This is a genomic window from Klebsiella sp. GW_Kp181, assembly GCF_040062315.1.
GTDB lineage: Bacteria > Pseudomonadota > Gammaproteobacteria > Enterobacterales > Enterobacteriaceae > Klebsiella > Klebsiella oxytoca.
Genome location: NZ_JBEAFR010000084.1, coordinates 57,672 through 171,174, shown reverse-complemented (window position 1 = coordinate 171,174; position 113,503 = coordinate 57,672). Strand labels below are relative to the sequence as shown.

Below are 113,503 nucleotides of genomic sequence, written 5' to 3'. Positions count from 1 at the left end.
GGTTTTCTGTTTGCGCTATCGCTGGTGCCCACGGTGATGCTGGCGCTGGGGCTGCTGGAGATATTTACCCATTACGGCGCGATTCGCGCCGCGCACAAACTGCTGACGCCGCTGCTGCGCCCGCTGCTCGGGATCCCGGGTTATACCGGACTGGCGCTGATTACCGATTTACAGAGTACCGATGCTGGTGCTGCGCTAACCAAAGAGCTGTATGACAGCAAGAAAATAAACCGTAAGGATCTGGTCATTATGGGGGCATGGCAATATTCCGGCGCCGGTCTGATAAATAACTATTTCTCGATTGGTTCAGCGCTTTTCGCTTCGTTAACCATTCCTATCATTATTCCGCTGCTATTAATGTTTGTGCTGAAATTCGTCGGCGCGGCAATCACCCGTCTGGTACTGAATACTGCTTATAAAGGCGATTTTGAAAATGAATAATTCGGCAAAAGTCTCCAGTAACCCGTTCGATATTTTCGTTATCGGCGCGCGTAAAGGATTTAATATCGCCATCAACAATCTGATGCCGAATGTATTAATGGCTTACGTGATCGCCGAGATGCTGAATTTGCTCGGCGTGATGCAGATAATCGGCCACGTCTGCGCGCCGCTGATGGGCCTGTTCGGCCTGCCGGGCGAAGCGATTACCGTGCTGCTGACCTCCTGGCTTTCCGCCTCGGCGGGAACCGGCGTGGCGGTGAGCCTGTTGAGCAAAGGCACCCTCAACGTGGCGGATATCACGATTCTGATCCCGGCGATTTTCCTTATGGGGTCGCAGCTTCAGTACATGGGGCGCCTGCTCGGCGTGGCGGATGTCCCGAAAAAATATTGGCCGCTGCTGATGGCGGTGAGCATTATCAATGCCGTCATCGCCATGCTGGTCATGCGCGTGATTGCATAATAGAAGGCAAGGAGTCAAACGTGTCGCGAACTTTAGAGCATTTCAATTATCTGCACCAAATTCCTGAACTGGGCTTTGAGGAGTACAAAACGTCGGCATACATCGGCGATGCATTAGAAGCCGCGGGGTTTCAGGTGCAGCGCAACGTCGGCGGTACCACCGGCATTGTTGCGCTGCTGGATAGCGGTAAGCCGGGGCCGGTCGTGGCGCTGCGGGCGGATATGGATGCGCTGGGCCATATGATTGATGGCCGCCTGGAGGCTCGCCATACCTGTGGCCATGACGGGCACTCTTCGGTGGTGTTGACCGCCGCGGAAGAGATCCTCGCCGAGGGGCTGGTAAAACGCGGGAAGCTGAAAATACTCTTTCAGCCTGCCGAAGAGCTGGGTACAGGGGCGATCGCGCTGACGGAAGCGGGTGTGCTGGACGACGTGGAGATGCTGTTCGGCTTCCACCTCAGGCCGCTGGAGGAGTGTCCGAAGGGCAAGGCGGCGCCGGCGATGTACTACTCCGCCTCGGCGACGGTGATGGCCGACTTTCACGGCAAAGCCGCGCATGCCGCCCGGCCTCATCTGGGCGTTAACGCGCTGGATGCCGCGTCGCACGCGGTGCAGGCGGTAAACGGCATTCATCTGGCGCCTTCGCTGACCTGGAGCGCAAAAGCGACTCGCTTCCTGTGCGATGCGGGGGTAACCAACTCGGTGCCGGCGAAAGCGCACGTGTGCTGGGATTTGCGCAGCGCGGAAAATGACGGTATGGCGATGCTGAAAGAGCGGGTGGTACGGGCGATAGAGAGCAGCGCGGCCGCTTACGGCGCCACCGTCGATATCCAGATCGTCAAGGAGATGCCTGCCGCGATTATCGATGAACAGGCCACGGCTATCGTCAGCCAGGCGATTCGGGAAACGTTTGGCGAAGCCGGCTTAACGGCAGCGAAGAGTACGCCGGGCAGCGAGGACTTTTTCCACTACCTGCGCCTGCGTCCACAGGTGAAGGGCGGGTTCTGGGGGCTGGGCTGCGACCTGCTGCCGGGGCTGCATCATCCGGAGATGCACTTCGATCGCGCCGCTCTGGCGGATGGCGTGCGGGTGTTTAAATCCTGCATTCGCCAGCTGCTGGGATGAGAGGATAAATCCCGACCTTGCGCTCGTTTCACGCCGGGCAGTACCCGGCATACAAACGGTGATTGCGCTCGCTGTACGCCGCCGGGCGATGATTCACGCCCTGGTTACGCCTGCTGCGGAAACTGAGCCAGCAGCTGATAATCATCCACGGCCACGCGAAACAGAGCTTCCGTCTGGCCGGGGAGAATCCACCTCTGCTCTTCGCCCGGCTCACAGCTCAGATAGATGCAAAGCCCGCAGCCGCCGCGCAGCTGGCGCGGAATGTCCTTCACCCGGAAGGTCATGCCCGCCGCCTGCAGGGCTTTGCGCATTCGCACCACTCCCACCGTTGAGTGAAATAAAAACAGATATTCCGTCACCGGCGGCTCCTCTGACGTAAACCGATCAGCGCCGCGCCGATCGCCCCGGCAAACTGCGCGTCGGGATGCGTCTGTACCTCCATACCCACGTGCCCCTCCAGCCTCCGCGCGAAGGCCGCGCAGTGGCTGACGCCGCCGGTAAACAGCAGCGGGCCCTGCGCCGACAGACGGCCGATAAAATTGGCGCTGCGTCGGGCCATGGCGTTGATCACCCCGGCGAGGATCGCCTCCGGCGGCACCCCGGCCGAACGCAGGCTAATGACCTCCGATTCGGCAAATACCGTACACATGCTGGTAATCGCATGGGGCTCAATACCATCGGTGATGCTGTCGAGCTGCTCGACGCTGGCCCCCAGCGTACGCGAAATCACCTCCAGGAAGCGCCCGGTGCCCGCCGCGCATTTATCATTCATCAGGAAATCAGTCAGATTACCCGCCTCGTCCAGCTGGATAACCTTACTGTCCTGGCCGCCGATATCGATGACCGTGCGAGTCTGCGGGGCCAGCAGGCGTGCGCCGAGTCCGTGGCACGAGATCTCGGTGACCTGCTTATCGGCGAAATCCACCAGCTGGCGTCCGTAGCCGGTTAAGGTTAAAAAGGGGGGCTCGCTTAGCCCAGCGCGGAGCGTTTCCCACGCCTCAACGATGGCGTCGGCGGGGCGAAACGGCGTCGGGCAGAGAAAACGGTGCTGAATCACGCCGTCGTCGAGCAGGATGCCTTTGGTGGCGGTCGATCCGGAATCAATCCCTACGGTAACTGTCACGCGCGCTCCTAAAGCATCTCAATGAAGGCCGCCACGCGGGTGCTGAGCTGACCGATATCCGCCGTCGAATAGTCGGTCTCAATGGCGATGTAGGGGATGTTGTGCTGCTGGCGCACGTGGCGTTTTATCGCCAGCGATTCCACCGCATAGGTATGGCAGGCCTGCAAAATAACATCCACCACGCCGTCTGCCTGATACTCGTCCACCATCTGGCTGAGCAGATCCAGGCGCTGGTCGTTCGGCGAGATGCAGGAGCAGCCGATAGCGAGATACTTATCGGTCAGGGCGTCGTAAACGTCGCCAGTCTCCTCCACGCAGCGCTCGGTGGCTTTCGCGCCGGTGCAGTTTTCAAAACCGACCACCCAGCCGCCGTTGTCTTCAATGGCCTTCACCACTTTTTCCGCCGCCCCGCCGATTGGGCAGCCGGTGATCAGAATACGCGGCCGCGCCTCCAGCCGTTTCCCCTCTTGCCACTGCAGACGCACCCGATCGGCCATGCCGTTGAGTTCATCGATTAGCGCCGATTTATCGAAGCGAAAGGTCGCACCGTAGACCACTTTTAAAATATCGCTACCGCTGAGCGCGGGCGGATTGAGCTGGCCGACGCGATAAAAGTTCGCCAGCGCCCGCCTTTCGCGGTTCTTGAGGATAATCGCGTCGCGCAGGGCGGCTTCGGTGATCGGCGTACCAAAGCGATCTTCCACCGCCTTTTGCAGGCGCAGGATTTCCGCTTTCCACAGCGCTCGCGAGGCATCATCGCTGGCGCTGTTCGGCAGCTGCATCACGTGCACGGCTTTGAATTCAGCCATGTATTCATACATTTTCTTTTTGCCATCGCAGGTGGTTTCGCCCACCACGAGGTCGGAAAAGTAGAAGTAGGGGCATTTGTCGGTCTTGCCAAAACCGTAGCTGCTTTTTATCAGCGGACAGAGGTTGCGCGGCAGATCCTTTTCGGCCTCTTCAATCGTCTCGTCGGATGTGGAACACAGCGACACCACCACCGCGCCCGCGGCCAACGGGATCTCCTGCGGCATAAAGGTGCAGTAGGTGCCAACCAGCGGAATATTTTGCTCTTTAAGCTCCATGACCGTGAGGAAACCCTGCTGGCGGGCTGAAGAGAAGTGGTCAAAAATGGCGGGTAGATCGGTGATAAGCGACATGATTTTCCTTCCCCGTACACGGGAGATGATGAAAGAGGTCGCATTATAGCCACATTTTGTATGGGTATTTATTGATCTTCCGCTAATAGACTTTTTTCAGATCCATCTCTTCCTGAATTCGATCGCTCCATGCAAGGTGGGTGGCGATGGCCGCATCAATCCCGGCGTTATAAAACATTGGACCCAGCTCTTTCGCGATAAAGTCGACAAAAAATTCCGCGTCAAATTGCTCCAGTTCCAGTTCAAAATTCTCCTGGCAGTATTTATACAGCTTTTCGCGTAGCAGATCGCGTTGCGGCGGGCTGAGATCTATATCGCTCATAGCGTTCCTTAATCAATATTGTTACGGTTAAACAGGGCTGCTGATTATATCCGATCGCGGGGAGTCAGTTGTGATATGGCGTGATGTTTTTGGCCACAACGAAGGAGGTTGATTAAATCGCTCAGGAGCTAATTGTGACTGAGATCACAGTATTCTCGTTAAAATGAAGACAATAAGAGCGATTCTCATAACTTCATGAATTTAAATGAGATAACATGTTTTTCATGGTGTGAATAACATTTAGTTGCGCTCGCCTTTTTTCAGCATGCGGTATCTGGATGAATAATCTATAGACCTGTTTTCAGGTTATCTGGCTTACGGATTTTTTCTATAAGTACATTCTGACGGCGATTCATTTATCAGGGGTGAAGGATGAAACGCGTAAAACTGGATATGAATGTTTTTGACGCTGCTCTGATGCGCCTGGATTGGGTATTTGATACCTTCGAGCAGGTCTGTTTATCTTTTTCCGGCGGTAAAGATTCAACGGTATTATTTCATCTGGCGGCAGCCGTTGCGCGTAAAAAAGGGAAAAAATTTGCGGTGCTGTTCGTGGACTGGGAGGCGCAGTATTTATTAACCATCCAGCACGTGCAAAATATGAAAGAGCGCTATCAGGATGTGGTGAGCCGCTTCTATTGGGTGGCGCTGCCGATGACGACGGTGAGCGGCGTATCGCAGCATGAGCCGGAATGGGTCGCCTGGCGGGCCGGGGTTGAGTGGGTCAGGCAGCCGCCCGAGGATGCCATCACCGATGCCGGTTTTTTTCCTTTTTATCAGCCGGAAATGACCTTTGAAGCGTTTATTCCGGCCTTTTCCCACTGGCTGGCCGCGGGGAGAAGTCTTGCTTCGCTTATCGGCATCCGCACCGACGAGTCGCTGCATCGCTACCTGGCGCTTACCTCGCAGACCAAACTGCGCTTTGAGGACGATAAGCCGTGGACGACCGCCTCGCCGGAGGGATTCAGCTATACCTGCTATCCCCTTTATGACTGGCGGACCCGCGACATCTGGATCTTTAATCATAAGTCACGACTCCCCTACAACCCGCTTTATGACCTGATGCATCGCGCCGGGGTGCCGCTAAAAAATATGCGCGTCTGCGAACCCTTCGGCCCCGAGCAGCGGCGTGGGCTGTGGCTGTATCACATTCTTGAGCCGGAGACCTGGGAGCGGATGTGCCGACGCGTATGCGGCGCGCACAGCGGTGCGATTTATGCCAACGCCAGCGGCGACTACTTTGCGCTGAAGACCAAAATCCGCAAACCGGCGCATTTTAGCTGGCGCGAGTACGCGCTCTTTCTGCTCGACAGCATGCCGGAAAAAACCGCCGAGCATTACCGTAATAAAATCGCTATTTATCTGCACTGGTACCAGACCCGCGGGTTTCCCGACGATATCCCCGATGAGCAGGAAAAAGATCTCGGCTATCGCGATATCCCTTCATGGCGCCGCATCTGTAAGACGCTGCTGAAAAACGATTTCTGGTGCCGGATGCTGTCGTTCAGCCCGACGCAGCCTAAGCACTATGAGCGCTACTGTCGACTGATGAGTAACAAACGTAAAGAGTGGAGGACGCTCTGATGTCACCGGATGTGGCTAAGACAGTGATTGAATATCTCGAGTCGTTTGACGATGTTGACCTGAAAATCAAAGCGATTAACGAGCTGAAGAGCCTGATCCACCAGCACAGCCCGTTCTGCCGCGAGCCGGTGGACTGCGTGCTGTGGGTTGAAGCCAAAACGGTTGAGGCGAATGACTACAATCCTAACGTGATGGCGACGGTGGAAAAAAAGCTTCTGGAACGATCTATCGAACTGGATGGTTTTACCCAACCGGTAGTGGTGGCTCGCCAGCAGCGACGGCACCTGGTGGTGGATGGTTTTCATCGCCACCTGATTGGGAAGAGCCGCCCGGAGCTGAGCCGGCGTCTGCATGGTTATCTCCCGGTGACGCTTATCAATGCCGAGCGCGAGGGGCAGAAAGAGCGTATCGCCGCCACTATTCGCCATAATCGCGCCAGGGGTAAACATCAGATCGCGGCGATGTCCGATATCGTCCGCGATTTACATCGTCAGGGCTGGGACGATCGGCGCATCGGCGAAGAGCTCGGTATGGATGCTGATGAGGTGCTGCGTCTGAAACAGATCAGCGGCCTGACGGAGCTGTTCGCCGACGAGAGCTTTAGCGAAGCCTGGACCGTGGAGTAGCGCCTTTCGCTACTCCTGCTGTGCCAGCATGGCTTCGGGACGCTGGCGTATCCGGCTTAACAGCCCCGCCAGACAGCACGCGGCCGCGATCCCTGCCGTTACCCCCAGCAGATGGAACGGCAGCCTGCCGCCGCTAAACCACAGCCAGCGCGCCGCTTCGATAGAAAGTGCGCTGACGCTGAGGATCACGATATTCAGCGACGCGGAAACGGTGCCCTTTGGCAGATCGTTGGAAAACAGGGTAAAGCGGAACAGCGTCGGGAAGATCAGGCCAATGCCGAAAGCGTAAAAGCAGGTGCCGATCACCGACCACAGCCAGACGTGCGGCCACAGCAGGTTGCCGAGGATCAGGATCGCCAGCCCGGTCATCTGGATGGGCACCGCGCGCCAGATAAAGCGCGGGCGGGTGGGGTCTTTGACCCAGCGCGCTACCGACAGGTTGGCAATAATCACTGCGCTGAAGACCGGTACCTGGGTCCAGGCAAACTCGGCGGTGGTCAGTCCGCCGTCGTCAATCAGGATAACCGGCGAGACCGCAACCCAGCTCATCAGCGGTATATAGCTGAGCGAGAGCGTGGCGGCGCCGAACAGGAAAATGCGGTTGCGGAAGACATCGCGAAAATCGCGCAGTACGCCGCTGGCGCTGAAGGGAACGTCGCCGCGCCGGACGGTTTCCGGCATGTTCAGCAGCAGACCCAGCCAGGCAATAAACCCCATCGCCGCAATGATCCCGAACAGCACCTTCCAGTGCACGAAATGCATCAACGCGGCGCCGGAAAGCGGACCAATGATCGGCGCGATCAGCACGATCGAGGTAATAATCGCCATCAGCTTAATGGCTTTTGTCTGGCCAAATGCCTCCTGCACGGTGACGTAGCCGACCGTGGCGATAAAGCAGATGCTGGTGCCCTGAACAAAGCGCGCCGCGAGGAACTGCTCCATTGAGGTGGTGAACAGGGTCGCTACGCAGGCCAGGGTAAAGATCAGCGCGCCGGTGAGCAGCACCGGACGGCGGCCGATACGATCGGAGAGCGGCCCGAGCAGCCACTGTAGCGCCATGCCACCGGCCATATACAGACTGACCGAGGCGGGAGCCAGCGCCACGTCGGCGTCAAAATCGCGCACAACGTGGATAATCCCCGGTTGAATAAGGTCGGTGGTCAGATAGGCGGCAAAGTCATACAGGATCAGCGCCGCCGGGAAGAACAGCGTGGCGGAATGGCGGGCGAAAAAACGGGTCATCCATTGCAACATCGGTGGGCTCCTTGTTGAGTCTCTACGCAACGACGATCGGAAAGGGGCGAATCTATCCTGAGCTTGCGTGTTAAAACAGCGGTACGCGCTTAGCCGGTGCCCGCTGTTTCAGCACTTCACACTGCAATAAATTTAGGGTCAACTTAAAAATCCCTGTTTTTTTAGTGGTTAATATGTATTTATGGAAGAAATACTTTTAAAACAGAAAGTTGAATTAAATATGTAAATGCAGCAGCGACGGAATTTGTGAAAACAGCCACAGCAGCAGACCGATGGTGCCGCCAACCAGCGTGCCGTTAATACGGATAAACTGCAGATCCTTCCCGATATTCAGTTCGATTTGCCGCGACATATCGCGGGAATCCCAGCTTTTGACCGTATCGCTGATATGGCGCGTCAGGAAGGTGGCAAACTCCGGTGCCACCCGGTGCGCCGCCTGCTCGAGATGTTCGTTCAGCGATTCGCGCAGCGCCTCATCGTGGAGCAGCGTTTCGCCAAACCACTGCCCGGCTTCGGCAATGCGCTGTTTAATACGTGAATCCTCGCTATTGACGTCGTTTTTGACCCAACCGCGCAGGTCGGCCCACACTTCGCCCAGATAGCGGTTAAACGTCTCATCATTTTTCAGATACGCTTTGATACTGTCCGCTTTTTCCGCCATCTGCGGATCGGACTTCAGGTTATCGATCAGCTTGAGCGCCGCGCGATCGAAGGCCTGGCGGATCTGATGAGCGCGATCCTGACTGACTTCGTCGAGCAGCGTGTTAACCGCATCGGTAACCATTTCAGCGCTGTGCTCGCCCAGCCATTCGGTAGGCAGTAGCCTGGCTTTAAGCGGATGCTCGGTCTCCAGCCAGTGCACGATACCGCGGGCAATAAACGCCCGCGAGCTGTCGCGCTGGAGCAGGGCGATCAGCTGGCTAATTAGCGAATCCAGCAGCTTCTGATGGCGGTTATCGCGCGTCAATCCTTCCAGCATCATGGCGCTGGTTTGGGTTAAATCGACCTTATCAATCGCTTTATGCACCGCACGACGCAGCAGGCGCTGAATGCGCGCGTCGTCGGTAAGCTCGAGAAAGCCGCTCATCACCTGCAGCAGATGCTGACCGACCCGACGCGCGTTTTCTGGCTGGCTGAACCAGTTGCCGAGCATCAGCGCCGGTTCGTAGCGGCGGATCAGCGCGACCAGGGAGGGCGTATCGAGAAATTTTTCCTGCACGAAATAGCCGAGATTGTCGGCAATTCGGTCTTTATTACGCGGGATAATTGCCGTATGTCGCGACACGAACGGCAGCGGAATGCGGCGAAACAGCGCAACCACCGCGAACCAGTCCGCCAGCGCGCCCACCATCGCCGCTTCGGAAATAGCCTTTAGCGCACCGACCCATGGCGTCGGCGGCAGCACGAGGGTAGTGATAAAAATGGCGACTGCAATCAGCAGCAGCGAGAGCGCCAGCAGCTTGGCGCGTTTCAGTTCAGCGAGTTTTTCCATAGGTCTAAGCATATAGCCTGACGGCGAACTCGTGCAAAAATTGCCAGACAATCCAGCCGCCAAAAGCCATCAGTATGGCGCCGGCCGTGCGCTCGACTCGCCAGACGACGGCGGAAAGGCGGCGCTGCACCGACGGTAGCGCAATCAGCGTAACCAGCAACAGATCCCATATCAACACCACGCTGGTCATCCATGCCCCGCTGACGGCCTGCTGCACCAGCGTGACGTTCGGTCCCAACAGGGATGTCATCAGCGCGAGGTAGAACAGGGCGTTTTTCGGATTGAGCAGCGAAGAACCCAGCCCGAGAAAAAGCTGTTTCACCAGCGACGGGCGCGAAGCCGAGGCGCCATCCAGCGCCAGCGTGGTCGGACGGCTTCTTAGCAGCAGGCTGCCAATCCACAGTAAATACGCCGCGCCCAGCAGCTCAATCACCGTAAACAGTAGCGGCGCGTGGCGCAGGATCCCCCAGCCGATTACCGCCAGAATAATATACAGACCGTTTCCGGCGGCAATGCCGATACACAGGCCGACGCTGCCGCGCAGGCGATAGCGGATGGCGTAGCCCACCAGCAGAAAAAAATCCGGCCCGGGGCTTAGCAGGGCGACAAAATGAGAAAGCGCCAGCGCGGGGAAGGCGGAAGGAAAGAGCGTAGCGAGTATGTCCATAGCAACCTCAGTAGTAACCTGAGGTCACCCTACGCCAGCGTGAACGCTAATTATTGTCTGTTATTGATCGGGACTGCGCATACTGGCGCGGCGTGGCGGCGGTATAGCTGACAAAGGTTTTATGAAAGTGACTCTGATCGGCAAACCCGGCCTGGTAGCCCACATCGGCAATATTATCCCCTGCGCGCAGGCGCGTTTTAGCGAATTCAATACGCGCGATATTGATAAAACTGGCGGGCGTCAGGCCGGTCTCCTGCTTGAAGGTGCGGATCAGCGTCTCTTTACGTAGAGCAAACTCGTCGGCGAGGCTATCCAGCGTCGGCGGAGCCTGCAGATCGGTTGCCAGGCGGGTGAAAAGACGGGCGCTGGTCTCGCTTAGCGCCTGAGGCGCATGCGGGCGCAGCGGTAGAGTATGAACCAGACGAGCGACGCTTGCAGGGAGCTGCATGGTCTGCTGCTGCCTCATCTGCTCCACGATCTGCAGATACTGCGCAAAGAGCCCGGCATCGCGAATGACGGGCGATGATGTGATCAACCTTGCCTGATGCACACCGTCTGTCAGCTGTTGCCAGCACCAGCTTAGCTCGAGATAGAGCATATGGTAGCTGCGCGGCTGGCCGTCGCGCGGATTACAGCTGTGGGGTGCCTGCGCGGGGATAATAATCAGGTCGCCAGGGCGCAGCAGATACTCCTGCCCGCTGCAGATACAGCGCGTTTCCCCCTCGATAATCGCCCCAATGGAGAGCTGCGGATGACGATGCCGTTTATAGGCCTGGCGGCTAAGCCATGTGCTGCGCAGCTCCAGCCAGGGAAGCTGTTCGTCACGCCAGAAAGTTTGCTGAATGTCGCGCGTATGGCTCACGGCTGGCTCCTGAGCTGAAGGGAATAGCTGTTTATAACATGCCATCAGCCGGTGGGAAAACTGCGAGTCGCGTTGGACAAAAATGTTTTGCTTGCAGCCGAAGAAAAATAGCTTTCGTCGCGGCTCGTAAAGACCAACAGCAGGGCGTGTGGTAAGAAACAGGGCGCAGTAGAGTGGCGGCAGGATTTCTTACGCAGGCGGATAGCCATGGAAAAGGGTACTACGTCCACGCCGCACGATGCGGTATTCAAACAGTTTCTACGTCATGCTGACACCGCGCGGGACTTCCTTGATATCCATCTGCCGCCAGCGCTACGAAAAATGTGCGACCTGGATACGTTAACGCTTGCGTCCGGTAGCTTTATTGAAGAGAACCTGCGGGCATACTACTCCGATGTTCTGTGGGCGCTGAAAACTGCCGCGGGAGAAGGCTATATCTATGTGGTCATCGAACATCAAAGCTCCCCGGATGCGTTTATGGCCTTCAGACTCATGCGTTATGCTATTGCCGCGATGCAGCGCCATCTGGATAACGGGCATAAAACGCTGCCGCTGGTGATCCCGATACTGTTTTATCATGGCGTCGCCACGCCATACCCCTGGTCGTTATCCTGGCTCGACATGTTCGCCGACCCAGCCCTGGCAAAACAGCTTTATACCGGACCATTTCCGCTGGTGGATATTACCGTCGTACCTGATGACGAAATTGTGCAGCATCGAAGAGTCGCCCTGCTGGAGCTGATGCAAAAACATATTCGTCAGCGCGATCTGCTGGGTATTGTGGAGCATCTGACGGCCATTTTGCTTAATGGATACGCTAATGACAGGCAGCTGAAAACGCTGTTTAATTATCTGATTCACTCGGGCAAAGCGCTTCGGTTAGGTAAGTTCATCCGCGAAGTGGCCCAGCGGGTACCGCAGCACAAGGAGAAGCTAATGACTATCGCCGAAAGGTTACGTGAAGTAGGGCGCAGGCAGGGGAAGCGGGAAGGCCTTGAGAAAGGTCGTCTGGAGGGGGTTGAAGAGGGGCAGCGCGCCGAAGCGCTGCGTATCGCCCAAACGATGCTCGCCGAAGGTATGGCGTTGGAGACGGTGCTAAGAATTACCGGTTTGCCGGAGGCGGCGCTTGCGGTCAGGCATCATTAGGCCCCTGATGCGCCGGGGGGCAGCTGGAGCCGTTTAGCCCTCCAGGCGTTCACCATTTCATTCCTGGAAAATTCCGTATCTACCTGATCCGGAGCGCATCCTCAGCTATCTCGACTACCCTTAATAACCTGTGCGGTATTTATGACTGCGTTAACAGCGATAACAAGGAGACATGCGATATGGCTTATCAGACGGTGAATCCTGCCAATAATCAGCTTATCAAAGCGTATCCGGCACACAGCGATGCTGACGTGGAAGCGGCGCTGCAAAAGGCGGATGCGCTTTATCATTCGCAGTGGGCCAAGGGAAATATTGACCAACGGCTACCGATCCTGCACAAGCTGGCGGACCTGATCGACAGCCGGGTTGAAGAGCTGGCCAAAATCGCCAGCCAGGAGATGGGTAAGCTTATCGAGCAAAGCCGCGGTGAGGTCAAACTGTGCGCGCAAATTGCCCGCTACTACGCCGATAACGCAAAACAGTTTCTGGCGCCGGTAAAATATCCGTCAGAACTGGGTGAAGCCTGGGTCGAACACCATCCCATCGGCGTACTGATGGCGGTAGAGCCGTGGAACTTCCCTTATTATCAGCTGATGCGCGTGCTGGCGCCGAATCTGGCGGCAGGAAACCCGGTGATCGCCAAACATGCCAGCATCGTCCCGCACTGTGCGGAAACCTTCGCTCAGCTGGTTCGTGAGGCCGGCGCGCCAGAGGGCGCATGGACTAACCTGTTCATTTCTCAGGATCAGGTAGCGAAGATTATCGCCGACGATCGCGTACAGGGTGCGGCCCTGACCGGCTCGGAAAAAGCCGGTGGCGTGGTAGCGGCGCAGGCGGCTAAACACATTAAGAAAGCGACGCTTGAACTGGGCGGCAACGATGTATTTGTCGTTCTCGACGATGCCGATCTGGAGAAAGCGGTGAAGACCGGCGTGCAGGCGCGGCTCAATAATGCCGGGCAGGTGTGCACCGCGGCGAAACGTTTTATCCTGCATGAAAAAATTGCCGACGCTTTCCTCAGCCAGTTTACGCAAGCCTTCCGCGAGGTGAAAATTGGCGATCCGCTGGACGAAAGTACCACGCTGGGCCCGCTCTCCTCAAAAGACGCGCTGGAAACGTTGACCAAACAGGTGGACGAGGCGGTGAAAAATGGCGCGAAACTGCATCTGGGCGGCAAACCTGCGCAGCGAGAAGGCAGCTTTTTCGAGCCCACCATACTGACCGGCATTACCCGCGATAATCCGGCTTATTTTGAAGAGTTCTTCGGTCCGGTCGCGCAAATCTACGTGGTGAAAGATGACGATGAGGCGGTGAAGCTGGCCAACGATTCGCATTACGGCCTCGGCGGAGCCGTGTTCAGCCAGGATATCGACAGGGCGAAACGCATGGCTTCGCGGATTGAAACCGGGATGGTCTATATCAACTGGTTAACCGATACCGCGCCGGAGCTGCCGTTTGGCGGCGTTAAGCGCTCCGGGTTCGGCCGCGAGCTTTCCGATCTTGGGATTAAAGAGTTTGTGAATCAGAAGCTGGTGGTGGTTCGCCGCTAAGCAACCGAGCGCGCAGATGCTCTGACTCCCCCACAGGACTAATGGCCCTCCCGGAAGACATCGATTGGCGAGGGTTTCTTCCTCAGGAAGAGGGAGGGGAAGGGTAATTTTGCGCCTCCTTCGCTCATCCTGACCCTCTCCCCCAAGGGGAGAGGGAACCGTCCATGCGGCTATTTGCGCAAGCTGGCAAACGCCGCGCGAATTTCTTTTTCCGGTAGATTGATGCCGATAAAGACGAGGGTACTGTGCGGCCGCTCATCGCCCCATGGTCGGTCCCAGTCGGCGCTGTAGAGGCGCTGAACGCCCTGAAACAGCAGGCGATTCGGTTCGCCGTCGATCCACAGCATCCCTTTATAGCGCATCAGCTGTTCGGCAAAAGTGAGCAGCAGATTTTCCATCACCCTGGAGACTTCGCTGATATCTACCGGATAATCCAGCTCCACTACGATTGACGATACGTCGTTCTGCTTGTCGGCCATAAAGTGGAAGCGCGGTTTGCTGCTAACCACGTTCTCCTCCAGCATAAAACCGCTGGTGTTAAACAGCAGATTCAGGTCGATATCGCCGTGGATGACGCGGTAAATGGGCGCGCGGACGTTGATGCGCGTCAGCCGCTCGCGGAGCTTGTCGCTGTCGCCCGCCACGTCGGTTTTGGTGAGCAGGATACGATCGGCGTACCCCACCTGCGACTGGGCAATGGTGAACTGGTTCATCTGCTGGTCAGCATGTGCCGCATCAACCAGCGCAATCACCCCATCCAGCAGGTAACGTTCGCACAGTACATCATGAGAGAAGAAGGTCTGAATAATCGGGCCGGGATCGGCCATGCCGGTACACTCAATCACCAGTCGGTCAAAATCAATTTCTCCGCGATCGCGGCTGTCGAGAAGATCGAGCAGAGCGTCTTCCAGTTCGTTGGAGCGGGTACAGCAGATACAGCCGTTGGTCAGGGTTTTAATCTGCGTCGCGCGGTCGCCGATAAGCTGGTCATCGACGGCGACTTCGCCAAATTCGTTTTCGATAACGGCAATTTTAAAGCCGTGCCGTTCGTTCAGGATATGGCGCAGTAGAGTGGTTTTACCGGCGCCAAGAAAACCGGTTAATAGGGTAACTGCAATCGGTGCCATATTTGCCTCCATTAGCAGCAGCGCACGCCGCCTTTGCCGTCGCCGCCGTAGCGGGCCTGCTGGCGTTCGCGAAAGAATTCATCATAGGTCATGTACGGCTGGTCCGGATGATTGGTCTGCATATGCTCGACGTAATTATCGTAATCCGGAATGCCAATCAGCATTTTCGCTGCCTGACCGAGATATTTTTTTGCCTGACCTAAGTTACCAAACATTATGCTTTCCAGAGAACGAATAAAGCCGGATGGCGGCTAGCGCCTTATCCGGCCTACAAACATTCGCTTGTGTAGGCCGGGTAAGCGTAGCGCCATCCGGCATTAGGGGTTAGTGATGTGAAGAGGTCTTCACGCCGCCTTCCGGTACCGGTACGTACGGTGTCTCTTTGTCGGTACGCACTTTATTGTTGCGTACGTTGAGCCAGGTTTTGATGCCGTAGAAAATGATGCTGTAGACCACGACAAGGAACAGAATGCTCAGACCGGCGTTGGTGTAGTTATTCACCACGATATGGTTCATGTTGGCAATCTGCTGTGCGGTCAGTTCGCCGCCGGAAGCGATCTTCTCTTTGTACTGCTGAGCCATGAAGAAGAAGCCTTCCATCTGCGGGTTGGTGCTGAACAGTTTCAGGCCCAATGCCCAGGTGGTGCACAGCAGCAGCCATGCAGCCGGGATCACGGTGACCCAGATATATTTGGTGCGCTGCATTTTGACCAGCACCACGGTACCGAGCACCAGCGCCACGGCGGCCAGCATCTGGTTAGAGATGCCGAACAGCGGCCACAGGCTCTTCACGCCGCCCAGCGGGTCGACCACGCCCTGATACAGCAGGTAGCCCCACAGACCAACGCAGCCCGCAGTACCGATAATGCCTGCTACCAGCGAGTCGGTTTTCTTGAGGAACGGTACAAAGTTGCCCAGCAGGTCCTGCAGCATAAAGCGGCCTGCGCGGGTACCGGCATCCAGTGCGGTGAGGATAAACAGCGCTTCAAACAGAATACCGAAGTGGTACCAGAAGCCCATATCCGCCATCGGGATGATTTTGTGGAACACGTGAGCGATACCCACGGCCAGCGTCGGCGCGCCGCCTGCGCGGTTCAGGACCGACGGTTCGCCGATATCTTTCGCGGTTTGCAGGATTTGTTCAGGAGAGATCACGAAGCCCCAGGAGCTGACGGTCGCTGCCGCGTGAGCGGTGACATCCCTCAGCTGGGCGGCAATCAGCGCGGCGTTTTCACCGCCCATTTCGTGCAGGTTCGGCATGGTGATGCCCAGACCCGCCGGCGGAGTGTTCATCGCGAAGTAGAGACCCGGTTCGATAATTGATGCCGCCACCAGCGCCATCACCGCCACGAAGGACTCCATCAGCATCGCGCCGTAGCCGATAAAACGGGCGTCTGTTTCGTTAGCCAGCAGCTTCGGCGTGGTGCCGGAAGCGATCAGGGCGTGGAAGCCGGAGACCGCGCCGCAGGCAATAGTGATAAACAGGAACGGGAACAGCGCGCCTTTCCACAGCGGACCGGTACCATCAATGTACTGGGTCACCGCCGGCATTTTCAGGTCCGGGTTAAGGATCACGATACCCAGCGCCAGGCCAACGATTACGCCGATTTTCAGGAAGGTCGCCAGGTAGTCGCGCGGCGCCAGAATCAACCATACCGGCAGCAGAGCCGAGATAAATGCGTAGCCAATCAGGGTAAAGGTAATAGTGGTGTCTTTAAAGGTCAGCGCCGGGCCCCAGTAAGGGTCGTGGGCAATCACGCCGCCGAAGTAAATAGACGCCACCAGCAGAACGATGCCGATAACCGACACTTCGCCTACCCGACCCGGGCGCAGGAAGCGCATGTAGATCCCCATAAACAGGGCAATTGGCACGGTCGAGCAGACGGTGAACACGCCCCATGGGCTTTCCGCCAGCGCTTTAACCACGATTAACGCCAGCACCGCGAGGATGATGATCATTATCAGGAAGCAGCCGAACAGCGCGATGGAGCCCGGTACTGGCCCCATCTCCTGCTTGATCATCTCACCCAGCGAGGCGCCGTTACGACGCGAGGAGATAAACAGCACCATAAAGTCCTGTACCGCGCCTGCCAGCACGACGCCCGCCAGCAGCCACAGGGTACCCGGCAGGTAGCCCATCTGCGCGGCGAGCACCGGGCCCACCAGCGGACCGGCGCCGGCAATCGCGGCAAAGTGGTGGCCAAACAGCACGTAGCGGTTGGTCGGAACGTAGTTCAGGCCATCGTTGTTAATGACCGCCGGCGTCGAACGCGTAGGATCGAGCTTCATCACCTTTTGCGCAATGTACAGGCTGTAATAACGGTAGGCGACGAGGTAGACGGAAACCGACGCCACCACGATCCACAGCGCACTGACGTGCTCACCGCGGCGCAGAGCGACGACCGAGAGGCAAAATGCCCCGATGATTCCAAGAATCACCCAGGGTATGTGCTTGAATAACTTTTTAGTATCCATAGTAAAACCTGGCGTTAATGAGATGAATAATGGGCCGAAGCCGTTTAGTTTTGAGTCAGGGTTGGTGGAGGTATTGATTAGCTATGCTGGAGACGATCTTGCCAGAACTTCGCGCGCGTAAAGTTGGGTAAATCTGTGAGTGGTTATATTCGGGGTTAAGCGGTCACTTGCAGGGGTAAGCGGTTGGGAGGGAAGTTAACAGGGGATAATTATGTGATTGAGATCACAGGGAGTTGTGGTGTGGCACGAGTCATACCAGCGGCAGATTATATCAATTCAAATTCATTATTCTCATTTCATAATGACTTCACATTTTACCTTTATTGCTGAAATATATTCAGCAGTCCAATAAAAATAGCCCCTCATTAATGAATTCGTCGTTAAGTTATTATTACGATGATTGTCTTATGAATATGAGTTGATATTTATGCACGTTTGAATGTATTTAATCGCCATTAAAGAGTGTTTGTCATCGACATGGATAGCCCAGGCTTAAAAAATAATGAATAAACGGAGTTTAATTCATAAGGCTTTTATTATCTCTGCGCTGCCAGTGTGGGGGTACGCCGCGCCTGCGGATACCGTACGTGAGCAGCAGTTCATCAACCAGCAGCAGCGCCAGCAAGCCCTGGAAAGTCAGCTCGCGCCGCCGTCACCGGATATTCATTTATCCGCGGAAGGAGTAAATATCGATGATGGGCTATTTCCCGTTGAACAACCTTGCTTTGCTATTTCTCTGGTTATTTTGCAGGGCGCCGAAGCCTTACCGCATTGGCTTCCGCTCCAGCGCCAGACAAATAAAGTGAATGGGCGTTGTCTGGGAGGAAAGGGAATAAATCTACTGATGGCCCAATTGCAGAATATATTAATCGACCGCGGTTATATCACCAGCCGGATCCTTGCTCCGCAGCAGGACTTAAAAAGCGGTGTTTTACGCCTGGTGGTGATGCCGGGTTATATCCGTGAAGCCAGGCTTACGGCGCAGAGCGATGATTATCTGTGGCTGGCGAGCGCATTTCCGGCGACTGACGGGAAACTGTTGGATTTGCGCGATATTGAACAGGGGCTGGAAAATCTGCAGCGCCTGCCGACGGTTCAGGCCAGCATGGAAATTGTTCCGGGCGAGACGCCGGGGCAAAGCGATATTGTCATTAACCGCCAACAGGAGCGCTTCTGGCGCATCGACGCCTCGCTCGATGATTCCGGCTCTAATGCCACCGGCCGTTACCAGGGGAACCTGACGCTGTCACTGGATAACCCACTATCCTTAAGCGATCTTTTTTACCTTTCCGGTTCACATAACCTCGATGGCAACGGCGGTAAATCCTCAAAGAACCTGACCGGCCACTATTCGGTCCCGCTGGGCTACTGGCAGTTCGTATTAACCGCCAGCCAGTACGATTACGTGCAAACCGTGGCGGGGGCTAACGGCGATTACCAGTACAGCGGTAAAAGCAAGAACGTTGATTTCCAGCTTAGCCGCGTACTGCACCGTAGCGGTAGTCAGAAGACCACTCTTAGCGCCGATGTGTTAGCCCGCGAGCAGCGTAACTTCATTAACGACACCGAGATTGCCGTCCAGCGGCGGCAAACGGCGGCCTGGAAGCTTGGTCTGCAGCATCGCCATTACCTTGGCAACGCCACTCTCGATAGCGGAGTGAGCTACCAGCGCGGTACCCGCTGGTTCGGAGCTCAACCTGCGCCAGAAGAGCAGTGGGGGGAAGCAACCGCCCTCAGCAAGATCCTGCAATTTAATGCTCAGCTCAATTTGCCTTTTGCCTTGGGCGGGCAACGTTTTCGCTTTACCAGTCGCTATCAGCGGCAGATGAGCAGCACGCCGCTGACTTCGCCGGATATGTTTTCCATCGGCAGCCGCTGGACGGTTCGCGGCTTTGACGGCGAGCGCACCCTGACCGCCAGCCACGGCTGGTACGTCCGTAACGATATCGCCTGGTCGACCCCGTTGCCGGGGCAGGAGTTTTATCTGGGAGCAGATTACGGCGAAGTCGGCGGCGCTGGCAGTGAAACGCTGGTGGGCAAACACCTCGCCGGAGGCGTGGCAGGGCTGCGCGGCCAGTACCTACGCGCCAGCTACGACCTGTTCGCCGGTATCCCTTTAGACAAACCCGATGATTTTAAAACCGAGCCAGCAACTTTTGGTTTCAGCGCCAGCTGGAGCTACTGACTTTTACTCACGCGCCGTCCGGCGGCGCGTGCTGCGCACAGGGATGATTTTCCGCGCCGCGGTGAACAACGGATGACGAGTAACGGCAATGAATAAACGCTTTTATCGAATCGTATTTAATAAGGCTCGCGGGATGCTGATAGTGGTGGCGGAAACGACCCGCTCTCATCGGGCGGGCGTGTCGCCGCAATCTGGCGCCGACGCGCGAACCGGGTCGACGCTGACGTCCATCCTGGCGCCGCTGGCCTTTGGGTTTCTGCTCGCGTTTTCCTGTCTCACCCCGGCTAAGGCAGCGATTGTCGCCGATAACCATGCGCCCGGCGGCCAGCAACCGCAGATCGCCAATAGCGCCAATGGCACTCCGCAGGTCAATATTCAGACACCGAGTGGCGCAGGCGTTTCGCGCAACGTCTACAGCCAGTTTGACGTCGATGGGCGCGGCGTGGTGCTGAATAACAGCCACGCCAGCACTTCAACCCAACTGGCCGGGATGGTCGCCGGTAACCCGAATCTGGCGAAAGGGGAAGCCAGAGTGATCCTCAACGAGGTGAATACCCGTGATCCGAGCCGGCTGAATGGCTATATCGAGGTTGCCGGGCAGAAAGCGCAGGTGGTGATAGCTAACCCTGGCGGAATTAGCTGCGACGGCTGCGGGTTTATCAATGCCAACCGCGCGACGCTGACGACAGGTCAGGTGCAGTACAGCAACGGGCAGATTAGCGGTTACGATGTCAATCGCGGCGAAATTATTGTACAGGGAGGCGGGCTTGATGCGAGCTCGGTAGACAGCACCGACCTGCTCGCCCGCGCGGTGAAAATCAACGCCGGGGTTTGGGCGCAGGAGCTAAAGGTTACTGCAGGGCGTAATCAGATCGATGCGGCGCACAGTCTGACGACGGCAAAATCATCCGACGGCAGTGCGGCGCCAGCGGTGGCGATAGACGTCAGCGCGCTAGGTGGGATGTACGCCCATAAAATTCGTCTTGTCGGTACCGAGCGAGGCGTAGGCGTTCACAATGCCGGCAATATCGGCGCGGCGGCGGGGGACGTAGCAATCAGCGCTGATGGCGCGCTCAGCAACAGCAGCGTGATTCAGTCCGCACAGAATCTGCAACTATCCGTTAAGGGCGATCTTCACAATCAGGGCCAGTTGTACGCCGGAAAAGATAGCCTGGTGACGGCCAGCGCGACGCTAACCAATGACGGCATTATCGCCGCGCAAGGTGATACGCGGATTGCCGCCAGCACTTTGCGTAGCGCGCAAAATAGCACGCTCGCCGCCGGATTAAATAGCGATGGTTCTTCCGCCAGCAGCGGCGCGCTGACGCTGAATAGCCAGACTTCGCTGGCGTTGAATGGCCGCAATATGGCGGCAGGGACGCTGACGGCGCAGGGCAGGGCAGTGGATCTTGATAACAGTCGAACCTCGGGGGCGCGGATTGTGGTCAGCGCCGCGTCCGGCGATATCACAACCCGAGATGCGGTGGTGGCGGCCAGCGAAAAACTCCAGTTGGCCGCCAGCGGCAAACTCAAAAACCACAGTGGCCTGTTGACGGCCAGCCAGCTTGAGCTGAAAGCAATGGCGCTGGATAACCAGCAGGGCGTAATCCAGCAGACGGGCGAGGACGATCTACGCCTTGATTTTTGTGCGGGATTGGATAACCACGGCGGTGAGATCGCCAGCAACAGCCATGCATTGACGCTCAGCACCAGCCAGTTGCTCAATCAAAACGGAACGCTGTTGCATACCGGCAGCGGCGGCATGTCGATTACCAGCGATGGCGTGCTGGACAACGGCGAAGGCACTATTGCCGCTAACGGCAATATCGTTTTGTACTCCGATAACATTAATAATCGCAGCGGTAAGATCAGCACGACGCAAGGCAATGCTCAGCTCACTACGCGTCATGAGCTGGAAAATTCACAAGGGAATATCGTTGCTGGCGGTAGCCTTTCTCTACAAGTAGCAAGCCTTCGGAACCAGCATGGGCAATTGATTGCGGCGCAGGGCGACCTGGCCATGAGCTCTGAAGGAGGGCTGGATAACCGCGAAGGCGTTCTTGCCGCAAATGGCAATATCAAGCTTGACGCCGACAATCTGATCAACCATGGCGGAAAAATCAGCGCGGCGCAGGGCGACGTTCAGCTCACTGCGCGCCATGGGGTGGATAACTCGCAGGGGAATATCATCGCCAGCGGCGACATCCGGCTACGGGCTCAAAATCTTAACAATCGTCACGGGCAGGTTGGCTCGGCGCAGCGGGGCAGCGTCAACCTGACGACGAGCGGTTTGCTGGATAATCAGCAGGGCACAATTACCGCCGTTGATGCCCTGCGTATTCAGAGCGCCGCTGTTGATAACCGTCAGGGAGAACTGCAGTCCGGCGGTAACCTGAACATCACCATCCACAATCGGGGGCTGGATAACCGGCAGGGGCAGATCGTCTCCGCCGCCGCTCTGGATATAGCAGGCGTCAACCTGGTGCTGGCTAATACGGGCGGGACGCTACTTGCCGCGAGCAAACTTATTCTCGATGCCGATTCCCTCAGCGGCGATGGCGAGGTGCTCTCTCAGGGCGATATGTCACTAACGTTGCGTCAGGCGTTTCATCACGCCGGGAGGATCATCGCCAACGGCAACCTGCAGTGGAATCTCTCCGGTTTGGGGCTGATTAATCAGGGTGTTATCAGCGTTGGCCAGGTGCTCAATCTCTATGTGGCGAAGCTGGATAACCGTCAGGAAGGTGAAATCAGCTCTGGCGAGAACCATTTTACGGTCAACGGCGAGTTGGTCAATCGAGGACTGATTGACGGTGGTTTAACCCATATTGTCGCCACGACGTTAACCAATATCGGTAGCGGGCGCCTGTACGGCGACGCCGTCGCGCTGCAGGTGGCAACGCTGACTAACGCCGCGGAGAACGGCGTGGCGGCGACGATTGCTGCACGAGCATTGCTGGCAATGGGCGTCGGCACGCTCAATAACCAGGATCACGCGCTGATCTACAGCGACGGTACGCTTACCATTGGCGGCCAACTTGCCGAAGACGGTTCGCTCAGCGGCCGGGCGGGAGTCTTTAATAACCACAGCGCAACGCTTGAGTCCGCCGGTGATATGGCGATCGATATCCAACAAATCAATAACTACAACGACCATCTGGTGACGAAAGATGTGATGGTCGAGCAGTCATGGCGCCATGAAGCGGCGCTGAAAGGATCGGTACAGCGCTTCGACTGGTCGCTGGTCGATACCAGCTATAAAAACAAATACGGCGTTCACGACGCCATCATGCCGGACGGTAGCCGTGGCGATGAGTTCTATGAATATCAGTACCAGCGTACCGTTGTGGAAACGCAGGTGGTGGAAAGCGATCCCGGCAAAATCCTCTCCGGCGGCCGGCTCATCATCAACAGCGATAAGCTGAATAACTACGACAGCCAGATTATCGCCGGGGGAGCGCTCGGTGGCGTGATTAGCGAACTAAACAACGTCGCCACGACCGGTAAACGGGTGACCACCGACGTCGGTACCCAGACTCGTTGGTATGAGAAAAAGACCAGCCGCCCGTTTGGCGGTACCAAAACCAGCCAGGGGAAAAAAAGTAGCGAATATGAACCGACGCCCACGGTTCAGACTATCGATCTGCAAACCATAAAGTGGCAGGGCAATACCCAAATTGATGGCCATAGCAGTGTGATTACCCCGCGCGATCGCGCCGATGAGCCAGGTGAACTACCTGCCGGACGACTGGTGGAAGTGACGCCGGTTAACGCTGACGGAACGGTTATTCGCCTCGTCACGCCGGATACCCGTCTTCCTGTCAGCAGTCTGTATCAGATCGATCCACAGGCTAAAGCAGGCTATCTGGTGGAAACCGATCCGCGTTTTACCAACGGTAAAGCGTGGCTCGCCAGCGACTACATGCAAAATCAGCTGGGCGTTGATCAGGCGATGAAGCGGCTTGGCGACGGCTATTACGAACAGCGGCTGGTGCGTGAGCAGATCGTTAAACTGAGCGGCGAGCGCTACCTCCAGGGCTACAGTAACGATGAAGAGCAGTACCGGGCGCTGATGGACGCGGGCGTCGCCTTCGCCAAACAGTACAACCTGACGGTCGGGGTGGCGCTGACGCCAGCGCAGATGGCGCTGCTGACCAGCGATATGGTCTGGCTGGTCGCCAGAGAGGTCACGCTAGCGGATGGCTCTGTGCGGCATGTGCTGGTGCCGCAGGCTTATGCGCGGGTTAAAGCGGGCGATCTTGATGGCAGCGGCGCGTTGCTCGGCGGTGAAAACGTGGCGCTCAGTGTGAGCCGTGATGTGACCAACAGCGGGCACATCCACAGCCGCGGCGTGACGCAACTAACCGCGGAAAACATTCATAACAGCGGCTATATCGGCGGCAACCAGCTCACGCTAAACGCGCGTACTGATATCAACAATATTGGCGGAACGCTGCAGGGCGGCGATAGCCTGATCGCGCAAGCCGGGCGTGATCTCAACAGCGCCAGCACCCTCGGCGGCGGCCCAGGTAACATCAGCCTCGATCGGCCTGCGGGGATTTATGTCCAGAATGAAAACGGCCAGCTGGGGCTGCAGGCGTTACATAACATTAATCTGACGGCAAGCATGGTGAGTAACAGCGCGGCGGGCAGCCAGACGAAGATTATCGCCGGCAACGATCTCAACCTGCGGACGCTCGCCACTACCCACAGCGAAAGCGGAAATTGGGGGAAAGGCAACGATCGTTCTTTGACCCAGCGTAGCGATATCGGCACGCAAATTAATGGCGGCGCGGTTGCGCTGTCCGCCGTCCACGATATTCATGCCCGCGCCGCCAGCGTGACGGCAACCAGCAGCCTGACGGTTGCCGCCGGCAATGACATTAACCTCAGCAGCGGCGAGTCCTCATGGCATCTGACGGAAAACAACCATCAAAGCAGCAGCGGCCTGCTGGCTCACCGCTCGCTCACCACTCACGATGAAGTGTGGGCGCAGAACGCCATCGGCAGCAATTTTAGCGGTGACAGTATTGTGATGCAGGCCGGGCGCGACCTGCTGGTGTCCGGCAGCAGTGTTGCCGGCACCCAGGACGTCAACCTTGTGGCGGGGCGTAACCTGACCATCGCCACCGCCGAGGAGAGTCGCCAGGAAAACCATCTACGTAAAGAGAAACATAGCGGCTTTTCCGGCACTGGCGGTGTTGGCTTCAGCGTCGGCAGTTCGTCGCTGAAAGCCACCGACGTGACGACAACGCTGAGTAGCGCCGCCAGTACCGTCGGAAGCTCACAGGGCAACCTTAGCCTGAGCGCCGGTAATGTGTTGACGGTTCAGGGATCTGACATGGTGGCCGGCAACAATATGGCGTTGACCGGTAAAACCGTGAATATTCTGGCAGCGGAAAACCAGAGCACCCAGACCCATACCGTGGAACAGAAAACCAGCGGCCTGACGCTGGCGTTATCCGGGATGGTGGGCAGCGCCATTAATACCGCGGTTTCCAGCGCTAACCAGGCCAGCACCGAGAGCAATGGCCGTCTCGCCGCGCTGAGCGGGCTGCAGTCGGCATTATCGGGCGTACAGGCGTATCAGGCATCGCAGATGCAGACTGCGGATTCCAGTCCGGAGAGCATGATAGGGGTCAACCTTTCCTGGGGTAGCCAGTCATCGAAATCCACTCAGCGACAAACGCAGAACACCAGCCGCGGCAGTAGCCTGATGGCCGGCACCAATCTCAGCATTATCGCCACTGAGGCGGATATCAACGTTGAGGGCAGCCAGCTGCAAGCCGGCGGCAGCGCGTTACTCAATGCCGCGCGCGATGTGAATTTATTCTCTGCGGAGAACGTCAGCACCCTGAGCGGTAAAAACGAGAGCCATGGGAGTTCGTTTGGCGTCGGTATTAACTTCGGTCAGGGCGCGAACGGGTTGACGGTCAGCGCCAGCGCCAATGCCGCGAAGGGCCACGAGAAGGGCAACAGCCTGATGCATAACGAAACGACCCTCAGCGCCGGGGAACGGGTGACTATCGTCAGCGGTCGCGATATGACGCTGACCGGGGCGCAGGTGAGCGGCCATCAGGTGACAATGGACGTCGGGCGTAACCTGACGCTGAGTAGCGAACAGGACAGCGATAACTACGATTCGAAGCAGCGTAGCGGCAGCGTGGGGGCGAGCGGCAGCATGGGCGGCGGTTCGGGCTCTCTCAACCTGAGCCAGAGCAAAATGCACAGCACCTGGGCATCGGTGGAGGCGCAAACGGGGATTTTTGCCGGCGAGGGCGGTTTTGATGTGAAGGTGGGCGGGCATACGCAACTGAATGGCAGCGTGCTGGCGAGCACGGCGGCGGAGCTGAACCGCTTGGATACCGGGACGCTGGGTTTCCGGGATATTAAAAACTCTGCCGAGTACAGCGTGGAGCAGCAGAGCGTGGGGGCGAGCACGAGCGGTAGCGTGGCGGGGCAGTTCCTGGGGAATGCGGTCAGCGGTCTGCTGATGGGTGCGAACGGCAGCGGCAGCGACAGTTCGCTGACGCGGGCGGCGGTAAGCGAGGGCAGTATCGTTATCCGCGACGGCACGAGTCAGCAGCAAGACGTGACGAGGTTAAGCCGGGATGCGGCGCATGCGAACCAAACGTTGAGTCCGATATTTGATAAGGAGAAAGAGCAGAACCGGCTGGCGGTGGCGCAGAAGATAGGTGAAACAGGTCGCCAGGTGAGTGATGTGCTCGTGACGCAGGGTAAGCTGAACGCGCAGGCGGCGCAGAGCGACCCGGCTGCGCGGGCAGCGGCACGGGAGATGCTGGTAGCGGGAGGGAATGCCCATCCGAGCGAGGAACAAATCAGCGCGCAGGTGAGCCGGACGGCGACGGCGGACTACGATACGGGCGGAAAGTACCAGAAGGTGGCGCAGGCGGTAACGGCGGCGATGCAGGGTCTGGCGGGCGGCAACCTGGCGCAGGCGGCGAGCGGCGCAGTGAGTCCGTATGTGGCGGAAATCATTCACAGCCAGACGACGGACAGCGCGACGGGCAAGGTGAATGTGGAAGCCAATGCGATGGCGCACGCGGTGTGGGGAGCGATAGCGGCGGCATCGGGAAATAACAGCGCGCTGGCGGGGGCGGCAGGCGCGGTGAGCGGCGAACTGCTGGGGCGCTGGATAGCGGCAGAATATTATCCGGATGTTAAGACAGAAGAGCTGTCGGATGAGCAGAAGTCGACGATAAGCGCGCTGAGTACGCTGGCGGCGGGACTGATGGGGGGGCTTAGCGGAGGCAGCAGCGGGGATGCGGTCGCGGGGGCGCAGGCCGGGAAGAACGCGGTTGAGAATAACTCGCTGAGCGGTGATAAGGCCCGAGAAGCGGCGAAACAGGCTGCTGAATCCCTGAAAAATCAGGTCAGGGAAAAGCTGGGTGAAGGCACCACTTCTGCCATCGCGAACGCCATTATCAATGGCCTTGCTGATACCGGCGATGCGGCATTAGGTTCTGTTGACTATGCTGCTGATGCGGCCATGGTGCTGGCTTCCTGTGCTGTGGGTGACAGTTACTGCAGTAAAGCGATGAGCGACCTGGCCGGGAAGAATCAGGCGCTGGCGGATACTGTTACCACGCTGATGCAGGGTGAAACCTGGTCTGCGGTTGCGGATACGGTTAAACAGGCGGCTGGCGGGAATCAAGCTGCACTGGAAGCAACGGGCGGGCTGCTGGCAGGCATTATGTTGCCAGGGAAGAAAGTACCAAGTCCAGCGACTCGAATTGAAACAATATTAAAATCTGAAAAAAACTGGGAAAATGCTCGAAATAAGGCGCTAAATATTGTGGGTAATTTGGGTGCTGACTCTAAGCCTGTAATTGGGCGACTAGAAGTGAGTGCTGGGAATGGAAAAATAATTGGACGGCAATCTAATGATGGTAAGGTTGGTTGGCGTGTTGATTATGATCCTGAAAAGGGAATGCACATCAACGTATGGGATTACTCTCAAGGGAAAGGGCCGGGCAAAGCAGTCAAGCAGGTTATACCATTTGAAGGTAATGAAAAAGCGTTTGAAACCATATTGAAACAGTTGAATAGGTAGAAAAATGAATTTATTTGATGAGTGTAAAGGGGCCCTTGGTGCTGATTTCGAAGTGCTTGAAGGACAGAGAGAGAAGGATGCGCTTAATATTTTGTATAAGTTCCCATTTATTAATGGGAACTTATTGTGGGATGATTTTAACTATTCAGATTATGAAGATATAAATCATCTCATATCCGATTGTTATAATAAAAAACATGATGTGTTTGTTTTTGTGGATAACATTAACATTCCTGTTTTTAGAACTAACCTAGTATTGGTTGCTGAAAATATTTATGACGTTACAGCTTTATCTCCTAAGCTGTTCATTTTTAACAATGAATTGATATTACAACCTCTATTTCCAACAGACATAATTCGTCTGGGTATAAAAAATTAGAGATATATAAAATTCCGGCGTTAAAGCCGAGATTTTTTACCCGTCAGCCCTTGACTGGTTCTTTCACCAGTCGTCCCTGGTCCACGCTGACCGTGACCGGCGTGTCGGTACTGAATCCCGCCTCAGCCAGTTTCCCTTCAGGCGTAGGTTCAGGCGCAATTACAAATGGTATTGGTGCTGGGTTTGGTTATGGTATAGGCAAAGGCATTTCTTGGGGTACAAATGCATGGGCAAACTAGGTGGAAAGCAGGTTAGGATCCGAAGTTTAATCTTATTATGCTAAAGTATACTGAGATTAAAGGTGACTTTGGTATCTCAAAAGAAGTTACACCGAGTAACATTCCAGGCAGTTTTGGCGACATAGGAGCATCTTTCTCTTCAGAATATGGCGGGAAAAACTCGAACCAATCATTGAGAAGAAATTGAAATGAAATCCTTCAATGAGAAAATATTAAACCTGCTGATTCTATTTATCGCCTGCATTCTTGGGGGTATTGTTAGTTTCCTGTGTATAACTTTGTCTATAGACGTTTTAGTTTGAATGCTAACAGGAACTTTTGATTTGAAAAAAGCCGATATACTCAAAACCATTAAAATTGGTTGTGTGATTGGAATCTTCACTGGTGCGGTTTTTATTATTGCCAGACTATTCAAACTAAAAGGATTTTAGAGCAAAGATAGGATAAAAATTCATCCACAGAGTTGGGATTAGTGTGGAGAATAACCTGATGGGTAGGAACGAATGGAGCCAGGGTGAGAAAGCCAGAGAGCATGGTGCAGTTAACCCCTCTGGTGAAGCCTGGCAGCGAGGAATTGCTGAGAATAAAGCTTATGCAGGTACGTTGGCTTCAGCGGGGGCTAATCTACCTGCCGGGTGGAATGCAGGTTACTGGCGCGATGGGCGGAACAGCAAATGCTGGTATTCAGTATCTTATTAATGGAGAAGTTAATCCAACGGATGTGCTCATTGCGACGTATGTTGGAGCTTTTACCAGAAATACAGGATTAAAGGGAACAATGAGCTGGAACGCGGTAGGCGGTGCAACATCCAGCTATCTGAAAGGGGATAACCCTTTTACAGGTGGCTTAATTAATGGTATGGCCATCTGGGAGGGGCTATGGTGCAGATAAACTAGTTGAATTGCCGTTTGATAAAGTCCTTAATCCAATGAAGCCATGGAAAGACTGGATCTGGACAGATGTCGGGATGGGAATATCCAAACCGCTGCCGATTAATCCAGTACCTGGTATTGCTGGTAATGCCTCGGGTCGTGCGGTGACAGAGATCCTCAATGATCAAGCGGGTAAAACAGGTGTGAAATTCCAAAAAAGGGAACAAAAATGAATGGAAAATCTTGGTTCTTCGTTTTTTTCTATCTATTTTTGGCTTGCAATGTAGCAATGGTCGTATTGTTTTTAATTATATACGTGCTCATTAGAGGTTACCTCTTATTGGTTTACCACATCCCATTTGAGCTGATTTGGAGTGATACATGGAAGTATACAAAAGCTGCATGTTTCACAGGGGCGTTGATAGCTACTGGTTGTTGGTGGATTTATACCAGCATTCAAAAAAAGGTAGATACAAGTGATTTGACAGATACTCTTTAGCAACCGGCTGCAATAATGTTGTAGAGAATAACTTGTTCGGAGCAAGTGCTGGAACAAACCTCGGGTTCTGGTTCAGCCAGACGCCAGACTGCGATACAGACTGTAAAGGAAAACTTGCTGAAGATGTGGCAAAAGGGAATGCAGTAGTATTAGACCATCTGGCAGGTACTGTTGGGTTAGGTATATCGCCAAAGGGGGCTCTGATAACAGCTGGCATCGGTGGCGGAGCCAATACTGTAATAAAATATGGCACTACTCGTGAAGTAAATTACACCGATGCGCTGATAGCGACTTGGGTTGGAGCAGCAACCTCAAAAACTTGTTGGTTAGGAACCATGGGCCGGAATGCGGCAGGTGGAGCTGCATCAAGTTATCTTAACGGCGATGATCCATTTAAAGGTGGCTTAATTAATGGTGTGGCCTCTGGGGTGGGTTATGGTGCAGGAAAACTCATTGAGCTGCCTATGGATAAAATTTACAACCCGATAAAGCCATGGAAAGACTGGATGGGGACTGATATCAGGATGAGAATATTGAAACCATTGTCATTAGACCCAATACCAGAAGTTGCTGGTAATATAACAAGATCAAAAGAAATCCCGGCTTGAATGGCCGGGGTCCTTGTTGTCAACCGTTACGCTCCCGAAAAATGTCTCTTTTCTCGCTTGATCACCAGCAGATCGTCGGTATCGTTAAGCGCGTCAGGGAGGTCTTATGTTACTGAGGCATCTTGATCCGGTTGATGCCTGCGACGCCCAGTGCTTTGACGTAGTCGTGCAACTCTCGGGTGTTCTGGGCGGTGATGATGATGCTGCCCGGTGTCATCCGGATCCGGAGCGGCAGCATGGGCGGCGGTTCGGGCTCTCTCAACCTGAGCCAGAGCAAAATGCACGGCACCTGGACGTCGGTAGAGGCGCAGACGGGGATTTTTGCCGACGAGAGCGGTTTTGATGTGAAGGTGGGCGGGTATACACAGCTGAATGGCAGCGTGCTGGCGAGCACGGCGACGGCGGACTACGATACGGGTGGAAAGAACAGAAGGTGGCGCAGGCGGTGCAGCGCTGACACAGTTTACACAGCAGGAACGCTAACGCGAATCTGTGTTGCCTCTCCCCGTTATCCGGGGAGAGGCTGGCGAGGCCATTACGCCACGACCTCCATCTCCATCATCACCGGATGGAAGCGGCGCTTAAAGTAGATCAGCCCGTGGCCCTGCTGGCTCAGGGTTATATTCCTGATTTCTACCAGATAGACCAGGTGGCTGCCGATGGTCTGTACCTGGCTAATCTCGCCTTCGAGACTCGCCAGTGAGCCTTTTAGCACCGGCTGGCCGAGCTCGCCTTTTTGCCAGCAGCTGAGGCCGAAACGGTCGTCCATCGTCATCCCGGTCATGCCGGCGAAGTGGCGCGCCATCTCCTCTTGCTCGTGGTTCAGCACGTTGATGCATAGCTTACCGTTGCCCTGAAACACCGGATTCATCGCGCTGTTAGCGTTGATGCAGACCATCACCGACGGCGGCGTATCGGTCACCGAACAGACCGCGGTGGCGGTGATACCGCAGCGGCCCGCTTCGCCTTCGGTGGTGATGACGTTAACGGCGGCCGACAGGCTGGCCATGGCATCGCGAAAACGCAGACGTTGTTCATCTAATTGCATTGTGACCTCCCGCTGCCGCTTACTTCAGCAGCTTATCCAGCATGTTGATATCGGTATTGTTGTGCAGATGCGGCACCGTCCAGCCGTTCTGGTCGTACTCGGACAGGCAGCGATCCACCATCGCCATCATTTTGTCCATGTTGCCGGAGCTCTGCGCCTGACGCAGGCACTGCAGGCGAATTTCATCCTGGCTACCTGAGTAGTTGATTTCGTACAGTTCGTGACGCCCACCAAACTCGCTGCCGATGGCGTTCCACATCAATTTGAGGATCTTGATACGCTCGACGTGATCCATGCCGTTCGATCCGCGCACGTATTTCGCCAGATATTCGTTGATCTGCGGATTGTTGAGATCGCGGGCGCTGGACGGCAGATAGATCAGGCCGCTGGTGACGTTGCGTTCAATAATGTTTTTGATTTTGGCGTAGGCCATCGGCGCCATCACGCGATAGGTTTGCAGCGCGGCGTGATCCGGCAGATACGCGCCGTTAACCCACGGCGTGGCTTCGGCGCACATCGAGTCGCTCAGCGCCCAGAACATATTGCGCCAGGCTACCACTTCGCCGAGATCCGCCTGTACGCCGCGGAACTCCAGGGTGCCGGTGCACTCCAGCGAGCGCTTGAGCAGGGCGGTGATAAAGTCGAGCTTCACGGCCAGACGCACGCAGGCCTGCAGCGGATACATGCGAGCGAAACCGCCTTCCATCGTCCAGCGGCGGCAGCGATCGAAGTCGCGATAGATCAGCACGTTTTCCCATGGGATCAGCACATTATCCATCACCAGGATCGCATCGTTTTCGTCGAAGCGGCTGGAGAGCGGATAGTCGTAGGGCGATCCGGTTGCTCCGGCGACCAGTTCATAGGAGGCGCGGGAGATAAGCTTGACCCCTTCGGCGTCCATCGGCGCGACAAACATCAGCGCGAAGTCCGGGTTTTCGCCCATCACCTGCGCCGACCCGAAGCCAATCATATTGTAGTGGGTCAGCGCCGAGTTGGTGGCCACCACTTTCGCGCCACTGACGATGATCCCGGCATCGGTCTCTTTCTCCAGCTTGATATAGACGTCTTTCACTTCGTCGGCTGGCTTATGGCGGTCGATCGGCGGGTTGACGATGGCGTGGTTAAAGTAGAGGCCGGTTTCCTGGATGCGGGTGTACCAGTTACGGGCGTTCTGTTCAAACTGACCATAAAACGCCGGGTTTGCGCCGAGCGCGCAGCCGAATGCGGCTTTGTAGTCCGGGGTACGGCCCATCCAGCCGTAGCTCAGGCGCGACCATTCAGCGATGGCGTCGCGCTGCTGGCGCAGATCGTCGGCGCTTTTCGCGACGCGGAAGAACTTGTGGGTATAGCCGCCGCTGCCGGTATCGGTGCCCCAGCACAGGGTATCCTGCAGCTCGGGTTTATGCAGCGCATCGTACATCTGGGCGACGGAGGCGGCGGCGTTGCGGAACGCCGGGTGGGTGGTCACGTCCTTAACGCGTTCGCCGTAGATATAGATTTCGCGGCCGTCCTGCAGGCTCTTCAGGTACTCTTCGCCAGTTAACGGGCGTTTAGCGTCTGCACGGAAATTTTCAGGTTTCATAGGTGACCTCTTCAGTATTAATCGGAATGCGATGTTAAATTTATGTTTTGTTTTTGTTGTTCAATTGAAGCGGTTAACGCGGCTTTCGTGAAGAGACTTTTAGGTCAATGGTCGGTACTTTTCAGGCGGGGTTAGGTTATGTGAGCGGGGGTTGGTTTTTCTATTTTCCGGCCCGGCTCTCCGGTGAACCGACGACAAGCCAGGGCGGGTTTTGAATTTGTAGCCCGGACAGATGCGCAGCATCGCCTCCGGGAAATTCAGCGACTCTGCGCTCTGCTCCCGGGGGCGGCGCTTGACGCGCCTTGCCCGGGCTACCGCCTCTCAGACGGCTGCGAACTCGCCGCGCCGTCGCCGGAAAGATCTTACGACACCGGTACTTTCTGCGCCCGATAGGCACTCGGCGAGCAGCCGACTAAGCGGTTAAAAAAGCGGGCAAAATAGGCCGGATCTTTAAAGCCCAGCTGCCAGGCTATTTCGCTTACCGCGTTGTCGGAAAATAGCAGCAGCCGTTTGGCCTCGCGCAGCTGCCTGTCGAAAATCAGCCGCTTGGGCGGCCGGTTGGCGAAGCGGCGGCAGATATCGGTTAGCCTTGATTCGGTCAGATGCAGCTCGCTGGCGTAATCCGGCACCGTCCAGTGCTGGTGATAGTGGCTATCGATCAACTGGTTAAACCGCTGGAACAGCTTGAGCTCGCCGCGTATTCCGCTGGCCGCATGATCGTCAAGTTTCGCGTTGCGCAGCAGCAGGGTGAACACCGCCTGCGCCAGCAGCGTCAGGGTGTGTTCCCGCCCCGGCAGCTGCGACGTCGATTCCCGTTCAATCAGCCGCCAGTAATGCGCCAGCGCCGCCAACTCCTCGGGCTTATCGGCCAGCGACAGGCAGATGCCCGGCAGACCGAAAGCCTCCCGCGTGCCGGGATAGAGCACCTCCAGCAGCGGCCAGACCAGATCCTCGCGCACCGTCAGCACATGACCGTCGCTATCGGACTCGGTGATAAAAGCGTGCGGCACCGAGGGCGGCGTCAGGACAAACAGCGGCGCCTGCACCGAATAGCGATGATCGTCGAGCTGCAGCTCAATCTGCCCGGTATCGAGAAAGTGCATCTGAAAATACTGGTCGTGACGGTGCGCCTGCATATCGCGGCCAAAAAACTCCGCCATCCGGGCAAAGGATTGGTAATGTACCTCCTCCGTTCCCAGACTCTCATCGTACTCCTTATTAATATCGATATTGGCAACAGGACTCTGGCACATAGCGGCTCCTTACGGCGTCGCGCGCGGACGCGATCCTTTCATCGGAATCGCCCAGATAATGACTGCGCCAATGATCAGCAGGGCGGCGACGAACCACAAGCCGCTGCTGAAGCTGCCGGTAATATCCTTCAGCCAGCCGATCATAAAGGGGCTGAGCGCCGATCCGATATTGCCGGTCGCGTTGATCACCGCGATACCGATCGCTCTGGCGCGCGGGCTGATCGACTGATCCGGCGTGGTCCAGAAAATGGCCATCGCGCTAAACGATCCGGTCGAAGCCATCACGATCCCGAGCAGCTGGATCAGGTTGTGATCGGTCGCCGACGCCAGCAGCCAGCCTGCGGCGGCGAACAGGAACGGCAGGGCGGTGTGGTGCTTACGCTCCTGGTGCTTATCGGAGTGCCGGCTCCAGTAGATCATTCCCAGAATGGTACAAATCTGCGGGATCGCCGCCAGCAGGCCGATGGTGATATTGCTGCAGCTTTCGTTAAAGCTTTTGAGGATCTGCGGCGTCCAGATGCTGATCGCGCTGAGCGTATTGGTCAGGCAGAAGTAGGCCAGGGTGTACATCAGCACGATCGGCGTGAACACTTCCCGCCACAGGCTGCGCTGCTGCATGGCGTGATGGCTGATCGCCCCTTCCGGCTGGACCAGCGTCAGGCGGTCGTTGTCCATCATCTCCTGCAGGCATTTTTTATCTTCTGCGGTCAGCCATTTGGCCTTCGACGGCGAATCATCCAGCCAGAACCAGACCATAATACCGAGCAGCACCGACGGGAAGCCTTCCAGCAGGAACAGCCACTGCCAGCCGTGCAGGTTCAACAGGCCGTCCATCGACAAGATATAGCCTGAAACAATCGACCCCAGCGCGGTGGTTACCGGCATCGCGATCATAAACAGCGCGTTGGCGCGGGCGCGGAAAAAGGCCGGGAACCAGTAGGTCAGATAGAGCAGAATACCGGGCAGAAAACCGGCCTCGGTGATCCCCACCAGCATGCGCAGGATATAGAGGCTATTCGGCCCGGTCGCGAACATGGTGGCGGTGGAGGCGATGCCCCACAGCACCATGATGGTGGCGATCCAGCGGCGGGCGCCGACGATGCTGAGCATCACGTTGCTCGGAATGCCGAAAATGACGTAGGTCGCGTAAAACAGGGTGGTGGCAAGGCCGAACATGGTGGCGTTAAGGCCCAGATCCTGCCCCATGGTCAGCCCGGCAAAGCCGATATTGATGCGATCTAAAAACGAAAAGATAAACAGCACGAACAAAAACACGATCAGGCGACGAAAGAGCTTGTTGATAACCGACTGCTGCTGCGCCGTCAGCTGCTTGTGCTGATTAGCCGGATCGAACTTTTCCGGGATGGCAGATGATGTATCGCTCATTATCATTTTCCTCTAATGGGAATTTTGTAGGGTACTGCGGGTTGCCGGGTGGCGCTGCGCCACCTGGCGTTAATAGACGCCTGACGAACCCTCGGCGGTTTTTTCTGCGCCAAACCGTGCCGCCAGCGCTTCCGCACCGCGGGCCAGCAGGGTGGTATCGACCCCGACGGCGACAAACAGCGCGCCGAGCTGCAGGTAACGCTTCGCCAGCTGTTCGTTGGCCATCAGGATCCCCGGCGCTTTGCCCGCTGCGCGAATTTGCCCGATGGCGTGCTCAATGGCGGCCTGTACTTCCGGGTGCTGAGGGTTGCCGCTGAAGCCCATGTCGGCGCTCAGATCCGCCGGGCCGATAAACACGCCGTCCACGCCCTCGACATCGAGGATCTGCGGCAGATTGTTGAGCGCTTCGCGAGTTTCGATTTGCACCAGCACGCACATCGCGTCGTTAGCCTGATGGAGATAATCCGGGACGCGGTTCCAGCGCGAGGCCCGGGCGAGGGCGCTGCCGACGCCACGAATACCCGCGGGCGGATAGCGGGTGGCTTTCACTGCCAGCCGCGCTTCGTCGGCGTTCTGCACCATGGGTACCAGCAGGGTTTGCGCGCCGATATCCAGCAGCTGTTTAATCTGCACCGGGTCGTTCCACGAGGGGCGCACCACCGGCTGGCTGGGATAAGGGGCGATCGCCTGCAGCTGGGTCAGTATCGTCTGCACGCTGTTTGGCGCGTGCTCGCCGTCGATCAGCAGCCAGTCGAACCCGGCCCCGGCCAGCAGCTCAGCGCTGTAGCTGCTGGTCAGTCCCAGCCACAGGCCAATCTGCGGTCGACCCGCTTTTATGGCGTCTTTAAAGGCGTTATTCATCATATTCCTCCTAGACGAACCGGCAGCTAATCGCGCCCATGGTGCCGTAATCAACGTGGAAGGTGTCGCCTTTGCGCGCCGGTACCGGACGCGTAAAGGAGCCGCCGAGAATAATCTGCCCGGCTTCCAGCTGGACGTCGTAAGGCGCCAGCTTGTTCGCCAGCCAGGCCACGCCGTTGGCCGGGTGATTCAGCACCCCTGCGGCGACGCCGGTCTCTTCAATCACGCCGTTGCGATAGAGCAGGGCGGAGATCCAGCGCAGATCCAGCTCGTCGGGTTTAATCGGACGGCCGCCGAGGATCACCCCGGCGTTGGCGGCGTTATCGGAGATGGTGTCGAAGACTTTGCGCGGGCGCTGGGTTTCCGGGTCGATGTTGTGGCAGCGGGCGTCAATCAGCTCCAGCGCCGGGATCACGTAGTCGGTGGCGTTGTAGACGTCGAACAGGGTGCAGTTGGGGCCGCGCAGCGGTTTGGCCAGCACGAAAGCCAGCTCTACTTCGATACGCGGGACGATAAAGCGGTCGGTAGGAATATCGCCGCCGTCGTGGAAAAACATATCGTCCAGCAGCGCGCCGTAGTCCGGTTCGCTGATTTGCGAACTGGCCTGCATCGCTTTCGAGGTCAGGCCGATTTTATGCCCTTTCAGCACGCGGCCTTCGGCGATCTTCATATTTACCCATTCGCGCTGTACCGCGTAGGCGTCTTCGATGGTGATCGTCGGGTGATCCAGCGAAATAGCGCGGATCTGTTCACGCTGTTTTTCCGCCTGGTTCAGCCGCTGGGCGATCAGGCTATGGGTATGTTTATCGAGCATAGTTGCTTCCTGTTACGTCATTCAGTGCTGCTGCGCCGGGTGGCGACGCGGAGGCGTCTTAGCCGGCCTGGGGTTTGTGGCAGTACTTGTTTTCACCCTCTCCCACCGGGAGAGGGGCGGGCCGCACCTATTTAAACAACGCGTGTACGTTGTTCTGCTTGTAGTTCAGCGTTGGGTGCAGTTCATCGATCTCAAACGACAGCGCCAGATAGCGGCTCTCCATCAGCGCGGCGAAATGGGCTTTGATCAGCGTGAACAGCATATCGCCCACGTCCTGACGGCTCTCCAGGCTGCGTCCGGTACCAATCTTTAGCGTCATATGCACGAAGGCGTAGTCATGCTGGCCATCGGCCATCTGCCAGGTATCCAGCCAGATGGCGCGACTGCGAATGCCGCCGATGGGAAAGATGCCGGTTGCCGCCAGCGCGGCGTTCACTTTGCCGAACAGACCCGGTAAATCAGCCTGCTCACGGATGTTGTTGGTACATTCAGCGATAAAATGCGGCATTCTGCGTGCTCCTTACGCCGTTTCCGGCAGCGGGAAGACGGCGTTGACCTGACCGGTGCCGGAGCTGGCAAAGAGTTCGGTAATAAACTCTACTTTGCCGTCGTATTTGTCCCAGCCCAGCAGGCCCAGCAGCATCACCGTGTCGTGCATATTGCCTTCACCGAAGCAGTAGTCGGCGTACTCCGGCAGCATGGTGCAGAACTCTTTGAATTTGCCTTCGCGCCACAGCTTCACGACCCGTTCGTCCATCTGGTGATCGAACTCGCGGGTATAGCTGTTCATTCCCTCTTCGGCGCGCTGGTCGTCGATAAAACGGTGCGACAGCGAGCCGCTGGCAAAGACCGCCACGGTGCCGTCATATTTCTCAATCGCCTTAAGAATGGCTTCGCCCAGCTTGCGGCTGTCGGCAAAGTCATGGACGGTACAGAACGCCGAGATAGAGACCACTTTGAAATGCTTATCGCTGTTCATGTAGCGCATCGGCACCAGGGTGCCGTACTCCAGCTTCAGGCTTGGAATGTTGTGCGCTTTGGCGCGGACCCCGAGTTTGACCGCTTCGTCGGCGATCAGGAGGCCGAGCTCCGGATTACCGTCATAGTCATAGGTCATGTCGCGAATAAAATGCGGCAGCTCGTTGCTGGTGTAGACGCCCTGGAAATGGTCGGCACAGTTGATGTGGTAGGCGCTGTTGACCAGCCAGTGGGTATCAAAGACGATGATGGTATCCACGCCCAGCTCGCGGCACCGCTTGCCGATTTCTTTATGCCCATCGATGGCTCCCTGGCGGCAGCCGTGGTTTTTACCCGGCAGTTCAGAGAGATACATCGACGGTACGTGAGTAATTTTTGCTGCTAACGCTAACTTTCCCATATCAGACTCCCCATTTTGGGATCGGATGGTCGCCCATCGAGATGCAGACGTTTTTCATTTCAGCGAACACTTCAAAGCTGTATTCGCCGCCTTCACGGCCGGTACCGGAGGCCTTCACGCCGCCGAACGGCTGACGCAGGTCGCGGACGTTCTGGGTGTTGACGAACACCATTCCGGCTTCGATGCCGCGCGCCAGGCGCAGCACTTTGCTGACGTCCTGGGTCCAGATATAAGAGGCGAGGCCGTACTCCACATCGTTGGCCAGGCGCAGACCTTCCGCCTCGTCTTTAAACGGCAGCAGACAGGCTACCGGGCCAAAAATCTCTTCCTGCGCCACGCGCATGCGGTTATCGACGTCCGCCAGCACCGTTGGCCGCAGGAAGTTGCCGTTTCTCAGATGGGCAGGCAGATCGGCGGGCTTATCCGCGCCGCCGGCCAGCAGGGTCGCTCCTTCTTCAATGCCGAGGCGGATATAGCCGGAGACTTTCTCCCAGTGCTGCTGGCTAATCAGCGCGCCCACCTGAGTGTTCGGGTCGGTAGGGTCGCCGACGCGCAGGCGATTCGCGCGTTCGGCAAAGCGTTTAACGAACTCGGGGTAGATGCTCTGCTGAATGAAGATGCGCGAGCCGGCGGTGCAGCGTTCGCCGTTGATCGAGAAAATGGTGAACAGCGCGGCGTCGAGAGCGCGCTCAATATCGGCGTCTTCGAAAATCAGCACCGGCGATTTGCCGCCCAGCTCCATGGAGTACTTTTTCAGCCCGGCGTTTTTCATGATGTTGCGCCCGGTGGCGGTACCGCCGGTAAACGATACCGCGCGTACGTCATGGTGGCGTACCAGCGCATCGCCCGCCGTCGCGCCGTAGCCCTGAACCACGTTCAGTACGCCCGCCGGAATACCCGCTTCCAGCGCCAGCTCGCCAAGACGGTCAGCGGTTAGCGGCGACAGTTCGGACATTTTCAGCACCGCGGTATTCCCCAAGGCCAGGCACGGCGCCACCTTCCAGGTCGCGGTCATAAACGGCACGTTCCACGGCGACACCAGCGCGCAGACGCCGACCGGCTGCACGAGGGTGTAGTTGAGCATCTTGTCATCAACCGGATAGGTCTTACCGTTCATTTGCTGGCACACCTCGGCAAAGAACTCGAAGTTGTGCGAAGCGCGCGGGATCAGCACGTTTTTGGTCTGGTGGATCGGCAGGCCGGTATCGGCGGTCTCCATGGCGGCGATCTCCGGGACGTTCTGGTCGATCAGATCGCCCAGCCGGCGCATCAGACGCGCGCGCTCTTTCATCGGCAGATTGGCCCATTTCGGAAACGCCTCTTTTGCCGCCGCCACCGCCTGATTCACCTCGTCAGCCCCGCCGGAGGCGACCTCCGCCAGCACTTCGCCGGTGGCCGGGTTAGTGGTATGGAAATACTCCGCGGCGGCGACGTTTTTGCCGTTGATCCAGTGGTTAATTTTTTTCATGACAGCTTCTCCTCATATGCCTGCTGGCTAATGATGTGGTTGACCAGACGGCCGACGCCTTCCACTTCGACGATCACTTCATCGCCCGGCACCACGTCCGACAGCCCCTTCGGCGTGCCGGTGGCGATCATGTCGCCCGGCTGCAGGGTCATAAATTCGCTTAGGTAAGCGATCAGGAACGGAATGCTGAAGATCAGATCGGCGGTAGTGCCCTGCTGGCGCAGCTCGCCGTTGACCCAGGTGCACAGCGACAGGTTGTGCGGATCGGGGATCGCCTCTTTGCTGACGATCCACGGGCCTATCGGCGTCAGGGTGTCGCGGCTTTTGACCCGCAGGTTGGGACGATAGTAGTTTTCCAGGTAGTCGCGGATGGCGTAGTCGTTGCAGACGGTGTACCCGGCTACGTACTCCATGGCGTCGGCTTCGGCGACCTTACGCGCGGTTTTGCCGATCACCACCACCAGTTCAGCCTCGTAGTGCATGTACTCGACGTTATCCGGGCGCACCGACTCTTGCCTATGGCCGATAAAGGTGTTGGGCGCTTTGATAAACACCAGCGGTTCGGTTGGCGGCGTAAACGCCAGCTCGCTGGCGTGATCGGCGTAGTTCAGGCCCAGCGCGAACAGGGTGCCGTCGGCGGGCGGCAGCCAACGAAACTCGCCTTCCTTAAGCAGACTGCCGTCGGCGAGCTGGACCTGACCACGTTCATTCACCTGGACATCGTGCCGCTGTCCCTGCCACTCAATACGTGCTTGCCTCATGCCAGCTCTCCTTCATCAATCACCGGGTTTTCCAGCGCCGGGAAGCCCTCGGCGAGAATACGTACGCGATCGCCGGGGCGCAGCGTAACGCGGGAGTGGGGCGTACCGATCAGAATCGCATCGCCGGGATTGAGGGTGGCGAATTCGCTCAGGGCGCTCAGCAGCTCGGCGGCGGAGCGCTGGAGATCGGCGGTAGTCCAGCTGTCCGCCTCGCGACCGTTGATTTCGGTGATGATGGTCAGGTTATCGACATCGCTGAGCGGCGCGAGTGCGCCAAGCGGACAGAAGCCGTCGCGGCATTTGGCTTTGATGGCCGGACGATAGAAGCTCTCTTCCGGCAGGCTGACGTCGTTCGCCAGCGCGTACCCGGCGATATAAGCCGCGGCGTCTTCTGCAGCGACTTTGCGCGCGGTTTTACCGACGATCAGCGCCACGGTGGCGCCACTCTGCACGGTTTCGCCTTGCGGGTAGGGAATGCTCTCGCCATCGCCGATAACGGTGTTGCGCGGTTTGATAAACCAGACCGCGGTCTTCGGCGGCGTTTTATAGGGGGCCTGTTGAAACGCTTCGCGCCAGGCGTCGAGCTGGCTGCGGTGGTTAAGCGCCACGGCGAAGATGGTACCTTTCATTTACCACTCCTCTGCTACGGATTTGGGAAGTCAGTTAATTCATTAATATGTTAATGATCATCTTTTATGCTTTGCGGGAATGTTTGGCAAACAGAAGTGAATGTTTTGTGATCGGATTAACAATAAATTTACAGATTTGTATTTTAGTTAATATTAATCAATTAGATAACAAAAATAGTTGTACCATCTGGTACTTTTCAGAGGCAGAAACCGGTTGCCTTCGGAGGGAATTAGCGCTAATTATTAACTTATTAACAGATTGGGGATTTACTTCAGAGGTATGTGATGCATGATTCGTTAACTATCGCGCTGCTGCAGGCGCGGGAAGCGGCGATGGCCCACTTTCGGCCCATCGTTAAACGCCACAATCTGACCGAGCAGCAGTGGCGTATCGTGCGTATCCTCGCCGAACATCCGTCGATGGATTTTCACGATCTGGCCTTTCGCGCCTGTATTTTACGTCCGAGCCTGACCGGCATCCTGACCCGTATGGAACGCGACGGCCTGGTGCTGCGTTTAAAACCGGTAAATGACCAGCGCAAGCTCTACGTTTCGCTGACGCCGGCGGGTTCGACGCTTTATGAAAGCGCCCAGGCTCAGGTGGAAGAGGCCTATCGTCAGATCGAAGCCCAATTTACCGTCGAAAAAATGCGTCAGCTTACCGCGCTGCTGGAGGAGTTTATCGCCTTGGGGAATGGAGCGCAGGGAGAGGGAGAGGAATAATACATTGTCCGCGCGAAAAACATCCCGGAGGCGGTGCTGGCGCACCTGTCCGGGCTACGGGTTCACAGCACGGTAGCCCGGACAGGCGCAGCGCGCCGCCTCCGGGAGAAAGCGTCCTTCAGAACAAGGTATCGAGCTCTTCCAGCACGTTATACTGCTCGTCCACCAGCAGCAGGGTTTTCCATTTATCAAACGTCAGGCACGGATGCGAGGTACCGAACACCAGAATATCGCCGACCTGCACGTCGCTGCCGGGCGCGAGGCGCAGCATACAGTGCTGGTCCATAATCCCCACGCTCTCGATCCCCTCCGCGGATAGCTGCGCGCCGTTGCGATAGCGGGCCACAGGCTGCGGCAGGCCGGCGTCAAAGGCGCAGTCGCGCTTGCCGAAGTTCACCACCGCGCGATCGGCTTCCGGCACCGACTGGACCATTGCCATCAGCTCCAGCGCTGAGGTTAAATCACCGCCCAGATCGCAGGCGATCGGATCGCGGGCCACCAGCGCTTTCTGCGCGATATCGTAGATCCCGCGGTCGTGAGTGATATAGCACCCGGGGCGGATAACGATTCGGCACCGCGCCGGTTTCTTCGCCGCCAGCCAGATATTGCACACCACGTCGTACCAGACGGTACCGGCTCCGGTCAGCACAAACTCCCCCTCAACCAGATGTTCCATCCGGCAGGCCAAATCGGCGGCCTGGCGCAGCAGAGCCTCCACCTGCGGCTGCGGATCGTCGCCGTGTAACACCCCTTCATACAGTTCGAGACCGCGCAGCCTGAGGCCCGGAAGTTCCGCCGCGACCTGCGCCAGCGCCAGCGCATCCTCAACGCTGCGGCAGCCGCAGCGCCCACCGGCCACGCCCAGTTCAATCAGCACGTCCAGCGTTTGCCGCCGTTCGTCGAAGAAAGTCGACAGCGCGCGGGCGTTGGCAAGGCTATCGATGCAGCAGATAAACTCCGCCGTACGGTAATGCGCTTTCAGGCGCGATACCGCCTGCATATTCGCCCTGCCGACCAGCTGATTGACCATCAGGACGCGCTCAACGCCGCTGGCCATCGCCGCGCTGGCCTGCCAGGCGCTGCCGACGCCGATTCCCCATGCGCCCGCCCGCTGCTGCGCCTGAAAAATCCACGGCGTCATCGTTGTTTTACCGTGCGGGGCCAGCGAGACGCCGCGCGCGTCGGCGTAACGCTGCATCCAGGCGATGTTATTTTCCAGCGCCGTTTTTTTCAGCAGCGCGGCCGGAAGGCAAACCTCCTCCGCCAGCAGATTGGCCGGTGCGGACATTATGGCGGCTTTGTGCGGAATAAGCGTATCGGAATGGTATTTCATAACACTATCCTTTTAGGGTTTATGATCGGATTAAATCTAAGTATCAAGATTAATTTATTGAAATATATGGAATATATAATTTGGTTGTGTTGTTTGTGAATAAAAGTATCACAATTTGATCTGGTTTTTGCGTAGTTTTCCACTGTTTTTCCGCCTTGTAAATGGTTTACTTGTCGGCAGAGTTGAAAGGGAGTAATTGCGATGAAAGTTAACTGGCTTTTCAAAAACGTCACGGTCATTGACGGCAGCGGCGGACCACAGTTTCGCGGCGACGTGGCGGTGAAGGGCGATCGAATTGTGGATATGGCCCCGGCGCTGAACCTGGCGGCGGAGCAGGTGATTGACGGGCAGGGGCGCGTGCTGGCTCCCGGATTTATCGATGTGCATACCCATGATGATATCAACGTCATCCGTATGCCGGAGTATTTACCGAAGCTGAGCCAGGGGGTGACGACGGTGATTGTCGGCAACTGCGGGATCAGCGCGGCGACGGCGACCATGCGCGACGGCGTACCGGACCCGATGAATCTTCTGGGTGAGGCGGAGCACTTTGTTTATCCCACCGTTGACGCTTATGCCCACGCGGTGGCGGCGGCGAAGCCGTCATTAAACGTCGGCACGCTGATTGGCCATACCGCGCTGCGTAATAACCATATGGACGATCTGTTCCGCCCGGCGACGGAGATCGAGATTGCCGGAATGCGGGTGCAGCTGCGCGACGCGCTGCGTCAGGGCGCGCTGGGGCTGAGTAGCGGGCTGGCCTACGCCAGCGCGTTTCAGTCCACCACTGAAGAAGTGATGGCGCTGGCCGAGGAGCTGGCGGCAGAAGGGGGAATTTATACCACCCACCTGCGTTCGGAGTTCGAACCGATTCTGGAGGCGCTCGACGAGGCGTTCCGCATTGGCCGCCACGGTAACGTACCGGTGGTGGTATCGCACCATAAGTGCGCCGGCGCGAAAAACTGGGGTCGCACGAAGGAGACGCTGGCTTTCTTCGATGAGATGCGCCAGCGCCAGGAGATCGCCTGTGACTGCTACCCCTATTCTGCCAGCTCGTCGACGCTGGATATGAAGCAGGTCACCGATGAGTTCGATATCGTCATTACCTGGTCGGAGGCGCAGCCCGAGCAGGCCGGAAAAACCCTGCAGCAGATTGCTGACGGCTGGCAGGTTAGCCTGCACGAGGCGGCGGCGCGGCTGATGCCTGCAGGCGCCATCTACTACAACATGGACGAGCAGGACGTGCGGCGGGTACTGCGTTATCCGGTGACCATGATCGGCTCAGACGGTCTGCCGAACGACCCGATGCCGCACCCGCGGCTATGGGGCGCGTTTCCGCGGGTCCTGGGCCACTACTGCCGAGATGAACGGCTGTTTCCGCTGACCACCGCTATCCACAAAATGACCGGTCTGTCGGCGGCGCGTTTCCAGCTGGCAGAGCGTGGGCTGGTGAAAGTGGGCTATTTTGCCGATCTGGTGCTGTTTGATCCGCAGACGGTGCGCGATGTCGCCAGCTTCTCCGACCCGAAACAACCGGCGGACGGTATCGAGGCGGTGATGGTTAACGGCGTGATGAGCTACGGCAGCGATAAAAAGATTACCGGGCGCGCAGGGCGTTTCCTGCGCCGCCGAATGAACTAAGGAGAGAAAAATGAGCATTAAACGTTATGGCGTTGAGGGCGGTACCGGGACCGGTGGGCAGCATCTGCCGTTCGCGCGCGCGGTGGAGGCGGGGGGCTGGCTGTACGTTTCCGGCCAGACGCCGATGAAGGAGGGTGAAGTGGTGGAAGGGGGCATCGTTGACCAGGCGCGTCTGGCGATTCAGAACTGTGTGGATATCATGACCGAAGCGGGCTACACCCTGGCCGACGTGGTGCACGTCAAGGTGATCCTCACCGATGCGCGCTATTTTCAGTCTTTCAATAAAGTATTCCGCGAGTTCTTTGGCGACAATCCGCCTGCCCGTATCTGCTGCGTCGCGGACCTGGTAGTGGATTGTAAAGTTGAAGTGGATGTGACCTGTTATAACGCGGCTCGCGTATAAAAATTTATTAACCAGAAATATAAACAGGATTTTTGAGCGCTGAATTCATTCAGCGCTTCGTAGCCTTTTACCTACTCAACTGGCAGGATGTGAATTATGAATAGTCATATCTTTTTAGTCGGCTTTATTATTTACGCGCTGGCCATGATTTGGCTTGGCTGGTACGTGTCGCGTAATCAAAAAAGCGGAGAAGATTTTTTACTCGGTGGCCGTTCCTTACCGCTGTTTCTGACCCTGGGCTCTACCGTGGCGACCATGGTGGGCACCGGTTCAAGCATGGGCGCTGTTGGCTTCGGCTACAGCATCGGCTGGGCCGGGATGCTGTACGGCGTGGGCGGGGCCATCGGTATTTTGCTGGTGGCCTGGCTGTTCGCCCCGGTGCGCAAGCTGCGCTTTATGACCATGAGCGAAGAGCTCTCTTATTATACCGGCGGTAGTCATTTAATTAAAAATATCGTCGGCATAATGATATTTGTGGCCTCTATTGGCTGGCTGGGGGCGCATATTCTTGGCGGCAGCATGTATTTATCCTGGGCGACGGGAATAAATCTGACGCTAGCGAAAATTATTATCGCTCTGGCCTTTGCGATTTACGTCATCATCGGCGGTTATTCTGCGGTGGTGTGGACGGATACCATTCAGGCATTAATTCTGTTTTTCGGTTTTATCCTGATGGCGATTCTGGCGGTGGTTCACGTCGGGGGATGGGATGCCATCGTCCAGGCGATGGATCCCAAGGCGATGAGCCTGTTTGCGGTCGATAAACTGGGGGCCATTCCGGCGCTATCGCTGGCGATGGTCATCGGCGTCGGCGTGCTGGCGACCCCTTCCTATCGCCAGCGTATTTACTCGGGGAAAGATGTCTCTTCGGTGCGCCGCTCGTTTGTCTATACCGGCGTGCTGTATCTGTTTTTCTCGGTGCTGCCGGCGATTATTGGCATGGCGGCATGGACCATGAACCCCAATCTCGAGAACAGTAATTACGCCTTCCTGTTCGCCACCAGCTTCTTACCGGCCATCCTCGGGCTAGTGGTGCTGATTGCCGGGCTTTCGGCCACCATGTCCTCGGCCAGCTCTGACGCGATAGCCGCCGTGGCCATCATGATGCGTGATGTTTATACCCTCATCACCGGGAAAATGCCCCCGGCGGATAAAGCGATAACGCTCTCCCGCTGGATGCTGGCGTTCGTTATCGGCCTGGCGATGATCTTCGCCCTGACCTCGAACGATATCATCAGCTATATCACCAAAATGATCTCCATGCTGATGTCCGGTCTGTTCGTCTGTTCGATTCTCGGCCGCTTCTGGCTGCGCTTCAACTGGCAGGGCGCGTTTACCGCGCTGCTGAGCGGCATGCTGGTTTCTCTTGTGGTTCTGATGAAAGCCGACTGGCTGGCTTACTGGGGGAACCCGTGCATTCCGTCGGTCGTCGGCAGCTTTGTTTTCGCGATTTTTGTCACCCTCTTGACGCCAGCCAGCAAAGTTAGCCGTGAGCAGGCGCTGGAAATGATCACGCAGGAGCGTGAAGGGCAGGCGATGCCGGCGAAGACGACGGTGCAGGTCTCAGGAGAAGCACAATGAAGGACTATATTGCCGTCGACTGGGGCTCTACCCAGCTGCGCGGCTGGCTGATTCGCAATGGCCAGTGCGTCGAAACAAAGCAGCTGCCGCTGGGTATCACCCGCCTGAACGGACGAGCGCCTGCCGACGTATTCGCGGAGCATTTGGCCCCCTGGCGCGGCGCGGAGGCGCTGCCGGTGCTGATGGCCGGGATGATCGGCAGCGATGCGGGCTGGCAAGCGGTGCCGTATCTGGACTGTCCGGCAGCGATCGACGCGCCAGGGCAGCAGCTATGCGCCGTTGCTGAAGGCGTGTGGATTATTCCCGGCCTCAAGATTGAACAGGACGGGGATTTCAACGTGATGCGCGGCGAAGAGACGCAGCTGCTGGGGGCCTGGCAGCTGGCGCCGGCGGAGTGTTACGTGCTGCCGGGCACCCACTGCAAATGGGTACAGGTGGCGAACAGCGCGGTGCGTCATTTTGCCACGGCGATGACCGGTGAACTGCATCATCTGCTGATGACGCAATCGCTGATCGGCAAAGGGCTGCCGGTCCAGCAGCCGGACGAGACGGCGTTTGAACGGGGGCTGGAAAAAGGACTGGCGCAGCCGTCGCTGATTAGCGAACTGTTTGTCGCCAGGGCCGCCCGGGTGCTGGGAGGCCTGGCCGCGACCTCGGTCAGCGACTATCTCTCCGGGCTGCTGATTGGCGCGGAAGTGGCGACCCTGGGGCAGCGTTACCGTACCTCTGGCGTCACGCTGGTTGGCGACCCGGCGCTGAATGCCCGCTACAGTCGGGCGATGAAGGCGCGCGGAATGACGGTTAACAGCTGCAGCGGCGATGAGGCGCTGCTGAGCGGCATGGCGAGGATAATGCATGGACAAGATTAAACTGGTGGCGATTTTACGCGGTATTCGCCCCGCTGAGGCAGCGGAGCATATTGAGACGCTGATAGAGGCAGGATTTCGCTATATCGAAATTCCGCTCAATTCGCCGGACTGGCAGCAGAGTATTCCGCAGATGGTCGCGCGCTTTGGCGAGCAGGCGGTGATTGGCGCGGGAACGGTACTTAAGGTGGAACAGGTCGATTTTCTGGCCGATGCCGGAGCGAAGCTTATCGTGACGCCGAATACTGAGCCGACGACGATCCGCCGGGCGGTGGCGCGCGGAATGCGGGTTTGCGCCGGGTGCGCCACCGCGACCGAGGCGTTTAACGCGCTGGATGCCGGGGCGCAGTGGTTGAAAATTTTCCCGTCTTCCACTTTTGGCCCGGACTACATTCGGGCGCTGAAAGCGGTGCTGCCGTCGGAGGTGCCGGTGCTGGCGGTCGGCGGCGTGACGCCGGAGAATCTGGCAAGCTGGGTTGAGGCCGGGTGCGCCGGCGCTGGCCTGGGAAGCGATCTGTATCGCGCCGGGCAGGCCGTGGAACGTACCCGTCAGCAGGCGGAGAGGTTTATCGCCGCCGCCCGCTGCGGTTAATCGCCCAGCGGCTGGCGATCGACGCCGCCGCGGTGGCTGTCGAGCGCCAGCTTAATCCGGCGCAGTCTGCCTTTTGCCTGAGTTTTATTGGCCATCGCCAGTTCGGTGGCCAGCACGTCAACCATCGCCAGCATCGCATAGCGTGAAGTGCTGGGCTTGAAAATGTAGTCGTTTTCGCGCACCAGCAGCGGCAGCACCAGATCCGCCTGCTCCGCCAGCGGCGTTCCGGCGGGGGTGATGGCAATGACCTTTGCGCCGTACTGCCTGGCAATCGCCGCGCTCTCAATGATTTCCTGGGTATAGCCGCCCAACGACAGCACGATAACCACATCCTTTGGCGTCACCGCCGAGCTCATCATGCGCACCAGCAGACCGTCGTTCTGGCTGACAACCGGGAGGCCGAGGCGAAACAGGCGATACTGGATCTCCTGAGCGCAGATGGTAGAGCCGCCGCCCATCCCGAGCGCCAGGATCTGCCGCGCGTCGCTCAGCCAGCTCACCGCACGCTTCAGCGCTTCAATGTCCAGCGCCCGGCGGTTGGTTTCCAGCACGCCGATGATCGACTCGTAGATCCCCTGTACGCCCTCAAGGTCCGGGACATCGAGGATAAATCGCTGTCCGACCGCCAGAGATTGCGCGAGCCTCATCTTCAGCTCGCGGACGTCTTTACAGCCGAGCGCCCGGGCAAAGCGGGTAACGGAGGCCTGGCTGGTGTGGGTCAGACGCGCCATCTCCGCGATGGGCAGCTCCGCCGCCGCCGCGACATCATCGAGAATGAACTGCGCGATGCGCTTTTCGGTCGCCGTGAGTTCCACAAAGCGATCGGTTATGCAGGAAATGATATCGATTGACCAGGACATACGGGTATCAACAGGTAAGTTATCAATGATACTTTGTACCATATTCCGCCGCTGAAATCAGCGCCGGAGGCTACAGCGTTAGGCGCATGGCGCAGCGCGTCTCCGGCGGCAGACCGTGTTCCGTTTCCAGCTCCCTTTTCGCCGCCAGTCCCGCCAGTAGTCTTCGCTCACTTAACATTGAAAACCCCAGTCGCGTGTAAAACGGCGCGTTCCAGGGCACATCGCGGAAGGTGGTGAGCGTGACCGCCGGATAAGCCGCCTGGCGGGCTGTCTCAATGACCTGCTCCAGCATCATGCGGCCAATGCCTCGCCCCTGCCATGCCTGATGAACGGCGATCTCGACGATAAACAGCGCATCATCCAGCGGTTCGCTCAGCAGGAAGCCTATCGGTTGGTCATCGGCCACGGCCAGCAGGCTGTGGTCAGTTTCAAGGAACAGCCGGTGGCGCTCGGGGCTTATCACTTCGCTTTCCGCCAGCCAGGCCAGCGCCGGAATCTGGCGAAAAGCCTGGGCCGCCGAGCGCTCAATGGCGGGCAGAAGAGGGATGTCTCTCTCCTCAGTCAGGCGTAACGTCGCGGCGGCGGTTATAGTGTTAGTTTTCATCACCTCAGCATAGCAGCCTCCGGGAGAAATGTATGGAGCTTACCGCCGTTTCCGCCACTCAGTTTAGCGTCGCGCAGCTGACGACGATCCTTTGCGACTGTTTCGAAGATTACCTGGTTCCCGTCACGCTGTCGGTAGAGGTTTTTGTCCAGCGTTTTAGCGCCGAAGGGCTGAGCCTGCTGGATTCCTGCGTCTGGCTGGATGGTGATGTCCCTGCGGCGATGGCCGTTGTCGCCCGGCGCGGCGATGAAGCCAGGCTGGCGGCATTTGCGATGCGACCCGCGTATCGCGGAAAGGGCGTCGGACGCCGGCTGATGGGGTCGCTGCTGGATGCATTGCGCGAGCAGGGCGTACGGCGGATGTGGCTGGAGGTTATTCGCGATAACCACGCGGCGGTAGCGCTGTATCACTCGCTGGGCTTCGAGGTGCGGCACGGGCTGTGCGGCTATCTGAGCGCGCAGACCGCGAGCGAGGAGTCATCCGTATTGCAGGAGTATGACGTGCTGGCGCTGACGCGCAGGGCCGGCGCCGAGCTTAATGGCCAGCTGCCGTGGCTGATGGACCCGCTCACCTTCAGCACCCTGCCGTGCCGGGCGCTGAGCCTCCATCAGCAGGTTTTCGCCGTGCTGGCGACCTTATCCAGCAGGCCGCAGCTGCAGTTTTTATGGGTCGAGCCAGCCGCACGCGGGCGCGGGCTAGGGCGGGAAATGCTGATGGCGCTTGCCCGACAGTTTCCAGGGCTCGGGACCTCGGTGACCATCCCGGAACGCTTTACGCCCCTGTTCCAGACCGCCGGCTATACGCCTGGGGTATTAAAACAGTATGAAATGAGCGCAACGCTGAGCGCCCTGCCATCAGCAGGGCGTTAAGATTCAGCCGTTACGCGGGTCGCTAATCGGCTGACGGACCAGGAAGATATAGGCCAGCGCGCCGAGGGCGGTGACGCAGCCGCAGATCACCAGCGCCAGCTGGAATGAGTGGGTGGTATCGACAATAAACCCGGTCACTACCGGCGCGAAGGAGGCGCAGATAAAGCTGGCGAAGTTCTGGATGCTGCCGACGGACGCGGTCATTCTTGATGCCACCGCGACGTGAATCAATCCCCAGCAGGAAGTACCGGCAAAGTGGATGCAGAACAGCGCCATGCCGATTAACAGCACCGCAGCGATAGAGGTGGTGGCATGCGGCACGATCAGCGTAAACGCGGCGGAGCAGAACATCCCGGCAATAATACAAATTTTACGGCTTTTGATCGGCGCCATGCCGCCTTTAACCAGCCAGTCGGTAACGTAACCGTTGATGAGCATACCGGCGGCGCCGAACAGAAAAGGAATGGCGGCCATAAACCCGGTACTTTTCAGATCGAGGTTATACGCCGTTTGCAGGTAGCCCGGCAGCCAGGCCAGATACAGCCAGGCGGTATAGTTGATGCCGCTGAAGCCCAGCATCATTCCCCACATGGTTTTGTTTTTAAACAGGCTGCGCCATTCGGCAAAGCTCAGCGGGTCGCGGCGAACGTTGACGCTTCCGGCATTAAGGTAGGCCTGCTCATCGGCGGTGAGGGGGATATCCTCCCGGTTGCGATAGAGCATATACCAGCCGATAGCGACGAAGATCCCCAGCACGCCGATGGTAATGAACATCCAGCGCCAGCCCATCATCAGCATCATCGCGGCAAGGATCGGCGGGCTGATCGCGACGCCAATCGTCGAGGCGGCGTTAAAGAAGCCCATCGGGCGGCCGCGCTCTTTAATATTAAACCAGTCGTTGATCACCTTGACGCCGCACGGGTTCATCGGCGCTTCGCCGATCCCCATGCCGATACGCACCAGCACGAACTGGGTAAAGCTATGTACCATCCCGGAGACCGCCTGGAACAGCGACCAGAAAAACATGCCCAGCCCCAGCATGATGCGCGGGCCTTTACGGTCCAGCAGCGGCCCGCAGGGGAGCTGGGCGATGCCGTAGGCCAACGAGAAAACGGACAGCAATGCGCCGATTTCGGTGGCGCTGAGCCCCAGCTCTTCGCGAATCGTTAAGTTCGCGACGGACAATGAACTTCTGTCGAGGTAGTTAATCACCGCCGCCAGAAATAACAGGATCATTGCCGTTGTCTGAATTTTTTTAATGCGCGCGCTGCGCGTTAACGTATTATTTAACGGAACGCTGGCAGTCTCCGCCTTTCCTTTATCAAAGGTTGTCTGCGGGTCGATAGTTATATTTCGTGATTCCACGCCTGACTCCTGGTTATTCTATTTGAACGACAAGTGACATCGAATGGTTTAAACCCACCCACCTATTTCACAGTAAAGTAAGTCGACTTGTTTTCAGCATAAATAACCTTTTTTCTGGCACTGGATTATGTTTTGAGAACTGTGCTGCTGATAATCATTTTCTGTTTTTAATCGGTACTTAATGAGCCAGGGATTCGCTCTGCCTGAGCGAGTTAATCATCGATTGCTTCGCCGAGTTCAGGTGGTTACGCAGCGCCAGATTGGCGTCCAGATCGCTGCGGCAGATAAGCGCGCTCAGGATGGTCATATGTTCATCAATGGCGATGATATTACGCTGTTTAAGGTCACTCTCATCCCACTGATAGTGAAAGTGGAAAATCACGGAAATAATCTCAAGCGATTGATTGAAAAATATATTCTCAGCCGCGGACAGGAGCAGCGAGTGAAAGTCGCGATCGAGCTGGGAAAACATACGAAAGCTGTCGCCGATGCTGTCACGCAGTGCGCGATGGCGCTCAAGCAGGGTTTTCGCCTGCAGCCAGCGGGCGTCGTTGTCCGGGAGATTGAGAAAATGCTGAAGCGCGTGGGTTTCCAGCATTTCCCGCAGCTCGAACAGCTGCTCAGCCCAGGATTGCTCAAATTTCTTCATGTTCCACTGGCCGCGCTTTTCGCTTTCAATCAGGTTGTAGCGGCTGAATTTCAACAAAAATTCCCTCACTACGACCGGACTGACGCCGGCAGCACGCGCCAGCTGCAGCTCGGAAAACATCTCTCCGGCGCGCAGCTGGCGCTGGTTAATCATGGTGAAAAACGCCTGCTCAAAGAGACGGTTCTGCTCGGCCAGCGAGGCGCTGGAGCCATCGAAGCCGTCCTGCATCTCCGGCTGGCGAAGGATCTGATAATCCCGAGCGTTTTGACGCAATACGCCCCGCTCGCACAGGTGGCTGAGGATATGGCGCACGGTGGTGCGGCTGATGTTGTACATCTCCGCCAGCGCGCTTTGTGAGGGCAGCGGCGACGGAAGAAAGCCGCGCGCCATATCGTTAATGACCTGGTTAATGACGTTGTGACGAAGGTTTTGCGAGCGGCTCATTATACATCTCCATTTTTTAGCTATTAAAGCCGGATTTAAAACAGTTTTGTGCGTGAGATTTCACAATTTTTGCAATGAATTTATTCTCACCTCTGTTTTTCATCGATATCTAAGCCAACAAATACGGAGGCAATTATTATGACGTCGATGAATACATTAGTTTGTCAGGAACCTAAAATATTGCGCTGGGAAAAACGCCAGATTCCCATTCCCGGTGATGATGAAGTGCTCATTAAAATAAAAACGGTGGGGATTTGTGGTACGGATATTCACGCCTGGGGAGGGGATCAACCTTTTTTTAGTTATCCACGCGTGCTCGGACATGAAATATGCGGCGAGATTATCGGTCTCGGTAAAAATATTCTTAACTTGAAAAGCGGACAGCAGGTAGTCGTCATACCTTACGTTGCCTGCCGTCAGTGTCCGGCCTGTTTGAGCGGCAGGACTAATTGCTGCGAGAAAATTTCGGTGATCGGCGTGCATCGGGACGGCGGGTTTAGCGAGTACCTCTGCGTGCCGGTAAAAAATCTGCTGGTGGTGGATGACGTCGAGCCGGAAGCCGCAGCGCTGATTGAGCCTTTCGCCATCAGCGCCCACGCGGTGCGTCGCGCCGCTATCCAGCCGGGAGAGCAGGTGCTGGTGGTCGGCGCGGGACCCATTGGTCTCGGGGCGGCGGCTATCGCTAAAGCCGACGGGGCGCAGGTGGTGGTGGCGGATACCAGCCCGGCGCGGCGCGACCATGTGGCGCAGCACCTTGGTCTGGCCACGCTCGACCCCTCTGACCCGCAATTCACCGAACAGCTGTGTGACATGTTTGGTGGTTCGCTGGCGCAGAAGGTGATCGACGCCACGGGGAATCAGCAGGCGATGAACAACACGGTAAATTTAATCCGCCACGGCGGCAGCATCATTTTTGTTGGCCTGTTTAAAGGTGAACTGCAGTTCCCGGACCCGGAGTTTCATAAGAAAGAGACCACCATGATGGGCAGCCGTAATGCGACGGAAGAGGATTTCGCCAAAGTCGGACGTCTAATGGCTGAGGGGAAAGTGACCGCCAGAATGATGCTGACCCACCGTTACGATTTCAGGTCGCTGGCCGAGATTTACGAAAGCGAAGTGATTAACAATCGCCAGCTTATTAAAGGCGTCATTCATTTTTAGCAGGAAAGGCTATGAAATCGTTAAACAGACAAGATTTTCCCGGGCCGCACTACCCGACGCGCGTGATTCAGTTCGGCGAGGGCAACTTCCTGCGGGCGTTTATCGACTGGCAGCTGGATCGGCTGAATGAGCAAACCGATCTGGCGGCAGGGGTGACCATTATTCGCCCGATCAACACCGAGTTTCCGCCGTCGCTCAATACCCAGGATGGACTTTACACCACGGTGATCCGCGGGCTGGACGAACGTGGCGAGGCAGTGAGCGAAGCGCGGATTATTCGCTCCGTTAATAACGAGATCAACCCCTGGCAGGATTTTGCTGGCTATCTGGCGCTGGCTCGTAATCCGGCGATTGAGTTTGTATTTTCAAATACCACTGAAGCGGGTATTAGCTATCATGCCGGGGTCCGGCCTGATGATAAGCCGCCGGTCAGCTTTCCGGCGAAGCTGACCCAGCTGCTGCTCGAACGTTTCCGCCATTTCAACGGTGCAGCGGATAAGGGGTGGACGATTATCCCCTGTGAGCTGATCGACTACAACGGCGAAGCCCTGAAGGCGCTGGTACTACGCTACGCCGACGAGTGGCAACTGCCCGCGGCTTTTCGCGACTGGGTTGAGACCGCCAATACATTTTGTTCAACGCTGGTTGACCGTATCGTCACCGGTTATCCGCGCGAGGAAGCGGCAAAGCTGGAGGCGGAACTGGGCTACCATGATGCTTTCCTGGATACCGCCGAATACTATTGGTTATTCGTCATCCAGGGATCGCAGGTGCTGGCGGAGACGCTGCGGCTAGATCGCTACCCGCTCAATATCCGTATCGTAGAGGATATCCGGCCCTACAAAGAGCGCAAGGTTGCCATTCTTAACGGCGCGCATACCGCGCTGGTGCCGGTGGCGTGGCTGTGCGGTGTCGATACTGTTGGCGAAGCGATGCATGATCAGGCCATACGCCATTATGTGCAGCAAACTATCGACGAGGAGATTATCCCGGCGCTGGATTTACCCGCCGATGAGCTACGGCAGTTTGCCGATGCCGTGACCGGGCGCTTTCTTAATCCCTGGATTCGCCATCAGCTGCTCTCCATCGCCCTGAACGGCATGACTAAGTTTCGTACCCGGATCCTGCCGCAGCTGCTGACGAATATTCGCCGGCACGGCACGATCCCGCCGCGGCTAACGTTTGCCCTGGCGGCGCTCATCGCCTTCTATCGCGGCCAGCGCGACGGACAGACCTATCCGCTGCAGGATGATGACGTCTGGCTAACCCGTTTTGCCGAAGGATGGGCGCAGGTGGCGCGCGGCCGCCCGCTGCATGAACTGGTCACGGAAGTCCTGCAGGATGCAGCGCACTGGGGTGAAGATCTGACGACCGTTCCGGGGCTTGCCGATCAGGTCACGCGGTATCTGGAAATGATTTTGAGCGCGGGGATGCGGGAGGCCCTGAGGCGGCTGTAGTCGGTTTGTTGTGCGGCGTCCGCGGATTTGGACGCCGTTTTTTTTGTGCTCTGAACCGCAAAAAATAAATTAAGCGCCAATGGTTGGCGGATTTCCCGCATCATAAGCCCCTGAAAGGTGAAGAGGGGGATGCGATGCGTAAAACGGAACTATTGGCTTTTCTGCAAAATCAGACCGATTTTTTTGATCCGGATAACCTGAGCGAGGTCTTCACCGCTGGCTACCTGGCCCGGCGTTTTGCCATGCAAAGAAATACCGCCAGCCACTATCTGAATCAGCTGGTGGCCCAGGATGTGCTGGTGAAGATTAATACCCGTCCGGTCTATTTTCTGCATAAGGCCGCCTTCTGCCAGCAGTTTTTCCCCCTTTCCCGCAGCGAGTACGCCAGCATGGCGGAGCTGCTCGCGGAGAGCGATCGACAGCCGGAGCAGGCGGATCATTTTTCATTGCTTACCGGCCATGACGGTAGCCTGCGCAAGCCGATCGAACAGATGAAAACCGCGCTGTTTTATCCCAACGGTGGCCTGCCGCTACTGATCGTCGGCGACAGCGGAACTGGCAAAAGCTATATGGCGGAGCTGATGCATGAGTTTGCCATCGCCCAGGGACTGCTGCCGCCCGATGCGCCCTTTGTCAGCTTCAACTGCGCCCAGTATGCCAGCAACCCGGAGCTGCTGGCCGCCAACCTGTTTGGCTACGTGAAAGGCGCGTTTACCGGCGCGCAAGGCGATAAAGCCGGGGCGTTTGAAGCGGCAAACGGCGGCGTGCTGTTTCTCGATGAAGTCCACCGTCTGGATGCGCAGGGACAGGAGAAGCTCTTCACCTGGCTGGATCGCAAAGAGATCTATCGGGTGGGAGAAACGGCGCAGGGGATGCCGATATCCCTGCGGCTGGTGTTTGCCACCACCGAAGATATTCACAGCACGTTTCTGACCACCTTTATTCGTCGTATCCCGATCCTCGTTAGCCTGCCTGATTTACAGACCCGCAGCCGCCACGAGAAAGAAGCGCTCACGCTGCAGTTTTTCTGGCAGGAGGCGCGCACGCTCGCCGCCCGGCTGCAGCTGACGCCCCGGCTTTTGCAGGTGCTGACGCACTACGTATATCGCGGTAACGTCGGTGAGCTAAAAAACGTGATTAAGTACGCCGTTGCGTCAGCCTGGGCCAGGGCTCCGGGCAGCGAGAAGCTGAACGTCACGCTGCACGATCTGCCGGAAAATATCATGGCCGCGACGCCGGCGCTTAGTGAACCGATGGGCCATGAAGAGCCGCTGCTTATCGAACCGCAGACCAGCCTGGTCTGGCTGCTGCGCGCGCGCGACCCGGTTCAGGGGCTGATTTATGATACTCAGTGCCGCGTTCTCGCGCTGTATGAGGCGGTGCTGAGCAAAAAAAGGCTCTGGGAAGAAGCGCAAAAAAGCATGGGCGAGGAGATTGAAACCCTCTTCGATCGGCTGATATTTGATAATCACGATACCCAGAGTTCGCATATGCTGCTGCTGATAACGCATCAGGTGCGGGAGGAATTTTATCGCCTTGAAAAGCGCTTCAATATCCAGTTTAACGGCAACTGTATTTATGCTCTAAGCCACTACCTGATTCATCGTTCCCGCCAGGCGCAGTCGACGATGAGCAACGAGAAAAGCCGCCAGCTGGAGGATTTCCTGGCGCAAAAATATCCGTTGCTGTATCGCTTTTGTGAAGAGATCCTCGCCGCGCTGGCGCTGAAGCTGGACATTGAACCCCGACGTATTGACCTGTTGTTACTGGTACTGTGGTTACAGAAAAATGGCGCCATTAGCCAGCAGCAGGTGACCCGGGCAATTATCCTCGCCCACGGTTACGCCACCGCCAGCAGTATCGCTAATGTGGCGAACCGGTTGCTGAAAAGCCAGCTGTTTGAGTCATTCGATATGCCGCTTGATGTCACGCCGGAGGCTATTGCTAACCAGGTGATGGCCTATATTGAGAGTCACGCGCTGGCCTCCGGACTGGTCATCCTGGTCGATATGGGTTCGCTGAACGCCATTCATAGCCATTTTAACCGTCGGCTGACGACGCCGATGGCGATAATTAATAACGTCTCGACCGGGATGGCGATGTACGTCGGCGAGCGAATTTTGCAGGGCGACATGCTGGAAGATATCGTCCGGGAGATCCGCGGTGACCTCGCGATCGAGCATCAGCTCTATTACCCGCAAGCGGACAAACCGCGGGCGATTCTTACGACCTGCGCCACCGGCCTGGGAGCGGCGGCGAATCTGTCGGCGCTGTTAAAAGCCAGCATCCCTGAAGCGCTGGGGATCGATATTGTGGCATGCGATGTGGAGACGCTCGCCGATCCCGCGCGGCGGCAGCCGATGCTGAGCCGCTATGAGGTGCTGGCGATCGTCGGAACCCTGGACCCGCAGCTTGCCGATCTGCCGTGGATTTCGCTGGATTCGTTAATCTCCGGCGAAGGGAGCCGCCCGCTGATGCGCATCTTCGGCGAGCTGGCCACCGCTGAGCAGGTCAGCGAAATCAATAACCTGATCCTGAAGAATTTCTCGCTGCGCCGGGTGATCGAGTCGGTGACGATCCTCGATACCGGTAAAGTGATCAATCAGGTTGAGCAGTTTTTACTGCGCTATGAGCATCTGGCCGGCTGCGATGTGCCTAACGATCGCAAGGTCGCGCTGTATGTGCATATCAGCTGTCTGATAGAGCGCCTGATCCGCAACGCCTCGCCATCCCATTATTCCGGAAGGCAGTGTCCGCAGAGCGAGCTGGCGACGCTCCGCGAGGCTTTTAGTGTCATAGAGAGTGGGTATAGTGTCAAAATCCCCGCCGTAGAGCTGTACTACATTCACGATATTCTGACGCGGGAAACGGAATTTATTCAGGAAGATCAAGAGTTTTAATCCCCTTCATTAGTTGATCCTTGCGCTAGCCGGCGCGCCACTGTTTCTGGCACGCCGGTTGCAATCAAGAAAGCAGTGGAATGCGCTTTCGAGGTAAGGATGAAACGACACTATATTTTTGCCAGCCATGGCACCTTTGCTAACGGTTTGCTGAACTCCGTGGAGCTGATCCTCGGTAAACAGCCGGATATTCATACCCTGTGCGCCTACGTCGAGGAGGAGGCCGACCTCACGCAGCAGGTGGAGACGCTGCTGGCGCGTTTTCCCGCCCAGGATGAGCTGATTGTGATTACGGATATTTTCGCCGGTAGCGTCAATAATGAATTTGTGCGCTTTCTATCACGCCCGCACTTTCATTTATTGTCCGGCTTAAATCTGCCGCTGATTATTGATTTGCTCATTTCAGCTGGCGAAGAGAATACCGAAAAATTAATTTCTGAAGCATTAATAAGCGCCAAAGAGAGCATTCAATACTGCAATCAGACGATTGCCAGTGCGATGACTATTGATAAAGACTTCTGAAATGAGGGAACACTATGATTACGCTATTAAGGGTTGACCATCGATTACTTCACGGCCAGGTTGCCTTTTCCTGGACGCAGTATGTCGGCGCTGATTGCATTTTAATTGCCAACGATAATGTCCCAGATGATGAGCTACGGAAAACGACGATTAAGCTCGCTAAACCCCCTTCAGTCAAACTGGTGATTAAAAATATTAACGACTCTATTGAATCGATAAAAAGCGGCGTGACCGACAAATATAATCTGTTTATCGTCGTGGAATCGGTAAATGATGCCTGGCGGATTGCCAGCGCCGTCGAGGAAATTAAAAGTATTAATCTCGGCGGAATTAAAGCCAAAGAGGGCAGTAAAAATATCTCTAAGGCGATTAATTTACTCCCGGAAGAAATAGAGCAACTGCAGCAACTGGTTGGGAAAGGCGTCGAAGTTGAGATTCGCCAGGTCCCTAACGACCGCAAACAGCTTTTTGCGGAATGCGTTTAATTCCGCGGAGGACAGATTATGGTAGAGGCTCTCTTACTGGGGCTGGTGGCGTTTATCGCGCAATCGGAATATGCGTTAGGAACGTCGCTGATTTCGCGGCCTATCGTGACCGGGCTGCTGACCGGGCTGGTGCTGGGGGATGTACAAACCGGCGTCATCATGGGCGCGACGCTTGAGCTGGCCTTTATTGGCTCTTTCTCGGTCGGCGCATCGATTCCGCCTGATGTAGTAACCGGCGGTATTCTCGGCGTGGCGTTCGCCATTACCTCCGGCGCGGGAACGGAAACGGCGCTGCTGCTTGGACTGCCCATCGCCACCCTGACGCTGATCCTGAAAAACGTCTATCTGGGGATGTTTATTCCGATGCTCAGCCAGAAGGCTGACGGCTATGCGGAGCGGGCGGATACCCGCGGCATTGAACGTATGCATTTGATTGCTGGCTTCGGGCTGTCGCTGATGCTCGCCACGGTGGTCACCGTGTCATTCCTGGTCGGCAGCAATGCGGTGAAATCCCTGCTTGACACGATCCCGGAATTTATCAAACACGGGCTCAGCGTCGCCACTGGCATCATTCCGGCCCTCGGCTTCGCAATGCTCGCCAGGCTACTGATTAATAAGAAAGTTGCGCCGTACTTTTTCCTCGGTTTCGTGCTGATGGCCTACCTGAAAATTCCGGTAACCGGCATCGCCATTCTCGGCGCTATTGTGGCGGTGGTCATGGTTAACGTCACCGCGTTGAGCTCACCTCGTACGACGACAGAACAAGGAGTCAGCGATGACGACGAAGATGATTTCTGAAGAAACTCTGCAGCCGCAGGCGCAGGAAGAGGCCCGTATTACGCCGCGCGATCTACGCCGGGTCTTCTGGCGCTCCTTCCAGATGGAGTTCTCCTGGAACTATGAGCGGCAGATGAATCTTGCCTTTGTTTACGCCTTGATTCCGGTGCTGAAAAAGCTCTATCCGCGCAAAGAGGAGCTGGCCGGGGCGTTAAAGCGACATCTGGTGTTTTTCAATACCACGCCGCATATCGTCACCCTGCTGCTGGGGATCACCGCGGCGATGGAGGAGAAGAATAGCCAGCAGAAGAACATGGACGCCAACGCGATTGATAACGTCAAAGCGTCGCTGATGGGGCCGCTGGCCGGGCTGGGGGACTCCTTCTTCTGGGGCACGCTGCGCCTGATCGCCACCGGCATCGGCACCAGCCTGGCCCTGAAAGGTAATATTCTCGGTCCCATCCTGTTTCTGCTGGTGTTTAACGTGCCGCACATCCTGGTGCGCTGGTTCTTTACCCGCTGGGGCTATGTGCTGGGCACCGGGGTACTGCAGCGCATCCAGAAGAGCGGAATGATGGAGAGCCTGACCTACGGCGCGTCGATTATTGGCCTGATGGTGGTCGGGGCGATGACCGCTTCAATGATTGATATCACCATCCCCATCGCATTCGGCGCCGGAGAGGCGAAAACCCAGGTGCAGGACATTATCAACGACATTCTGCCCTGCATGCTGCCGCTGGTAAGTTTCGGCATCGTTTACTGGCTGCTGGGGCGCAAGGTTAAACCGCTCTCTATTATCGGGGGGATGGCGCTGGTGGGCATTCTGGGTTCGTGGATTGGCTTGTTTTAACAGGAGTCGAAAATGGTAGCAACGATGATGACCTATATCAGCGAGGAGTCGGCCTGTCTGACGCAGATCCTGCGCGACTACCGGCAAAAGCTGGCGGCGATTGAGACTTTTGCCCGCCAGCACCCGGTGCGCCGCATTCTGCTGTTGGCGACCGGGTCGTCGCTGAACGCCGCCCTGTGCGCGCGCTATTTCTTTGAGCAGCGCTTCGGCGTCCTGGTTGAGATTAAAGAGCCGTACAACTTTACGCACTACGAGGCGGTCGATCCGCATACCGATCTGGTGGTGGCGATTTCGCAGAGCGGTAAAAGCGCCTCAACGCTGGAGGCGATGCGTAAGGTGCAGGCATTGAGCCTGCCGGTTTTTGCTCTGACCTCCGATCCGCAAAGCCCGATAGCCCGGGCCTGCGACGGGATACTGGATATCAACACCGGGATTGAGAGCGTGGGGTTTGTCACCAGAGGGTTTAGCGCGACGGTGCTGAATTTGCTGCTGATGGCGCTGACCATCGCCCGTAGCCAGGGAAAAGCCAGCGAGGCCGAGGAGCAGCGCTATCTTGCCGAACTGCAGCGGCTGGCGGCGGCGATCCCGGATGTCATTGACCGCACCTCGCGGTTTATCGACAGGCATGGCGAAGCGTTGCGGGGCGGCGAGCGCTTTGTCGCCACCGGCTATGGCGCTCTGGTTGGGGTTGCGAAAGAGTTTGAAACTAAATTTACCGAAACGGTGCGCGTGCCTTCCAGCGGCTTTGAGCTGGAAGCTTATATGCACGGTCCCTATCTGGAGGCGAATTGCCGCCATGTGATGCTGTTTATTGAAGATGCGCCGGATGGGCGGACCCGGGCGCTGCGGGACTATATGGCGCCGTCCATTGCCCGCGCCTTTACGCTGACGCTGAGCGACGAAGAGGATGCGCAGACGCTGGCGCTAAACTGCCCGTGTGAACATCACCTGGCGCCGCTGCTGCTGATTGTTCCCGTCCAGATGCTGGCCTGGCATACCGCCGGACTGAAAGGCATCGATCTGGCTAAACGTATTTTTGACGATTTTGACCGCGTCTTAAAAAGTAAAATCTGATTATTCAGGAGAAAACTATGTTGGGTTTTAATCAGGACGAGTACCTGACCAGTGCTCGCGAAATCATCGCTGCGCGCAAACAGGCGGAAGACGTCGCCGACGATATTTATCACAGCGGCTGCAGCGCCTTATTTTTCGCCTCGGTAGGCGGTTCTTTAGCTCCGATGATGGCAATTAATGAGTTTGCTAAAGAATTAACCGGCGTGCCGGTTTATCTTGAGCAGGCGGCGGAATTAATCCATCGCGGGCATAAAAAATTAAATAAAGATGCGGTGGTGGTGACGTTATCCAAATCCGGCGATACCAAAGAGTCGGTGGCCATTGCCGAATGGTGCAAAGCACAGGGGATTCGCGTCGTGGCCATTACCCGTAATGCCGATTCGCCATTAGCTGAGGCGGCGAGCTGGCATATTCCGATGTGCCACAAGAACGGCGTGGAATATGAATATATGCTGCTCTACTGGTTATTCTTCCGCGTCATTTATCGTCACGGCGATTTCGCCCATTACGATCGTTTTGCCAGCCAGCTGGAGTTGCTGCCGGAAAATCTTCTGCAGGCCAAACGCCAGTTCGATCCGCAGGCGGATAAAATTGCCGCTCAGTATCACGACTGCGACTATATGATGTGGATCGGCGGGGCGGAAATGTGGGGCGAGGTCTATCTGTTCTCGATGTGTATTCTCGAAGAGATGCAGTGGAAGCGGACCAAGTCGGTGAGTTCGGCTGAGTTTTTCCACGGCACCCTGGAGTTACTGGAAAAAGAGGTCCCCCTGTTCCTGGTGAAAGGCGAGGGTAAATGTCGGGCGCTGGATGAGCGCGTTGAGCGCTTTGCTGAGAAGATCACCGACCACCTGGTGGTTATCGACCCGCGTGACTATCCGCTGAACGGTATTGATGATGCTTTCCGCTGGATCATGGCGCCGTGTGTCGTTTCTACTCTGCTGGTGGACCGGCTGGCGGCCCACTTTGAACATCATACCGGACACGACCTTAATATCCGTCGTTATTATCGTCAGTTTGATTACTAAGCTATGCTGATGGCGGCCAGCCCGGCTGGCCGCCGCGCTATTCTCCGAGGCGCTTCCCAGAAAATTATCGTCAAACCCAACGGGTCAAAAACTGATGGTAGAGTCCGGCTTTCCTTCTCTTTCTGGCAAGCGGACGGCCATGAAAAAACGGATGACCTCAACGCCGCATGATGCGGTTTTTAAGCGATTTCTTCGCCACCCGGAAACGGCGAATGATTTTCTCACGCTGCACCTGCCGGAAGCGATCCGTCAGCGATGTGATTTTTCTACCCTGCGGCTGGAACCGGCGAGCTTTGTCGATGAAGATCTGCGCGCCTGGTACTCGGACGTACTATGGTCGGTACAAACCCCCTGCGGCCTGGGATATGTGTATGTGGTGATAGAGCATCAGAGCTCGCCGGATAACCATATGGCTTTTCGCCTGATGCGCTATGCGATTGCCGCCATGCAGCGTCACCTCGACGCCGGGCACAAAACGCTACCGCTGGTGGTGCCGATGCTTTTTTATCACGGTGCGACCAGCCCCTATCCCTTTTCCCTGAACTGGCTGGACGAATTTGCCGACCCGCAGATGGCGAGGACGCTGTATGCCTGTCCGTTTCCGCTGGTTGATGTGACGGTGATACCGGACGATGAAATTGTTCAACACCGGCGGGTCGCGCTGCTGGAACTGATGCAAAAGCATATTCGCCAGCGCGATCTCAGCGGGATTACGGAGTCGTTGGCGACCCTTGTCATGCTGGGATACACTAACCGCAGGCAGTTGAGAGTGCTGTTTCATTATATGCTGCAGTACGGCAACACCGCCGATCCGAGCGTGTTTCTCCGCCGGTTGGCCCGCCGTCTGCCACAATATGAGGAGAGGTTGATGTCTATCGCTCAAAAACTCAAGCAGGAAGGTCGACAAGAAGGTCGTCAGGAGGGAAGGCAGGAAGGGATACAGGAAGGCCGGCAGGAAGGGCGCCTGGAAGGTCTGCAGGAAGGGAGCCGGCGGGAAGCGTTGCGCATTGCCGGCAGTATGCTGCAAAACGGTTTAGATACCGAGACGGTTCAGCGGATTACCGGGCTCTCAGCGGATGAGTTAAAGCCGCTGCATAGCTAATATCCGCACCCAGTCACCGCGACCCGGCGCAAAAGCCGCCGGGTGGAAGGGGCTACCCTTCGCTTTTCACCACTTTGATTTCAACCATACCGATGCCCAACTGACGCGGGGAGTGGCCGAGAATATTGCCCTCGTTCGTGGACTGCGGGTCCGGCGGCGCAATCGTCAACGTACTGCTACGCGACGGATTATCGAAATGCAGGGTAGTGGTGGTGACATCATTAGCCAGTACGATCGTTTGTTCGCTGCTGCCTACCCGTACCGGAATCGGCTTATTGGCATTCGGCCCGTAGGCTTTGGCGGTAATCACCAGATCGAATTTCTCCGGCAGCGGCTCCTTATATTCAATTTTCACTTCGCTGCCGAGCTGAGCGTTAGACCATCGCCCCCATGTTTCCGGTCGAGAGATACCGCTAAATTGCTTCACCTCTTCCGGCGCGCCGGCAACGTTGAACAGGAAGCTGTCGGCTTTATAGCGAATGTCGTTATCGACAATCTTCAGCGTATCGACGTTGCCCTTATAACGTTCCATATCGATAAGGGTATCTTTGAACGCGGTTTTACCCTGCCACTGGGCTTTGTCGACGCGCTGGACTTTCTGTTCGCCTCCCAGCTGGCCCTGCGATACGCACCAGTCGGTGGAGAGCGCCACTTCCGGCGACCACAGCTGACCCATCTTGTAGCAGCGGTCGACCCAGACGAAATTATCACGCGGCGCAAAGTCGGCCAGCTGGAAGCGCAACGGTGCGGAGTATTCGCTTTCCGGCAGCGGCTCAACGCGTTTGTCGGAGATGCGCAGCAGCAGCGGCAGGCGGAAATGGCTGCCGGAGAAGGAGATCATATTTTTCTGCGCATCAACGGTGAAATTCTTCATCTCTTTGGGGAAATTCCACAGGCGGATGATATCCGGCTTCCACGCCAGCACTTTCTCTTTCATATTGAGGAACACGGTGGAGAGCGACTCTCCGGAAAGGCTGCTGCGGCCAAGGCCAATAAAGTTATCGCCGCCGAGAATATCGAGCACCGTCGCGCCGTTATCCATGGTATTACGTTTGACGGCCAGCGTATCCTGCTGGGGTTGATCGCCGCGCAGGACGAAAAACAGATTGCTGCGATCCTGCTTATTCAGATAATCCCAGGCGCTGTTTTTCATCGCCAGGTGATCGGATGATACTACGATGACCGTATTTTTGAACCACGGAGAAGCTTTAATCTTCTCGATTAACGCCGCAATGTGCTCCTGACTGCAGGATACGGCGCTAAAGGAAAGGTTCTTTTTGCCGTCCATGTCGTAGCTTTTGCGCTGGCAGGTTCGGGAGATGAAACCATCCGGATGATGGGTATCGACCGTCAAAGCAAACAGCGAGAAGCGTTTACCGGACTGTGAAAGCGCTTCGAATTTTTTCCAGGTTTCATCAAGAACCGTATCATCGTAGAAGCCCCAGTCGTTACGATAGGCCGGATCGGCAACCGTGGTTTTTAGCTCTTCCGCGCCGTACAGATGATCGAAGCCGTGAGACTTCAGGAAGACATCTTTTCCGGCGAAGCGCAGATTCGCGCCCTGTACGAAGTAGTTCTCATAACCCGAGTTTTTCAGGATATCCCCAAGGCAGATATTCTGCGGGAAAAAGCTGGAAACCGAGGCCGAGGCGTTGCCTTCAAACGGCGCAAACAGCGGGATCCCGCACTGAGAGGCGACCATTCCGGCAATCGTGTAGTCGGTGCCGGGCAACTGGGCGGTATTGCTGAAATCCAGCCCCTCGCTTTTGAGTTTACCGAGCTCCGGCGTCAGGTCCGGGAAGGCGTCGTTATCAAAATAAGTGCGCTCCAGACTTTCGCCGTAGATGTACACCAGGTTCAGTTGCGGATTGGCGATGCTTTTTGATGGCTCTTTGTAGTAAGCCACGAAGTCAGGATCGCCATCGCGGGACTGGGATTTAACCAACTCGCTAATCTGGCGAAAAGCGGGGCTGGCATCCACTGAAGCCAGCCCCAGAACCAGCGCCACGAGGCTGTAGCCAAAGTGATGAGGGTGATGCCGGCGGCGGCGGAGCACCCAGCCGAGTGCGCCAAATACCGCGACCAGCGCCACGACCAGCCCAACGCCAGGCAGGATATATTTGCCCACGCCAGCGCCCGTCAGGCTGTTGGTCAACGTATAAAGTACCGCGTCATTGATACCATCGCCGGTGAAGTAATTGCTGGCGTAGAGGGTAATATTCAAAATAACGAACAGGCCCAGCACCGTGAGCGTGGCGGCGAACCACCAGGTATTACGACCGGCTTTTAATGCATAAATCATCACCGAAGCAAGAAACAGGGCGATGGATAACAACTCTGACACAGCTCATCCTCATTCACGCCAGTTGTCTGCTGGCCAGATAGATCTTTTTCCACGCTACACTGTAATTGCAGCGCAATATTGCCGCAATTGTAACGTCATGAATTTGTGCTGTGGTTCAGAATTGGTTTAGAAATCGCCGTTTTTGATCTGCCTCACATCCTGTCAGACAGGAGATTCCGGGCAAAGATGTTAAAAAACAGACGTTGCCGCCGCGTTGGCCAGGGTAACCCGCCAAACGCGGCATTAAGAGGATAAATCAGGAGAGGAAGCTCACGCCCTGTTTTAAGACCAGGTCGCAGGCTTTGGTTTTGACTTTTTCCGCCAGCGGGCTGCTGCCAAGGTTGTTCAGATTCAGCTGCTGGCCATCTTTGCTGGTCAGCAAACCCTGAAGACCCTCAAGATAGCTGGTGTCTTCTTTTTGTTTTTCCGGCGTGCTGAGACCCAGTTTATCCAGCACCTGATTTTTGATGTTTTCAGTATTGGTGACTGAAGCCAGCTTCTGTTTCGCGCAATAAGACATAATCCCTGCGGCATTATTCATGCTGCTGGCGGTCAACGACTGGTTGCCGCCGTTGAGCAAACCGGTCAGCGAAGAGAGGGACATCCCGCCGCTTTGCTGGCTACCGTTCTGGCTGCTGAGCTGGTTTGCGGCGCTGGAGAGCGAATCCTGCCAGGAGGTGGCGTGGGCGCCGAAGGTGAATAAAGCGCCGGCCACCATCGCCGTGCGGAACAACGTTTTTGCAGATTTCATAGACGTACTCTTCGCCGTGGCTGAACATGCAAAGATTATAACGCTGGCGGTGTTTAGAAATATCTTAATACTCTTTTCCGGTTACGCGATCGCGGTAGCTTTCCCAGTTAAAATTGACCCACAGGCTATTGCCCAGCCGCATACGGTCCATTACGCGCTCGCCAAGTAGTTTGTTCATCTCGTCCATGGTGCTGTTCGTCAGCATACCGGTTGGGCGCTTTGACGAAGAGCGGCGATCGACAATCTGATTAATGATGACCTTCTCGTAGCGTGATTCCGTTTGCATACCGATTTCGTCTATTACCAGCAGGTCGACCTTGCTCAAATCGGTGAGTAGCTGCTCTTCGCTGGTTTCCCGGTTGCCGAAGGTATCTTTCATCGCTGACATAATATCGGCGACGGTGATAATCAATACCGATTTCCCCCGCAGCAGCAGCTCGTTGCAGATAGCGGCGGCAAGGTGGTTTTTTCCGGTACCCGGCTTTCCGGAGAAGATAAAGCTGGCGATATTGCCGTCGAACTCCTCAACGTACTGGCGCGCTCTGGACAGCGCAATCATCTGGCCCTCGCACTCAACCCGGTAGTTATCCAGCGAACAGTTCTGGTGCAGCGGGCGGATGCCGGAGCGGTTAAAGGTACGCTGCATTTTCATGGCGCGGTTTTCGCGTTCCAGCGCCTCAGAGCGCAGCTTGCCCTGTTCTTTTTGCCACGCCAGCAGCTCTTCACCTGTCTTGAACGCGGGTTCGACATGGGCTGGCATCATCTTTTGCAGGCGCTTCATTAAATCGCCGACATTTTTCATGCTCATCCTCGGAATCCTCGTGGAATATGGTTATCGGGTTCGCTAATCGCGTTGACATCCCGTCGCGGCTGGCCGCCGTTGCTGGCCCGGCCAATCTGCACGCTGCGCGCTAGCTTCTGCTGCCACTGGACATGATGAAAGACTTTACCTTCCGCCTGCCAGTAAGCGACAAATGCCGCCAGCTCTTCCGGCGTGACGGGCTGGCTGAGGGCGATGCCCCACAGCGCGGCCAGACGCTGGAAATCGGCATCCGGCTGCCAGTCGGCATACATCGGAAATTTACCCATCGGTACCGCAACGGGGGCCGTCGTCGGCTCGTCAAAAAACTGCGCATCCAGCGCAATATCGCTATTAGGGCGCGATAATTTGGCTTCCAGCTCCAGCAGCTGCGCCAGACGCTCCGGCGTCAGCGCATAGAATGCGGGCGCGTTGTTGGCAAATACGGCGACGGCGCCGGCGGTGGATTTTGCCAGCACCGCCGCGTGATCCTGCATGAAGTCATCCAGACCGCTAAAATCGGTAGTTAATATTCGTGAAGACATAAATCAATCTCAACTCTGAACAACTAAAAAGAGAGGGGTAGCTGCACACATAGTAGCATAGAGGTCGCTCAGGAAGGAGCGCCGCGGGCGAACCGGCGGCGCGGTTAGCTAGACGCGCGGACGCTTGCGATACAGCCAAAGTCCCGGAATAGAAAGCCCGATGGATAATGCACCAACGATAGACGAAGCCTTAAGAAAATTGCTTAACAGCATAATCATCATCTCTTCCGAGTAACCAAAATGGCTGATTTTCACCGCAGAGATCATCGCGGTATAGGCGGAGATGCCCGGGAACATCGGGATTACCGCAGCAACGGTGAAAATCTTCGGGTGAGCCAGATACCAGCGCGACCACTGGATGCCGATGCTGCCAACCACCAGGGCGGCCATAAACGTCGCCCATTCAATATTAAAACCTGCCGTCATCATAACCATGCGCGAGCCGTGGCCGATAGCCCCCAACAGGGCGCACCAGCGCAGCGCTCGCTGCGGAACGTTGAATACCATCGCAAACCCAACGGCAGGGATGGCGGCCAGCACCATATCCAGCGCCAGTTCGTAGAGATAAATGATTATGCCCATCCGCGTAGCCCCCACATTGTCATCGCCATCACCACGCCAATACAGGTCGCGAGGGTTAACAGGCTGGCGATTGCCCAGCGCGCCAGGCCGGTGTTGATATGTCCCTTAAACATGTCGGCAACCGCATTGATCAGCGGAAAGCCGGGTACCAGCAGCAGCACGCTGGCGGCCATCGCGATCGTCGGCGTGCTGGCGAAAGCCGGCAGGCGCAGCATCAGTCCGGAGATGGTGGTTGCGACAAAGGCGGTGAGGCAGAAGTTGATTTGCGGATGCATGGAGCGATGAGTCAGGACCTGGCGAATATACATCGCTACCGTGCTGGCGCAGAAAGTGACCAGCGCGCCGTCCCAGCCGCCGTTGTTAAGCTTGCAAAAGCAGGCGCAGGAGAGGCCGACCATTAAAACCAGCAGCCAGCGTGGATAGCGCAGCGGCTTGATCTGGGCGAAGCGTTTTTCGACGTCTTTATAATCCAGCAGTTTATGTTCCGCCATAATCACAATATGCTGAACTTCCGTGACGACGTGCATGTTGATGCCGCGATCGCTGTTTTTCCGCGTCGACGTCAGACACTCGCCATCTTTGATGGTGGTGAGAACAATCGCATTTGAAGAGATGGCGCTTTCCACGCTATCCATCCCCAGCGCCAGGCCCAGGCGGGTTGAAAGCTCCTCTACCAGCGCGCTTTCCGCTCCGTGTTGTAATAAGAAAAGACCACATTGAATGCACAATCGCGTGATTGCGCGCTGAGTTGCCCGATCTGCTTGCATAGATACCTGCTGTCCGTGATGCCCGATGCCGTAGTGTCTGGCGATACTTTTACCTGAAGTTGCGTTTTATCTGAGCGGTCCGGATCAAACAATGTGTAAAAAACCGCCGCATCCAGAGGGGCGCTGAAATTTGAACTCCGCCACACTTCCGCAAGATTGGTGAAAAGTACAATTTTCGCACCAATTTCTCCCTTCTTTTTCCCGCCAGACTTATCAAAAATGCAAATTCAAACTTTTAATAAACAAAAAACAAACAAATAATTAACCATGCTGAGGCGATGCTATGAAAACACAGGTGGCGATTATCGGGGCTGGCCCATCCGGACTCCTGCTGGGGCAGTTGTTACATCACGCCGGGATTCAAACCGTCATCCTTGAGCGACAGACTCCTGAGTACGTGCTGGGGAGGATCCGCGCGGGCATTCTGGAAAGCGGAACGGTAGAGCTGCTGCGCGAAGCCGGCGCCGCCCGGCGAATGGAGGCTGAAGGCCTGGTGCATCATGGCGTCGAATTTTTGTTTGAGGGCAAGCGGGTACCGGTTGCGCTGACGGAACTGACGGCGGGCAAAAGCGTGATGGTTTATGGCCAGACTGAAGTGACGCGGGATTTGATGGCCGCGCGGGCGGAATGCGGGGCGGCGACGATTTATGGCGTCAGCGAAGTCACTATTAATGAGGCAAAGAGCGATCGACCATCGGTCTCTTTTATCAGCAATGGCGAACACTGCCGCTTAGAGTGCGACTTTATCGCCGGCTGCGATGGCTTTCACGGCGTGTCCCGTCAAAGTATTCCTCCTGGGGTGCTGAAAGAGTACGAAAGCGTCTGGCCGTTTGGCTGGCTGGGGCTGCTGGCCGATACGCCGCCGGTGAACCCGGAGCTTATTTACGCGCACCACGAACGCGGGTTTGTTCTTTGTAGTCAGCGCTCACTAACTCGGAGCCGTTATTACCTCCAGGTCCCGCTCAGTGAAAAGGTTGAGGCATGGTCTGATGAGCGTTTCTGGAATGAACTCAAACGCCGCCTCCCTGAAGAGCTGTCCAGCAAGTTAGTGACTGGTCACTCACTCGAGAAGAGCATCGCGCCGCTGCGCAGCTATGTGGTGGAGCCGATGCAGTACGGCAGATTGTTTCTGGTGGGGGATGCGGCGCATATCGTACCGCCTACCGGGGCAAAAGGATTGAATCTCGCGGCGTCCGATGTGAACTATTTATGGCGCATCCTCCGTGAATATTATCACCATGGTCGCGTTGACCTGCTGGCGAGCTACTCTCGTTTTGCGCTGGATAGGGTATGGAAAGGCGAAAGATTCAGCTGGTTTATGACCCGTCTGCTGCATGATTTCCCGCAACAAAGCGAGTTCGATAGAAAAATGCAGGCGGCGGATCGGCGTTATTATCTTGGCTCACGCGCCGGATTAACCACGATCGCTGAAAACTATGTCGGTTTGCCGATGGAGCGAGTGGCATAAAGAGAAACCGTTCAGGAGTCCCGATGCAGGCAGTGAGTAGCATTCCCGTTTTCAAACTGTATGGCGAAGAGCAGGGCTGGCCGACGCCCGATCTGCTGCACTGCGAGTCGATACTCCAGCGAAGCCATCTTTATGAATGGCATATCCGCCTGCATCAGCACGCAGAGCTGGTGCAGTTGCTATATCTGCATAAAGGGGAGGCGGAAATTGAAATCGAAGGTACGACGACCGTGATGAGGGAGTCCTGTATTCAGATCGTTCCGGCGCTGTGTATTCATGGTTTTCGTTTTTCCCCGGGTACGGAAGGCTACGTCTTGTCGCTGGCGCTGCCGCTGCTCGGAAGTCTCGAAAGTCAGTTTGCCAGTCAGTTGGATGTACTCGGCCAGCCGCGATGCGTGCCGGTGAAGGCGTCGCGGGGCCATATTCGGGCGCTGTTCACCGCTTTGCGCGAAGAGTATCGCGAAGAGTATGACGCGCGTGAAATGATGCTGCATTCCCTGCTGGGGGCGCTGCTAGTGTGGTTGAACCGGCAGCATCGTCCGCAGCCGATAACGGCAGACAAAGCTGAGCGCAAGCGTAGCGTTATGCGTCATTTTTCTCGACTAATAGAAAGTCATTATCGCGAACATATGCCCTTAGCCGCTTATGCAAAGCTGGCGGGCGTTTCTGCAACGCATCTGAATTATTTGTGCCATGAATTCTACGGCTGCAGCGCGCTGGGAGTATTACATCAAAGATTGATGCTTGAGGCGCGTCGCAATCTGCAATACACCAGCATGACGATTGCACAACTTTCTGATTATTTAGGATTTACTGATGCAGCCTATTTTTCTCGTTTCTTTCGTCGTTATAACGGCGAATCTCCTAAAGCATTTAGGAACAAAATAAAATGAAAAAAGATTTATTAAATATATCTTAAGTTAGCGTATCTAACGAAGCTTTTAATCATTTCTAATTTATTGCTGACAACTACCTGTGTTAATGTTAATCATTGGCGGGGATAACAGCAATATGTTACTCCCTATAATATAAATTGGCTTTAGAGCGCGGTACCGCGTGTTCGCCAGGGACGATAAAGATTCATTTTGGCAAAATAATATGATGGCTATTAAGTTATTCATCCAATTGTTTTTCTGCCGGTCGTGAATCTTCGACAGGAAGCGGAGGGTTTATGTTACCAGGACAGGGTAAGTTCGGCATTATTATCAGCAGAATACCGGTTATGCAGTCCGGCTTGAAGGCCATTGTTGGGGAGCATCTACCCGATTATGAATTGAGTTTTTGCCGTTCTCAGGATGAGCTCACTCTTCTGCAACTGCGGCGCGCAGTACTGGTTATTGCAGATTTATCCGGCGAAATAGAGAATCCAAGAAATATTTGTGAACACTACTACTCCTTAATGACGCAATACAGGGATATACACTGGGTCTTTATGGTAGGAAGCGCCTGTTTCCCATTAGCGGTTGAATTATTAATGCGGCCTGAAAGCACATTAATTTCAGACAGCGAGCCGGTAAAACGTCTCATCGAGGTGGTTCGCGCGGGTGGGCTTGCCGCCGAGCGAATCAGCCAGACATTGTTCTCTCCTGAAGTGGAACACATCGGTGAAGAACAGCAAAAAATGGTCATTCTGACGCTCTCTGAGCGAAAAGTGTTACGGCTTCTTGCTAAAGGATGGGGAATTAATCAAATTGCTGCTTTATTGAAGAAGAGCAATAAAACCATAAGTGCGCAGAAAAATAGTGCTATGCGCCGCTTGGCTTTGCGTAGCAATGCAGAGATGTATGCCTGGATTAATAGTGCACAGGGAATGAAGGAGCTGAATATTTATTCAGCCTATGGAGAGCAAACTGAATGGAAAAAGACCTCACAGCACGATATGTCGCTATCGTAGAGAAATGTGCGATGACGGAAGTGGCCCTTCGCTACATTTTAATTAATGAAAGTGGTAAGAATTATCGCATTCAATTCTTTAAAGATACTCAGGCATTAAAGCGGGAGTTCCAGTCTAAAGATTTTTCGGCGATTATTTTTTCTCTTTCAGGTAACCGCCGATCCCGGCTTGAAAGCTTACTCTTTCTTCATGAGATTGCACGCTACTGCCCTGAAATGCAAAGAATTGTCTTAGCCAATGATGAGGCTGAAATGCGTCTGGTTAGCCATCTGACGCCTTCACGCCTGCACGGCATTTTGAATAAATCAGCCTGTCGGCTACAGCTGCAGGAACATCTGCTGCAGCTTCTCGAACGCAGCGGTCCGCCAAATGAAAGCTCGCTAAACCAAAAGCAGGGCATGTGTAGTCAAATTTTGAGCCCGACGGAACATACCATCCTGCGCTATATGTCTTATGGCTATTCGTTGCCTGAGATTGCGACACAGCTGGAGCGCAATATTAAAACGATTCGAGCGCATAAATTTAATGCCATGACCAAGCTGGGCGTCAGTTCTGATATGGGACTACTGAGCGCGGCTGATATATTAATGCGCTTATCGGCAAACAATGATGATGCCAGGGTAATGCGCCTTGCCCAGTAGTGCTAATTGTCTATTAAAGACAAACGTCAATCCATGTAGCATCCGTCAGCTGCGCCATTCGCTCGGGTGAAATGCGAACGGCGCTATGTATTGAACCTGCTGCTGGAAGCACTTCCGGATACTGTCTTAATGAAATATCGCAATACACTGCCAGCGGAACTTCCAGGCCAAAAGGGCAAACGCCGCCAATGGGGTGTCCGGTTAACGTAATGACCTCATCGCTACTCAGCATGCGCGCTTTAGCGCCGAATGCTTCCTTGAGTTTTTTATTATCCAGGCGTGCATCGCCTTTTGCGACAACAAGTACGACCCTTTCCTTTATTTTTAAAGAGAGGGTTTTTGCTATTTGTCCGGGTTCAACGTTATGCGCCGCCGCGGCTAACGCTACCGTGGCCGTACTCTGATTAAGTTCGATGATTTCGATATCGGGGGCGCGGTCAGCAAAAAACTGCCGCACGGACTGCAGACTCATTGGAATCTCCTGATTAAGGCTTGTTAAAAATCTGTCACAAGCTTCGCAAAGTGTAAATATTCCTGATAGATAATCAAGAATCTTTCCAATTTCTGGATCTTCTTCACATTCGCCGCAACCGGTTACTGTAACCGGTTGCGGTTATTCATTTAGATATGAATACTGACAAGGTAACTTCCCTGCTTCACCTATAACAAAAGAGCCGTGGATGAATCGAAAAGTCTTGAGCTGTAGAGGCGGTAGCTTATCCAAACGGATGGGTTCTTCGCAGAAGCGCATTCATCACAACGGCAAAATAATCGTTGTTGGGCCTGTTCATCTAGCCTGTCAGGAGGGCTGCCATGTCTGCTAACCATGCTGCATTTAATCTGATATTTCGCTTTGTAGAGAATTACATCAGCCCTGTCGCCGGACGCATCTCGTCCCAGCGTCACGTGATGGCTATTCGTGATGGTTTCATCTCCGCGATGCCGTTTATGATTGTTGGTTCATTTCTTCTGGTATTTGCTTACCCGCCGTTTTCGCCGGATACCACCTGGGGATTTGCTCGCGCCTGGCTGGATCTGGCAAAAGAGTTTGAAGGACGTATTCTGACGCCGTTCGATATGACGATGGGCATCATGTCTATCTACATCTGCGCCGCGATCGCCTATAACCTCGGAAAGCATTACGAAAAAAGCAATCAGCTCGATCCCTTCATGTGCGCCATGCTGTCGATTATGGCCTTTCTGCTGGTGGCGGCGCCAAAAACGAACGGTAACCTGCCGGTAGATAGCCTGGGCGGAACGGGGATTTTTACCGCGATTCTGGTTGCCGTTTACTGCGTTGAGATGATGCGCTTTCTTAAAGCACATAATATTGGTATTCGCCTGCCGGATCAGGTGCCGCCGATGATCAAAAACTCTTTTGATCTGTTGATCCCGGTACTGGTGGTCGTCCTGACGCTTTATCCTTTGAGTCTGCTTATCCAGCATCATTTCGATATGCTGATCCCCCAGGCCATTATGGCTATTTTTAAACCGCTGGTTTCCGCAGCGGATTCGCTGCCGGCGATTTTATTGGCGGTACTGGTGGGGCACCTGCTATGGTTTGCGGGGATCCACGGTGCCGCTATTGTTTCCGGTATGCTGCAGATGTTCTGGCTGACTAACCTTGGAATGAACCAGCAGGCTCTGGCTCAGGGGGCTCCGCTGCCGCATATTTTTATGGAGGCGTTCTGGACATTCTTCATTGTAATTGGCGGTTCCGGGGCGACGATGGGGTTAGTATTCTGCTATTTGCGTAGCCGCTCGGCGCATCTGCGTTCAATTGGTCGTCTTAGCGTGGTGCCAAGCCTTTTCAATATCAACGAACCGGTTATCTTTGGCACCCCTATCGTGATGAACCCGGTGTTCTTTATTCCCTTTCTGCTGGCGCCGATGGTTAACGCCGTACTGGCGTGGGCGGCAATGAAGCTGGATCTTATCGGCCGGGTGATTTCGGTTGTTCCGTGGACGGCTCCGGCGCCGATCGGCGGCGCGTGGGCGCTGGGATGGGATTTCCGGGCGGCGATTCTGGTCGTCGTTCTCGCCTGCGTTTCCGCGATTATCTACTTCCCGTTCTTCAAGGTGTATGAGAAACAGCTGCTGGCGCAGGAGGCCGAAGAGGCACAGCGCATGGCGGAAGAGAGTCAACAAACGGCATAAAAAAACGGGCGGCTATTTTAGCCGCCCGTTTTTAACAATTGTTTATTTCAACGTGCAGTCCCCGCACTGCTGAACATCCGGCAGGCGATAGCGCTGGCAGCAGGTTCGACGGACGAGCTGCCCTTCCCGCAAAACGACCGTACGCCAGAGCGGATTATCCTGGCCATCAGAAAACTGTTTTTCGAAGAAGCAGTGCTGACGCAGAGCGGCAATTTTTTCATCTCCGAGCAGGGTTTTCATTTCACCCAGATACCAGTTGATCAGGTAACCCGTATTGCTCCAGATAAGTTTGCCATTGATATCACCCGTGGCTTCAAGCGCCTGAACGACAGGTTGGAGAGCCGTAGCGATCAGCTTTTCCATCCTTGATTGCGCAGATTGTTCCGGCGAGGCGCCCGCCGAATGTACCTCAATCCAGAAACGGGCCGCACGGCCGGTTTCGTGAAACTCGACGCGAAAATGCTCCGGCGCCAGGCTAAGGGCGCGCTCTTCACTCAACAGCGCCAGCATTAATGGCGGAACCAGCAAACCGATGTACCACTGTGCCCACAGGGAAAGCAGCGGTTTCTGCTCACGGGGTTTCCCCGGCTGGTTACGATAAATATGGTCGGACCAGGTCGCCAACAGGGAACTTAGCATTGCGGGCTGCGACCACTCTGTAAGCGTCAGCGCATGATGGGGGGCTTCTTCATTTAGTCTCAGAAAATCAAGCAGATGGGGACGTAGCGCAGCGATCTTGTCATGTAATGCATTCGCCAGTTCGCGCTCAGCCGAAGGCAGCGGGGCCCGCCAGATGAGGTCATTATTGAATGCAAGTGAACGGTAAGCCATTGCGCGCCAGATACAAATCTAAATGATAATGATTTCCGATGTTAATGCCGGGGCGCCAGCTTGGCAAGCGATTTGTCCGCCTGATGACACCCTGCTGCGCGATACAGGGGTTAGCTGGCGAGAATAATGTTTCGCCCCATATTTTTGGCTTCATAGAGCGCGTTATCCGCTCGTTTCAGGGCGCTATCGATATCGGCATCTACGAGCGGCGTCATGCCGATACTAATGGTGACATTGGTCGCGACGCTTTCATTGAACATATGCGGGATTTTCAGATCGTAGACCCGCTGCCTGATTCGCTCCGCGGCCTGAAGGGCGTTTTCCGCACTACTGCTGGTCAAGAGCACCATAAACTCTTCGCCGCCAAAGCGGGCCACAATATCGCGCGAGCGCACGGCGTTACGAATGGCTGCGGAGACCTGAATTAAGGCCTGGTCGCCCATCATATGCCCATAGTGGTCGTTATAGGCTTTGAAATGATCAATATCCAGCAGCAGGACGTAATGCTCGCTACTATCCAAAGAAAGAATGGTGTCCAGACGATTTTGTAAGCCCCGACGGTTATACAAGCCGGTGAGAGGATCCAACATGCTGAGATCGTTAAGGGTATTACGTTCTTTCAACAGTTTATCCATGAGGCCCTGGGTGAAAACATCGCTGCGTTTTTGCATCAGGCTTTGCAGGGCGATCCCTGCAATCGGCAACACAAAGCACCAGGACATGCGCAACCACTGTTCGCCTCCGCCGAGGAACAGGCAGGTCACGTAGGTGGGTAACGAGTGCAACGTAAAGGCAATGATATTGCTGGAAAAAGCAATGGTGCCGATAAATAACACGCTTAATAACGCGATGACCAGGTAGTTAAAATGTGGGGGGCCCATCACCATTGCTTTTAGGGCTACATGCCATGCCCACAGCAGACCAAATATCAGTGAAATAAGCGGAATATTTATTTTGTGCTGGGCGAATTTCCAGTGCCATAGCAGCAGAACCGCGCTGCAGGCCACGATCAAAAAGCAGGGTGGGGTAAATGTAATGACGGTAAAGAGCGGGCTGACCAGCGATAAAAAGGATGAAACCAAATTAAGCAGTAAAAATAGCCGTAAGGAATACTGATATTTCTGTTCGTAATGGGATCGCCAGGATTGTGCAGTCATGTCGGAGTTGTCATTATTAATCGTTAAAATTCAAAGTGATGTGAGGTTGGAATGAATAATAAAAAACAGTGCGTAAAATAAGGTTTTTACGAAATAATCAGACAATTTAATATATAAATTATTTTGTTTAATTTATCACCTTCATGAATGTATGTCATTACCGCAAACGTAAAGAATAAGGATGCGCTATTTTCCCTGGATGACAAATGATAAAAATTATCATATGGTATTGGTTATCATTATCGTTGTGAGAGGCGAAAACATGTTGCAGCGAACTTTAGGGAGTGGATGGGGCGTGTTGATCCCTGGCGTAGTGCTTGCCGCCCTCGGGTTTGCCGATTTGTCGGTAGATGCCTGGCGTGGATTGGTCACTTTGGGAATGCTGATGTCAGCGATGATGATTTGGCACCGGCAGCTACGGCATTTTGTTTTGCTGCCATCATGCGTGGCGCTGATCGGTGGAATAATGCTGATATTGCTGAATTTTAGGCTGATGGGATAAAGCAGAAGGGTAAGAATATTGGTGCGAGGGGGGGGACTTGAACCCCCACGTCCGTAAGGACACTAACACCTGAAGCTAGCGCGTCTACCAATTCCGCCACCTTCGCACAGTATTCTTAATTTTTGATATCGCCTCGTTGGTGCGAGGGGGGGGACTTGAACCCCCACGTCCGTAAGAACACTAACACCTGAAGCTAGCGCGTCTACCAATTCCGCCACCTTCGCCCAGTGCGAGCAATATCAACGTGGATTATGGTGCGAGGGGGGGGACTTGAACCCCCACGTCCGTAAGGACACTAACACCTGAAGCTAGCGCGTCTACCAATTCCGCCACCTTCGCATACCATCGACACTATAAAAGTATCGTTACCACGGAGGCGCATTCTAGTGGTTTTCAGCTATTCGTCAATAGTTAATTGTATCAGTTGGATTGATTGTTGCAAAAATGGGCGGCTGAGAGGGTAAAGTTCGGCGACGAGCGTCTGCTGTCGCCGAAAAAACGCGGAACTATTTCCTGGCCTGACGCGTCATCACCGTCCGGTAAACCTTAAAGCGGCCCGTCTGGGCAATCACTTCATGGAAGCCGAAGATCTCATCCAGCACATTCGGATAGGGCAAGAAGGCGTTGGCGACGATGCGTAGCTCTCCGCCGCTGTTCAAATGCCGAACGGCGCCGCGAATCAGGGTCTGAGCGGCTTCCAGGCTGGTCTGCAGACCATCGTGGAAAGGCGGATTGGAGATAATCATATCGAAGCGGCCGTTCACTTCAGAAAATACATTGCTGGCGAATACTTCCCCTTCGATACCGTTAGCGGCGAGCGTGGCGCGGCTGGCTTCAACTGCCGGGGCGCTGACGTCGCATAAGGATAAGCGGACTTTAGGCGAGTGGCTGGCCAGCACGGTTGCCAGCACGCCGGCGCCGCAGCCGACGTCCAATATTTTACCTTTGGTGTGCGGCGTCAGGGTTGAAAGCAGCAGCTGGCTACCAATATCCAGGCCATCGCGGCTGAAGACGCCCGGCAGCGTTTTAATCGTCAGATTTTCCAGCGGATACTCGCCCCAGAACTGCTCGGGATCGAAGGCCGGCTGTTTTTCCAGACGACCGTGATAGAGACCACAGCGGCGCGCGCTGTCGACTTTAGTCAGCGGCGCATATTCCGCCAGCATCTGCTCGGCGCTGCGCACGCCGCTGCGGTTTTCGCCAACCACGAAAATATCAATACCGACCGGCATCAGGGAAAGCAGATTCATCAGCTGAAACTGAGCTTCGGGTTTGTTTTTTGGCCAGTAGTAGATCAGCGTATCGCAATCGGCAACATCGCTGGCTTCCGCGACCAGGCTAAAACGGGCGTTTTCAGCCATCTGGCGGCTCAGTACCTGCCAGTGGTGAAACTGCTGGGTATGGGCGCGGCTGGCAGCCGTATCCAGACGAGCGGGCAGGTCATCCTGCAGGTCACCGGCAAACAGAACGCGGGCGGACTCGAAATCATCACTGTGGCGCAGCAAGACTTCACTTGCCGGGGTAAAAGCGGACATGAAACACTCCTTCATTAAGACTGGCGCCGATTATACACGTTATCTTTCAGCCTGCCTCTTTGTTGGCGGCGGGATGCGCGCCGGCCGCCGCGTAGTTTGTTGGCGCAAATACGACGTATTTGCTATATTGCGCGCTTAATTAACAGGAGTGTTTCGCTATGACATCCCGACGAGACTGGCAATTACAGCAGCTGGGTATTACCCAGTGGTCGCTGCGTCGTCCTGGGGCGTTACAGGGTGAAATCGCTATCTCGCTTCCTGGACACATTCGTCTGGTGATGGTGGCGGAAGAACCGCCATCGCTGACCGAACCGCTTATCCGCGATATTCTGCGCACGCTGTCCCTGACGCCGGAGCAGGTAATGCAGTTGACGCCTGAGCGCGTGGCGATGTTGCCTCAGGACGCACGCTGTAATAGCTGGCGGCTGGGTACGGACACGCCGCTGATGCTGGCGGGCGCGCAGCTATCCACGCCCGCTTTCGATGAACTTCAGACCAGTACGCCTGCTCGCATGGCGCTCTGGCAACAGATCTGCTCACATGAACACGATTTCTACCCTCAACGCGGCTGATTTGCCACGGGCCTGGCAAATTGAAACGCGCGCCCACGCTTTCCCCTGGAGCGAGCAGACGTTTGCCAGCAATCAGGGCGATCGCTATCTGAATCTTCAGCTGTCCGTAGACGGGGAGATGGCGGCCTTTGCTATTACGCAAATCGTGCTCGACGAGGCGACGCTGTTTAATATCGCCGTCGATCCCGCTTTTCAGCGTCGTGGTCTGGGCAGAGCGCTGCTGGAGCAGGTGATTGATGAAGTAGAAAAACGCGGCGTCGTCACGCTGTGGCTGGAGGTGCGCGCGTCTAACGTCGCCGCCATCGCGCTCTATGAAAGCTTAGGCTTTAACGAGGCGACGATTCGCCGCAACTATTACCCCACGGTCGACGGACGTGAGGACGCCATTATTATGGCACTGCCAATCAGTATGTAAGACAAGGTGATACGATGAAGTGGGACTGGATTTTCTTTGATGCCGATGAAACGTTATTTACGTTTGACTCGTTTAGCGGCCTACAGCGGATGTTTCTCGACTATAGCGTGACCTTCTCCGCAGAGGATTTTCAGGACTACCAGGCCGTGAATAAGCCGCTGTGGGTGGATTATCAGAACGGCGCTATCACTTCTCTTCAACTGCAGCATCAGCGCTTTGACGGTTGGGCGGAGCGCCTGAACGTCCCTCCTGGTGAGCTGAACGCCGCGTTTATGAACGCGATGGCGGAGATCTGCTCGCCGCTGCCGGGCGCGGTGTCGCTGCTGGATTCGCTGCAGGGTAAGGTGAAAATGGGCATCATCACCAACGGTTTTACCTCGCTACAGCAGACGCGTCTTGAACGTACCGGGTTACGCGATCATTTTGATTTACTGATTATTTCCGAAGAGGTTGGGGTCGCTAAACCGGATACGCGCATCTTTGATTATGCCCTGGCGCAGGCGGGTAACCCCGATCGTTCACGGGTGCTGATGGTGGGTGATACGGCGGAATCTGATATTCGCGGCGGCGTGAATGCCGGCCTGGCCACCTGCTGGTTTAACCCTCATCAACGCGAGCTGCCTGCCGACCTCCGCGCGGACTGGACGGTCACCTCTTTAAGCGAACTGGAGCAACTCCTGTGTAAACACTGATTGCCTCCCCCCCATTGATGGGTAAAATAGCCGCAATTTTTTCGTATTCAACATGCGCGGCGCATTGCCGCGTTTACTAAGAAGATTGAATTATGACGTTGTCTCCTTATTTGCAGGAGGTGGCCAAGCGCCGCACTTTTGCCATTATTTCTCACCCGGATGCCGGTAAAACGACCATTACTGAAAAGGTGCTGTTATTCGGACAGGCTATCCAGACCGCCGGTACGGTAAAAGGCCGCGGCTCCAGTCAGCATGCGAAGTCTGACTGGATGGAAATGGAAAAGCAGCGCGGTATCTCCATTACCACTTCCGTAATGCAGTTCCCGTATCACGACTGTCTGGTCAATCTGCTGGATACTCCGGGGCACGAAGACTTCTCCGAAGATACCTATCGTACGCTGACGGCGGTGGACTGCTGTCTGATGGTTATCGATGCCGCGAAAGGCGTTGAGGATCGTACCCGTAAGCTGATGGAAGTCACCCGTCTGCGCGATACGCCGATCCTGACGTTTATGAACAAACTTGACCGTGACATCCGCGACCCGATGGAGCTGCTGGATGAAGTGGAAAACGAGCTGAAAATCGGCTGCGCGCCGATCACCTGGCCCATTGGCTGCGGCAAGCTGTTCAAGGGCGTTTACCACCTCTATAAAGATGAAACCTATCTCTACCAGACCGGTAAAGGTCACACTATCCAAGAAGTGCGCATCGTTAAAGGGTTAAATAACCCGGATCTGGACGCGGCGGTGGGCGAAGACCTGGCGCAGCAGCTGCGCGACGAGCTGGAGCTGGTGCAGGGCGCGTCTAACGAATTCGATAAAGATCTGTTCCTGGCGGGCGAAATTACGCCGGTATTCTTCGGAACCGCGCTGGGTAACTTCGGCGTTGACCATATGCTGGACGGTTTAGTGGAGTGGGCGCCTGCGCCGATGCCGCGTAAAACCGATACCCGCACCGTGGAAGCCTCGGAAGAGAAGTTCACCGGCTTTGTCTTTAAAATTCAGGCCAACATGGACCCGAAACACCGCGACCGCGTGGCCTTTATGCGCGTGGTTTCCGGTAAGTACGAGAAGGGCATGAAGATGCGCCAGGTGCGTATCGGCAAGGATGTGGTGATCTCCGACGCGCTGACCTTCATGGCCGGCGACCGTTCGCATGTGGAAGAAGCGTATCCGGGCGATATCCTGGGTCTGCATAACCACGGCACCATCCAGATTGGCGATACCTTCACCCAGGGTGAAATGATGAAGTTCACCGGTATCCCGAACTTCGCCCCGGAACTGTTCCGCCGCATTCGCCTGAAAGATCCGCTCAAGCAGAAACAGCTGCTGAAGGGTCTGGTTCAGCTTTCTGAAGAAGGCGCGGTGCAGGTGTTCCGTCCGATCGCCAATAACGATCTGATCGTCGGCGCGGTGGGGGTACTGCAGTTTGACGTCGTCGTCGCTCGCCTGAAGAGCGAATACAACGTTGAGGCGATCTACGAGTCGGTCAACGTCGCCACCGCCCGCTGGGTGGAATGCAGCGACGCGAAGAAATTCGAAGAGTTTAAGCGTAAGAACGAAATTCAGCTGGCGCTCGATGGCGGCGATAATCTGACCTACATCGCCCCGACCATGGTTAACCTGAACCTGACGCAGGAGCGTTATCCTGACGTCCAGTTCCGCAAAACTCGCGAGCATTAATCCTCTCCGGAGCGCGGTTTTCGCCGCGCTCCACGTCGTTTTTCTTTCAGAAGCCCCTATCTGGAAAGTTCTTAATTCTTACCGTTTTGCCTGCTTTTTTACCCGTTCATGCCGCACTCTTCCGTGTATCTACTACATTTAATAAGTAATTTTTGGAATCCTGGCTTAATAGACTACTTATTTTGCTTTACCTGCTTAGATATAACGAGGAACGACGATGACAAGACTTAAGAGCGGCAAGACACTCCTGGCCCTCTTCCTGGGCTCAGCAATAATCAGCGCTTCGGCGTATGCAGAAAACTCGACCGTAGACAGCGCAAAATCTGCAGCCAGCAATGCCGGTCAAGCCGTTGATAATTCGATGAACAAAGTCGGAAACTTTATGGACGACAGCACCATCACCGCCAGGGTGAAAGCGGCGCTGATCGATCATAAGGATATTCGCAGCACCGATATCTCGGTGAAAACGGAAAATAAAGTCGTCACGTTAAGCGGTACAGTTGATAGTTCAGAGCAGCATAAACAAGCGCTTAGCGTAGCTAAAGCCGTTGAAGGCGTGAGCTCGGTAAACGACAAGCTTAGCGTGCAGAACGAAAAATCAGCGTCGCTGAAGGGCTACGCGGGCGATACCGCGGTGACCAGCGAGATCAAAGCTAAATTACTGGCTGACGATATCGTCCCGTCGCGTAACGTGAAAGTTGAGACCACCGATGGCGTCGTACATTTATCCGGCACGGTCGAGTCCAGCAAGCAGTCGGAACGTGCGGAAGGCATTGCTAAAGCCGTTTCCGGCGTCAAAAGCGTGAAGAACGATCTTAGCGTTAAATAAATCCATTCATTAAAAGAATTTATTCTGCGGTCTTTCCGCAGGATGTGTAGCACCACAGGGTTGTGTATGCGCGGCCTGAGTGCGCAGAAAATCGACCGTCATTAACTATGGTAAGGAGAGACGTATGTTTAGATGGGGCATTATTTTTCTGGTGATCGCTTTAATTGCCGCCGCTCTGGGTTTTGGTGGCCTGGCAGGTACCGCTGCCTGGGCTGCTAAAATTGTCTTTGTTGTCGGTATTATTCTGTTCCTGGTCAGCCTGTTCACCGGCCGTCGACGTCCCTAGACGTTAATCAGTGAAATACCGTCTTACATAAAGCCAGTCAATGAGACTGGCTTTCTCTGTTTCAGGGCGTTAAAAATTGCGTTACCTTTGTTTTTATAATAAGCCAGACAGGAAAGCAGGGTGGGGCAGCGAATTCCCGTGACGTTGGGCAACATTACGCCGTTATCTGTTAAACCCTTCCAGCCGGGCAGGCTTGCGCTGGTGTGCGAAGGTGGGGGACAGAGGGGCATTTTTACCGCCGGGGTGCTGGACGAATTTATGCGCGCGGGATTTAACCCGTTCGATATGCTGTTTGGCACCTCTGCCGGGGCGCAAAATCTCTCGGCCTATCTGTGCAACCAGCCCGGCTATGCCCGCAAGGTGATCACCCGCTACACCACCGCCCGCGAGTTTTTCGACCCGATGCGTTTTGTCCGCGGAGGCAACCTCATCGATCTCGACTGGCTGGTCGACAGCACCGCCAAAAAAATGCCGCTGGCGATGGCTTATGCTGAAGACCGTTTTGCTCAGGGTAAAGAGTTCTGGATGTGCGCCTGCCGCGGCGATGATTATACGCCCAACTACTTTTCCCCTACCCAGCAAACCTGGCTCGATCTGATTCGCGCCTCCAGCGCGATTCCCGGTTTTTACCGCAGCGGCGTTATGCTGGATGGGGTGAGCTATCTGGACGGCGGCGTCAGCGATGCGATCCCGGTGCAGGAGGCCGCCCGTCGGGGCGCGCAAACAATTGTAGTGATCCGCACCGTGCCTTCGCAGATGTACTACACCCCGCAGTGGTTTAAACGGATGGAGCGCTGGCTTGGCGAAAGTAGCCTGCAGCCGTTTGTGAATCTGGTACAGCACCACGAAACCACCTATCGCTCCACACAAGAGTTCATTGAGAAGCCACCGGGTAAGCTGAGAATTCTGGAAATATATCCACAGAAGCCATTGAAAAGTATGGCGTTAGGCAGCCGTCTTCCTGCTTTACTGGAAGACTACAAAACCGGGCGCCAGTGCGGGCGCTATTTCCTCGCTACGGTCGGTAAACTGCTGGCCGACAGGCCTCCTTTGCTGCGTCATGCGCCACGCATTGCGGTACCGAAAACGGTGGTTATCCCGCCGGCGCCCGTGGCCAACGAGATCCCTCAGGTTCCGGTCATCGCGGCTGAGCAGGCCAATGATGCCAGCTTTGATAATGAGGACCTCGCGTGACCTTGCGATTTGTTGATACCCACTGTCACTTCGATTTCCCTCCTTTCACCGGCGACGAAACTGCCAGTATTGCCCGAGCGGCTCAGGCTGGCGTGAGGCAAATCATCGTACCGGCGACAGAAGCGGATAACTTTGCCCGCGTATTAGGGCTTGCGGCGCAGTATGCTCCGCTCTACGCGGCCCTGGGGCTTCATCCGATAGTAATTGAGCGGCATGAAGAAGAGAGTCTGGCGCGGCTTGAAGCCTGCCTGGCGAAACGCGATGCTAAGCTGATCGCGGTTGGGGAAATTGGCCTCGATCTCTATCGCGAAGATCCGCAGTTCGAGCGCCAGATTTCTCTCCTGGAGGCGCAGTTGCGTCTGGCGAAACGCTACGACTTGCCGGTCATCCTCCACTCCAGACGCACTCATGACAAGCTGGCGATGCTGCTAAAAAAGCACGCTTTACCGCGTACCGGCGTGGTGCACGGTTTTGCCGGTAGTCTTCAGCAAGCCGAACGCTTTGTCCAGCTGGGCTATAAAATCGGCGTTGGCGGTACCATTACCTACCCGCGCGCCAGCAAGACCCGCGACGTGATGGCGCAGCTACCGCTTTCTGCGCTGTTACTGGAGACCGATGCGCCGGATATGCCGTTAAACGGTTTCCAGGGGCAGCCGAACAGGCCTGAGCAAGCGGCTCGCGTCTTCACCGCCTTATGTGAGCTACGCTCTGAGCCTGCTGAAGAGATAGCTAATACCATGTTTTGTAATACAAAAGAGGTTTTTGCTATTTTATAACCTTTTATTGAGTGACTTGTGTCTCATTCCTGCCTTTTTATCTCATTGTTTTGCCTAAAATGTGTGAGCTGTGATGAGCGTGATGGTTCCATGCCGTTATAATCGCGGGGTTTTACGCTGAACTATCAATACACAGGGATTCTGTATGCAAATTATCATGGGACTTATCGGCATGGTGGTGCTGTTAGCCATCGCAGTGCTCCTCTCCAGTAATCGAAAAGCCATCAACCTGCGCACCGTCCTCGGCGCCTGGATTATCCAGGTGGGGATCGGCGCGTTAATTCTCTACGTGCCGGCCGGGCGCACGGCGCTGCTGGCCATGTCTAACGGCGTTGCCAACGTGATTGCTTACGGCAATGAAGGGATCGGCTTTATTTTCGGCGGTCTGGTTTCCGACAAGATGTTTGAGGTCTTCGGCGGCGGCGGGTTTGTTTTTGCCCTGCGCGTCCTGCCGGTCATTGTCTTCTTCTCATCGCTGATCGCCGTGCTTTATTACCTGGGCATTATGCAGTTTGTGATCCGCATACTCGGCGGGGCGCTGCGCGCGGTATTGAAAACCTCGCGCACGGAATCGCTCTCTGCCACGGCGAATATTTTCGTTGGCCAGACCGAAGCGCCGCTGGTCGTGCGTCCTTACATCGCCACCATGACGCGCTCTGAGCTGTTTGCGGTGATGTGCGGGGGCCTGGCTTCGGTCGCAGGCTCCGTTCTGGCCGGTTATGCCCAGATGGGCGTACCGTTGGAATATCTGATTGCCGCTTCATTTATGGCGGCACCGGGCGGCCTGCTGTTTGCGAAAATTATCGTGCCGGAAACCGAGCAGCCGCAAGATAGCCCGGCGCTGGAAAAAAATGACGCCGATCCGGAAGCGCCGGCAAACGTACTGGATGCTGCCGCATCCGGGGCAGCTTCGGGGATGCAGCTGGCGCTTAACGTTGGCGCGATGCTGCTGGCGTTTATCGCGCTGATTGCGCTGGTTAACGGGATCCTCTCCGGCGTGGGCGGCTGGTTTAACTACCCGGATCTGTCGCTGCAAATGATTCTCGGCTGGGTCTTCTCGCCGCTGGCGTGGGTGATTGGCGTTCCATGGAGTGAAGCCACCGTGGCCGGCTCATTTATCGGCCAGAAGCTGATCATCAATGAGTTTGTGGCCTATATGAATTTCGGCGAATATCTGAAAGCCGACGCCGAGGTGGCTGCCGCAGGTTTGCAGGTCATTTCAACCCACACTAAGGCCATTATCTCCTTTGCCCTTTGCGGTTTTGCCAACCTGTCATCCATTGCCATTCTGATTGGCGGTTTAGGCGGTATGGCGCCCAATCGCCGCCAGGAAATCGCACAGCTGGGCATGCGGGCGGTGGCGGCGGGTACGCTCTCAAATCTGATGAGCGCCACCATCGCAGGCGTCTTCCTCGCGCTATAACGCGTCCTTCAGCGAGAAAATACCGGCGGCGGCGCTGCCGCCGGTATTTTTACCACAATTGTTAAAATTCCATCATCCTGCAACGCTCTGTTTTTCCATCGTTAGTGCTCTTTTTCGCCGTTGTTCGCACAAAATGACCCTGCTGATATCGAGTTGTCGCGTTCGGATATGTTATAATAATAACATTCCGTCGGGCCGGAGATTGCTGTTTATGCTTATAAAGTGCTGTACGCTCATGAAGCCCGGGCTTGGCTATTTAGTGTGATTTTAATCACGTCAAAGTAATGCAAATTGGCAATTAGTTTTCATTAACTGTGATGTATATCGAAGTGTGGCGGCGAGGCAATGTTACAATAGTAACAGACTCGCAAGGTGAACAAACTTTTAACCGGCAATACGCCGTCGGAGTATGAAATGACTGATTTAACTGCAAGCAGCCTGCGCGCGTTGAAACTGATGGACCTGACCACCCTGAATGATGACGACACTAATGAGAAAGTGATCGCGTTGTGTCATCAGGCCAAAACACCGGTAGGGAATACCGCCGCAGTGTGTATCTACCCGCGCTTTATCCCGATCGCACGCAAAACGCTGAACGAACAGGGAACCCCGGATATCCGCATTGCGACGGTGACCAACTTCCCGCACGGTAACGATGATATCGATATTGCGCTGGCGGAAACCCGCGCGGCGATTGCCTACGGCGCGGATGAAGTCGACGTCGTGTTCCCTTATCGCGCGCTGATTGCGGGCAACGAACAGGTGGGTTTTGACCTGGTCAAAGCCTGTAAAGAAGCCTGCGCGGCAGCAAACGTGCTGCTGAAAGTCATTATCGAAACCGGCGAGCTGAAAGAAGAAGCGCTGATTCGTAAAGCGTCTGAAATTTCCATCAAAGCCGGCGCTGATTTTATCAAAACGTCGACCGGTAAAGTTCCGGTGAATGCGACCCCGGAAAGCGCGCGCATTATGCTGGAAGTCATCCGCGATATGGGTGTTCAGCAGAGCGTTGGCTTCAAACCGGCAGGCGGCGTGCGCAGCGCGGAAGACGCGCAAAAGTTCCTCGCCATTGCTGATGAGCTGTTCGGGGCCGACTGGGCCGATTCTCGCCACTATCGCTTCGGCGCTTCCAGCCTGCTGGCAAGCCTGCTGAAAGCGTTGGGTCACGGCGATGGTAAGAGCGCCAGCAGCTACTAATACGTAATTTGTCTGACCTTAAGGCCGGATGTCGTCCGGCCTGAGGCTGGTCTTTGACTCTTTCCTCGGGAGGTAATCTTGTTTCTCGCACAAGAAATTATTCGTAAAAAACGTGATGGTCATGCGCTGAGCGATGAAGAAATTCGTTTTTTCATTAACGGTATCCGCGATAACACCATCTCTGAAGGGCAGATCGCCGCGCTGGCGATGACCATTTTTTTCCACGATATGTCTATGCCGGAACGCGTTTCGCTGACCATGGCGATGCGGGATTCAGGAACCGTCCTCGACTGGAAGAGCCTTAATCTTAACGGCCCGATTGTCGATAAACACTCTACCGGCGGCGTAGGCGATGTGACTTCCCTGATGCTGGGGCCGATGGTCGCTGCCTGCGGCGGTTATGTACCGATGATCTCCGGGCGCGGACTCGGTCATACCGGCGGTACGCTGGACAAGCTGGAAGCGATCCCCGGTTTCGATATCTTCCCGGACGATAGCCGCTTCCGTGAAATCATTAAAGATGTCGGCGTCGCGATTATCGGGCAGACCAGCTCTCTGGCACCGGCGGACAAACGTTTTTACGCCACGCGTGATATCACCGCGACGGTGGACTCTATCCCTCTGATCACCGCCTCGATTCTCGCCAAGAAGCTGGCGGAAGGGCTGGACGCGCTGGTGATGGATGTCAAAGTCGGCAGCGGCGCCTTTATGCCTACTTATGAGCTTTCCGCCGCGCTGGCCGAAGCGATCGTCGGCGTTGCTAACGGCGCCGGCGTGCGGACGACAGCCCTGTTGACCGATATGAACCAGGTGCTGGCTTCCAGCGCCGGTAATGCGGTGGAAGTGCGGGAAGCCGTGCAGTTCCTCACCGGCGAGTACCGCAATCCGCGGCTGCTTGAGGTGACGATGGCGCTCTGCGTTGAGATGCTGATTTCCGGCAAGCTGGCGGAGAACGATGCCGATGCGCGGGCTAAGCTTCAGGCGGTGCTGGATAACGGTAAAGCCGCAGAAGTCTTTGGCCGGATGGTGGCGGCGCAAAAAGGCCCTGGCGATTTCGTGGAAAACTACGATAAATACCTGCCGGGCGCGATGCTAAGCAAAGCGGTCTACGCCGAAGGCGAAGGATTTGTTGCCGAAATGGACACTCGCGCGCTGGGCATGGCGGTGGTCTCTATGGGCGGCGGTCGCCGTCAGGCTGCAGATCTAATTGATTACAGCGTCGGCTTCACCGACATGGTTCCCCTCGGCGCGCGCATTGATACGCAGCAGCCGCTGGCGGTTATCCATGCGAAAGATGAGAACAGCTGGCAGGAAGCGGCCAAAGCAGTGAAAGCGGCCATAAAACTTGACGATAAAGCGCCTGAAATTACGCCGACAGTCTATCGTCGTATCACCGAATAGTTATATACTGATCTGATCGCTTTTTTGCAGCGCAAAAGGTACGGAGAATAATATGAAACGTGCATTTATTATGGTGCTGGACTCATTCGGCATCGGTGCGACTGAAGACGCTGAACGCTTTGGCGACGTCGGTTCAGACACCATGGGCCATATTGCAGAAGCTTGTGCCAAAGGCGAGGCTGACAACGGCCGTAAAGGTCCGCTCAATTTGCCTAATCTGACCCGCCTGGGGCTGGTTAAGGCCCATGAAGGTTCTACCGGTAAAGTTGCAGCCGGTATGGACGGCAACGCGGAAGTTATCGGCGCTTACGCATGGGCGCATGAGCTCTCTTCCGGCAAAGACACCCCGTCAGGCCACTGGGAAATCGCTGGCGTGCCGGTTCTGTTTGACTGGGGCTACTTTCCTGAGCATGAAAACAGCTTCCCGCAGGAGCTGCTTGATAAACTGGTTAAGCGCGCAAATCTGCCGGGCTACCTCGGCAACTGCCACTCTTCCGGTACCGTTATCCTCGATCAACTGGGCGAAGAGCATATGAAAACCGGCAAGCCGATTTTCTATACCTCTGCTGACTCGGTGTTCCAGATTGCCTGCCATGAAGAGACCTTTGGTCTCGATAAGCTGTACGAACTGTGCGAAATCGCGCGTGAAGAGCTGACCGAAGGCGGCTATAACATCGGCCGCGTTATTGCGCGTCCGTTTATCGGCGACAAAGCCGGTCACTTCCAGCGCACCGGTAACCGCCACGATCTGGCCGTTGAGCCGCCGGCACCGACGGTGCTACAGAAGCTGGTTGACGAGAAAAAGGGGCAGGTGGTTTCGGTCGGTAAAATCGCCGACATCTATGCCAACTGCGGCATTACCAAAAAAGTGAAGGCGACCGGCCTGGATGCGCTGTTTGACGCCACCATAAAAGAGATGAAAGAAGCGGGGGACGAAACCATCGTTTTCACCAACTTCGTGGACTTCGACTCTTCCTGGGGCCATCGCCGCGATGTTGCTGGCTATGCTGCGGGCCTGGAGCTGTTCGATCGCCGTCTGCCGGAGCTGATGGAACTGGTAGGGGAAGATGACATTCTGATCCTGACCGCTGACCACGGCTGCGACCCGACCTGGACCGGTACTGACCATACCCGCGAACATATTCCGGTACTGATTTATGGCCCGAAAGTGAAGCCGGGTTCGCTGGGTCACCGCGAAACCTTCGCCGATATCGGCCAGACTCTGGCAACGTACTTCGGTACGTCTCCGATGGAATACGGCAAAAACATGCTGTGATTTTTTGCCCGGTGAGTCACGCTCACCGGGCCTTTTTTGTCAGCCTGATTAGGCGTAGTCGCCATCAGGTATAACATTCAGAAGGATTTAACGATGGCTACTCCACACATTAACGCAGAAATGGGCGATTTCGCTGACGTTGTGCTGATGCCTGGCGACCCGCTGCGCGCGAAGCACATTGCCGAAACTTTCCTTGAAGATATCCGTGAAGTAAACAACGTCCGCGGTATGCTGGGCTTCACCGGTACCTATAAAGGCCGCAAAATTTCCGTTATGGGTCACGGTATGGGTATCCCCTCCTGCTCCATTTATGCGAAAGAGCTGATCACCGACTTCGGCGTCAAAAAAATCATTCGCGTAGGCTCCTGCGGCGCGGTGCGTATGGACGTTAAACTGCGCGACGTGGTTATCGGCATGGGCGCCTGCACCGACTCTAAAGTTAACCGTATGCGTTTCAAAGACCACGACTTTGCGGCGATTGCCGACTTTGGCATGGTGCGTAACGCGGTTGACGCGGCAAAAGCGCTGGGCGTTGACGCTCGCGTGGGCAACATCTTCTCTGCTGATCTGTTTTATGCGCCGGACGGCGGTGAGATGTTCGACGTAATGGAAAAATACGGCATTCTGGGCGTGGAAATGGAAGCGGCCGGGATCTACGGCGTCGCGGCGGAATTCGGTGCGAAAGCGCTGACCATCTGCACCGTATCTGACCACATCCGTACCCACGAGCAGACCACGGCTGCTGAACGCCAGACGACCTTCAACGATATGATCAAAATCGCGCTGGAATCCGTTCTGCTGGGCGATAAAGAGTAATCATCTCTTCCTCCCTCTCCCTATGGGAGAGGGGCGGGGCGACGTGATCTGACCGCACGTTAGCGTACCGCGCCGGCAATCCACGCCGACAGCTCACGCAGCTCTTTCTCCTGCTCCGGGAAATCAACGAATAAAGCCTCGCACTCCTGCTGGAGCATATCTGAGCGGTACAGGCAACCCTGCAGTCGGGCGGCAAGCGCTTCCAGCGGTGCCGGGTTAAGGCTGTCGGTAAAGACCTGAGTGCGCGTGATATGGCCTTTTTCGACGTCGAAATGGAGCTCTACGCCGCCCCAGGTAAAACGTTCGTCCAGCAGATGGCTGAAAGCCGGTGCCTGGCCAAAGTTCCACTCCCAGCTGCTCTGGCGAGCAAAGGTCGCGGCAAAATTCGGCAGGTCCGGCATTTTCTCCGGGGAGATCACTTCTGCAGTGACGCGTTCGCCGTAATGGGCGAAAAACGCCTCCTGGATCGCCTCGCAGACCTGCTGATGGGTAATGCCCGGCAGCAGCTCGACCAGATTGGCTACGCGCCCGCGTACGGAGGTAATGCCTTTAGCCTGCAGCTTTTTCTTATCGGGATTGAGGTAGTTGGCCAGACGGCTTAAATCGGCGTTCAGCAGCAGCGTTCCGTGGTGAAAGCCGCGAACCATCGTTTCGCGATAGGCGGAGCCGGAGACTTTTCGGTCGCCTTCAGCGGTTTTTACGACCAGATCGTTACGGCCTGAGGCTTCCGCCGTGACGCCCAGCGAATTCAGCGCCGTCAGGACGATTTTCGTGGAAACGGTTTTATCGTACTCTGGCTTTCCGGCCATAAAGGTAAAGCAGGTATTGCCCAGATCGTGGAATACCGCGCCGCCGCCGCTGCTGCGACGCGCCAGGCGCACGTTGTCTTCTTCCATACGTCGGGTGTTGCACTCTTTCCACGGATTTTGTGCGCGGCCAATGACCACCGTATCGGCGTTGCGCCACAGAAACAGCACCCGTTGAGTTGCGGGCATCTGGCGAAAAATGGACTCCTCAACCGCCAGATTGAACCAGGGGTCGTAAGAGTCAGAGAGCAGCAGGCGCAGCGTGGGCATAGCGATTTCCTTATTCTGATTCATCTTTATCTTCATCCTGCACCGGCTTATTGGCGGTGAGCAGGAAAGGCGATTGCTGCCAGCGGGTACGTTTACCCTGCAGCAGGGTGCGCGTCAGGACGACGCCGATGGCCAGAGATAGCAGCAGCATCAGACGCAGGATATTGGTGGTATTATCGACCTGCTGCGCTTCAGTGGCTAACGTGTGGGTATCCAGCGTCAGGCGCAGGTAGCCGAGCGGCCCGTTTTTACCCTGAACAGGCTCAACGATTTGCTGGTTGAAGTAGCCGCCCGCTTTTTTCCCGTCCAGCGCCAGCCGATCGCGTACCTCGACGCTTTCGCCGGAACGCGCCACCAGGTCACCCTGTTCGTCATACACGCCGGCGTCGAGGATCCGGCTTTTATGGGTAAGCTGGTCCAGCAGCTGGCTAATTCGCTTTTCGTCGGGAGTTTCGCTGTGCATCAGCGGCGCCAGGTTCAGCGTGACCTGCTGGGCGAGCGTGCGGGCCAGTTCTTCCAGCTGCGGATTGCGCTGCTTCTGGCTGTTCTGGCTAAACCACGAAGCGCCCTGCATAAGGGCGACGAGGAGTGCGAGACAGATCAGAACTATCACCGCGCGATGCAGCCGGAATTTAAGTTTTGCGCGTACCATATTCCACCTTTGAAAATTTGCAGCTTAATGTTGCCAGAAGCGCTGGTTACAAGGTAGCCTCATGCGTTATTTTCCTCGCCTGAATGAAGTTATGTGGAGCCGTGATGCCAAACAGTTTGACCTGGTGCGACCTGCCTGAAGATGTTTCCCAGTGGCCTGGATTGCCGCTTTCCCTGAGCGGTGATGAGGTTATGCCGTTGGATTATCATGCCGGACGTAGCGGCTGGCTGCTGTATGGTCGCGGTCTCAACAAGCGTCGTCTGACCGAGTGGCAGCGGGAGCTGGGGGCGGCCCTGGTGATTGTTGCCTCCTGGGCGGTTGACGACTATCAGGTGATTCGTCTGGCTGGTTCGTTAACGCTACGAGCGACCCGTCTGGCCCATGAGGCCGGGTTTGACGTCGCGCCGCTGGGGAAAATCCCGCATTTACGCACGCCGGGCCTGCTGGTTATGGATATGGACTCGACGGCGATTCAGATCGAGTGCATTGATGAAATCGCCAAACTGGCCGGTACCGGCGAGCTGGTCTCTGAAGTGACCGAGCGCGCGATGCGCGGCGAACTTGATTTCACCGCCAGCCTGCGTCAGCGGGTAGCAACGCTGAAAGATGCCGATGCCAATATTCTTCTGCAGGTGCGTGAAACGCTGCCGCTGATGCCGGGGCTGACCCAGCTGGTGCTGAAGCTGGAAACGCTCGGCTGGAAGGTGGCGATCGCCTCCGGCGGCTTCACCTTCTTTGCCGAGTATTTGCGCGACAAGCTGCATCTCGACGCGGTGTTCGCCAACGAACTGGAGATCATGGACGGTAAGCTGACCGGCAACGTCATCGGCGATATCGTCGATGCGAAATATAAAGCCAGTACGCTGCGTAAACTGGCGGAAAAGTATGAAATCCCGCCGGCGCAAACCGTCGCTATTGGCGATGGCGCAAACGATCTGCCGATGATTAAAGCGGCAGGACTCGGCATCGCCTATCATGCTAAGCCCAAAGTGAATGAACTGGCGGAAGTGACAATCCGCCACGCTGACCTGATGGGGGTATTCTGTATTCTCTCCGGCAGCATGAATCAAAAGTAAGAGGTTAACGTGGCGAAAGCTCCAAAACGCGCATTTGTCTGTAATGAATGCGGTGCGGATTATCCGCGCTGGCAGGGGCAGTGCAGCGCCTGTCATGCCTGGAATACCATAACCGAGATGCGCATTGCCGCTTCGCCGCAGGTGGCAAGAAACGAACGCCTGTCAGGTTACGCCGGTAATGCCGGCGTATCGAAGGTGCAAAAGCTCTCCGATATCAGCCTCGAAGCGCTGCCGCGCTTTTCGACCGGATTTAAAGAATTTGACCGCGTGCTCGGCGGCGGCGTGGTGCCGGGAAGCGCGATTCTGATCGGCGGTAACCCCGGCGCGGGCAAGTCGACGCTGCTGCTGCAAACCCTGTGTAAGCTCTCCGAAGGCATGAAAACGCTCTACGTCACCGGGGAAGAGTCGCTTCAGCAGGTGGCGATGCGCGCTCACCGCTTAGGTCTGCCCACCGCCAACCTGAATATGCTGTCAGAAACCAGCATTGAGCAGATTTGCCAGATTGCCGACGAAGAAAAGCCGCAGCTGATGGTTATCGACTCCATCCAGGTGATGCATATGGCCGACGTGCAGTCGTCGCCGGGCAGCGTGGCTCAGGTGCGCGAAACGGCGGCCTATTTAACGCGCTTTGCCAAGACGCGCGGCGTGGCGATCGTCATGGTCGGCCACGTGACCAAAGACGGCTCGCTGGCCGGGCCGAAAGTGCTGGAGCACTGTATTGACTGCTCCGTGCTGCTCGACGGCGACGCCGATTCTCGTTTTCGCACCTTGCGCAGCCATAAAAACCGCTTCGGCGCAGTCAACGAGCTGGGCGTATTCGCTATGACCGAGCAGGGGCTACGTGAAGTGAGCAACCCCTCGGCTATCTTCCTGAGCCGCGGTGACGAAGTGACTTCGGGCAGTTCGGTAATGGTGGTCTGGGAAGGTACCCGACCGCTGCTGGTGGAGATCCAGGCGCTGGTCGATCACTCAATGATGTCCAACCCGCGCCGCGTGGCGGTGGGGCTGGAGCAGAACCGTCTGGCGATCCTGCTGGCGGTACTGCATCGTCACGGTGGTCTGCAGATGGCTGACCAGGACGTGTTCGTCAACGTTGTTGGCGGTGTGAAGGTCACCGAAACCAGCGCCGACCTGGCGCTGCTGCTGGCGATGGTTTCCAGCCTGCGCGACCGTCCTCTGCCGCAGGACCTGGTGGTTTTCGGCGAAGTGGGTCTGGCGGGCGAAATTCGCCCGGTGCCGAGCGGCCAGGAGCGTATTTCCGAAGCGGCTAAGCATGGTTTTCGTCGGGCGATTGTGCCGGCCGCGAATGTGCCGAAAAAAGTGCCGGAAGGGATGCAAATCTTTGGCGTGAAAAAGCTTGCGGACGCGCTAAGCGTCTTTGACGACTTATAATAAGTTAAAAGGAGACTCGCCATGTCGTCATTTGACTATTTAAAAAGCGCCATAAAGCAGAAGGGCTGTACGCTACAGCAGGTGGCGGACGCCAGCGGAATGACAAAAGGCTACCTGAGCCAGCTGCTGAACGCCAAAATTAAAAGCCCCAGCGCGCAAAAGCTGGAAGCGCTGCACCGGTTTCTCGGGCTTGAGTTTCCGCGTCGGCAAAAAAGCGTTGGCGTGGTATTTGGTAAGTTTTACCCGCTGCACACCGGGCACATCTACTTGATTCAGCGCGCCTGTAGCCAGGTCGATGAGCTGCATATCATTATGGGCTACGACGATCCCCGCGATCGCGAGCTGTTTGAAAAGAGCGCGATGTCGCAGCAACCGACCGTGCCTGACCGCCTGCGCTGGCTGCTGCAAACGTTCAAATATCAAAAAAATATCCGCATCCACGCCTTCAATGAAGAGGGAATGGAGCCTTATCCGCACGGCTGGGACGTCTGGAGCCGCGGGATCCGCGCCTTTATGAGCGAGAAGGGCATTGAGCCTAACTGGATCTACACCTCGGAAGAGGGCGACGCGCCGCAGTATCTGGATCATCTGGGGATTGAAACCGTTCTTATCGATCCTAAACGCACCTTTATGAACATCAGCGGCGGACAGATTCGTGAGAATCCGTTCCGCTATTGGGAATATATTCCTACCGAAGTGAAGCCCTTTTTCGTACGCACGGTGGCGATCCTCGGCGGTGAGTCGAGCGGGAAGTCGACGCTGGTGAATAAGCTTTCCAATATCTTTAATACCACCAGCGCCTGGGAGTATGGCCGCGACTACGTCTTTTCGCACCTCGGCGGCGATGAGATGGCGCTGCAATATTCCGACTATGACAAAATCGCTCTCGGTCATGCGCAGTATATTGATTTTGCAGTAAAATATGCCAATAAAGTGGCATTTATCGATACTGACTTTGTCAGTACTCAGGCGTTTTGTTTGAAGTATGAAGGGCGGGAACATCCCTTTGTTCAGGCGCTGATCGATGAGTATCGCTTCGACCTGGTCATTCTGCTGGAAAACAACACGCCGTGGGTAGCCGATGGCTTGCGAAGCCTTGGCAGCTCCGTAGACCGTAAAGAGTTCCAGTCGCTGCTGGTGTCGCTGCTCAGGGAGAACGAGATAGATTTTGTGCATGTGAAAGAGGCTGATTACGACGCCCGCTTCCTGCGCTGCGTTGAGCTGGTGAAAGAGATGATGGGCGAGCAGGGATAGGCCTTCTGCGGCCTGATGCCGCATGAATCCCTGGCCCGGCTAAGCGCAGCGTGAGCCGGGGAAATGGCTGAAGCGGTATTGCAGTTGGTTTCCCGGCTGGCGGCATGAATGCCTGAGCCGGGCTACAACACTCTTCCGGCGGGAGAGAGACAAATACTAAAAAGGGCAACCTGCGTTGCCCTTATGCTCTTATTTCGCAATACGTTTGTACTTGATACGCTTCGGCTCCAGCGCATCGGCGCCGAGGGTGCGTTTCTTATACTCTTCGTATTCGGTAAAGTTACCTTCGAAGAACTCCACCTTACCTTCATCCTGGTAGTCCAGAATGTGGGTCGCGATGCGGTCGAGGAACCAGCGGTCGTGCGAGATAACCATCGCGCAGCCCGGGAACTCCAGCAGGGCGTTTTCCAGCGCGCGCAGGGTTTCGATATCCAGGTCGTTGGTCGGTTCATCGAGCAGCAGGACGTTACCGCCAACCTGCAGCAGCTTCGCCAGGTGCAGACGACCGCGCTCACCGCCGGACAGTTCGCCAACGCGCTTGCCCTGGTCAACGCCTTTGAAGTTAAAGCGGCCCACGTAGGCGCGGCTCGGCATCTCGGTGTTGCCGATCTTCATGATATCCAGGCCGCCGGAAACTTCTTCCCACACGGTTTTGCTGTTGTCCATAGCGTCGCGGAACTGATCGACGGAGGCCAGCTTGACGGTTTCACCCAGGGTGATAGAACCGGCGTCAGGCTGTTCCTGACCGGACATCATGCGGAACAGGGTCGATTTACCCGCGCCGTTAGGACCGATGATGCCGACGATAGCGCCCTTCGGTACTGAGAAGCTCAGATCGTCAATCAGCACGCGGTCGCCGTAGGACTTACGCAGATTGCTGACTTCCACGACTTTATCCCCCAGACGCGGGCCTGGCGGAATAAACAGTTCGTTGGTTTCGTTACGTTTCTGATACTCGACGTTGTTAAGCTCTTCAAAGCGCGCCAGACGGGCCTTACCCTTAGACTGACGGCCCTTCGCGCCCTGACGGACCCACTCCAGCTCTTTCTCGATTGACTTACGACGCGCCGCTTCCTGAGAAGCTTCCTGCGCCAGACGCTGGTCTTTCTGCTCCAGCCAGGAGGAGTAGTTACCTTCCCACGGAATACCTTCGCCGCGGTCAAGCTCAAGGATCCAGCCGGCCACGTTGTCGAGGAAGTAACGGTCGTGGGTAATCGCCACCACGGTACCTTCGAAGTCGTGAAGGAAACGTTCCAGCCACGCTACGGATTCCGCATCCAGGTGGTTAGTCGGTTCGTCGAGCAGCAGCATGTCTGGCTTTTCAAGCAGCAGACGGCACAGCGCGACGCGGCGGCGTTCACCCCCGGAGAGATTGGCGATTTTCGCGTCCCAGTCCGGCAGACGCAGGGCATCTGCGGCGCGCTCCAGCTGCACGTTCAGGTTATGGCCGTCGTGCGCCTGGATAATCTCTTCAAACTTGCCCTGCTGAGCGGCGAGCTTGTCGAAGTCGGCATCCGGCTCAGCGTACTTCGCGTACACCTCGTCCAGACCTTTCAGCGCATTGACCACTTCGGCCACCGCCTCTTCAACCGACTCACGTACGGTCTGCTCTGGATTGAGCTGCGGCTCCTGCGGCAGATAGCCGATTTTCAGGCCCGGCTGCGGACGAGCTTCGCCTTCGATATCGGTATCAATGCCGGCCATGATGCGTAGCAGGGTAGACTTACCGGCGCCGTTCAGACCGAGAACACCGATTTTTGCGCCAGGGAAGAAGCTCAGGGAGATATTTTTCAGAATATGACGTTTCGGCGGAACCACTTTGCCGACACGATGCATGGTATAAACGAATTGAGCCACGTTGGACTTCGCCTCTCATTTATAATGATAGATAGTTTTCAAAGGCGAAGTGTAGCCTTTTTCGCGCTTTAATCCCAGCGAGGCGATGGGTTTCACAAAAGAGTAAAAAAATGTCCGGGACGTGGCGCGATTCGCGTTGTCTGATTAGCATATCTACGTAATACCTGAAATTTTTGCCCGCGGCATGATGCTGCTGTGATGTACCTGAATAGAGGAAGAGCTTGTGGAAAAAGCCAAAACTGTGACGTGGCGTCTTCTGGCCGCCGGCGTAAGTCTGCTGACGTTAAGCCAACTGGCGCATGCGGATTCACTGGATGAACAGCGCAGCCGCTATGCTCAAACTAAACAGGCATGGGACAACCGACAGATGGATGTCGTCAATCAGCTGATGCCCACCCTGACGACCTATCCGCTTTATCCTTATCTCCAGTATCGTCAGATAACCGACGAGCTGATGAACCAACCGGCGCTGGTGGTCACCAATTTTATCGCCGCTAACCCTACGCTGCCTCCCGCACGATCGCTGAAATCCCGCTTTGTTAACGAACTGGCGCGTCGCGACGACTGGCGAGGCCTGCTGGCGTTTAGCCCGGAGAAACCGACCGGCACCGAAGCGCAGTGTAATTACTACTATGCGAAATGGAACGTCGGCCAGACTCAGGAAGCCTGGGATGGGGCGAAAGCGCTGTGGCTGAGCGGCAAAAGCCAGCCAAACGCCTGCGATCGGCTATTTGGCGCCTGGCGGGCCTCAGGTCAGCAGGATCCGTTGGCCTATCTTGAACGGATCCGTCTGGCGATGAAGGCGGGAAATACCAGCCTGGTAAGGGTTCTGGCTCAACAGATGCCGTCTGATTATCAAACGATTGCGACGGCGGTTATCGCGCTGGCTAACGATCCGAATAGCGTTATGACCTTTGCCCGTACAACCGGCGCAACGGATTTTACCCGCCAGATGGCGGCGGTCGCCTTTGCCAGCGTTGCGCGGCAGGACGTGGAAAATGCGCGCCTGATGATCCCTTCATTAGCGCAGGCGCAGCAGCTTAATGAAGATCAAATCCAGGAGCTGCGTGACATCGTCGCCTGGCGACTGATGGGCAGCGACGTGACCGAAGAGCAGGCCATCTGGCGCGACGACGCTATCATGCGCTCCCAATCGACTTCGTTGGTGGAGCGCCGGGTACGTATGGCGCTTGGTCTTGGCGATCGTCGCGGCCTGAATACCTGGCTGGCGCGTTTGCCGATGGAAGCGAAAGAGAAGGATGAATGGCGCTACTGGCAGGCCGATCTGCTGCTGGAGCGCGGGCGCGATGATGAAGCGAAAGATATTCTGCGCTCGCTGATGCAGCAGCGCGGTTTCTACCCGATGGTCGCAGCCCAGCGCCTGGGCGAGGAGTACACTTTCCGTATTGATAAAGCTCCCGCTAATCTCGATCCGGCGCTGACCTCCGGGCCGGAAATGGCGCGAGTCCGCGAGCTCATGTACTGGAATATGGACAATACCGCCCGCAGCGAGTGGGCCAATCTGGTCACCAGCAAGACCAAAGATCAGCAGGCACAGCTGGCGCGTTACGCGTTTAATCAGAACTGGTGGGATCTCAGCGTTCAGGCCACGATCGCCGGGAAACTGTGGGATCAGCTGGAAGAGCGTTTCCCGCTGGCCTATAACGATCTTTTCAAACGCTACATCAGCGGGAAAGATATTCCGCAAAGCTACGCGATGGCCATTGCGCGTCAGGAGAGCGCCTGGAACCCGAAAGCCGGTTCACCGGTAGGTGCCCGCGGTCTGATGCAGATTATGCCGGGTACGGCGACGCATACGGTGAGCATGTTCAGTATCCCTGGCTATAGCGGTCCATCGCAGCTGCTGGATCCGGAAATGAACATCAACATTGGTACCAGCTATCTGCAGTATGTTTATCAGCAGTTTGGCAATAACCGTATCTTCGCCTCAGCGGCCTATAACGCCGGGCCAGGGCGGGTGCGCACGTGGCGGGGCAACAGCGGCGGCCGTATTGACGCGGTGGCGTTCGTCGAGAGCATTCCGTTCTCTGAAACGCGCGGCTACGTCAAAAACGTTTTGTCCTATGATGCCTACTATCGCTATTTTATGGGCCAGAAAGATGCTCTGCTGAGCGATGCGGAGTGGAAGCTGCGCTACTAGCGCTGTCGTTTTCGGGCAACATAGCAAAAGGCGATGTTGCCCGAAATCCGTAGAGTCCGGACAGAAGTATGTTATGCTTTGTACTCGTTAGTGAGTACATCCGACAGGTGGCGTAACATGACCCAACAATCCCCCTATTCAGCAGCGGTAGCCGAACAGCGTCATCAGGAGTGGCTGCGTTTTGTCGCGCTCTTACAGCAGGCGTACGCCGACGATCTTCATCTGCCGCTTTTACAGCTTATGCTGACCCCCGACGAGCGCGAGGCGCTGGGTACGCGGGTACGTATTATTGAAGAGCTGCTGCGCGGTGAGATGAGCCAGCGCGAGCTAAAAAATGAACTCGGCGCCGGCATCGCGACTATCACCCGCGGTTCGAACAGCCTCAAGTCAGCGCCGCCGGAGCTGCGTTTATGGCTGGAGCAGTCGTTGTTTAACGCTGGCGATAAATAGCGTTATGAAACGGACTTAGCGCCAGCACGACGGCCTGATGATAAACGCTGCTGCGGGTCAGTTTTCCGGCCGTAAATACGCCAATTGCGCCCTCTTTACGGCCAATTTCATCGATGCCGGTATGCTGAGACATCACTGGACCCAGCGCTTCCCCTGCCTGAACTTTTTCAAGAATGACCTGCGGCAGCGGTAGGGTTGCCGAGCGCGCTTCGCCGCGCAGGCTACCGTTATCGATGATCACCCAGCTAAAAGTGCTGCCCTCGTCGATTCCGGCTTCAATGGCGACCCAGAAGTCCGCATTTGGCTGCGCAAGACGCGCGTTAGCCACGCGATTTCGTGCGCCAGCGCGCGTTTCGTCGCTGCCAAAAGGCTGTTCCGGCACGCCGCTCTCGACGGAGACGGACTCAATGTGGCAGGATCCTTCGCCGAAGATCTCGTTGAAAGCCTGCAGAATTGCCTGAATTTTGGCGGGATTAGTGGTAGCTGAGACAACATGGTGCATAATCAAAATAACTCAGAATGACTTAACATCATCGCAGTATACTCCAAACCCTTCTTGTTGCAGGCGGCTATGCTTGAAGCGAGAGGGTTAAGAGCTCATAACGGATAATAAAGCATGTTACAGGTATACCTTGTTCGCCACGGTGAAACGCAGTGGAACGCCGAGCGACGTATTCAGGGCCAGTCCGACAGTCCGCTTACCGCCCACGGTGAGCGTCAGGCCTGGCAGGTAGGCGAGCGCGCCAGAACGCTGGGGATTACGCATATAATTGCCAGCGACTTAGGTCGGACGCGGCGTACCGCAGAAATCATCGCTGAAGCCTGCGGATGCAGCGTCATAACCGATTCACGCTTGCGTGAGCTGGATATGGGCGTGCTGGAAAAGCGCCATATTGACTCGCTAAGCGAAGAAGAAGAGGGCTGGCGTCGCCAGCTGGTCAACGGCACGCCCGATGGGCGTATCCCGCAGGGGGAATCGATGCAGGAGCTGAGCGAGCGTATGCATGCGGCGCTGGCATCTTGCCTGGAACTGCCCGCAGGCAGCCGGCCGCTGTTGGTGAGCCACGGCATGGCGCTGGGATGTCTGGTGAGTACGATTCTTGGTTTGCCGGCATACGCGGAGCGACGTCTGCGTCTGCGCAACTGCTCCATTTCCCGCGTTGACTATCAGCAGAGCCCCTGGCTGGCGTCAGGATGGGTAGTGGAAACCGCGGGGGATGTTTCGCATCTTGATGCCCCCGCGATGGATGAACTACAGCGTTAACGACGAATCGGGATCAGGTATTCGCAGCGTAGCTGAATGGGCGGTTCCTGATTCCGGCTTTCATCTTCCGGAAAGAAACGTTCGATATCCAGACCTTTACGGCGGGTGAGGTTGAGCATCGGCATGCAGGTGCCGTAAACCGTCAGAATAAATTCCTGTAACCCGGTACCCAATCCTTCGTAGGTAAACATCACGTACTCGCCGCCTTCCAGCGTCACCGGATGGGCGTTGTGCAGGTGACCGTTAGCCAGCTCCGGCGTCAGCGCGGTGGTGTAGAACACCTCCTGCTCATCGTCTTTATCCATGCTGGGGCGCGGTTCGTGCAGGCCGTACAGCGTCGGAGGAATTGACGGCGTATTGGCGAGGAATTCACGCCAGAACTGAACGCGCATCTGATTACGGAAATCGGAGATCTCTTCCAGCTTACAGGTATAGCTCTGAGTGACGCCAACCAGCTGAGTGGTGTTCAGCGTGACGAATTCATACTGCGGCATGGTGAACTCGCCCAGACGCAGCGGAGGGCGCATACCGTAAGAACTCCAGTCTGGAGAGCGTCGATAGAGGGCTGGCGTCAGCGAAAACTGCTTTTTGAAAGCACGCGTAAACGTCTGCTGCGAATCAAAACGATACTGCAGCGCGATATCGAGAATCGGACGTGCGGTCAGGCGCAGGGCAACCGCTGACTTAGATAAGCGACGGGCGCGAATATAGGCACCGATGGCGTGGCCGGTGACGTCCTTGAACATTCTTTGCAGATGCCACTTGGAATAACCTGCCTTCGCTGCCACATTGTCCAGTGAGAGTGGCTGATCCAGGTGACCTTCCAGCCAGCTAAGGAGATCGCGAATAATCCCTGCTTGATCCATAAAATATCCCCATCCTTAAACTCAGGTGCCTGATACTAAAGGTAGCGGATAATAGCATTTTTTGATGTTTTAGCATTCAGTGTTTTTTTTGCTTTTAAATGCGATTATTCCACAAGTATCGGTGGTAATTTTGTAAAGCTGTGATCTATAAAACTTTTCTTCATAATGAGTGATAATCACTCAGCTAAATTTTTAAGAATGGTAACAATATGAAATACAAGAAGTTAGTTGCAGGAATGTTTTTACTGGCCGGCTGTCAGGTGGCCCAGGCGGAGCAAATCGGCTCCGTGGATACGGTATTTAAGTTTCTTGGTCCGGATCATAAAATCGTCGTGGAGGCCTTTGACGATCCGGATGTCCAGAACGTGACGTGCTACATCAGTCGCGCGAAAACCGGCGGAATTAAAGGCGGGTTAGGCCTGGCGGAAGATACCTCTGATGCCGCAATTTCCTGTCAGCAGGTGGGGCCCATTGAGCTGACGGATAAAATTAAAAACGGGAAAAAGCAGGGCGATGTGGTATTCCAGAAACGCACCTCGCTGGTTTTTAAAAAGCTGCAGGTCGTGCGTTTTTATGATGCGAAACGCAATGCGCTGGTCTATCTGACCTATTCAGATAAAATCGTTGATGGCTCGCCGAAGAATGCGCTTAGCGCCGTGCCGATTATGCCATGGAATAAATAACAGGGAACGCCGATGCAACAACCGCGGATCTGGTTGGTGGAAGATGAGCTCAGCATTGCCGATACGCTTGTCTACATGCTGCAACAGGAAGGATTTATCGTTACGGCGTTTGAGCGCGGGCTACCCGCTCTGGATGCCGCCCATCATCAAATACCCGACCTGGCGATCCTCGACGTCGGGCTGCCGGATATCAGCGGTTTTGAGCTATGCCGTCGTCTGCTGGCCCGCTATCCGGCGTTGCCGGTGCTGTTCCTGACGGCCCGCAGCGAAGAGGTGGATAAGCTGCTTGGCCTGGAAATCGGCGCCGATGATTATATCGCCAAGCCCTTTTCCCCTCGTGAAGTGTGCGCCAGGGTGCGCACCGTCCTGCGGCGGCTGCAAAAATTTGCCGCGCCTTCGCCGCTGCTACGGGTAGGGGAATTTACTCTGCATGACGCTGCGGCTCAGGTTACGTGGTGCGGACAGCCCCTGAATCTGACCCGCTATGAGTTTTTATTATTAAAAACGCTGCTTCACTCTCCCGGCCGCATTTTTTCTCGCCAGCTGCTGATGGAGCAAGTTTGGGGCGACGCGAACGAGAGCTTCGATCGCACCGTGGATACCCATATCAAAACGCTGCGCGCGAAGCTGCGAGAAGTTAACCCCAATATCTCCCCTATTAGTACGCATCGCGGCATGGGATACAGCCTTGGAGGTTAGTGATGCGCATCGGAATGCGGCTGCTGCTGGGCTATTTTTTGATTGTCGCTATCGCGGCCTGGTTTGTGCTTTCCATCTTTGTCCAGGAGATTAAGCCCGGGGTGCGGCGGGCAACGGAAGGTACGCTGATTGATACGGCCACCTTGCTTGCCGAGTTGGCCCGCGAGGATTTACTCTCCGCCGATCCCCAGCATGGGCGGCTGGCCCAGGCTTTCCAGTCGCTTCATCGACAACCGATTAACGCCAATATCGCCGGCATTAATAAAGTGCGTAACGAATATCATATCTATCTGACCGACGCGCAGGGCAAAGTGGTATTTGATTCGGCGGGCAAAGCGCTGGGACAGGACTATTCGCGCTGGAACGATGTCTGGCTCACTTTACGCGGTCAATATGGGGCGCGCAGTACCCGCAGCGACCCGAACGACGACAACAGCTCGGTGATGTATATTGCCGCGCCGGTGAGCGACAATGGCCGGATCATTGGCGTGCTGAGCGTTGGGAAACCCAATCTGGCCATGGCCCCGGTAATCAAACGCAGCGAGCGCCGTATTCTGTGGGCCGGAGGCGCGCTGCTGGGTATCGCGCTACTGATCGGCGCCGGGATGGTGTGGTGGATTAATTTCTCCATCGGCAAGCTGGTTCGCTACGCGGACTCCGTGACCGCCGACCGCCCGGTTCCGTTGCCGGATGTCGGCGGCAGCGAACTGCGTAGGCTGGCGCAGGCGCTGGAGAGTATGCGCCTTAAGCTGGAAGGAAAAAACGCCATTGAAAACTACGTGTATGCCTTGACCCATGAGCTGAAGAGCCCGCTGGCGGCGATTCGCGGCGCGGCAGAAATTCTCCAGGAAGCGCCTCCGCCTGAGATCGCCGCGCGTTTTACCCGTAATATCCTGGCGCAGAATGCGCGTATGCAGTCGCTAGTAGAAAATTTACTCCAGCAGGCCCGACTGGAGAATCGGCTGGAGATCGCCAGGCGTCCCGTCTCTGTAGCGGCGCTTTTTCGCCGCCTTGCCGAGGAGCGAGAGATCGCGCTGGCGGCGAAAAACCTCAGGCTACGCTGGCAGGAGACAACCCTGACGGTTGAGGGCGATCGCGAGCTTTTGGCGCAGGCGTTGGGCAATCTCCTTGATAACGCTATCGATTTCACTCCTGTGGAAGGAGAGATCCTGCTTGGCGCGGAAGAAAACGATGGCGGCGTACTCTTGACCGTAAGCGATACGGGAAGCGGTATTCCAGACTATGCGCTGGGGCGTATTTTTGAGCGTTTCTACTCACTGCCGCGCGACGATGGACATAAAAGCAGCGGCCTGGGGCTGGCATTTGTGCGTGAGGTTGCGCGCCTGCATCAGGGGGATATTCAGCTGATTAATCGCCCTGAAGGCGGGGCGTGCGCTTTGCTGAGACTTCACGCTCACTTCACATAGCTTCAAACTCTCCCCACATAGCCTCATTAAGGTGAGCGCATCACTAAGGAGAGGGCTATGTTGAAATCACCACTATTCTGGAAAATGAGCACCCTGCTGGGATGTATTTTACTGTTGTCGATCCCGCTGATGATTGTCAGACAGCTGATCGACGAACGCGCGGATTATCGTAGCGACGTCATTGAGGCTCTGGAGAGCAGCACCAGCGGGGCGCAGAAGCTGGCCGGGCCGCTCATCGCCATTCCCGTAACCGAGACGTTGACTCGGGTTGAGGGCAAAAAAACGGTCGAATATCAGAATCAATGGGTGCATTACTGGCTGCCGGAGACGCTGGCGGTTAACGGTAATCAGGACGTTGAATCCCGGCGGGTCGGTATCTATGAAGGGCAAATCTGGCACAATAATCTCAGCATCAAGGCGCATTTTGACCCGGCACGAATCACGGCGCTCAGGAAAAGTACGATTACGCTGGGGAGGCCATTTCTGGTCGTTAGCGTTAGCGATGCGCGCGGGATTGGCGAGATTAAGGCTCCTGAGGTCAACGGCGAGACGCTGTCCGTTGAGCCAGGGCCCGGCACTGGCGAGAGCGGAGAGGGCATTCATATGCCAATGCCGCTGTTGTTACCTGAACAAAAAGCGCTGGATATTGAATTCACACTTAATCTGAATGGTAGCGGCAGCTTCTCGGTGGTACCGCTTGGGCGCAACAGCACGCTACAGCTAACCAGCAACTGGCCGCATCCGGGATTCCTTGGCGATTTTTTACCCGGCAAGCGTGAGGTTAGCCCAACAGGCTATAGCGCACAGTGGCAAAGCACCTGGTTTGCCAACAATATGGCCAGGTTTTTTGTCGATGACCGGGAAATTGAGTGGCGTCAGCTACCTGCATTCAACGTGAATGTCACCACACCTGCCGATCAATATCAGCTGACCGACAGGGCGACAAAATATGCCATTCTATTGATAGCACTGACATTTATGGCGTTCTTTGTGTTTGAAAGTTTAACCCTTTATCGTATGCACCCCATGCAGTATATGCTGGTGGGGCTGTCGCTGGTTATGTTCTATCTGGTGCTGCTGGCGCTGTCCGAACATATCGGCTTTACGTCATCATGGATTGCCGCCAGTTTGATTGGCGCGCTCATCAATGGCGTGTATCTTCAGGCGGTGCTGAAAGGGTGGCGGAATAGCTTCCTGTTCGTCTGTGCGCTACTGCTGCTGGATGGCATTATGTGGCTGCTGCTGCGTTCGGAAGATAGCGCATTATTGCTGGGAACCGGTGTGCTGCTGCTGGCGTTAAGTGCGCTTATGTTCCTGACGCGCCATGTTGACTGGTACGCGTTATCTCTGCCGAAAGCCAAAGATAATCAGCCAGGCGTTGGCGATGATGTTGGCGATGATGACGATAGGCTCAGGATCTGGAAATAAAAAAACGGCGCGAATAGCGCCGTTTTTACGTTATGACAGCAAGAAAAACGGAGTTATTCCTGCAGGTCGCCACAGAAGCGGTACCCCTCGCCATGAATGGTGGCGATAATTTCCGGGGTGTCCGGAGTGGACTCAAAATGCTTACGAATGCGACGGATGGTCACGTCCACGGTACGGTCGTGCGGCTTCAGCTCACGGCCGGTCATTTTCTTCAGCAGTTCTGCACGCGACTGGATTTTGCCCGGATTTTCGCAGAAGTGCAGCATGGCGCGGAATTCACTGCGCGGCAGCTTATACTGCTCACCATTTGGGCTTACCAGCGAACGGCTATTGATATCCAGCTCCCAGCCGTTGAACTTATAGCTTTCTACGCTGCGGCGTTCTTCGCTCACGGTACCCAGGTTCATGGTACGGGAGAGGAGGTTGCGAGCGCGGATCGTCAGTTCACGCGGGTTGAACGGTTTAGTGATATAGTCATCGGCGCCGATTTCGAGGCCAAGGATTTTATCCACTTCGTTATCGCGACCGGTGAGGAACATCAGCGCGACGTCCGCCTGCTCACGCAGCTCGCGTGCTAACAGGAGACCATTTTTGCCTGGCAGGTTGATATCCATGATCACCAGGTTGATATCATTTTCAGACAGGATCTGATGCATTTCCGCGCCATCGGTCGCTTCGAATACATCATAACCTTCTGCTTCGAAAATACTTTTTAACGTGTTGCGTGTTACCAACTCGTCTTCAACGATAAGAATGTGCGGGGTCTGCATGTTTGCTACCTAAATTGCCAACTAAATCGAAACAGGAAGTACCAAAGTCCCTGACCTGCCTGGTGCATGTCGCAAATTAACATGCCCGGCGTAACATGACTAAAGTACGTAATTGCGTTCTTGATGCACTTTCCATCAACGTCAACAACATCATTAGCTTGGTCGTGGGTACTTTCCCTCTGGACCCGACGGTGTCAAAAACGGCTGTCATCCTAACCATTTTAACAGCAACATAACAGGCTAAGTGAGGCATGACACCCAATAAAACTACGCTTCGTTGACATATATCAAGTTCAATTGTAGCACGTTAACAGTCATGTGAAATCATTGCATCTAAACCGGATTCATACTCACAATTCATACCCTGCTCAACTAGTTGCAATGAGAAAATAATAAACGTGGTGAATCCAAAGCTTCAAAACGTATTCGGGCATAAATCTCATTGCCAAACATACGGATAAAGCTGTTCTGTTAACATACTCTGTGTCATGGTGCCTTGGGAATAGTTTAGTTTTTTTTATGGGTGATAAAGCTCAAATTTAGTGATTTTTGTTGCAAATTTGTAAATTTACGACGCGTAAAATGAAGGGATGAATTGTCATTTCCACGCCTGGAAAAGCAAAAGAGAGAACGAATGCGTTTATCAATAGTATTAGTGTCCCCGGCGCGGGCAGAAAACGTGGGTGCGGCAGCCAGGGCAATGAAAACTATGGGGTTTAGCGATATGAGGATCGTCGATAGCGAGGCTCATTTGCAGCCTGCCGCGCGCTGGGTCGCGCACGGCTCCGGCGATATTCTCGATAATATTCAGACTTATGCCACTCTGGAGCAGGCGCTACACGATGTCGATTTTACCGTCGCCACGACGGCCCGCAGTCGGGCTCGTTTTCACTACTACGCGACGCCGCAGCAGCTTTTACCGCTACTGGAAGAGAAAGCGCAGTGGATGCATCATGCCGCGCTGGTATTTGGCCGTGAAGATTCCGGTCTGACCAATGAAGAGCTGGCGCTTGCCGATGTGCTGACCGGCGTGCCGATGGCGGCAGACTATCCTTCGCTGAATCTGGGGCAGTCGGTGATGGTATATTGCTATCAGCTGACCTCTTTGCTGCAAAAAACCACGACCGTAGCCCCAGGCGTCGATGACAATCAGCTGCAGGCGTTACGTCTGCGCACGCTCGATCTGCTCAATCGCCTCGGCGTAGGCGACGATATAAAATTGACCGACTGGCTTCAGCAGCGAATAGGTCTGCTGCAGCAGCGAGACACCGCCATGCTGCATCGTTTACTGCATGATATTGAAAAAAACCTTCCAGAGTAAAGCTCTGCCATGTTGTTTCAACATAGTTTTATGTGCTAAAAAACAACGAAGAAATGCGTAAATACGGATGAAGTATCAGGTTGTTGTGGCGTATTGGCCAGGTGCATAAAAACCGGCTAAAAGTAGAAATTCATTGACTTAAGTCGGCAGATACTTTAACCAATATAGGCACAGGACACAGACAGATAAAAATTACAGAGTACACAACATCCATGAATCGCATCGGCATGATCACCACGATTATCACCACCACTATTACCACAGGTAACGGTGCGGGCTGACGCGTACAGGAAACACAGAAAAAAGCCCGCACCTGAACAGTGCGGGCTTTTTTTTCGATAAAAAATCAAGGGGTCATAACCATGCGTGTGTTGAAGTTCGGCGGTACATCAGTGGCAAATGCAGAACGTTTTCTGCGTGTTGCCGATATTCTGGAAAGTAATGCCAGGCAGGGGCAGGTAGCGACCGTACTGTCTGCCCCGGCGAAGATCACTAACCACCTGGTTGCGATGATCGAAAAAACGATCGGCGGGCAGGATGCGTTGACCAATATCGCTGATGCCGAACGCATTTTCGCCGAACTTCTGCAAGGGCTCGCCGATGCTCAGCCGGGCTTTCCACACGCTCAGCTGAAGGTTTTTGTCGAGCAGGAATTTGCGCAAATCAAACACGTTCTGCACGGTATTAGCCTGCTTGGGCAGTGTCCGGATAGCGTTAACGCGTCCCTTATTTGCCGGGGTGAAAAGCTCTCAATCGCCATTATGGCCGGCTTGCTGGAAGCGCGCGGTCATAACGTCACGGTGATTAACCCGGTTGAAAAACTGCTTGCCGTTGGCCATTACCTCGAATCCACCGTAGATATCGCAGAGTCGACTCGTCGCATTGCCGCCAGCCAGATCCCGGCTGACCATATGGTGCTGATGGCGGGCTTTACCGCGGGTAACGAAAAGGGTGAGCTGGTGGTGCTGGGCCGTAACGGCTCTGACTACTCCGCAGCGGTACTGGCAGCCTGCCTGCGCGCCGACTGCTGTGAGATCTGGACCGACGTTGACGGCGTTTATACCTGCGACCCGCGTCAGGTCCCGGATGCGCGTCTGTTGAAGTCGATGTCCTATCAGGAAGCGATGGAGCTTTCCTACTTCGGCGCTAAAGTTTTGCACCCGCGTACTATCGCCCCCATCGCCCAGTTCCAGATCCCCTGTTTAATCAAAAATACCGGTAATCCGCAGGCGCCGGGTACGCTTATCGGCGGCAGCAGCGATGAAGACGATCTGCCGGTGAAAGGTATCTCTAATCTCAATAACATGGCGATGTTCAACGTCTCCGGTCCGGGGATGAAGGGGATGGTTGGCATGGCGGCGCGCGTGTTCGCCACTATGTCCCGCGCGGGAATCTCCGTCGTACTTATCACCCAATCCTCATCCGAATACAGCATCAGCTTCTGCGTGCCGCAGAGCGACTGCGCTCGGGCGAAGCGGGTAATGGAAGATGAATTTTATCTGGAGCTGAAAGAGGGGCTGCTTGAGCCGCTGTCGATCATGGAACGCCTGGCGATTATTTCGGTTGTCGGCGATGGCATGCGGACGCTACGCGGGATTTCCGCCAAATTCTTCGCTGCGCTGGCGCGCGCCAATATCAACATTGTGGCGATTGCACAGGGCTCTTCCGAGCGCTCCATCTCCGTTGTCGTCAGCAACGATGATGCGACTACCGGCGTTCGCGTGACGCACCAGATGCTGTTCAATACCGATCAGGTGATAGAAGTGTTTGTTATTGGCATCGGCGGCGTCGGCGGCGCGTTGATCGAACAGATTAAGCGCCAGCAGGGCTGGTTGAAGAGTAAACATATTGACCTGCGCGTT

General features: G+C 55.8%; 107 protein-coding genes, 3 tRNA genes, 1 pseudogene and 1 other annotated feature (2 of these 112 only partly in view). Of the genes and pseudogenes, 63 read left to right on the top strand and 48 right to left on the bottom strand.

Annotated elements, in window-relative coordinates; all coding sequences use genetic code 11:
- The 3 genes in view from ABLV11_RS25030 to ABLV11_RS25020 are tightly spaced (at most 20 nt apart) and all read left to right on the top strand, a layout consistent with a single transcriptional unit that may run on beyond the window.
- On the top strand, positions 1-441 hold the 3' portion of the coding sequence (locus tag ABLV11_RS25030) for a nucleoside recognition domain-containing protein (RefSeq protein ID WP_004108614.1). 243 nt of this gene lie to the left of the window's left edge; 441 of the gene's 684 nt are visible here — the last part of the coding sequence; the start codon falls outside the window, past its left edge; it ends in the stop codon at positions 439-441.
- Positions 434-901, top strand: a complete 468-nt coding sequence (locus tag ABLV11_RS25025) for a YjiG family protein (protein WP_004108612.1) — start codon at positions 434-436, stop codon at positions 899-901. Before ABLV11_RS25030 ends, ABLV11_RS25025 begins: the two co-directional genes overlap by 8 nt.
- Positions 902-921: 20 nt before the next feature.
- Complete coding sequence (locus ABLV11_RS25020) at positions 922-2,025, top strand: M20 peptidase aminoacylase family protein (protein WP_004108610.1); 1,104 nt, start codon at positions 922-924, stop codon at positions 2,023-2,025.
- A gap of 104 nt (positions 2,026-2,129) precedes the next feature.
- On the opposite strand, the gene ABLV11_RS25015 is transcribed toward ABLV11_RS25020, so the two are convergent.
- The 4 genes from ABLV11_RS25015 to ABLV11_RS25000 form a co-directional block, all read right to left on the bottom strand.
- Positions 2,130-2,384, bottom strand: coding sequence for a DUF3343 domain-containing protein (locus ABLV11_RS25015; protein WP_126488360.1), 255 nt, complete (start codon positions 2,382-2,384; stop codon positions 2,130-2,132).
- Positions 2,381-3,148: a putative 2-hydroxyacyl-CoA dehydratase activator YjiL gene (gene yjiL, locus ABLV11_RS25010; protein ID WP_126488362.1), complete on the bottom strand. Its 768-nt coding sequence runs from the start codon at positions 3,146-3,148 to the stop codon at positions 2,381-2,383. Before yjiL ends, ABLV11_RS25015 begins: the two co-directional genes overlap by 4 nt.
- A gap of 8 nt (positions 3,149-3,156) precedes the next feature.
- On the bottom strand, positions 3,157-4,308 hold the full coding sequence (locus ABLV11_RS25005) for a double-cubane-cluster-containing anaerobic reductase (RefSeq protein WP_064345401.1): 1,152 nt from the start codon (positions 4,306-4,308) through the stop codon (positions 3,157-3,159).
- Between the two features lie 82 nt (positions 4,309-4,390).
- The gene (locus tag ABLV11_RS25000) at positions 4,391-4,630 is read right to left on the bottom strand and encodes a DUF2164 domain-containing protein (RefSeq protein ID WP_004108602.1); all 240 of its coding nucleotides are present in this window, start codon (positions 4,628-4,630) and stop codon (positions 4,391-4,393) included.
- Positions 4,631-5,002: 372 nt separating this feature from the next.
- Here ABLV11_RS25000 and ABLV11_RS24995 point away from each other — a divergent pair, with 372 nt between their 5' ends.
- The gene (locus tag ABLV11_RS24995) at positions 5,003-6,214 is read left to right on the top strand and encodes a DUF3440 domain-containing protein (RefSeq protein WP_064345402.1); all 1,212 of its coding nucleotides are present in this window, start codon (positions 5,003-5,005) and stop codon (positions 6,212-6,214) included.
- Positions 6,214-6,840: a ParB/RepB/Spo0J family partition protein gene (locus ABLV11_RS24990; protein ID WP_004108598.1), complete on the top strand. Its 627-nt coding sequence runs from the start codon at positions 6,214-6,216 to the stop codon at positions 6,838-6,840. The genes ABLV11_RS24995 and ABLV11_RS24990 overlap by 1 nt, the downstream gene beginning before the upstream one ends.
- Before the next feature lie 9 nt (positions 6,841-6,849).
- On the opposite strand, the gene mdtM is transcribed toward ABLV11_RS24990, so the two are convergent.
- The 4 genes from mdtM to ABLV11_RS24970 form a co-directional block, all read right to left on the bottom strand.
- Positions 6,850-8,094, bottom strand: coding sequence for a multidrug efflux MFS transporter MdtM (mdtM, locus tag ABLV11_RS24985; protein ID WP_160886926.1), 1,245 nt, complete (start codon positions 8,092-8,094; stop codon positions 6,850-6,852).
- Between the two features lie 214 nt (positions 8,095-8,308).
- Positions 8,309-9,598: a DUF445 domain-containing protein gene (locus ABLV11_RS24980; protein WP_004108595.1), complete on the bottom strand. Its 1,290-nt coding sequence runs from the start codon at positions 9,596-9,598 to the stop codon at positions 8,309-8,311.
- Positions 9,591-10,253, bottom strand: a complete 663-nt coding sequence (locus ABLV11_RS24975; protein WP_126488364.1) for a LysE family translocator — start codon at positions 10,251-10,253, stop codon at positions 9,591-9,593. Before ABLV11_RS24975 ends, ABLV11_RS24980 begins: the two co-directional genes overlap by 8 nt.
- 46 nt (positions 10,254-10,299) lie before the next feature.
- Positions 10,300-11,115 (bottom strand): AraC family transcriptional regulator, encoded by an 816-nt coding sequence (locus ABLV11_RS24970; RefSeq protein WP_004108585.1) that lies wholly within the window; start codon positions 11,113-11,115, stop codon positions 10,300-10,302.
- A gap of 207 nt (positions 11,116-11,322) precedes the next feature.
- Here ABLV11_RS24970 and ABLV11_RS24965 point away from each other — a divergent pair, with 207 nt between their 5' ends.
- Both ABLV11_RS24965 and ABLV11_RS24960 read left to right on the top strand, forming a co-directional pair.
- Positions 11,323-12,261, top strand: coding sequence for an Rpn family recombination-promoting nuclease/putative transposase (locus ABLV11_RS24965; RefSeq protein WP_004108583.1), 939 nt, complete (start codon positions 11,323-11,325; stop codon positions 12,259-12,261).
- A 179-nt stretch (positions 12,262-12,440) separates the two neighbouring features.
- Complete coding sequence (locus ABLV11_RS24960) at positions 12,441-13,811, top strand: NAD-dependent succinate-semialdehyde dehydrogenase (protein WP_004108581.1); 1,371 nt, start codon at positions 12,441-12,443, stop codon at positions 13,809-13,811.
- A gap of 170 nt (positions 13,812-13,981) precedes the next feature.
- On the opposite strand, the gene yjiA is transcribed toward ABLV11_RS24960, so the two are convergent.
- From yjiA to btsT, 3 genes are all read right to left on the bottom strand, one after another.
- Positions 13,982-14,938, bottom strand: a complete 957-nt coding sequence (gene yjiA, locus ABLV11_RS24955; RefSeq protein ID WP_004108579.1) for a GTPase — start codon at positions 14,936-14,938, stop codon at positions 13,982-13,984.
- A gap of 11 nt (positions 14,939-14,949) precedes the next feature.
- Positions 14,950-15,153, bottom strand: a complete 204-nt coding sequence (locus tag ABLV11_RS24950; RefSeq protein ID WP_004108577.1) for a YbdD/YjiX family protein — start codon at positions 15,151-15,153, stop codon at positions 14,950-14,952.
- Between the two features lie 109 nt (positions 15,154-15,262).
- Entirely contained in the window at positions 15,263-17,413 is a 2,151-nt protein-coding gene (gene btsT, locus ABLV11_RS24945) for a pyruvate/proton symporter BtsT (RefSeq protein WP_004108575.1), read from the bottom strand.
- A gap of 502 nt (positions 17,414-17,915) precedes the next feature.
- Between btsT and ABLV11_RS24940 the strand changes: the two genes are divergently transcribed.
- From ABLV11_RS24940 to ABLV11_RS24915, 6 genes are all read left to right on the top strand, one after another.
- Positions 17,916-19,598: a ShlB/FhaC/HecB family hemolysin secretion/activation protein gene (locus ABLV11_RS24940; protein WP_126488366.1), complete on the top strand. Its 1,683-nt coding sequence runs from the start codon at positions 17,916-17,918 to the stop codon at positions 19,596-19,598.
- A gap of 88 nt (positions 19,599-19,686) precedes the next feature.
- Positions 19,687-27,672, top strand: coding sequence for a hemagglutinin repeat-containing protein (locus ABLV11_RS24935; protein WP_126488368.1), 7,986 nt, complete (start codon positions 19,687-19,689; stop codon positions 27,670-27,672).
- A gap of 4 nt (positions 27,673-27,676) precedes the next feature.
- The gene (locus ABLV11_RS24930) at positions 27,677-28,051 is read left to right on the top strand and encodes a hypothetical protein (RefSeq protein ID WP_017145051.1); all 375 of its coding nucleotides are present in this window, start codon (positions 27,677-27,679) and stop codon (positions 28,049-28,051) included.
- A 771-nt stretch (positions 28,052-28,822) separates the two neighbouring features.
- Positions 28,823-29,182, top strand: coding sequence for a hypothetical protein (locus ABLV11_RS24925; protein ID WP_077258025.1), 360 nt, complete (start codon positions 28,823-28,825; stop codon positions 29,180-29,182).
- Positions 29,145-29,396 carry a hypothetical protein gene (locus tag ABLV11_RS24920; RefSeq protein WP_224250533.1) on the top strand — a complete coding sequence of 84 codons (252 nt, stop codon included), beginning with the start codon at positions 29,145-29,147 and terminating at the stop codon, positions 29,394-29,396. The genes ABLV11_RS24925 and ABLV11_RS24920 overlap by 38 nt, the downstream gene beginning before the upstream one ends.
- A 298-nt stretch (positions 29,397-29,694) precedes the next feature.
- On the top strand, positions 29,695-30,270 hold the full coding sequence (locus ABLV11_RS24915; protein ID WP_348855950.1) for a hypothetical protein: 576 nt from the start codon (positions 29,695-29,697) through the stop codon (positions 30,268-30,270).
- A 109-nt stretch (positions 30,271-30,379) separates the two neighbouring features.
- Here ABLV11_RS24915 and ABLV11_RS24910 read toward each other — a convergent pair whose 3' ends face one another.
- The 12 genes from ABLV11_RS24910 to ABLV11_RS24855 all read right to left on the bottom strand — a co-directional run bounded on the left by ABLV11_RS24910 (position 30,380) and on the right by ABLV11_RS24855 (position 41,450).
- Entirely contained in the window at positions 30,380-30,664 is a 285-nt protein-coding gene (locus tag ABLV11_RS24910) for a hypothetical protein (protein ID WP_224330806.1), read from the bottom strand.
- Between the two features lie 141 nt (positions 30,665-30,805).
- Positions 30,806-31,318 carry a 4-hydroxyphenylacetate 3-monooxygenase reductase subunit gene (locus ABLV11_RS24905; RefSeq protein ID WP_004110317.1) on the bottom strand — a complete coding sequence of 171 codons (513 nt, stop codon included), beginning with the start codon at positions 31,316-31,318 and terminating at the stop codon, positions 30,806-30,808.
- A 19-nt stretch (positions 31,319-31,337) separates the two neighbouring features.
- Positions 31,338-32,900 carry a 4-hydroxyphenylacetate 3-monooxygenase, oxygenase component gene (hpaB, locus tag ABLV11_RS24900; protein ID WP_126488371.1) on the bottom strand — a complete coding sequence of 521 codons (1,563 nt, stop codon included), beginning with the start codon at positions 32,898-32,900 and terminating at the stop codon, positions 31,338-31,340.
- A gap of 362 nt (positions 32,901-33,262) precedes the next feature.
- Positions 33,263-34,153, bottom strand: a complete 891-nt coding sequence (gene hpaA / locus ABLV11_RS24895) for a 4-hydroxyphenylacetate catabolism regulatory protein HpaA (protein WP_004108556.1) — start codon at positions 34,151-34,153, stop codon at positions 33,263-33,265.
- A 9-nt stretch (positions 34,154-34,162) separates the two neighbouring features.
- Positions 34,163-35,539 (bottom strand): 4-hydroxyphenylacetate permease, encoded by a 1,377-nt coding sequence (hpaX, locus tag ABLV11_RS24890; RefSeq protein ID WP_348855949.1) that lies wholly within the window; start codon positions 35,537-35,539, stop codon positions 34,163-34,165.
- A 69-nt stretch (positions 35,540-35,608) separates the two neighbouring features.
- Entirely contained in the window at positions 35,609-36,400 is a 792-nt protein-coding gene (gene hpaI, locus ABLV11_RS24885; RefSeq protein ID WP_016809283.1) for a 4-hydroxy-2-oxoheptanedioate aldolase, read from the bottom strand.
- A gap of 10 nt (positions 36,401-36,410) precedes the next feature.
- Positions 36,411-37,214 (bottom strand): 2-oxo-hept-4-ene-1,7-dioate hydratase, encoded by an 804-nt coding sequence (hpaH, locus tag ABLV11_RS24880; RefSeq protein ID WP_004110326.1) that lies wholly within the window; start codon positions 37,212-37,214, stop codon positions 36,411-36,413.
- Between the two features lie 127 nt (positions 37,215-37,341).
- Positions 37,342-37,722, bottom strand: a complete 381-nt coding sequence (locus ABLV11_RS24875; protein ID WP_064383313.1) for a 5-carboxymethyl-2-hydroxymuconate Delta-isomerase — start codon at positions 37,720-37,722, stop codon at positions 37,342-37,344.
- A gap of 12 nt (positions 37,723-37,734) precedes the next feature.
- Positions 37,735-38,592: a 3,4-dihydroxyphenylacetate 2,3-dioxygenase gene (gene hpaD / locus ABLV11_RS24870; RefSeq protein WP_126488373.1), complete on the bottom strand. Its 858-nt coding sequence runs from the start codon at positions 38,590-38,592 to the stop codon at positions 37,735-37,737.
- A 1-nt stretch (position 38,593) separates the two neighbouring features.
- Positions 38,594-40,060: a 5-carboxymethyl-2-hydroxymuconate semialdehyde dehydrogenase gene (hpaE, locus tag ABLV11_RS24865; RefSeq protein WP_004108546.1), complete on the bottom strand. Its 1,467-nt coding sequence runs from the start codon at positions 40,058-40,060 to the stop codon at positions 38,594-38,596.
- Positions 40,057-40,821 carry a fumarylacetoacetate hydrolase family protein gene (locus ABLV11_RS24860; RefSeq protein WP_126488375.1) on the bottom strand — a complete coding sequence of 255 codons (765 nt, stop codon included), beginning with the start codon at positions 40,819-40,821 and terminating at the stop codon, positions 40,057-40,059. The genes hpaE and ABLV11_RS24860 overlap by 4 nt, the downstream gene beginning before the upstream one ends.
- Positions 40,818-41,450 carry a fumarylacetoacetate hydrolase family protein gene (locus ABLV11_RS24855; RefSeq protein ID WP_004108542.1) on the bottom strand — a complete coding sequence of 211 codons (633 nt, stop codon included), beginning with the start codon at positions 41,448-41,450 and terminating at the stop codon, positions 40,818-40,820. The genes ABLV11_RS24860 and ABLV11_RS24855 overlap by 4 nt, the downstream gene beginning before the upstream one ends.
- A gap of 285 nt (positions 41,451-41,735) precedes the next feature.
- On the opposite strand from ABLV11_RS24855, the gene hpaR reads away from it, so the two are divergent.
- Positions 41,736-42,173, top strand: coding sequence for a homoprotocatechuate degradation operon regulator HpaR (gene hpaR, locus ABLV11_RS24850; protein WP_004110337.1), 438 nt, complete (start codon positions 41,736-41,738; stop codon positions 42,171-42,173).
- 118 nt (positions 42,174-42,291) lie between these two features.
- Here the strand turns inward: hpaR and ABLV11_RS24845 are convergent, their stop codons facing one another.
- Entirely contained in the window at positions 42,292-43,506 is a 1,215-nt protein-coding gene (locus ABLV11_RS24845) for an amino acid deaminase (protein ID WP_126488377.1), read from the bottom strand.
- 97 nt (positions 43,507-43,603) lie between these two features.
- A pseudogene (locus ABLV11_RS24840) lies at positions 43,604-43,730 on the bottom strand (hypothetical protein); the annotation flags it as partial.
- Here ABLV11_RS24840 and ABLV11_RS24835 point away from each other — a divergent pair.
- From ABLV11_RS24835 to ABLV11_RS24815, 5 genes are all read left to right on the top strand, one after another.
- Entirely contained in the window at positions 43,708-45,147 is a 1,440-nt protein-coding gene (locus tag ABLV11_RS24835) for a D-aminoacylase (RefSeq protein WP_004108536.1), read from the top strand. The pseudogene ABLV11_RS24840 and the gene ABLV11_RS24835 overlap by 23 nt on opposite strands.
- A 10-nt stretch (positions 45,148-45,157) precedes the next feature.
- Entirely contained in the window at positions 45,158-45,550 is a 393-nt protein-coding gene (locus ABLV11_RS24830; protein ID WP_004108533.1) for a RidA family protein, read from the top strand.
- A 96-nt stretch (positions 45,551-45,646) separates the two neighbouring features.
- The gene (locus ABLV11_RS24825; RefSeq protein ID WP_348855944.1) at positions 45,647-47,131 is read left to right on the top strand and encodes a sodium:solute symporter family protein; all 1,485 of its coding nucleotides are present in this window, start codon (positions 45,647-45,649) and stop codon (positions 47,129-47,131) included.
- Positions 47,128-48,000: a 2-dehydro-3-deoxygalactonokinase gene (locus ABLV11_RS24820; protein ID WP_105889644.1), complete on the top strand. Its 873-nt coding sequence runs from the start codon at positions 47,128-47,130 to the stop codon at positions 47,998-48,000. The genes ABLV11_RS24825 and ABLV11_RS24820 overlap by 4 nt, the downstream gene beginning before the upstream one ends.
- The gene (locus ABLV11_RS24815) at positions 47,987-48,589 is read left to right on the top strand and encodes a 2-dehydro-3-deoxy-6-phosphogalactonate aldolase (protein ID WP_004108528.1); all 603 of its coding nucleotides are present in this window, start codon (positions 47,987-47,989) and stop codon (positions 48,587-48,589) included. The genes ABLV11_RS24820 and ABLV11_RS24815 overlap by 14 nt, the downstream gene beginning before the upstream one ends.
- On the opposite strand, the gene ABLV11_RS24810 is transcribed toward ABLV11_RS24815, so the two are convergent.
- Both ABLV11_RS24810 and ABLV11_RS24805 read right to left on the bottom strand, forming a co-directional pair.
- Entirely contained in the window at positions 48,586-49,449 is an 864-nt protein-coding gene (locus tag ABLV11_RS24810; protein WP_026055990.1) for a MurR/RpiR family transcriptional regulator, read from the bottom strand. The two genes, ABLV11_RS24815 and ABLV11_RS24810, sit on opposite strands and share 4 nt — an antisense overlap.
- Before the next feature lie 70 nt (positions 49,450-49,519).
- The gene (locus tag ABLV11_RS24805) at positions 49,520-50,053 is read right to left on the bottom strand and encodes a GNAT family N-acetyltransferase (RefSeq protein ID WP_004110351.1); all 534 of its coding nucleotides are present in this window, start codon (positions 50,051-50,053) and stop codon (positions 49,520-49,522) included.
- A gap of 32 nt (positions 50,054-50,085) precedes the next feature.
- On the opposite strand from ABLV11_RS24805, the gene ABLV11_RS24800 reads away from it, so the two are divergent.
- The gene (locus tag ABLV11_RS24800; protein WP_126488379.1) at positions 50,086-50,922 is read left to right on the top strand and encodes a GNAT family N-acetyltransferase; all 837 of its coding nucleotides are present in this window, start codon (positions 50,086-50,088) and stop codon (positions 50,920-50,922) included.
- Between the two features lie 3 nt (positions 50,923-50,925).
- Here ABLV11_RS24800 and ABLV11_RS24795 read toward each other — a convergent pair whose 3' ends face one another.
- Positions 50,926-52,287: an MFS transporter gene (locus tag ABLV11_RS24795; protein ID WP_064345415.1), complete on the bottom strand. Its 1,362-nt coding sequence runs from the start codon at positions 52,285-52,287 to the stop codon at positions 50,926-50,928.
- Between the two features lie 178 nt (positions 52,288-52,465).
- Positions 52,466-53,380: a GntR family transcriptional regulator gene (locus tag ABLV11_RS24790; RefSeq protein WP_004108518.1), complete on the bottom strand. Its 915-nt coding sequence runs from the start codon at positions 53,378-53,380 to the stop codon at positions 52,466-52,468.
- A 138-nt stretch (positions 53,381-53,518) separates the two neighbouring features.
- On the opposite strand from ABLV11_RS24790, the gene ABLV11_RS24785 reads away from it, so the two are divergent.
- From ABLV11_RS24785 to ABLV11_RS24740, 10 genes are all read left to right on the top strand, one after another.
- Entirely contained in the window at positions 53,519-54,541 is a 1,023-nt protein-coding gene (locus ABLV11_RS24785) for a zinc-binding alcohol dehydrogenase family protein (RefSeq protein ID WP_126488381.1), read from the top strand.
- 11 nt (positions 54,542-54,552) lie between these two features.
- Positions 54,553-55,998 carry a tagaturonate reductase gene (locus ABLV11_RS24780; protein ID WP_126488383.1) on the top strand — a complete coding sequence of 482 codons (1,446 nt, stop codon included), beginning with the start codon at positions 54,553-54,555 and terminating at the stop codon, positions 55,996-55,998.
- Positions 55,999-56,132: 134 nt separating this feature from the next.
- A complete protein-coding gene (locus ABLV11_RS24775) occupies positions 56,133-58,898 on the top strand; it encodes a sigma-54-dependent transcriptional regulator (protein ID WP_049594287.1) in 2,766 nt (921 codons plus the stop codon).
- Positions 58,899-58,997: 99 nt separating this feature from the next.
- A complete protein-coding gene (locus ABLV11_RS24770) occupies positions 58,998-59,420 on the top strand; it encodes a PTS sugar transporter subunit IIA (RefSeq protein WP_004108510.1) in 423 nt (140 codons plus the stop codon).
- Between the two features lie 14 nt (positions 59,421-59,434).
- Positions 59,435-59,905, top strand: a complete 471-nt coding sequence (locus tag ABLV11_RS24765; RefSeq protein WP_004108507.1) for a PTS sugar transporter subunit IIB — start codon at positions 59,435-59,437, stop codon at positions 59,903-59,905.
- An 18-nt stretch (positions 59,906-59,923) separates the two neighbouring features.
- On the top strand, positions 59,924-60,703 hold the full coding sequence (locus tag ABLV11_RS24760) for a PTS mannose/fructose/sorbose/N-acetylgalactosamine transporter subunit IIC (RefSeq protein WP_004108505.1): 780 nt from the start codon (positions 59,924-59,926) through the stop codon (positions 60,701-60,703).
- Positions 60,681-61,532: a PTS system mannose/fructose/sorbose family transporter subunit IID gene (locus ABLV11_RS24755; protein ID WP_004108503.1), complete on the top strand. Its 852-nt coding sequence runs from the start codon at positions 60,681-60,683 to the stop codon at positions 61,530-61,532. The genes ABLV11_RS24760 and ABLV11_RS24755 overlap by 23 nt, the downstream gene beginning before the upstream one ends.
- 12 nt (positions 61,533-61,544) lie before the next feature.
- Positions 61,545-62,606 carry an SIS domain-containing protein gene (locus tag ABLV11_RS24750; RefSeq protein WP_004108501.1) on the top strand — a complete coding sequence of 354 codons (1,062 nt, stop codon included), beginning with the start codon at positions 61,545-61,547 and terminating at the stop codon, positions 62,604-62,606.
- Positions 62,607-62,623: 17 nt separating this feature from the next.
- Positions 62,624-63,634, top strand: a complete 1,011-nt coding sequence (locus tag ABLV11_RS24745; RefSeq protein ID WP_172598499.1) for an SIS domain-containing protein — start codon at positions 62,624-62,626, stop codon at positions 63,632-63,634.
- A gap of 139 nt (positions 63,635-63,773) precedes the next feature.
- Positions 63,774-64,736: an Rpn family recombination-promoting nuclease/putative transposase gene (locus ABLV11_RS24740; RefSeq protein WP_126488387.1), complete on the top strand. Its 963-nt coding sequence runs from the start codon at positions 63,774-63,776 to the stop codon at positions 64,734-64,736.
- Positions 64,737-64,788: 52 nt separating this feature from the next.
- Here the strand turns inward: ABLV11_RS24740 and opgB are convergent, their stop codons facing one another.
- From opgB to ABLV11_RS24710, 6 genes are all read right to left on the bottom strand, one after another.
- Positions 64,789-67,080 (bottom strand): phosphatidylglycerol--membrane-oligosaccharide glycerophosphotransferase, encoded by a 2,292-nt coding sequence (gene opgB / locus ABLV11_RS24735; protein WP_348855939.1) that lies wholly within the window; start codon positions 67,078-67,080, stop codon positions 64,789-64,791.
- Between the two features lie 256 nt (positions 67,081-67,336).
- Positions 67,337-67,831 carry a DUF2501 domain-containing protein gene (locus ABLV11_RS24730; RefSeq protein ID WP_126488389.1) on the bottom strand — a complete coding sequence of 165 codons (495 nt, stop codon included), beginning with the start codon at positions 67,829-67,831 and terminating at the stop codon, positions 67,337-67,339.
- A gap of 64 nt (positions 67,832-67,895) precedes the next feature.
- A complete protein-coding gene (gene dnaC, locus ABLV11_RS24725; RefSeq protein ID WP_024273697.1) occupies positions 67,896-68,633 on the bottom strand; it encodes a DNA replication protein DnaC in 738 nt (245 codons plus the stop codon).
- A 2-nt stretch (positions 68,634-68,635) separates the two neighbouring features.
- The gene (dnaT, locus tag ABLV11_RS24720; protein ID WP_023320292.1) at positions 68,636-69,175 is read right to left on the bottom strand and encodes a primosomal protein DnaT; all 540 of its coding nucleotides are present in this window, start codon (positions 69,173-69,175) and stop codon (positions 68,636-68,638) included.
- A gap of 108 nt (positions 69,176-69,283) precedes the next feature.
- Complete coding sequence (locus tag ABLV11_RS24715; RefSeq protein WP_004108488.1) at positions 69,284-69,757, bottom strand: threonine/serine exporter; 474 nt, start codon at positions 69,755-69,757, stop codon at positions 69,284-69,286.
- Entirely contained in the window at positions 69,748-70,524 is a 777-nt protein-coding gene (locus tag ABLV11_RS24710; protein ID WP_004108487.1) for a threonine/serine exporter ThrE family protein, read from the bottom strand. The genes ABLV11_RS24715 and ABLV11_RS24710 overlap by 10 nt, the downstream gene beginning before the upstream one ends.
- A gap of 283 nt (positions 70,525-70,807) precedes the next feature.
- On the opposite strand from ABLV11_RS24710, the gene pobA reads away from it, so the two are divergent.
- The 4 genes from pobA (at position 70,808) to bglJ (ending at position 74,527) form a co-directional block, all read left to right on the top strand.
- Complete coding sequence (gene pobA / locus ABLV11_RS24705; RefSeq protein ID WP_016809293.1) at positions 70,808-71,992, top strand: 4-hydroxybenzoate 3-monooxygenase; 1,185 nt, start codon at positions 70,808-70,810, stop codon at positions 71,990-71,992.
- A gap of 23 nt (positions 71,993-72,015) precedes the next feature.
- Positions 72,016-72,885, top strand: coding sequence for a helix-turn-helix domain-containing protein (locus ABLV11_RS24700; protein ID WP_126488391.1), 870 nt, complete (start codon positions 72,016-72,018; stop codon positions 72,883-72,885).
- A gap of 278 nt (positions 72,886-73,163) precedes the next feature.
- Complete coding sequence (locus ABLV11_RS24695) at positions 73,164-73,886, top strand: LuxR C-terminal-related transcriptional regulator (RefSeq protein ID WP_126488393.1); 723 nt, start codon at positions 73,164-73,166, stop codon at positions 73,884-73,886.
- Positions 73,847-74,527, top strand: coding sequence for a DNA-binding transcriptional activator BglJ (bglJ, locus tag ABLV11_RS24690; protein ID WP_126488395.1), 681 nt, complete (start codon positions 73,847-73,849; stop codon positions 74,525-74,527). Before ABLV11_RS24695 ends, bglJ begins: the two co-directional genes overlap by 40 nt.
- A gap of 13 nt (positions 74,528-74,540) precedes the next feature.
- Here the strand turns inward: bglJ and ABLV11_RS24685 are convergent, their stop codons facing one another.
- Positions 74,541-74,999, bottom strand: coding sequence for a YbaK/EbsC family protein (locus ABLV11_RS24685; RefSeq protein WP_004108482.1), 459 nt, complete (start codon positions 74,997-74,999; stop codon positions 74,541-74,543).
- A 341-nt stretch (positions 75,000-75,340) separates the two neighbouring features.
- On the opposite strand from ABLV11_RS24685, the gene ABLV11_RS24680 reads away from it, so the two are divergent.
- Positions 75,341-76,684: a PTS cellobiose transporter subunit IIC gene (locus tag ABLV11_RS24680; RefSeq protein ID WP_004108481.1), complete on the top strand. Its 1,344-nt coding sequence runs from the start codon at positions 75,341-75,343 to the stop codon at positions 76,682-76,684.
- Between the two features lie 42 nt (positions 76,685-76,726).
- Here the strand turns inward: ABLV11_RS24680 and fhuF are convergent, their stop codons facing one another.
- A complete protein-coding gene (fhuF, locus tag ABLV11_RS24675; RefSeq protein WP_004108480.1) occupies positions 76,727-77,515 on the bottom strand; it encodes a siderophore-iron reductase FhuF in 789 nt (262 codons plus the stop codon).
- Positions 77,516-77,625: 110 nt separating this feature from the next.
- Complete coding sequence (locus tag ABLV11_RS24670) at positions 77,626-78,672, bottom strand: GGDEF domain-containing protein (protein ID WP_004110370.1); 1,047 nt, start codon at positions 78,670-78,672, stop codon at positions 77,626-77,628.
- Positions 78,673-78,934: 262 nt separating this feature from the next.
- Here ABLV11_RS24670 and ABLV11_RS24665 point away from each other — a divergent pair, with 262 nt between their 5' ends.
- On the top strand, positions 78,935-79,174 hold the full coding sequence (locus ABLV11_RS24665) for a DUF1435 domain-containing protein (protein ID WP_126489681.1): 240 nt from the start codon (positions 78,935-78,937) through the stop codon (positions 79,172-79,174).
- Between the two features lie 19 nt (positions 79,175-79,193).
- Here the strand turns inward: ABLV11_RS24665 and ABLV11_RS24660 are convergent.
- The 4 genes from ABLV11_RS24660 to rsmC form a co-directional block, all read right to left on the bottom strand.
- Positions 79,194-79,280: transfer RNA gene (locus ABLV11_RS24660), tRNA-Leu, on the bottom strand.
- Between the two features lie 31 nt (positions 79,281-79,311).
- Positions 79,312-79,398: transfer RNA gene (locus ABLV11_RS24655), tRNA-Leu, on the bottom strand.
- A 28-nt stretch (positions 79,399-79,426) separates the two neighbouring features.
- Positions 79,427-79,513, bottom strand: a tRNA-Leu gene (locus ABLV11_RS24650).
- Between the two features lie 167 nt (positions 79,514-79,680).
- A complete protein-coding gene (rsmC, locus tag ABLV11_RS24645; RefSeq protein WP_017145043.1) occupies positions 79,681-80,709 on the bottom strand; it encodes a 16S rRNA (guanine(1207)-N(2))-methyltransferase RsmC in 1,029 nt (342 codons plus the stop codon).
- A gap of 158 nt (positions 80,710-80,867) precedes the next feature.
- Between rsmC and ABLV11_RS24640 the strand changes: the two genes are divergently transcribed.
- From ABLV11_RS24640 to deoD, 13 genes are all read left to right on the top strand, one after another.
- A complete protein-coding gene (locus ABLV11_RS24640) occupies positions 80,868-81,281 on the top strand; it encodes a DNA polymerase III subunit psi (RefSeq protein ID WP_017145042.1) in 414 nt (137 codons plus the stop codon).
- Positions 81,250-81,696, top strand: coding sequence for a ribosomal protein S18-alanine N-acetyltransferase (gene rimI / locus ABLV11_RS24635; RefSeq protein WP_004108475.1), 447 nt, complete (start codon positions 81,250-81,252; stop codon positions 81,694-81,696). Before ABLV11_RS24640 ends, rimI begins: the two co-directional genes overlap by 32 nt.
- A 14-nt stretch (positions 81,697-81,710) precedes the next feature.
- The gene (gene yjjG / locus ABLV11_RS24630) at positions 81,711-82,388 is read left to right on the top strand and encodes a pyrimidine 5'-nucleotidase (protein WP_017145041.1); all 678 of its coding nucleotides are present in this window, start codon (positions 81,711-81,713) and stop codon (positions 82,386-82,388) included.
- A 92-nt stretch (positions 82,389-82,480) separates the two neighbouring features.
- A complete protein-coding gene (prfC, locus tag ABLV11_RS24625; protein WP_004108474.1) occupies positions 82,481-84,070 on the top strand; it encodes a peptide chain release factor 3 in 1,590 nt (529 codons plus the stop codon).
- Positions 84,071-84,287: 217 nt separating this feature from the next.
- Positions 84,288-84,899, top strand: coding sequence for a molecular chaperone OsmY (osmY, locus tag ABLV11_RS24620; protein ID WP_004108473.1), 612 nt, complete (start codon positions 84,288-84,290; stop codon positions 84,897-84,899).
- Between the two features lie 124 nt (positions 84,900-85,023).
- Positions 85,024-85,185 carry a DUF1328 domain-containing protein gene (locus tag ABLV11_RS24615; RefSeq protein WP_003856556.1) on the top strand — a complete coding sequence of 54 codons (162 nt, stop codon included), beginning with the start codon at positions 85,024-85,026 and terminating at the stop codon, positions 85,183-85,185.
- A 120-nt stretch (positions 85,186-85,305) separates the two neighbouring features.
- The gene (locus tag ABLV11_RS24610; protein ID WP_004108471.1) at positions 85,306-86,379 is read left to right on the top strand and encodes a patatin family protein; all 1,074 of its coding nucleotides are present in this window, start codon (positions 85,306-85,308) and stop codon (positions 86,377-86,379) included.
- Complete coding sequence (locus ABLV11_RS24605) at positions 86,376-87,155, top strand: metal-dependent hydrolase (RefSeq protein WP_004110380.1); 780 nt, start codon at positions 86,376-86,378, stop codon at positions 87,153-87,155. The genes ABLV11_RS24610 and ABLV11_RS24605 overlap by 4 nt, the downstream gene beginning before the upstream one ends.
- Before the next feature lie 145 nt (positions 87,156-87,300).
- A complete protein-coding gene (locus ABLV11_RS24600) occupies positions 87,301-88,578 on the top strand; it encodes a NupC/NupG family nucleoside CNT transporter (protein ID WP_004108467.1) in 1,278 nt (425 codons plus the stop codon).
- A 414-nt stretch (positions 88,579-88,992) separates the two neighbouring features.
- The gene (gene deoC / locus ABLV11_RS24595) at positions 88,993-89,772 is read left to right on the top strand and encodes a deoxyribose-phosphate aldolase (RefSeq protein WP_004098396.1); all 780 of its coding nucleotides are present in this window, start codon (positions 88,993-88,995) and stop codon (positions 89,770-89,772) included.
- A gap of 78 nt (positions 89,773-89,850) precedes the next feature.
- Positions 89,851-91,173: a thymidine phosphorylase gene (gene deoA / locus ABLV11_RS24590; RefSeq protein WP_004108464.1), complete on the top strand. Its 1,323-nt coding sequence runs from the start codon at positions 89,851-89,853 to the stop codon at positions 91,171-91,173.
- Positions 91,174-91,225: 52 nt separating this feature from the next.
- A complete protein-coding gene (gene deoB, locus ABLV11_RS24585; RefSeq protein ID WP_004108462.1) occupies positions 91,226-92,449 on the top strand; it encodes a phosphopentomutase in 1,224 nt (407 codons plus the stop codon).
- Between the two features lie 93 nt (positions 92,450-92,542).
- On the top strand, positions 92,543-93,265 hold the full coding sequence (deoD, locus tag ABLV11_RS24580; RefSeq protein ID WP_004108460.1) for a purine-nucleoside phosphorylase: 723 nt from the start codon (positions 92,543-92,545) through the stop codon (positions 93,263-93,265).
- A 59-nt stretch (positions 93,266-93,324) separates the two neighbouring features.
- Here deoD and lplA read toward each other — a convergent pair whose 3' ends face one another.
- Complete coding sequence (gene lplA, locus ABLV11_RS24575; protein ID WP_348855960.1) at positions 93,325-94,341, bottom strand: lipoate--protein ligase LplA; 1,017 nt, start codon at positions 94,339-94,341, stop codon at positions 93,325-93,327.
- A gap of 10 nt (positions 94,342-94,351) precedes the next feature.
- On the bottom strand, positions 94,352-94,993 hold the full coding sequence (locus ABLV11_RS24570) for a YtjB family periplasmic protein (RefSeq protein WP_004108456.1): 642 nt from the start codon (positions 94,991-94,993) through the stop codon (positions 94,352-94,354).
- Positions 94,994-95,097: 104 nt separating this feature from the next.
- Here ABLV11_RS24570 and serB point away from each other — a divergent pair, with 104 nt between their 5' ends.
- The 3 genes from serB to nadR are packed head-to-tail and all read left to right on the top strand — an operon-like array spanning position 95,098 to position 98,715.
- Complete coding sequence (serB, locus tag ABLV11_RS24565) at positions 95,098-96,069, top strand: phosphoserine phosphatase (RefSeq protein ID WP_004108454.1); 972 nt, start codon at positions 95,098-95,100, stop codon at positions 96,067-96,069.
- A gap of 9 nt (positions 96,070-96,078) precedes the next feature.
- The gene (gene radA, locus ABLV11_RS24560; protein WP_004110386.1) at positions 96,079-97,461 is read left to right on the top strand and encodes a DNA repair protein RadA; all 1,383 of its coding nucleotides are present in this window, start codon (positions 96,079-96,081) and stop codon (positions 97,459-97,461) included.
- 21 nt (positions 97,462-97,482) lie between these two features.
- A complete protein-coding gene (gene nadR / locus ABLV11_RS24555; protein ID WP_004108450.1) occupies positions 97,483-98,715 on the top strand; it encodes a multifunctional transcriptional regulator/nicotinamide-nucleotide adenylyltransferase/ribosylnicotinamide kinase NadR in 1,233 nt (410 codons plus the stop codon).
- A gap of 189 nt (positions 98,716-98,904) precedes the next feature.
- Here nadR and ettA read toward each other — a convergent pair whose 3' ends face one another.
- Complete coding sequence (gene ettA, locus ABLV11_RS24550; protein ID WP_004108448.1) at positions 98,905-100,572, bottom strand: energy-dependent translational throttle protein EttA; 1,668 nt, start codon at positions 100,570-100,572, stop codon at positions 98,905-98,907.
- Positions 100,573-100,795: 223 nt separating this feature from the next.
- On the opposite strand from ettA, the gene sltY reads away from it, so the two are divergent.
- Both sltY and trpR read left to right on the top strand, forming a co-directional pair.
- Entirely contained in the window at positions 100,796-102,733 is a 1,938-nt protein-coding gene (gene sltY, locus ABLV11_RS24545) for a murein transglycosylase (RefSeq protein WP_126488397.1), read from the top strand.
- A 117-nt stretch (positions 102,734-102,850) separates the two neighbouring features.
- Positions 102,851-103,183, top strand: coding sequence for a trp operon repressor (trpR, locus tag ABLV11_RS24540; protein WP_004108439.1), 333 nt, complete (start codon positions 102,851-102,853; stop codon positions 103,181-103,183).
- On the opposite strand, the gene yjjX is transcribed toward trpR, so the two are convergent.
- Positions 103,164-103,685 (bottom strand): inosine/xanthosine triphosphatase, encoded by a 522-nt coding sequence (gene yjjX, locus ABLV11_RS24535; RefSeq protein WP_016809140.1) that lies wholly within the window; start codon positions 103,683-103,685, stop codon positions 103,164-103,166. The two genes, trpR and yjjX, sit on opposite strands and share 20 nt — an antisense overlap.
- Positions 103,686-103,799: 114 nt before the next feature.
- Here yjjX and gpmB point away from each other — a divergent pair, with 114 nt between their 5' ends.
- Positions 103,800-104,447 carry a 2,3-diphosphoglycerate-dependent phosphoglycerate mutase GpmB gene (gene gpmB / locus ABLV11_RS24530; protein WP_004108435.1) on the top strand — a complete coding sequence of 216 codons (648 nt, stop codon included), beginning with the start codon at positions 103,800-103,802 and terminating at the stop codon, positions 104,445-104,447.
- On the opposite strand, the gene robA is transcribed toward gpmB, so the two are convergent.
- Positions 104,444-105,313 (bottom strand): MDR efflux pump AcrAB transcriptional activator RobA, encoded by an 870-nt coding sequence (gene robA / locus ABLV11_RS24525; protein ID WP_004108433.1) that lies wholly within the window; start codon positions 105,311-105,313, stop codon positions 104,444-104,446. The genes gpmB and robA overlap by 4 nt on opposite strands.
- A 209-nt stretch (positions 105,314-105,522) precedes the next feature.
- On the opposite strand from robA, the gene creA reads away from it, so the two are divergent.
- The 4 genes from creA to creD are packed head-to-tail and all read left to right on the top strand — an operon-like array spanning position 105,523 to position 109,550.
- Positions 105,523-105,996: a protein CreA gene (gene creA / locus ABLV11_RS24520; RefSeq protein ID WP_004110391.1), complete on the top strand. Its 474-nt coding sequence runs from the start codon at positions 105,523-105,525 to the stop codon at positions 105,994-105,996.
- Between the two features lie 12 nt (positions 105,997-106,008).
- On the top strand, positions 106,009-106,695 hold the full coding sequence (gene creB, locus ABLV11_RS24515) for a two-component system response regulator CreB (protein ID WP_004108429.1): 687 nt from the start codon (positions 106,009-106,011) through the stop codon (positions 106,693-106,695).
- A 2-nt stretch (positions 106,696-106,697) separates the two neighbouring features.
- Positions 106,698-108,122: a two-component system sensor histidine kinase CreC gene (creC, locus tag ABLV11_RS24510; RefSeq protein ID WP_126488399.1), complete on the top strand. Its 1,425-nt coding sequence runs from the start codon at positions 106,698-106,700 to the stop codon at positions 108,120-108,122.
- 57 nt (positions 108,123-108,179) lie between these two features.
- Positions 108,180-109,550 carry a cell envelope integrity protein CreD gene (creD, locus tag ABLV11_RS24505; RefSeq protein WP_004110399.1) on the top strand — a complete coding sequence of 457 codons (1,371 nt, stop codon included), beginning with the start codon at positions 108,180-108,182 and terminating at the stop codon, positions 109,548-109,550.
- A 53-nt stretch (positions 109,551-109,603) separates the two neighbouring features.
- Here the strand turns inward: creD and arcA are convergent, their stop codons facing one another.
- The gene (arcA, locus tag ABLV11_RS24500; RefSeq protein WP_002887843.1) at positions 109,604-110,320 is read right to left on the bottom strand and encodes a two-component system response regulator ArcA; all 717 of its coding nucleotides are present in this window, start codon (positions 110,318-110,320) and stop codon (positions 109,604-109,606) included.
- A 95-nt stretch (positions 110,321-110,415) separates the two neighbouring features.
- Here arcA and yjjY point away from each other — a divergent pair, with 95 nt between their 5' ends.
- The 4 genes from yjjY to thrA form a co-directional block, all read left to right on the top strand.
- Complete coding sequence (gene yjjY / locus ABLV11_RS24495; protein ID WP_001541509.1) at positions 110,416-110,556, top strand: protein YjjY; 141 nt, start codon at positions 110,416-110,418, stop codon at positions 110,554-110,556.
- A gap of 398 nt (positions 110,557-110,954) precedes the next feature.
- Positions 110,955-111,641, top strand: a complete 687-nt coding sequence (locus ABLV11_RS24490; protein WP_017145035.1) for a tRNA/rRNA methyltransferase — start codon at positions 110,955-110,957, stop codon at positions 111,639-111,641.
- Positions 111,642-111,853: 212 nt separating this feature from the next.
- Positions 111,854-111,922, top strand: coding sequence for a thr operon leader peptide (gene thrL, locus ABLV11_RS24485; protein WP_004222578.1), 69 nt, complete (start codon positions 111,854-111,856; stop codon positions 111,920-111,922).
- Positions 111,861-111,978, top strand: a sequence feature (Thr leader region). (Overlaps the previous gene by 62 nt.)
- Positions 111,979-112,003: 25 nt before the next feature.
- Positions 112,004-113,503, top strand: the 5' portion of a protein-coding gene (gene thrA, locus ABLV11_RS24480; protein WP_224329930.1) for a bifunctional aspartate kinase/homoserine dehydrogenase I. The gene runs 963 nt beyond the window's last position; only the first 1,500 of its 2,463 coding nucleotides appear in the window; its start codon is at positions 112,004-112,006; its stop codon lies beyond the right edge, outside the window.

Excerpts from the sequence above, each read along its gene's own strand:
- ABLV11_RS25025 (WP_004108612.1), top strand. The coding sequence starts at position 434 with ATGAATAATTCGGCAAAAGTCTCCAGTAACCCGTTCGATATTTTCGTT.
- ABLV11_RS25005 (WP_064345401.1), bottom strand. The coding sequence starts at position 4,308 with ATGTCGCTTATCACCGATCTACCCGCCATTTTTGACCACTTCTCTTCA.
- ABLV11_RS25000 (WP_004108602.1), bottom strand. The coding sequence starts at position 4,630 with ATGAGCGATATAGATCTCAGCCCGCCGCAACGCGATCTGCTACGCGAA.
- ABLV11_RS24995 (WP_064345402.1), top strand. The coding sequence starts at position 5,003 with ATGAAACGCGTAAAACTGGATATGAATGTTTTTGACGCTGCTCTGATG.
- ABLV11_RS24990 (WP_004108598.1), top strand. The coding sequence starts at position 6,214 with ATGTCACCGGATGTGGCTAAGACAGTGATTGAATATCTCGAGTCGTTT.
- mdtM (WP_160886926.1), bottom strand. The coding sequence starts at position 8,094 with ATGTTGCAATGGATGACCCGTTTTTTCGCCCGCCATTCCGCCACGCTG.
- ABLV11_RS24980 (WP_004108595.1), bottom strand. The coding sequence starts at position 9,598 with ATGCTTAGACCTATGGAAAAACTCGCTGAACTGAAACGCGCCAAGCTG.
- ABLV11_RS24975 (WP_126488364.1), bottom strand. The coding sequence starts at position 10,253 with ATGGACATACTCGCTACGCTCTTTCCTTCCGCCTTCCCCGCGCTGGCG.
- ABLV11_RS24965 (WP_004108583.1), top strand. The coding sequence starts at position 11,323 with ATGGAAAAGGGTACTACGTCCACGCCGCACGATGCGGTATTCAAACAG.
- ABLV11_RS24960 (WP_004108581.1), top strand. The coding sequence starts at position 12,441 with ATGGCTTATCAGACGGTGAATCCTGCCAATAATCAGCTTATCAAAGCG.
- yjiA (WP_004108579.1), bottom strand. The coding sequence starts at position 14,938 with ATGGCACCGATTGCAGTTACCCTATTAACCGGTTTTCTTGGCGCCGGT.
- ABLV11_RS24950 (WP_004108577.1), bottom strand. The coding sequence starts at position 15,153 with ATGTTTGGTAACTTAGGTCAGGCAAAAAAATATCTCGGTCAGGCAGCG.
- btsT (WP_004108575.1), bottom strand. The coding sequence starts at position 17,413 with ATGGATACTAAAAAGTTATTCAAGCACATACCCTGGGTGATTCTTGGA.
- ABLV11_RS24940 (WP_126488366.1), top strand. The coding sequence starts at position 17,916 with ATGAATAAACGGAGTTTAATTCATAAGGCTTTTATTATCTCTGCGCTG.
- ABLV11_RS24935 (WP_126488368.1), top strand. The coding sequence starts at position 19,687 with ATGAATAAACGCTTTTATCGAATCGTATTTAATAAGGCTCGCGGGATG.
- ABLV11_RS24930 (WP_017145051.1), top strand. The coding sequence starts at position 27,677 with ATGAATTTATTTGATGAGTGTAAAGGGGCCCTTGGTGCTGATTTCGAA.
- ABLV11_RS24925 (WP_077258025.1), top strand. The coding sequence starts at position 28,823 with ATGGTGCAGTTAACCCCTCTGGTGAAGCCTGGCAGCGAGGAATTGCTG.
- ABLV11_RS24920 (WP_224250533.1), top strand. The coding sequence starts at position 29,145 with ATGGTATGGCCATCTGGGAGGGGCTATGGTGCAGATAAACTAGTTGAA.
- ABLV11_RS24905 (WP_004110317.1), bottom strand. The coding sequence starts at position 31,318 with ATGCAATTAGATGAACAACGTCTGCGTTTTCGCGATGCCATGGCCAGC.
- hpaB (WP_126488371.1), bottom strand. The coding sequence starts at position 32,900 with ATGAAACCTGAAAATTTCCGTGCAGACGCTAAACGCCCGTTAACTGGC.
- hpaA (WP_004108556.1), bottom strand. The coding sequence starts at position 34,153 with ATGTGCCAGAGTCCTGTTGCCAATATCGATATTAATAAGGAGTACGAT.
- hpaX (WP_348855949.1), bottom strand. The coding sequence starts at position 35,539 with ATGAGCGATACATCATCTGCCATCCCGGAAAAGTTCGATCCGGCTAAT.
- hpaI (WP_016809283.1), bottom strand. The coding sequence starts at position 36,400 with ATGAATAACGCCTTTAAAGACGCCATAAAAGCGGGTCGACCGCAGATT.
- hpaH (WP_004110326.1), bottom strand. The coding sequence starts at position 37,214 with ATGCTCGATAAACATACCCATAGCCTGATCGCCCAGCGGCTGAACCAG.
- ABLV11_RS24875 (WP_064383313.1), bottom strand. The coding sequence starts at position 37,722 with ATGCCGCATTTTATCGCTGAATGTACCAACAACATCCGTGAGCAGGCT.
- hpaD (WP_126488373.1), bottom strand. The coding sequence starts at position 38,592 with ATGGGAAAGTTAGCGTTAGCAGCAAAAATTACTCACGTACCGTCGATG.
- hpaE (WP_004108546.1), bottom strand. The coding sequence starts at position 40,060 with ATGAAAAAAATTAACCACTGGATCAACGGCAAAAACGTCGCCGCCGCG.
- ABLV11_RS24860 (WP_126488375.1), bottom strand. The coding sequence starts at position 40,821 with ATGAGGCAAGCACGTATTGAGTGGCAGGGACAGCGGCACGATGTCCAG.
- ABLV11_RS24855 (WP_004108542.1), bottom strand. The coding sequence starts at position 41,450 with ATGAAAGGTACCATCTTCGCCGTGGCGCTTAACCACCGCAGCCAGCTC.
- hpaR (WP_004110337.1), top strand. The coding sequence starts at position 41,736 with ATGCATGATTCGTTAACTATCGCGCTGCTGCAGGCGCGGGAAGCGGCG.
- ABLV11_RS24845 (WP_126488377.1), bottom strand. The coding sequence starts at position 43,506 with ATGAAATACCATTCCGATACGCTTATTCCGCACAAAGCCGCCATAATG.
- ABLV11_RS24835 (WP_004108536.1), top strand. The coding sequence starts at position 43,708 with ATGAAAGTTAACTGGCTTTTCAAAAACGTCACGGTCATTGACGGCAGC.
- ABLV11_RS24830 (WP_004108533.1), top strand. The coding sequence starts at position 45,158 with ATGAGCATTAAACGTTATGGCGTTGAGGGCGGTACCGGGACCGGTGGG.
- ABLV11_RS24825 (WP_348855944.1), top strand. The coding sequence starts at position 45,647 with ATGAATAGTCATATCTTTTTAGTCGGCTTTATTATTTACGCGCTGGCC.
- ABLV11_RS24820 (WP_105889644.1), top strand. The coding sequence starts at position 47,128 with ATGAAGGACTATATTGCCGTCGACTGGGGCTCTACCCAGCTGCGCGGC.
- ABLV11_RS24815 (WP_004108528.1), top strand. The coding sequence starts at position 47,987 with ATGGACAAGATTAAACTGGTGGCGATTTTACGCGGTATTCGCCCCGCT.
- ABLV11_RS24810 (WP_026055990.1), bottom strand. The coding sequence starts at position 49,449 with ATGTCCTGGTCAATCGATATCATTTCCTGCATAACCGATCGCTTTGTG.
- ABLV11_RS24805 (WP_004110351.1), bottom strand. The coding sequence starts at position 50,053 with ATGAAAACTAACACTATAACCGCCGCCGCGACGTTACGCCTGACTGAG.
- ABLV11_RS24800 (WP_126488379.1), top strand. The coding sequence starts at position 50,086 with ATGGAGCTTACCGCCGTTTCCGCCACTCAGTTTAGCGTCGCGCAGCTG.
- ABLV11_RS24790 (WP_004108518.1), bottom strand. The coding sequence starts at position 53,380 with ATGAGCCGCTCGCAAAACCTTCGTCACAACGTCATTAACCAGGTCATT.
- ABLV11_RS24785 (WP_126488381.1), top strand. The coding sequence starts at position 53,519 with ATGACGTCGATGAATACATTAGTTTGTCAGGAACCTAAAATATTGCGC.
- ABLV11_RS24780 (WP_126488383.1), top strand. The coding sequence starts at position 54,553 with ATGAAATCGTTAAACAGACAAGATTTTCCCGGGCCGCACTACCCGACG.
- ABLV11_RS24775 (WP_049594287.1), top strand. The coding sequence starts at position 56,133 with ATGCGTAAAACGGAACTATTGGCTTTTCTGCAAAATCAGACCGATTTT.
- ABLV11_RS24770 (WP_004108510.1), top strand. The coding sequence starts at position 58,998 with ATGAAACGACACTATATTTTTGCCAGCCATGGCACCTTTGCTAACGGT.
- ABLV11_RS24765 (WP_004108507.1), top strand. The coding sequence starts at position 59,435 with ATGATTACGCTATTAAGGGTTGACCATCGATTACTTCACGGCCAGGTT.
- ABLV11_RS24760 (WP_004108505.1), top strand. The coding sequence starts at position 59,924 with ATGGTAGAGGCTCTCTTACTGGGGCTGGTGGCGTTTATCGCGCAATCG.
- ABLV11_RS24755 (WP_004108503.1), top strand. The coding sequence starts at position 60,681 with ATGACGACGAAGATGATTTCTGAAGAAACTCTGCAGCCGCAGGCGCAG.
- ABLV11_RS24750 (WP_004108501.1), top strand. The coding sequence starts at position 61,545 with ATGGTAGCAACGATGATGACCTATATCAGCGAGGAGTCGGCCTGTCTG.
- ABLV11_RS24745 (WP_172598499.1), top strand. The coding sequence starts at position 62,624 with ATGTTGGGTTTTAATCAGGACGAGTACCTGACCAGTGCTCGCGAAATC.
- ABLV11_RS24740 (WP_126488387.1), top strand. The coding sequence starts at position 63,774 with ATGAAAAAACGGATGACCTCAACGCCGCATGATGCGGTTTTTAAGCGA.
- ABLV11_RS24730 (WP_126488389.1), bottom strand. The coding sequence starts at position 67,831 with ATGAAATCTGCAAAAACGTTGTTCCGCACGGCGATGGTGGCCGGCGCT.
- dnaC (WP_024273697.1), bottom strand. The coding sequence starts at position 68,633 with ATGAAAAATGTCGGCGATTTAATGAAGCGCCTGCAAAAGATGATGCCA.
- dnaT (WP_023320292.1), bottom strand. The coding sequence starts at position 69,175 with ATGTCTTCACGAATATTAACTACCGATTTTAGCGGTCTGGATGACTTC.
- ABLV11_RS24715 (WP_004108488.1), bottom strand. The coding sequence starts at position 69,757 with ATGGGCATAATCATTTATCTCTACGAACTGGCGCTGGATATGGTGCTG.
- ABLV11_RS24710 (WP_004108487.1), bottom strand. The coding sequence starts at position 70,524 with ATGCAAGCAGATCGGGCAACTCAGCGCGCAATCACGCGATTGTGCATT.
- pobA (WP_016809293.1), top strand. The coding sequence starts at position 70,808 with ATGAAAACACAGGTGGCGATTATCGGGGCTGGCCCATCCGGACTCCTG.
- ABLV11_RS24700 (WP_126488391.1), top strand. The coding sequence starts at position 72,016 with ATGCAGGCAGTGAGTAGCATTCCCGTTTTCAAACTGTATGGCGAAGAG.
- ABLV11_RS24695 (WP_126488393.1), top strand. The coding sequence starts at position 73,164 with ATGTTACCAGGACAGGGTAAGTTCGGCATTATTATCAGCAGAATACCG.
- bglJ (WP_126488395.1), top strand. The coding sequence starts at position 73,847 with ATGGAAAAAGACCTCACAGCACGATATGTCGCTATCGTAGAGAAATGT.
- ABLV11_RS24685 (WP_004108482.1), bottom strand. The coding sequence starts at position 74,999 with ATGAGTCTGCAGTCCGTGCGGCAGTTTTTTGCTGACCGCGCCCCCGAT.
- ABLV11_RS24680 (WP_004108481.1), top strand. The coding sequence starts at position 75,341 with ATGTCTGCTAACCATGCTGCATTTAATCTGATATTTCGCTTTGTAGAG.
- fhuF (WP_004108480.1), bottom strand. The coding sequence starts at position 77,515 with ATGGCTTACCGTTCACTTGCATTCAATAATGACCTCATCTGGCGGGCC.
- ABLV11_RS24670 (WP_004110370.1), bottom strand. The coding sequence starts at position 78,672 with ATGACTGCACAATCCTGGCGATCCCATTACGAACAGAAATATCAGTAT.
- ABLV11_RS24665 (WP_126489681.1), top strand. The coding sequence starts at position 78,935 with ATGTTGCAGCGAACTTTAGGGAGTGGATGGGGCGTGTTGATCCCTGGC.
- rsmC (WP_017145043.1), bottom strand. The coding sequence starts at position 80,709 with ATGTCCGCTTTTACCCCGGCAAGTGAAGTCTTGCTGCGCCACAGTGAT.
- ABLV11_RS24640 (WP_017145042.1), top strand. The coding sequence starts at position 80,868 with ATGACATCCCGACGAGACTGGCAATTACAGCAGCTGGGTATTACCCAG.
- rimI (WP_004108475.1), top strand. The coding sequence starts at position 81,250 with ATGAACACGATTTCTACCCTCAACGCGGCTGATTTGCCACGGGCCTGG.
- yjjG (WP_017145041.1), top strand. The coding sequence starts at position 81,711 with ATGAAGTGGGACTGGATTTTCTTTGATGCCGATGAAACGTTATTTACG.
- prfC (WP_004108474.1), top strand. The coding sequence starts at position 82,481 with ATGACGTTGTCTCCTTATTTGCAGGAGGTGGCCAAGCGCCGCACTTTT.
- osmY (WP_004108473.1), top strand. The coding sequence starts at position 84,288 with ATGACAAGACTTAAGAGCGGCAAGACACTCCTGGCCCTCTTCCTGGGC.
- ABLV11_RS24615 (WP_003856556.1), top strand. The coding sequence starts at position 85,024 with ATGTTTAGATGGGGCATTATTTTTCTGGTGATCGCTTTAATTGCCGCC.
- ABLV11_RS24600 (WP_004108467.1), top strand. The coding sequence starts at position 87,301 with ATGCAAATTATCATGGGACTTATCGGCATGGTGGTGCTGTTAGCCATC.
- deoC (WP_004098396.1), top strand. The coding sequence starts at position 88,993 with ATGACTGATTTAACTGCAAGCAGCCTGCGCGCGTTGAAACTGATGGAC.
- deoB (WP_004108462.1), top strand. The coding sequence starts at position 91,226 with ATGAAACGTGCATTTATTATGGTGCTGGACTCATTCGGCATCGGTGCG.
- deoD (WP_004108460.1), top strand. The coding sequence starts at position 92,543 with ATGGCTACTCCACACATTAACGCAGAAATGGGCGATTTCGCTGACGTT.
- lplA (WP_348855960.1), bottom strand. The coding sequence starts at position 94,341 with ATGCCCACGCTGCGCCTGCTGCTCTCTGACTCTTACGACCCCTGGTTC.
- ABLV11_RS24570 (WP_004108456.1), bottom strand. The coding sequence starts at position 94,993 with ATGGTACGCGCAAAACTTAAATTCCGGCTGCATCGCGCGGTGATAGTT.
- serB (WP_004108454.1), top strand. The coding sequence starts at position 95,098 with ATGCCAAACAGTTTGACCTGGTGCGACCTGCCTGAAGATGTTTCCCAG.
- nadR (WP_004108450.1), top strand. The coding sequence starts at position 97,483 with ATGTCGTCATTTGACTATTTAAAAAGCGCCATAAAGCAGAAGGGCTGT.
- trpR (WP_004108439.1), top strand. The coding sequence starts at position 102,851 with ATGACCCAACAATCCCCCTATTCAGCAGCGGTAGCCGAACAGCGTCAT.
- yjjX (WP_016809140.1), bottom strand. The coding sequence starts at position 103,685 with ATGCACCATGTTGTCTCAGCTACCACTAATCCCGCCAAAATTCAGGCA.
- gpmB (WP_004108435.1), top strand. The coding sequence starts at position 103,800 with ATGTTACAGGTATACCTTGTTCGCCACGGTGAAACGCAGTGGAACGCC.
- robA (WP_004108433.1), bottom strand. The coding sequence starts at position 105,313 with ATGGATCAAGCAGGGATTATTCGCGATCTCCTTAGCTGGCTGGAAGGT.
- creA (WP_004110391.1), top strand. The coding sequence starts at position 105,523 with ATGAAATACAAGAAGTTAGTTGCAGGAATGTTTTTACTGGCCGGCTGT.
- creB (WP_004108429.1), top strand. The coding sequence starts at position 106,009 with ATGCAACAACCGCGGATCTGGTTGGTGGAAGATGAGCTCAGCATTGCC.
- creC (WP_126488399.1), top strand. The coding sequence starts at position 106,698 with ATGCGCATCGGAATGCGGCTGCTGCTGGGCTATTTTTTGATTGTCGCT.
- creD (WP_004110399.1), top strand. The coding sequence starts at position 108,180 with ATGTTGAAATCACCACTATTCTGGAAAATGAGCACCCTGCTGGGATGT.
- arcA (WP_002887843.1), bottom strand. The coding sequence starts at position 110,320 with ATGCAGACCCCGCACATTCTTATCGTTGAAGACGAGTTGGTAACACGC.
- yjjY (WP_001541509.1), top strand. The coding sequence starts at position 110,416 with ATGACTAAAGTACGTAATTGCGTTCTTGATGCACTTTCCATCAACGTC.
- ABLV11_RS24490 (WP_017145035.1), top strand. The coding sequence starts at position 110,955 with ATGCGTTTATCAATAGTATTAGTGTCCCCGGCGCGGGCAGAAAACGTG.